Origin of the sequence: Fredinandcohnia quinoae (assembly GCF_022427965.1) — a bacterium.
GTDB classification, from domain to species: Bacteria; Bacillota; Bacilli; order Bacillales; family Bacillaceae_L; genus Ferdinandcohnia; species Ferdinandcohnia quinoae.
In genome coordinates this window covers 173,015-288,357 of sequence record NZ_JAKTTI010000001.1, presented here as the reverse complement: position 1 = coordinate 288,357, position 115,343 = coordinate 173,015, and the positions used below count along the sequence as shown (strand labels likewise).

The following is a 115,343-nucleotide window of genomic DNA, read 5'->3' as shown; positions in this document are numbered from 1 at the left end:
AATTGACGGAGAAACATTAAAGCTTCCTAGTCCATTTATAGTAATAGCTACACAAAATCCAATTGAATCTCAACAAGGAACCTTTCCTCTACCTGAGGCGCAGATGGATCGTTTTTTTGTACAAATTGATCTAGGATATCCGAGCTTTGCTGAAGAGAAACAAATCATGCAGACATATCGTCAAAATAATCCAATTGAGGAATTAGGAGAAGTATTATCCAAAGAAGACATTGAATATATGCAAAGAGAAGTTCAGCAAGTGAAATTATCAGATGATGTAGAAGATTATTTATTACGTGTTATTCATGCTACAAGAGAGCACTCAGATGTTGAAATTGGCGCAAGTCCTCGTGGAACGTTGGCGCTTATGAAGGCAGCACAGGGAAGAGCGTATCTAGACGGTAGATTATACGTAACACCTGAAGACATTAAATATATGGCTCCGTTTGTTATTGCACATCGACTCGTACTTACGATGGAAGGTTCACTAAAGAAAACAAACCGACAAATTATTCAGGAATTGCTATCGTCCGTATCGGTACCAGTGGAAGCGGGAGCTGTTAATTAATGGGGTGGAAAAGACAAATCTCTTTGGGAAATGAATTGTCTCTATTGGCAATTCTTTCTTCTATAATTATGATGACTGGAATAATGGTACAGTCTTTTTTAGTTATCTTTGTAGGATTGCTCTTTCTATTATTTATATACGTGAATCGTTTTTATCTGAATCGTGTTGGTGAACATATCTCTGTAGAAATAAATAAGGAAACAATTAAATTATTCAAGGGTGAAAATGATGATTTTTCGATCACCTTTAGTCAAAATGGTGTAATTCCCTTATTCAATGCACAGGTCAGAATCACGATAGATAGTATGATTGAATTCGAAAATGAAAGACAAATTCTCGAAACTGAACAAATTGAACTTCATTTGCCATTATCCTTAATGGGAAGACAATCGGTCACAACGAGACTTCCGTTTTATGCAAGAAAAAGAGGTGTAGTTAAAATTAGGACACTTGAGGTTCGAATTCCTCATTTATTTGGGTTTGGAGAAGTGTATCTCCAATATACAAAACCTCTTTTATTCGAAACTATCATATTTTCCTCACCTGTTGTCGTTGGTGGGATTGAGAAAATTATTCCCAAAAATCAAGGGGAATATCCGATAAAGTCATCCTACTTTGAAGATTTAAACGCAATCGTTGGAGCAAGGCAATATGTTTCTACAGACCCATTCAATCGGGTACATTGGAAAGCATCTGCTCGCACGAACGAGCTTCAAACAAAAATGTTTGATAAAACTGCACAGTTTTCGTGGACGATTATGATCAATGTGCGTGAAAGAAATTTAGAAGATTATTTAAGCGGTTTAACATATTTATTAGAATATGCCACCCTAAAAAATATTCCATTTGAAGTATTTGTCAATATTAGAAAAGCAGGGAAATCGCCATTTGTACATCAGGCTCTTGGAACAGGAAAGGAACATCTTGCAAGAGCACTGGAGTTAATTGCTAGACTTAGTAAACATAGTATCACGGTTCCGTTTCATTTTATGATTCATGCTGCTGGGCGTCAGCACGTGCTGTCACCCTTTGTCATTTTATCGGGTGACATTGATCAAAATGAACATTTGCTATTAAAACAATTTGCTCAAAAAGGTATTGATAGTTTTAAAATTCTTGAGAATGATCATAATATTTATTTAATCAAGACCTCACAATATGAAAGGGAGGTTAATTCCCATGCGATCTAGTAAAGCTTTTCTTCATTTTAATCAATACGTCATGGAAGTTATCATCTTTTATATTGTGTTGTGTTTGGGCTATATTCAAACAGAAAATTTACCACCGATTCTTCCATTCATTATAATTACTGGTGGAGGAGCATTATTAATCTCTTTTCTTTTATCAATCATGAAATCTAATATGCCTTATTTTTTTGTACTATTGGTGATTCCAATTCTAGCCCTGATTAGCAGTGAATTAGGGTTAAGTTTTGGGGTTAGTCTGTTTATAGCAGCTATAGTTTGTTACCGTGTCGTTATCCATTTTAAAAAAACCTCGAAGCTAACTGATTCAATGATATTGAACCTTAGTTTATTAATTGGGGGTCTATCATACTTTGGAGCTAGTGTACAGGGCTATGTATATAAGGATATTATTTTGTATTTATTAATAACTCAACTTCTAGTACTGATGTTCGGAAATACTTTGGTTGCTATTATGACAAGTCATTTAGAAAATAAAGAAAAAGAACTTAAGAAGCAATCTGCTTCGCTACTAGGGCTTTTCGGTGGCCTTCTAACTGGAGCAATCATTTTTTCAATTGTCTTTCCATTCTTATTTGTAAAAGGATTATCGTTTGTAATGTCAGTGATTGGAAAAGGAATGTCCATCATTTCAAAACCGTTATTTAATGCAGTGGAGGAATTTGACACTAAAAGTCGACCAAGAGATTCGGGGGAGGGTGCGCTTAACTGGGATTCTGCATTAGAGGAGAAGGGTTTTATATTCTCTTTCTTAGATGAGTTAAGTCGGATAAATATCTGGACAATTTTATCAATCCTTGCGCTCCTTATTCTTGTGATTGTTACAATTATTATAGCTAAAAGGAGATTCGTTAAAGAACCAGAGCTTACTGATGATACATATCAATTTTCTACAACTACCAAAAATATTGAGAAATATTCCAGTATTCGAAAGAGGATTAAAAGACAGACCCCACAGGTCAAGGTTAGAAAATTAGTATTTGAATTAGAAATTCTAGCTGCTAGTAAAGGATTAGGGCGTTTCCATTATGAAAATGTTCATGAGTGGTTAACAAGAAATACATTTCTAGATTATCGTTTAGTTGAATTGTATGAAAGAGTTCGTTATGGAGATGAAGTTTTATCAGCTGAAGAGGATGCTGCTTGCGATGAAATTGTGAAACAAATAAAAAGTAAAATTCGAACCTTGAAAAAAACGAAGTAAAGACAGAAAGAAGGACATTGATATCCTTCTTTCTAGTACTAGCATATTTATTCTTATTTCACAAGTTTCATATTTTCTCTTCGTATTTGTGCGACTGCATCTGAAACAGAATTTACTACAAAGGATGCTTCTTTTTTAACTGAGTCATGAGCATGGGAAATAACGTAGCTATACGGAGTAAGCTTAAACATAGGAATATCATTGAAAGAGTCACCTATACATGCAATTTCTTCTTCCTTAATTTCAAGATAATCTAGTAACTTCGATAGTGCATTCCCTTTACTGATCTTTTTTGGCATGATATCTAAAACTTGTTTCTCTGAAATATAAATATCAATTTCCTCTCCATGTTCAGCTGCTAATTCCTCATAGATTTTGATTATATCGTTTTCAAATCCAAGTAGTGTTATTTTCGAAGGCATAATGCTTTCAAATTTGTCTGTAAGTTTTGGGTCAATCACAATCGGGTGAAACATTCTTTTTTGGATGCCTTCAACATATTCATTATTCTCTTCAGTGAAGTTTGTATCATAATTGCAGAGAAGAGTTATGACATTTAGAGGACGAACTTTATTGTATATCTTCCTTGCTAATGAAGGATCAAAGGTTTTAGAAAAAATTGCTTGGTTATCTACAGTTGAGGTGAATGCCCCATTTTGACTGATTCGATGGAATCTTTCACCGATTGACTTAAGTACTTCTTGAATTTCAATATCCATTCTCCCAGTTGCAATACTAATTTGAAATCCATCCTGTAGAGCCTCTTTCAATGATTCACGATCATCTTGCTTAACAGTATTATCTTCTTGTAAAAGAGTGCCATCTAAATCGCTTACGATAAGTTTAATCAATATTTCATCCTCCATTTTTATGTGTAGGTTCTTTCAATTATATTCTGCCATTATACATGAAAATTGCAAATGATAGGTAATGATATGTTATGATTTGAATTGGTTTTAAATTATATCTATTGACTTGTCCTTGAGGAAGTTTGTAAGATTAAATGGGTATATCATTCAATTAGAAGGAGTTGGCATTCTTGATAGAGTCATTTAAAGTAAAAAAAGTATTAAATAATAATGTCCTGATTGCTACACATTCTTCTTATAATGAAGTTGTTCTAATTGGAAAAGGAATTGGATTCGGTAAGAAACAAGGTGATGATATTTCTCAACTTAAAGCTGAGAAGATGTTTGTTCTAGAAAATGAAAAAGAACAGGAGCAGTACAAGAAGCTTGTTTCACAAGTAGATGAGGGTTTTATAGAAGTAATGAATGATATTATACTGCATATAAGGAAGCGTGTAGAATCTCCAATAAATGAACATATTCATGTTGCATTAACTGATCATATATCATTTGCAATCAAACGAATGAATCAAGGGTTAAGCTTAGCAAATCCCTTTTTAATCGAAACAAAATCTCTTTACCCGATGGAATATAATGTTGCCCAGGAAGTAGTAGCCATTTTAAATGAAAAAATGGGAATTACTTTTCCGAAAGGAGAGGTAGGATTTATTGCATTACATATCCATAGTGCCATCGGGAATAAAACAATATCAGAAGTGAATCAGCATTCTCACTTAATAGCCAATTTAATTACTATTATTGAGGGTCAGTTGAAGATCAAAATTAATAGAGATAGTATCGATTATTTACAACTTATTCGTCATCTTTATTATACAATTGCTAGAGTTAAGTCAGGTGATAAGGTAGAGGAACCAAAAAACGTAGCAAAAGTATTGAAGAGTGAATATCCAATATGCTATAATCTTTCGTGGAAAGTTATTAAAGTGATGCAACAGGCATTAAAATTGCAAGTCTATGATGCTGAGGCAGTCTATCTTACCATGCATCTTCAAAGACTTACAAATAAAAATGAATAATGTAGTCCATTATACGTGTTACTGATACGATCAGGCATGAGTAAAGTTATGATTGAAATTATGTTATAAGGGGTAATCTATCCCTATACATAAGCAGTCATCCTTGCTCATGCCTTTTATTTTTGAAAGTGTAATCGTTTTACATGTGTATGTTCATCACAAACTAAAAGAGAAAGGGGGTCCCTACATATTGTTTAAAAATGTTTTTGGATCACTGCGTAAGGCTAAGGAAAAAATGGACGGGAAAACTCCAGTCCCTACTACAAGAACATCTGCAAATGCAGAAGCGAAAGATCATGTTGAAAAAGTTATGACTGAATCAATTGGAAATGAAGTATTTATTTCTCCTATCAAGGGTGAAATTCATCCAATAACAGATGTACCTGATCAAGTATTTTCTGAAAAAATGATGGGTGATGGATTTGCAATTTTACCGGAAGAAGGGCTGGTTGTCTCTCCTGCTGAAGGGACTATTGTAAATTTATTCCCAACAAAACATGCGATAGGTCTTGAAACTGTTAATGGTCGTGAAATTTTGATACACTTTGGTATAGATACAGTTAACCTCAAAGGAGAAGGCTTTGAAACTCTTGTCTCCCAGGGAGATAAGGTATCAAAGGGACAGCCTTTATTAAAAGTGGATCTAGAATTCTTGGAAAATAAGGTACCATCTTTAATGACTCCGATTGTTTTTACAAATTTAAAAGACGGCGAACAAATTCAACTAATAAAACAAGGCACAGTAGCTTTAAAAGAAGAAGGAATTATTACCATTACAAAATAAAAGGGGAAATGAAAAATGGCTGAGAAAACATTTAAAATTACTAGTGAATCTGGAATACATGCACGTCCCGCAACTGTTTTAGTACAAACTGCAGGTAAGTTTAATTCTGATGTAAATCTAGAGTATAATGGAAAATCAGTAAACTTAAAATCAATTATGGGTGTTATGTCTCTTGGAATTGGACAAGGTTCAGAAATCAAAATCATAGCTGAAGGTTCCGATGCAGATGCTGCTCTTTCTGCTCTTACAGAAACAATTTCAAAAGAAGGTCTTGGTGCATAATGTCTACTGTTATTAAAGGTATTGCTGCATCAGCAGGGATTGCAATCGCGAAAAGCTTTCGTCTTGAACATCCCGACCTTACAGTTGAAAAAAAGGCAATTTCTGATGTGAAATCTGAAATTGCTCGCTTTGATGCAGCAATTGATAAATCAATGCAGGAGCTGGAAATAATTAAAGATCGTGCTAACAAAGAGCTTGGAGAAGATAAAGCAGCAATTTTTGCTGCACATCTTCTTGTGTTGAGCGATCCGGAGCTTCTTAATCCAATAAAAGAAAAAATAGAAAATGATAATCAAAATGCAGAATTTGCATTAAATGAAACAGCTTCTATGTTCATTAGTATGTTTGAAGCAATGGACAACGAATATATGAAAGAGCGAGCTGCAGATATTCGTGATGTAACCAAAAGAGTACTAGCACATCTTTTAGGTGTTACGATTTCGAATCCGAGCATGATATCAGAAGAAGTTATTATAATTGCAGAGGATTTAACACCTTCTGATACTGCACAGTTAAACCGTAAATTTGTAAAAGGATTTACAACTGATATTGGTGGTCGTACATCACATTCAGCAATTATGTCTAGATCAATGGAAATTCCTGCGGTTGTTGGGACAAAGTCAGTAACTGCTGAGATTAAAAACAATGTAACTGTTATTGTTGACGGATTAGACGGAGAAGTAATTGTCGATCCTTCAGCAGAGGTTTTAGCACATTATAAAGAGAAAAAACAAAAATATGAGGCCCAAAAAGAAGAGTGGGCAAAGCTTAAAAACGAAAAAACTTTTACAAGTGATGGACAACATGTTGAACTCGTAGCAAATATTGGAACACCTGATGATGTTAAAGGTGTAATTGCTAACGGAGGAGAAGGTGTTGGCCTATATCGTACAGAATTCCTATATATGGGTCGCGACCAATTACCAACAGAAGAAGAACAGTTTGAAGCGTATAAAACAGTTCTTGAATCAATGGAAGATAAGCCTGTCGTTGTACGAACTCTTGATATTGGTGGGGATAAAGAGCTCCCATACTTGAATCTTCCAAAAGAGATGAATCCATTTTTAGGTTTTCGCGCCATTCGTCTTTGTCTCGAGGAGCAAGATATTTTCCGAACACAGTTACGTGCATTATTACGTGCAAGTACATATGGAAATTTGAAAATCATGTTTCCTATGATTGCGACTCTTGCTGAATTTAGAGAAGCTAAAGCAATCCTACTAGAAGAAAAAGAAAAATTAGTATCAAGTGGAGTATCTGTTTCAGATACAATTGAAATTGGAATTATGGTTGAAATTCCATCCACAGCTGTTTTAGCTGACCAATTTGCAAAAGAAGTTGATTTCTTTAGTATTGGTACAAATGATCTAATCCAGTATACGATGGCAGCTGATCGAATGAATGAGCGTGTTTCATACCTATATCAACCATATAATCCTTCAATTTTAAGACTAATTACATTAGTAATCGATGCTGCACATAAGGAAGGTAAATGGGCTGGTATGTGTGGGGAAATGGCAGGAGATCCTATTGCGGTTCCAATCCTATTAGGTCTAGGGCTAGATGAATTTAGTATGAGTGCAACCTCGATCTTACCTGCACGTTCACAAATCAAACGACTTTCAAAAAAGGAAGCAGCAAGCTTCAAAGAAAAGATTCTTGCAATGAGTACAACTGAGGAAGTTGTTGAATTTGTGAAAGCAAATCTTATGAATTAAAAAAATGAGTCTGGCTCTAGTAGCCTGACTCATTTTTGTTGACTTCTTCAAAGAAATTATTAACTAAATTTTCTATTTGATCTGGATGGGGTTGTTCACCAGTAAATGTAAAGGGGATTTCCTTTACAAAATCTCCTTTTTGATAAACGTGAATTGCCCCTTTTTGACTAACAACACTGTATTCTGGTTCAAATCGATATCCGTTCTGGTCAATTGCTCCCATCCAATCGCTCCTAACAAATTATGGTCATTTCTCACTACATAGCTTGTCTTTATTTTACATTCAGCATACTTCTCTTTTTAAGGTACATACTTTTAAATAGTAAAGGAGGTTTATTGATGCCAAGTAATGACAGAGACTATGATGAACGTGATCCTCATCCAGATGGAAGATATGAAGGGATTATTAATGATAATACAGCAATGGCTGGAGAAAAAATGGGTGTGATTGTTGATACTAACTCAGATACTCGAATTCAACCGAATAATCCTTACCATATAAATCCAAAAGTAGATAGTGAGATGGAAAAATTCAACACCTTTTTTAAAAGTAATAAGTAAAATGAATCGTAACTAAAAAGAAAAACCAGCAACGTATAATTGTTGCTGGTTTCCTTAGTAATTTTTATTTTAATTTAGCACCAAGCAGCACCAACGATGATTAGTAGAATAAATAAGACTACAATCAACGCAAAACCTGAACCACGTCCGTAGCCACCGCCGTAGCCATAACCACCATAATTCTGTCCACCATATCCGCAACAACTCATGAAATCCACTCCTAACAATTATTTTTAGTATTTAACTTAGTATCCTACGTAAGCAGCACCTACAATGATCAACAGAATAAATAACACAACGATCAAAGCAAATCCTGCACCGTAACCAGCGCCTGAAGCTCCGCTCATCTAGACCACCTCCATGTCTGTTTGCTACTATTTTATGTTTGGTAACTAATTTCGACAGGTACAAAACCCCATTTTTTCCTGATTTCTTACCAGAGTATAAATTGAATAATGTTAATATTCAGTGTATTTGTTGACCAACCCATATTTGAAAATATATACTGAATTAAAAACAAGTAAGTGAGTTCGATAACACAATTGGGGGTGTCTTCATGGAATTTGATTGCGTGGTAATAGGGGCTGGCCTAGCGGGTTTAGTCGCAACGGCTGAGATTGCTGATGCTGGGAAAAAGGTATTGCTATTAGACCAGGAGCCAGAAAGTTCATTCGGTGGGCAAGCTTGGTGGTCATTTGGTGGTTTATTTTTAGTCAATTCACCAGAACAGCGTAGATTAGGAATTAAAGATTCTAAAGAACTAGCATGGCAAGATTGGATGGGAACAGCTGGTTTTGATCGGGAAGATGATGAGGATTATTGGGGAAGAAAATGGGCTGAGGCGTATGTCGATTTTGCTTCTGGTGAAAAACGAGAATGGCTCCATGAAATGGGGGTACGCTTTTTCCCGGTTGTAGGGTGGGCTGAACGCGGTGGTTATCTTGCCGAGGGCCACGGAAACTCTGTACCTCGTTTTCATATTGTGTGGGGAACAGGACCAGGTATTGTTGCACCTTTTGAACGACGGGTTAGGGCGCATATGAAAAATGGCATAGTAGTGTATAAGCCTCGACACCGGGTTGATAAGTTCATTAATAGTAACGGTACAGTACTCGGTGTAGGCGGTTCGATACTTGAGCCAAGTGACGTTGCACGAGGGGAGGAAAGCTCAAGAGTAGTAATAGGTCAGTTTGAATATCGAGCACAGGTGGTTGTGGTAACCAGTGGTGGAATTGGTGGTAATCATGATTTAATACGCAAAAATTGGCCGAGCAGACTTGGTTCTCCACCAAGGAGGATGATAACTGGTGTACCAGCACATGTTGATGGACGTATGCTTGCCATTACAGAAGAGGTTGGTGGACGTATTGTTAATAGAGATAGAATGTGGCATTATACGGAAGGTATTAAGAATTGGAATCCGGTATGGGATAAACATGGGATTCGAATTTTACCTGGACCATCATCGCTTTGGGTAGATGCACGGGGGCAGCGTTTTTCAGCTCCAAATTTCCCAGGATTTGATACATTAGGAACTCTTGAAGCGATCCAAAAAACGGGGTACGATTATTCATGGTTTATTTTAACTCAAAAAATTATTGAACGAGAATTCGCACTATCCGGTTCTGAACAAAATCCTGATTTGACTGGTAAAAGTATTAAAAAAGTGCTTAGTAGGGTTTTGCCAGGTGCACCGGGGCCTGTTCAAGCATTTATGGATAAGGGTGAGGATTTCATAATAGCTGATAATTTAGCTGAGCTTGTTTCAGGCATGAATAAACTTACAGGTGAAAATCTTATAAAGATTGCGGAAATTGAAAAATTAATAAAAGCTCGGGATCGTGAAATCGATAATAAATTTACGAAGGATCTACAAATTACCGCACTGCGTGGTGCACGTCACTATATTGGTGACAAATTAATTCGTGTTGCGAAACCGCATAAATTTCTTGATCCTAAAAACGGACCACTGATTGCAGTTAGATTGAATATCCTCAGCCGCAAAACATTAGGTGGCTTACAAACTGATTTATCAGGGAGAGTACTTAACTCTTTTGGAGAACCAGTGCCAGGGCTTTATGCAGCAGGTGAAGTTTCTGGATTTGGTGGTGGAGGAATTCACGGATATCGTGCACTTGAAGGAACATTTGTAGGGGGATGTCTTTTCACAGGTCGAGTAGCTGGTCGAGCAATAGCTAACGAATTAAATTGATCATAATCTACCGATTTTGTGTTATTATTTAGTTAAAAAATTAGGAGAATGAACATGGCAGAAGTGGGAACATTTTCTATTGAAAAGACAGTTATCGGTTTTATTGGTACTGGTGTTATGGGGAAAAGTATGGCAGGTCATTTACTTGGTAATGGTTACAAGGTTCATGTATATACCCGTACTAAGGAAAAGGCAAATGAACTAATTGAAAAGGGAGCTGTCTGGAAGGATTCCGTTAGAGAGTTAGCCAACGAAGCTAATGTTATCATTACGATGGTCGGCTACCCAAATGATGTAGAAGAAATCTATTTAGGTGAAAATGGCCTTTTGGCATATGCACAAAAAGGTACATACTTTATCGATATGACAACTTCAACACCAACTCTTGCGGTTAACATACATAATACTGCAAAGAAAAACGAAATGTATACACTTGATGCACCTGTTTCTGGTGGTGATATCGGTGCTAAAGAGGCTAGGCTTGCGATTATGGTTGGTGGTGATGAAGTGGTCTTTGAAGCGTGTAGGCCAATTCTTGAAATCATAGGCCAAAATATCGTATATCAAGGCCCTGCAGGTTCAGGTCAGCATACAAAGATGTGTAATCAAATCGCGATTGCTTCAAACATGATTGGTGTGTGTGAAGCAATCGCCTATGCTAAAAAGTCGGGACTAGACCCTGAACAGGTACTAAGGAGTATATCAACGGGTGCGGCAGGTAGCTGGTCGTTAAGTAATCTTGCACCAAGAATGATTGCTGATAACTTTGAACCAGGTTTTTTCATTAAGCATTTTATTAAAGATATGGGAATTGCCTTGGAAGAAGCAAAATTAATGGGAATGGAAGTTCCTGGACTTGAGCTAGCAAAAAAGTTGTATGATGAATTAGCGGAAAAAGGTGAAGGAGATAGTGGCACCCAAGCCTTATACAAACTATGGTCTTAATATTATAGGTATAGAAATAACATCCCTGATGAACAATAACTATGATATTTGTACGAGGGGGTGCGGTGAAATATGCCAAAAGGCACAAATAAGCAAGACGCAGAACAAAAAAATAAACAAGGCTTCGACTCTGCTGTTACAGACTCAGAATTTGGTCAAGAGCTAGGAAGTCATGCTGCCAATCAAAAGCATAAAGAAAAAGCAAAAAGAATGAAATCATCCAAAAATGATGGAGAATACAAAGGATCCTTCTAAAAAACCGATATTAAACGAGCAAAATGCCACAATAAAATGTGGCATTTTTTATTTTGATTTTACAATCTTAATAGTGAAACCGTCATACATTCATATGCATAAAATAATTTTTGAATTTTTTAACAATATTTTATAAAACAGGTCTTTCTGCCTATGGATATGGCTGATTTTCTAAATTAAGGTAGTAGTAGTACTTTATTGAAATCTATTTGTTTTATATTTTAATATCATAGCAAGAAGGGGGGTTCAGCATCATGAAGAATAATGTAAATTTACCAAATGAATTGACAGAATGTGTGAAGGCTTCTGTTCATTTAGCCATTTCAGTTACTACTAATGGTAAAATCCTTTATATTTCTAATAATTGTGAAGAAATACTTGGATATAAAAAAGATGAACTTATTTATACTTCTTTAAAAAGAATTATTCACCAAGATGATACTTTCTTATTGGAAAGCTATTTTTTTAGTTCTCCAACAGAAATTCCATGTACATTTCGAATGAAAACATCTGGAAATGAATATATTTGGTTTGAAACAATATTAGAACCAATAGGACACTCTTCAGGCAAATATGAGGAGGTACTGCTAAAATTGCACATGTTGTATGAACCTTCCATGAAAAAAAAGCAAGATAAAAAAGTTGATGACGGCTCATTACAAACTTTAATAACCCATCATCAATTTTCTGAACAATTACGAGGTCAGTCTTCAATTTTATTAGAGGAAGCCCCATTTCCTATAATCATTACGAAGCTTGGTCAAATTGTATATATGAATACAGGAGCAGTTAACCTTTTAGCAGTTACATCTAGAACTGATTTTATAGGATCATCAATTTATCATTTTATTGAAGATGAATTTCATGAAGTTGTAGCTAAAAGAACCCAACAATTACAGCTGGGACATAGTGTTGGAATTATCGAGCAAAAGTGGAAGAAAGCGGATGGAAATATTATTGATGTCGAAGTAAAAGCTGTTCCTGCCGTTTTTGATAATGAAAAGTTTGAATATATCGTATTACATGATATTTCATCAAGAAAGGCATTTCATGATATCATTCATAGAAGTCGTGAGCGTTACCAACGTATCGTTCAAAACTCAATTGACACGATTGCAGTTATCTATCAAAATAATTGGGTTTTTATTAATGATTCTGGTGTGAATATGTTTGATGCGAATAGCTACACAGAAATGTTAGGTAAAAATATTTATACTTTTTTACATCCGGAAAATCATGAACAAGTTAGACAGTTTATTGACATAGTTAATAAAGAGAAAAAAGAAGTGAATTTTAGTAAACAGTCTTGGTACACGCTACAGGGCTCACAAGTATTTACTGAGCTCATAGGAATACCAACTACATATTTTGGTGAAAATGCGGTTCAAGTTATTATTCGTGATATTTCCGATCGTGTTAAGGCTGAAAACTTAATGATTCAATCGGAGAAATTATCGATTGCTGGTCAGTTGGCAGCCGGAATCGCACATGAAATACGGAATCCACTTACTGCGATAAAAGGATTTTTACAATTATTTAATATAGACTTTGAAGCGAAAAAGCAATATTTTGATATTATTTTTTCTGAATTAAATCGAATTGAGCTTATTTTAAGTGAGTTATTACTACTTGCAAAGCCAACCGATATAAAATTTAGAGAAGTAGATGTTAAGACTATATTAATAAATGTTGTCACATTATTAGATACTCAAGCTATTTTAAAGAATATTCAGATTAACCTAGAGCTTGAGCCAGTGGATTCCCTTATAACTTGTGATGGCAATCAAATTAAACAGGTATTTATTAATCTTATAAAAAACTCTATCGACGCAATGTCTGATGGGGGTAATATTTATATTAAGACAAAGGTTTCAAATGGAAAAATATTAATCTCTTTTACTGATGAAGGATGTGGCATTCCAGAACATGTAATGAGGCGAATTGGTGAGCCATTCTTTACGACAAAGGAAAAAGGGACTGGATTGGGTTTAATGGTAAGCTATAATATCATTGAGAATCATAATGGTCAAATTAAGGTTGAGAGTATCGAGGACAAGGGGACAACTTTTGAAATTTGCTTACCATTAGTACTAAAATAAAAAGGTGTTACGTTTCACAAATTGTGAGATGTAACACCTTTATTATTATTTATTTTGAAGGGTTATATATTGTTTTGAAAGCTCCATAAAAGCTTCTTTATTTCTATTAATTAGGGATTGATCAATTCTTTCCATTAATTTTTCCTTTTGAAAGGAAATCTGTGATCGGTAAAGAACCATTTCGGCTACCTTTTCATACAGTTCTTCATCATCTTCAAGCGCATTAGGAATAACAATTAGTTCATTTTTTTGTTCTTTCTTAAAATGGTTCATTTTATCACTCCTTTCTTTTTATTATGCAGCGAAAAGCAGAAAAAGTAAAGTATTTTTTGAAAATTAAGATATATCTGAATCCGCTATTTCTAGTCAATTAACTAAATCGATCCTTAAAAAATGGGTTACTTTCCTTAAAAGTTTCATAGTATGAAGTAAAAGGAAAAATAGAGGAGGTTATGTTGATGAAATATATAAATGGCGGGTATCAAGCAAATCCATACTATCGGACAGAACATTATTATCGACAGCCAAACTATTATGGATATGGCTATCAGCCATATAATTATCATAACTATTCCGTTCAGGTCCGACAAACGAATGAATTTCAAACTGTTTGGATGGCAATAAGGGATAAGTTAAATCCACAATATAAGAAGCTATCAGAATATAATCTTAATCCTGCAGTTAGTCAATATGTTGCTATGCAAATTGTTTATTTCACATTAATTAATAAGGACAATGTTTCTGGTTCTATTGAGCAGAAGATGAATCAAATGTTTCGTTTACTTCAAAATCAATTTGGTTGGATATTCGCCATTTTAGCACCTTATCGTATTCCTAATTCCGAATTAGAACGGGTATTAAAAGCAATTATTCGTTTAACCTTAGAGCATGTTGGATTCACACCAGAAAAGAACTGGAGTGACTGGGAAGTCCTAGGGGGTACATTAACCTCAGGACCATCGCCAGCTATCACGAGGAAGAATCGTATCGATGTATATGTCAGAGGAAAAAATCGACATTTATATCATAGGTTCTGGAATGGAGCTTCATGGCTGGGGTGGGAAGATTTGGGTGGGACGCTAACTTCGTCTCCAGCTGCTGTTTCTTGGGGGGATGGTAGAATAGATGTGTTTGCAAGAGGGGAGGACCAGCAATTAATTCATCGATATTTGAGTGATTCAAGTTGGAGTGATTGGGAAGAGCTGGGGGGTATCTTAACATCATCTCCTGCAGTTGCTTCATGGGCTGAAAATCGATTGGACGTATTTGCAAGAGGGAGTGACAAGAAGCTCTATCATTTATATTGGAATGGAAGCAATTGGAGTGATTGGGAGAACCTTGGCGGACACTTAACATCCGCTCCTGCAGCAATATCGTGGGGCCCAGATAGAATTGATGTATTCGCACGAGGTAAAAATAAAGCCCTTGAACACATATATTGGAATGGCGCTTCATGGAGTAATTGGGAAAGTCTCGGAGGCGAATTCACTTCAAGTCCCTCTGCCTCCTCAAGAAAACCGAATAATATCGATGTATTTGTAAGAGGTATGAAAGATCAGCTTTATTATAAAAATTGGAATGGTACTCGTTGGCTCGACTGGGAAGATCTTGGAGGAACCTTAACCTCGGAACCTGGTACAGTTTCTTGGGGAAGAAATCGAATTGATGTGTTTGCAAGGGGACAAAATAACGAACTTATTCATAAGTGGAGAGAATGAAGTTAGATGCGGGATAAAAGGAGTTGGCTATATGCCTAGATATGTGTGGGGTGTCGATTCGGCAGCAGTTGTAAATGAAGATTTGTATACATGTGTTAAAAATAATTTTGGGAATCCGAGGTTTTGGGGCAGATATTTAACAGCTATCCCAAATGTTTCCGAGGGGTTAACAAAAGAAGAAATTGCATTTATTCGAAATAAAGGAATAAAAGTCTTACCTATTTATAATGTGTTTTCAGAAGCGATTGGATATTCAAGAGGCCAGATTGCTGCAAGAAATGCGGTATTTAATGCGAGAAGACTTGGAATCCCAAATAATACTGCAATATTTGCTAATGTTGAACATTTCTTTGAGGTAGATGAGGGATGGTTAAGAGGTTGGGTCGAATCGATGTATCCTACAGGATTCCGATCCGGTATTTATAATGATCCAGTTAAAGGTGGATTTTCTAATGCATATTGTGAAGCTGTTAAAAAAAATAATCAAATTGCAACACAAGCAATTCTTTGGAGTGCAGAGCCAGAACCCGGAGTTACGAAAGAACGTAATGCTCCTAAATTCAAGCCAGCAACACCAAATTGTAAGGCGAATGTCTGGGTATGGCAATATGGACGTGATTCTAAGCAGTGTCCAATTGATACGAATCTCGCCGACCAACGTCTCCTTGCTTACTTATATTAAAAAACTTAAAAAACAGGTAATGCTATGTTGGCAATTACCTGTTTTTTCTTGTTATTTAGGCTATCTATAGCTTTCACCTAGTTTTTTAAATATTGGTTTTTGGTAGGTTTTTTTATATGCTTTGTTTTGTGATGAATCATTTTCACTGATCCCTACATATTGTTGTAAGAGAATTTTTGCTTGTGAAAGTGAAAGATGAGTTTTCGGATTACGATATGTTTGATTAAGATTACCAAGGTGTGGAAGGCGTGAGAAGTCTTCTTTTGAAGGAGGCATGTGAAAATAATATTCTCCTGCTGATACTAACACGTCAGATTGTTGTTGGCTATTTTTTGGATTTCTTGAAAAATGGAGCCCTTCTTTTGATGCTTTCCCTTCAGTAACTAATTTTTCTAGTGCTTTTCGTTTCAGCAAATATAAAAACTTCGGGTTTGTTGCCGTCTTTGCGTGTCGGTTTACGATAAAGATGGCTCTTGCGAGGTTGTCCACTGTTTGTTCAAGAAAATGTTCGTTTTCTTGTTTATTCATTTGTACTCTCCTTTCTATTTTTATTATACTGTTGAAAAGAAGTTTTGCAAATGAATTCCCACAAAACAATATGTATACAAGGTAAATAACGATAATTTAGACAACTAATTGCCTAATTATACGATAAAATATAATATTAAGTAAAATACACTATAATAGTAGAACATAGGGATGGTTTCATGGATAAGTTAAAAAATGTAATTTCTAATGATGAAAAATTTGCAAGTACAGGTCAGAGTATTGAATCTATCATATTTGAAATTATCCTGAAGCATATTAAAGATTTAATATATGTAATGAGTGTAGAGGTAGATGGAACATTTCGGTATGTTTTTATAAATGATGTAGCAAAGGGACACGCCAAACTACAAAATGATTGTATTGGTAGAAGTCTTCAAGAAGTTTTACATAAAGAAACGGCCGACCACCTTCAGCAGCAGTATGCTTCGGTTCTTTTAAAAAGGCAACCGATATCATTTCAGGATGTCGTAAAACTAGCGGATGATAGAACAGTTCATGGTGAATCGATATTATCACCAATATTTGATGACCAAGGTAAAGTAAGATTTATTGTTAGTGTAACCCGTGATATAACCGAAAGTGTAAATGAAAAAAAATTAATAGAATTTATGGCATATCACGACCATTTAACAGGTCTTCCAAATCGTAGCTCCCTTAAAAGGGATTTAGCTTCAACCGTTGAGGATTCAAGTAATAATCATGACCAATTTGCGTTAATGTATATAGACCTGGATCGCTTTAAATTATTGAATGATACTATGGGCCATCTAGCAGGAGACCAATTACTAATTCAAATTGCTCAAAGATTAAGTAATTTGAATAGTGCAGAGTATAAAGTTTATCGTCAAAGTGGAGATGAATTTATAATTATCCTCTTAAATACAACAGTAGAGCAAGCCAGGGCATTTGCTGAAAATGTTATTAAAGAAATAGAAAAACCGTTCGTATTTAATAATGATGAATATTATGTTACAACTAGTCTTGGTATTAGTATATTTCCTCATGATGGGCAAGATGGTGAGACTCTAATCAAAAATGCAGATACTGCATTGTATCGGGCAAAAGAGGTAGGAAGATCTATTTTTCAGTTTTATAATAAAAATATGCAAAAGCTTAATGCATCTGAAATGATATTGGAGAATGGTCTAAGAAAAGCAATAGATCAAAATGAACTTGAGTTGTATTATCAACCACAGTTCAATCTTGATTCAAACGAAGTAAGTAGTTTTGAGGCGTTATTAAGATGGAATCATCCAACTATCGGTCATATATCTCCAGCGGAATTTATTCCATTAGCAGAAGACACAGGATTGATTTTATCCATAGGAGAATGGGTTATTACAACTGTTTGTAAAAAAATCAAGGAATGGCATAAAAAGGGTTATAAATCTGTCTCCGTTGCTGTAAATTTATCAGCGAAACAATTTCAGCAATCAAAACTTGCAGAGATTATTAAGACTGCAATAGATTCTAATCAAATTGATCCTAAGTTTTTAGAATTTGAAATAACTGAAGGGGCTATACAAGATGCTGAAAAAGCATTATTGACACTAACTAAGTTAAAGGAAATTGGTGTTCAAATTGCTGTCGATGATTTTGGAACAGGTTATTCATCTTTAAGTTATTTAAAAAGGTTTCCAATAGATACATTAAAAATTGATCAATCTTTCGTAAAGGATGTTTTGACTGATAATAAGGATGCAGCAATTACAACAACAATTATTCATTTAGCCGAAAGTTTAGGTTTGGCAGTAATAGCTGAAGGTGTCGAAGAGCAGGAACAGGTAGAATTTTTTAAATCAATGAATTGCCATAAAGCCCAAGGATATTTTTTTAGTAAACCACTTCCAGAAAAAGAGATTATCGAGCATTATTTAACAAAATAAAAGAGTCCGTATGGTTCTTCTCCCATACGGACTATTAATCTTTTTACTGTTGCAATGTAAATACTGAAATTTCTGGTTTAGATAAAAACCTTAATGGGAGTCTTGTAGTTCCAAGCCCTCTATTGACATATAAAGTCATTTTAGAATCCCCGATTGTATAAGAACCTTCGTAATAATTACTTCCTAAAGGTGGTGTAATGAGTGGACCGTAAAAAGGTAATTGAATCTGTCCACCATGACTATGCCCAGATAATTGTAAATGCGCACCTAGTTCAGAAATCTTTGGTGCGATGTCAGGTTCATGTGCAAGTAAAATCGTATATGTAGAGGAATCAATCTTATCAAATGTTGCTTGTAAATCTGGTCTTCCAAGCATTGCATCATCTAATCCAGCAACGATTATTTTACTATTGCCTTTCAAAATTTCCATCGAATTATTCATTAATAAATTAAATTCAGATTGTAGCATAATACTTTTATAAATATCTGAACCGTATCCACCATGATCATGATTCCCATAAATTGCGTACTTTCCTAGAGGAGCTTTCACATTTAAAAGGATTGGAATAAGGTGATTTGCAGCTGCGTATTTATTAGGTTCATCCATTAGATCACCAGTAAAAAAAACGATATCTGGTCTCAATTCATTAATAGTATTGATGATCTTTTCTAATTGCTCTAGATCAAAATAATGTCCGACATGCGTGTCACTAAACTGAACAATTTTCACGTTATTAAAGTCTTTTGGAATAAGAGAATGGGAAATGGTATGTTGAGAAATTTGTATTTGTTTTGGTTCAATATATCTCGCATACACATACCCAAATGATGATGTGAGTGCGACAATTAAGGTAGTGGTAAAAGTGCGCTTCAAAAATTGCCGTCTTGAATATTTTTTGGACATACTTAACGCCAACCTATCATAAATTCTATATGCATTGATGCTATTATAGCATAAAAATATATATGATAATGAATGTATGAAGTTAGATTACTATAAAACTATTATTAGAAAAATTAGATAAAAAGTGATATGCTTAAAAATGAACCATCATTCATTTTAAGGAGGGTTATTATGAAAGGGAAGGTAGTTATTGTAACAGGTGCTTCAAGCGGTATGGGGAAATATATGGCAAAGCGCTTTGCAAGTGAAGGGGCATATGTTGTTATTACTGGAAGAACTCTTGAGAAACTTGAAGATACGAAGAAAGAAATAGAAACCTTTAAGGATCAAGTTCTAATTGTTCAAATGGATGTTAGAGAGCACTCACATGTTGAACATATGGTGAATGAAACTGATAAAGCATTCGGTAGAATCGATTATTTAATTAATAATGCCGCAGGTAATTTTATTTGTCCTGCGGAAAAGCTTACTGCAAATGGGTGGAATTCTGTAATTAACATTGTATTGAATGGAACATTCTATTGTAGTTCTGAAGTAGGTAAATATTGGATCGAGAAAGGGATAAAAGGCAGCATAATTAACATTGTTGCTACATATGCCTGGAATGCTGGAGCAGGTGTTATCCATTCCGCATGTGCAAAATCAGGTGTTTTAACAATGACTCGTACTTTAGCAGTTGAGTGGGGAAGAAAGTACGGAATCAGAGTAAATGCAATCGCACCAGGTCCGATTGAAAGAACTGGTGGGGCAGACCGATTATGGGAATCTGAGGAAGCAGCGAAACGCACATTACAGAGTGTCCCACTTGGTCGATTAGGAACCCCTGAGGAGATTGCTGGTCTTGCAAATTATTTATTATCAGATGATGCAGCATATATTAACGGTGAATGTATAACAATGGATGGTGGACAGTGGCTTAACCAATATCCATTTTAATGTAAAACACTTCCTTTCGGGAAGTGTTTTTTAAATAAAAATAAAGAATAAAATTTTGTATATAAATGTCTAGCTCCAGCGCCTGAACAAGGCGCTTGCGCTTTTTCTAATGATAAAAATCTTGTTCTATCTTCCTTTTACGCGAGCATATTGTTTATAAAAGCATAATTGTGTCAAAAAGTGCAATTATTTTACGAACGAAAAGTACGCATATTTATAGTCTACCCTGTTAGAATGATAATACTTGGCCAACGGTATTCTGTAGTGGAAAGGATGATAATTTGAAAAATCGATTAACAATATTAGTCATATTCCTTTTAATGTGTAGTTCCTTTATTAATCAGCCTACAAAAGCTTCAGCAAGTAAGCCAATATCAAATGAGAAAATGTTTGAATTTTTAAAGGAAGCGTATAGTGCCCAAGTTTCATTAACAGCTAAGTATAGATCATATGATGAGGTTTGGGGTGTACTCTCTCCATACTTTAAAGATAACTATATTAAGCTCTTTCTAAAGGAAAATTTATATGAGGATAATGAGGGTTTCATTGTTTATGGAACGGATTTTCCTATTTATTTCATCCCATTTTTCTCATATTCAGAGGAGACAAAGATTGTTTTTAATGATGATGGGAATAAAGCATATGTTTACGAATTTTTTAAAGCCAAAATAGAAGGACCTGTATCATACGATAGCCACTATGAAACCTTAACACTTGAGAGGATCGGATCAAATTGGTTCATCTCTGAATTGGAAATTGGTATTGAAAAGTCAAAAGAGTTAGACAAAATAGAGCGAAGTAAAGAAAATGTTAAACAAGTTGACGAATTAACCTCGGTTAAACAAGGCTCACGAATATTAGAAAAATTTCTATTTTGGGACCCATTCAGATACACAATTTACTCCTTATTAGAGATGGATTATCGGAGTCCATTATATGCCGGATATTTAAAAGGAATCCTGAAATAAGGGGTTCCTTTTAAAATTATTTAGTCTTTGTATAATAGTAAGAATTTTCCGCGATAAGGAAATTTGAATAAAAATACTTTATTAAATGGATAGAACGTGCTATATTGACAATCCTAAAAGTAAATTAGTTTTTTGCATTGGAAAGGAGAGGTACATATGACACAGTCACAGTTACAAGGTATTATTACTCGTCTTTTAAGTTTACAAGAAAATGCTAATGGGGGAGAGCCTCCACAACGTTTTTTTGAAGTGAACGGTGAAAGAAAATGTAGTGTTAAATACTTTAATAAAAACGAAACCTTCGAATTAGAGGTATATCAACAAGGGGAAAAGCCGAAAACATATCAATTTGATAATATTGATATGATTGCCATCGAAATTTTTGATCTAATAAATTAATCATTAAATATAAAAACTCGCCACAAGCGAGTTTTTTTTGTTACCTTCCTAGGAATTTTAATAAGTTTACATTATCCGCTTTCAATTATGTTAAAATAAGAATTGGAGCATTAAACATAGTAATCTCGTAAAATAGTAAAAAAACATGATGTGAGGTTGAAGCAAAATGATTAGTCTTCAAAGCGGAGAATTATTTGATACTACAATTAAAGATTTGCTAATTCCAGCTGATAAAGTTGCTCATGTACAATTGGGCAATAATTTGGAGCATGCCTTACTTGTCCTTACTAAGACAGGATATACGGCAGTGCCGGTGTTGGATCCACATTTTACATTACATGGTTTAATTAGCTCGACACATATACTTGATTCTATTTTAGGACTTGAACGGATTGAATTTGAGCGACTTGAGACAATGAAGGTGGAAGAAGTTATGAATACAAATATTCCACGTTTGAATTTAAATGATCAGGTAATGACTGGTCTTAATCTCGTTATTGATCATCCCTTTGTATGTGTAGAAAATGATGAAGCTGTCTTTGAAGGAATATTTACAAGAAGGGCTGTCCTAAAGCAATTAGATCGTCGAATTAAGAATAAATAAGAAATGAAAGTAAAGTCCTTCAAGCTTTTGGAGGGCTTTTTCAACCCTTTGGATATAGTATAAGTAAAACTTATTGAAGAATTAGAAAGAGGGGATTAATATGCAGTTTTCTGAATTTCAATTACTTGTAGTACTCGCCTCAGAAATGAATATGAGAAAGGCTTCAGAGCGTTTATTTGTTTCACAACCAGCCCTATCCCAACGACTTCAATCAATTGAGAAGATTTGGGGTACCAAGATCTTTATTCGCTCACAAAAAGGATTAACTCCCACCCCAGCTGGTGAAAAAATAATTGATTTTGCTAAGGAGGTAGTCGAAAAGGAAGAGAAGATCAAAGAACAAATTCAGGCTCTAAATCAAGAAGTACATGGGACACTAAAGATTGCATGTGCATCCATAATTGGTCAAAATTGGTTGCCAAAAATATTAAAAAAATATGTAACAACATATCCACAGGCAAAAATATCATTAATTACCGGATGGAGCAGCGAAATTCTTAAAAATTTATATGATGATACTGTGCATATTGGAATTATTAGAGGAAAGCCAGAATGGAAAGGGGTAAAAAAACATTTATTAACCGATACTATGTATTTGGTTGACACTGAAATACAAAAAATAGAGCAAGTATGGGAGACAGATCGACCATTTATTCAATTTAAAAGTGATTCCACCTACTACCAGGAAATACAGGAATGGTGGCATAGGACCTTTCAATCTATACCAAAACGAACAATAGTAGTTGATCAAATTGAAACGTGTAAACAAATGACGCTAAATGGTATCGGGTATGCAATTTTACCTTCAGTAACATTATCAGAGGAAGAGACCAACATTTATAAAATTCCATTATTGGACGAACATAATGAGCCTATGAAACGTGACACGTGGCTGGTCGGTTATGAATCTGCTTTTGAACTTAAACAAGTAAGAGCGTTTGTAGAATTAATGAAAGAAAATATCAGTTCTATCTGACTAAATTTTACCTTGTCATAGCGAATATTTTCTGTTAAATTAAAAAATAAAACTTTGAGGGAATAAATAGTCAATTTCATTACCTTAAGTTTGATTAGTCGTGGAGGAATTACAATGTGTGCTCATATTAAAGTAGGGATTGTTGGATACGGTAACCTTGGTAAAGGGGTAGTTTCAGCAATCAATCAATGTCCTGATATCGATTTAGTTGGTATTTTTACAAGAAGATCACCTGAAAGTATACAAATTCAGGAGTCAAAAGCAAAAGTTATACATATATCACAAGCTGCGGAATATTCAAATGAAATAGATGTTATGATTTTATGTGGAGGTTCTGCAACTGATTTACCTCATCAAGGTCCAGAGTTTGCACAAATGTTCAATACGGTTGATAGTTATGATACACATGCAAAAATTCCAGAATACTTTAAGTCTGTTGATGAAGCTGCACAAAGAAGTGGGAAAATAAGCATAATCTCAGTTGGTTGGGATCCTGGATTATTTTCAATAAACCGGTTAATGGCAGAAGCAATTTTACCGAATGGAGAAAATTATACGTTTTGGGGTAAAGGTGTTAGTCAAGGTCATTCAGATGCGGTTCGCCGAATCGAAGGTGTAGAAGATGCAGTTCAGTATACTGTTCCAATTGAGGATGCAGTTGAAAAAGTGAGAAGTGGTGAAAATCCTGAGCTCTCAACTGCTCAAAAACATTTGCGTATTTGCTACGTAGTTGTAAAAGAAGGATATAATAAATTAGAAATTGAAGAAAAAATTAAAACGATGCCTAATTATTTTGCTGAATATGATACAGAAGTGAATTTTATTAGTAGTGAAGAGTTGAAGCAATATCATTCAAGACTACCACACGGTGGTTTTGTTATACGCGGTGGGACTACAGGAATCGATAGTAAGCAAGTTATTGAATTTTCGCTTAATCTAGATAGTAACCCAGAATTCACCTCTAGTGTCCTTGTAGCATATGCTCGTGCAGCATATCGTTTAAATAAAGAAGGACAAACTGGTGCAAAATCGGTTTTTGATATTGCTCCTGCATATTTATCACCTAAATCTGCAGAAGATTTAAGAAAAGGATTATTGTAAGGCTTTTTGGTGGTTGTTACAGAATATCTGTAGCAACCATTTTTTTATTGCTTATTTATAGGGAATAATCGCTCTGAGATTGAGACAAATTATTTGTATGAGGAGGTGGAAGAGGAATGGCGAAAATTGGAGTTGAAGGTTCATTAACAAATGTTCAACAAGCTCTTCAAGAAAAAGGCTATGAAGTTGTACAACTACGACAAGAGAATGATGCGAAAAATTGTGATTGCTGTGTTGTTACTGGTTTAGATTCTAATGTGATGGGTATAGCAGATACTTCTACACAAGGTTCAGTAATTGAAGCGAATGGACTTTCTGCGGATCAAGTATGTCAAGAGGTTGAGAATCGTCTTGGGAAACAGTAAAGAAAAAGGATAAATAGAATAAAGTGCAAACCAAGTCATTGACTTGGTTTTTATTTAGTGAATAAAAAAAATTCTACATTTTCTAATTATTATACTGGAAATTTATTTCGAAAACCGATATATTAATAATTACGTTAGTTTTTCAAATTGAATTATGCACCTTGTAAAGGAGGCTTTTGATGGAAACCTTTAAGAAATTGAAAGAGTTTTATATGCCATACCGACATTATTTTTACTGGTCGATGTTTTCTTTATTGTTTGTTACTGGGATAACGGTTCTATATCCAATCGTATTACAAGTATCAATTGATGAGGTTTTCAGGGGAGGGAACTACGATCTTGTTCCATATTTATCAATAGGTTTTATTGTAATAATGGTATTGAAGGGGATATCTACATATTTTAACCAGTATTTAGGTGACTTGTTTGGAATTACCTCTGTGTATAAAATGAGAAATGCTTTATATGAAAAGTTACAGCGCTTGTCGTTTGGTTATTATGATAATGCAAAGACAGGTGACTTAATGTCACGGCTAACTGCTGATGTTGAAGGATTTCGTTTCTTTTTGTCGTTTGGCTTTGCGGAATTATTGAGATTTAGCTTATTAATTATATTTAGCTTAAGTGTAATGTTGTATTACTCTGTATCATTAACTTTGGTTACAATCGTTTCTTTACCGTTTCTAGCTGTTGTCGTATATCGCTTCGATAAGCGTGTGCATCCGGCTTTTAGAGCGGTAAGAAAATCATTTGGCCGTTTAAATACAAACGTCCAAGAAAATATAAGCGGGATAAACACTGTAAAATCTCTTTCAAGAGAGAGTTACCAGATTAATAAGTTTAATTATTCAAATGAAAATTATAAAGATGTTTCATTGAACACTTCACATATTTGGGCGAAGTTTTTCCCTTTAATGGAGTTCATTGGTAATATTTGTGTGGTGGCTTTACTATCATTTGGTGGCTATCAAGTAATCAACGGTAGTGTGTCTCACGGTGAGTTAGTAGCCTTTTTCAGTCTCGTTTGGTATTTATTAAATCCAATCATGAACTTAGGGTTTGTTATTAATATGTTTTCTCAAGCGAAGGCATCTGGCGAAAGGCTATTAGAAATTCTTGAAGCGGATGAAGAGATTGATGAATCTTCAGATTCGATAGAAAATAATAGATTACAAGGAAATGTAGAATTTAAAAATGTAACATTGAAATATACTGAGGATGATCAAGCCGCACTTCAATCGATTTCATTTAATGCGGAGCCTGGGAAAGTGATTGGTTTAATTGGGTCTACAGGATCTGGAAAGACAAGTATTACACAATTAATGACTAGATTTTATGAACCTGTCATTGGTGAGGTATTAATTGATGGGAAGGATGTAAAAAAATATTCAATTCATACCCTTAGAAGTAATATCGGGTTTGTAATGCAGGAGTCTTTTCTGTTTTCATCATCTATAAAAGCAAATATAGCCTACGGAAAGCCGAATTCAACTATGGAAGAAATTATGAATGCGGCAAAACGTGCCCAGGCACACGATTTTATTATGGAATTGCCTAATGGTTATGACACAATGCTTGGTGAAAGAGGGATGGGTCTTTCTGGTGGTCAAAAGCAAAGGATTGCAATAGCTAGATCGATTTGTATCAATCCAAGCATACTTATACTCGACGATGCAACAAGTGCAGTTGATATGGAGACAGAATTTGAAATTCAGAAGGCTTTAAAAGAGGTTATGAAAGGGCGAACAACATTTATTATTGCACATCGTATATCCTCATTAAAACATGCTGATGAAATTCTTGTCCTAGATAACGGGATTATTGTTGAGAGGGGGACTCATTCAGAGCTTATGAGCAATGAAGGTCCATATCAAAGGATCTATGATATTCAATATAAGGATCAGAAGGTTATTCTGCAAGCTCAAACTGGATGAAGGTAGGTGAACGATATGGAAAAGAAAGCAGAAAACCAAAATATAAAACATCGATTTCAATATTCGACTGAACAAGCAATTGAAAAACCATTTAACTGGAAGCAAATGTTTCGATTATTTAGTTATATGAAACCTTATTCGAAAAATTTATTACCTTTATCAATTATAGTTGTCTTGATTACAACTGCTGTTCGTTTGGTTACCCCAATACTAATTGGTAAGTATACTTTAGACCATGCAATCGCAAATAAGGATACAAATTTACTAACTGTACTTGTATTAACAATTGCTGGCCTTTATTTGTTGTCATATGTTGCAAACATATTTCGAATTAAATGGACAAATATGCTTGGACAAAATATTATATATGATCTAAGAAAGCATTTATTTACACATGTTCAAGGACTTTCACATCGCTTTTTTGACCAGCGCTCAGCAGGATCAATTTTAGTAAGAATATTAAATGATGTAAATTCATTGCAGGAATTGTTCACCAATGGAGTTATCAATCTATTAATGGATTTTGTATTATTATTCGGGGTAATCGTTATTTTATTTATACTAAGTCCCAAATTAACTTTAGCAATCTTAATTATTTTGCCTATTATGGTTTTATTATCTACAAAACTCCGAAGAAAAATTCGTAGATCTTGGCAAACTGTTCGAATTAAGCAAGCTAAGCTTAATTCACATTTGAATGAAAGTATTCAAGGTATTAGGGTAACACAAGCATTCACGCAAGAAAAAGAAAATATCGAGTTTTTTGATGGAGTTAACACTGAGAATTTTGAATCCTGGCGTGATGCAACTCAAAAAAATGCAATGTTTCGACCTTTTGTAGAAATGACGAATGCGGTTGGAACAGCAATTTTAATATGGTTTGGTGCAATTTTAATTAAGGATGGATTAACAGATAGTAATGGTTTAACTGTAGGTGTATTTGTTTCCTTTGCATTTTACCTAGGAATGTTCTGGGAGCCAATTTCAAGATTAGGTCAAGTATATAACCAGTTATTAGTGGGTATGGCTTCATCTGAGCGAATTTTTGAATTTTTAGATGAAAAGCCTATAGTTGGTGAAAGGGAAGATGCAATAAATATAACGGATATTAAGGGTAAAATTGAATTTGATAAAGTTGAATTCTCATATGATGAATCACGGAAGGCATTAAAAGGTATTTCCTTGACGATGGAGGCTGGTCAGACAGTTGCATTGGTTGGTCATACAGGTTCAGGTAAAACGACGATTGCGAATTTAATAAGCCGGTTTTATGATGCCACAAGTGGTGAGGTTAAGATTGACGGATATAATATTAAGGATCTTTCATTACAAAGTATTCGATCACAAATTAGTGTAGTGTTGCAGGATACTTTTATCTTCTCAGGTACAATTAAGGATAATATTCGTTTTGGGCGTCCAGACGCAACGGATGAAGACGTAATTGAAGCAGCTAAAGCTGTTGGAGCCCACGCATTTATTGAGAAGTTAAGTAATGGGTATGAAACAGAGGTTGAGGAACGTGGAAATGTTTTATCTGTTGGAGAAAGACAACTACTCTCATTCGCAAGAGCATTGCTTGCTAATCCAAAAATTTTAATTTTAGATGAAGCAACAGCAAGTATCGATACCGAAACTGAAGTTAAGATTCAACAAGCCTTGAAAAAGTTACTAAATGGGCGGACAGCCATTATCATTGCTCATAGGCTTTCAACAATAAGGGAGGCTGATAATATCTTTGTATTAGATCATGGGAAAATTATTGAGCAAGGATCACATGATGATTTAATGAATCATCAAGGTGAATACTACGGACTTGTTAAAGCACAATTTAAAATGCTGGAAGCGATCTAGTAAGGATATGATTTAATAGTCCTTTATTTTATGTTAAAATCAATGATATCATCCGCTTAGATGGAGGAATAGTTGTGAAAAAGGAATATGCAGTCATTGGATTAGGGCGCTTCGGAGGAAGTATATGTCGGGCACTTAGTGAAGAGGGCATGGAAGTAATGGCAATGGATGTCGATGAAGATCGGGTAAATGAATATTCAACAATCGCTTCGCACGCAGTTGTAGGGGATTCTACCGATGAATCTGTACTGAAAAGCTTGGGAATACGTAATTTTGATCTGGTAATAGTGGCGATTGGAGATAATCTGAAAGCGAGTATTCTAACAACAATCATGTTAAAAGAACTTGGGGTTAAGAATATATGGGTGAAAGCTCAAAATGACTATCATGAAAAAATTCTAAGTAAAATAGGTGCTGACCGTATTGTCCATCCTGAAAGAGATATGGGAAAAAGAATCGCACATAATATTATGTCAAATAATGTCCTTGATTATCTAGAGTTATCTGATGAACATAGTATTATGGAGATTGTAGCTGGACGAAAAATGGATGGAAAATCCTTAATTGAATTAGATGTGCGAGCAAATTACGGGGTGAATATAGTAGCAATTAAACGAGGGAAGGACATCATGGTATCGCCACAAGCGACAGAATGTATCAATAAAGGGGATATATTAATTGTCATCGGTGCAGATACTGATATTAGTAGATTTGAAAAAAATTTGGTTGAAGAGTAAAAGAAAAAAACGAGCCTTCAAAATTGAAGAGCTCGCTTTTTTTCTTTTTTATTGTCTAGTTTTAGCGCCTAGCCAGTTTTCAACCTGAGAAGCTTCCTCGAATATCTTGCGCTTTTCATTATTATACTTCCATAATGATCGGTAAAATCATCGGTCTGCGTTTTGTTTTTTCATATAAGAAAGGTGCCAATGTGTCAGTTATTTCATTTTTAATTTCTGACCATTGGGTTGTACGACGTTCCATGACTTTATTTAAATGTTTCGTGATTAAGCTTTGTGCATCACTAATTAAGTCACCAGATTCACGCATATAGACAAATCCACGTGAAATTAAATCCGGACCGGCTGAGATTTTAAAATCTTTCATATTAATGCTTACCACCACGATAACTAGTCCTTCTTCTGAGAGTATACGGCGATCACGTAATACGATATTACCGATATCACCAATACCACTTCCATCTATATATACATTACCAGATGGAATTTTCCCAGCTACAGATGCTTCATTCTGGCTTAATGCAAGAACTTCACCATTGTCCATGATGAAACAATTTTCTGGCTTAACACCACAATCAACAGCAGTCTTATTATGCATTTTCTGCATCCGGAATTCACCATGGATAGGCATGAAATATTTTGGCTTTATTAAGCGTAGCATTAACTTTTGTTCTTCTTGTCCACCGTGCCCAGATGTATGGATATCATTTAATGGGCCATAGATAACTTCTGCACCAGCTTTATAAAGCATATTAATTGTGCGACTTACACTAAGTGCATTACCTGGAATTGGTGACGATGAAAATACAACAGTGTCTCCAGGATTAATTTGAATTTGACGGTGAGTCCCATTCGCTATTCTTGATAGAGCTGCCATAGGTTCACCTTGGCTACCTGTACAGAGAATTGTCACTTTGTTAGCAGGGAGACGATTTATCTGAGCTGCATCTATAAAAGTATCCTTTGGACAGTGAATATAACCAAGATCGTAACCTATATTAATAGCAGATTCCATACTTCTTCCAAATACAGCAACTTTTCTGTCATTAGCTACAGCAGCTTCAACGACTTGCTGCAAGCGATAGATGTTTGAAGCAAAGGTAGCAAAAATTAGTCTACCATCATTTTTACGGAATATATCATTAATGCTTTCGCCTACGCGTCTCTCAGACATCGTAAAGGTTGGAACCTCACTGTTTGTACTGTCAGATAATAAACAAAGAACACCTTCTTTTCCGATTTCAGCCATCTTTGTTAAATTAGCTGGTTCTCCAACAGGTGTAAAATCGAATTTAAAATCACCAGTATGTACGATTTGTCCTGGAGGTGTTTTAACAACAATCCCATATGAATCGGGAATGCTATGTGTTGTTCGGAAAAAAGTTACCGAAGTTTTACGGAATTTGATTATGTCATCTTCTTTAATTTCAATAAGTTTAGCTTGTCGAAGTAAGCCGTGTTCTTCAAGTTTATTCCGAATTAATCCTAAAGCAAGTTTTCCACCATAAATAGGTATATTTATTTCTCTTAAAAGATAAGGTATTCCACCAATGTGATCTTCGTGTCCGTGTGTAATAAACAAGCCTTTAATTTTTTCTTCGTTTTTTATTAGGTAGCTGTAGTCAGGGATAACATAATCGATACCTAAAAGTTCATCCTCTGGAAACTTAATTCCTGCATCAATAAGGATTATTTCATCTTGAAACTGCACGCCATAGGTATTTTTACCGATTTCCCCAAGTCCACCTAAGGCAAAAACAGCTGTTTGATCATTTTTAACAAATTTCATGTTTTATCAAATCTCCAATACTTTGTAGTCTTCATTTTGTTTTTCATACTCAAGATGAGCTCCGTCAACTTTTTGGATATATTCAATGTTGATATTCCGTTCTTTAAGTTTTCTTCGAACTTCTCCCTCAGTTACCGCGTTTACAAATACAGTCTTTGTATTTTCCCTTACAGGAATCTCCCCTGCATGCTCTTGGTAGTATACTTTAAAAATCATTGCCAAATCTCTCCTTAATTTCCGATTGTTAGAGTAACTTTTTCTATTATATTAAAATATAACATGATTTTCATTTTTTTTCTTTCTTTTCGTAAAAAAACAGTTTTTTAAGAAACGAGCCCTTCGTAGCAGAAGGGCTCAGACATCATTATTTTTATTTACAAAAGATTAAGCGATCGTTTTCCTTTTTAATAAATCATGCCATTGTTTTAATAATTTTTTGCGTAACTTTTTAAGCATGAACTATCATCTCCTTATTTAAAATACTTTAAACATCCTTGTCCTACTTTTCCTAAGATTTCTCCCATTCATTTCATGATATCTTATTTGTAGTATATGATTTATTTTAAATGTATTTCATGGGGATAACTGGAAGATTAGAAAACAAAACTACTGTTCTTTTACTTCTTGTGTGATCTGTTTTATAATGCAAGGATAAATTGTTGGAAAAGGTGAGATTTATGAAAGATAAAATTGTTTTTTTTGATATTGATGGAACCCTATTAGATCATGAAAAAAAATTACCATTATCAACGAAAAATGCAATAGAAGAGATTCGTAAAAAAGGAATACATGTTGCAATCGCAACAGGCAGAGGTCCTTTTATGTTTGAAGAATTGCGTAATGAATTAGGTATAAATTCTTATGTAAGCTTCAATGGCCAATATGTTGTATTTGAAAATGAAGTAATTTACAAAAATCCTCTGAATAAGGTAAAGCTGCGTGAGTTAAATGAATTTACAAAAAAGAACCAGCATCCACTTGTCTTTTTAAATGAAATCGAGATGAAGGCAAGTGTAGAAAATAATCCATTTATTCATGAAAGTATATCTACTTTGCAGCTCGAGTATCCACAATATGACCCATTATTTTTTGAAGATAGGGAAATATATCAAGCATTATTATTCTGTACAGAAGCGGAGGAGCAATTGTATATAAATAAATATAAGGAATTTCAATTTATACGTTGGCATCCAGTTTCAACAGATATTATTCCTTATGGTGGCTCAAAGGCAGAAGGCATCAAGAAAATGATTGATATTCTTTCAATATTAGAAGATCGAGTATATGCTTTCGGAGATGGTCTAAATGATACTGAAATGCTTTCCTTCGTAGGAACTGGTATAGCGATGGGAAATGCAGTTAATGAGATTAAAGAAGTCGCAGATATTGTAACGAAAGATGTAGATAATAATGGAATTGAATATGGTTTGAAGCTGGTTGGTTTATTATAGAAAGATAGCCTCGGAGGCTATCTTTCTATTGGTATCGCATCAGTCGGTATCAGGAATGGATCCTCGGTATTAATATGGTCGTAAAACATAACCCCGTTGAGGTGGTCAATTTCATGTTGGAAAACGATCGCAGGCAAGCCTTTTAGACGTAAAACAATTTCTTCCCCTTCGAGAGTAGTTGCATTTACTTTGATCCTTGAGTGGCGAATTACATAGCCTGGTACGTCTCTATCAACAGAAAGGCAACCTTCCCCAGTGGTTAAAAAGCTTTGTTCGATTGAATGACTTATAATTTTTGGATTATATAATGCATAACTATATAAACGGTCCTTTTCATCCGTTACATGTATCGCAATCATCCGTTTAGGAACATTAATTTGTGGTGCTGCAATACCGATTCCTGGACGAAGACTTAACTGTTCAGCGATTTCAGGATCTTGACTATTGATTACAAATTCAATCATTTTTTGTAAAACTTCAGCATCTTCTTTAGAAGGAGGTAATGTAACAGCTTCAGCAGTTTTACGTAATGTGGGATGACCTTCCCTTATAACATTTTCCATCGTAAGCATATTGGTCACTTCCTTAAGAGAAAAATTATTAAGCATAATATTAGTCTATCAAGTTCTAATTAATTGGACAAGTTCATATAATGGATATAGGAAACGATTGTACATATCTTCTTTTAAAACATATGTCGAAAAATATTTAGTTTACTTAAAATCTGTTGTTATTCATAAAATAAAGTTTATAGTAATATATGGATATAGGTAAGGGGGATATTAGGTGTGAAAAATTATCGGTATAAATGGTTGGTAATATTATTGGGGATATCAATTATGTTAACCGGCTGTATAGGGGGTCCAACTCCAGAAGAAGAAATATATAAAACACTGGAAAAAGTAGTAACACTAGAGAAGACCTTTGAAGAGCAGCAGGAACCACTTATTCAATTAGAAAAAAAAGAAAGAAAATTATACGATCAAATAATCTCACTAGGTATGAAGGAGTATGACAAAATTGTATCCCTATCTGATGAAGCACTAAATATTGTTAACGAAAGAGAAACTAAATTGAATAATGAATATGAAAGTATAAAGTCGTCAAAAGAGGAATTTGAAAATGCAGTAAAGAGTATCAATGATATTAAAGACAAGGATTTAAAAGAGGAAGCAGAAGAATTAGTAGCATTGATGCAAAAAAGATATGAGAGTTATGACAAATTGTATGCTGATTATAGTGAAGCAATAAATAATGACAAATTACTTTATGAAATGTTTAAAAAAGAGCAATTAACATTAGAGGAATTAGAAGGTCAAATTAATAAAATAAATACTATTTATGAAAAAGTAGTTAGTTCGAATGATCTATTTAATAATGTTACTAATCAATATAACGAGGCGAAGGTTAACTTTTATAAGCAAGCTGGATTAAAGGTTGTTTATGGTGATGAGAAGGAATAGAGGTAAAAGGCTGTCAAATAAGGCAGTCTTTTTCTGTGTATTCATTTTAGTAATACAGATTCATAAGTTGTATTGATACAGGGTGGGTGAAATGGTATATAATGTAAAAATGATTATCATCTGACTAAGTTGTTAAACCGCAAACAAAGAAATTGACGACAGATCGATAATTGGTGTAAACTTTAAAAGTAAACAATAGTTGTATTAATTATTCCTTCGAAAAAATTAATACAGATTAAAAGTGGTGAACTATAAAACCTTTTTAAGTAGTGAATAACCTAATACATCCTAATACTTTGTGCGTAAAGGAGAAAAGTGTCTTTGAAAAGAAATGTTTTGGGGTAACCTAAACAATGTATGTTTTATCTCAGTCGATGCACAGAAATAATAGGGAAAGAAAGGAAGATGAACAGATGGCAGAAAAAACAAAACAGGCTGTTTTTGATGGGCAAGCTCAATTAGCAAAAGTTGCTGAACAATTTACAACATTGCAGATTTTAAATGAAGAAGGCGAAGTAGTTAACACTGATGCAATGCCTGATTTAAGTGATGATCAACTTAAAGAATTGATGAGAAGAATGGTGTACACACGTATACTTGATCAACGTTCGATTTCATTAAATCGTCAAGGTCGTCTAGGTTTTTATGCTCCTACTGCTGGTCAAGAGGCTTCACAAATTGCTTCACAATTTGCGTTGGAGAAAGAGGATTTTATTTTACCTGGTTATCGTGATGTACCTCAAATCGTATGGCATGGTTTACCACTTTACCAAGCATTTTTATTCTCACGTGGACACTATTTAGGAAACCAAATGCCTGAAGGTGTTAATGTCATTTCACCACAAATTATTATTGGAGCTCAATACATACAGTGTGCTGGTGTTGCTCTAGGAATGAAAAAACGTGGTAGTAAATCTGTTGCGATTACGTACACAGGTGACGGTGGAACTTCACAAGGTGATTTTTATGAAGGTATTAACTTTGCAGGAGCATATAAAGCACCAGCAATCTTTATCGTTCAAAATAACCGCTTTGCTATTTCTACACCAGTTGAAAAACAATCAGCAGCTCAAACTTTAGCTCAAAAAGGTGTTGCAGCTGGTATTCCAGGAATTCAAGTTGACGGCATGGATGCATTAGCAGTATATGCAGCTGTTAAAGATGCTCGTGCTCGTGCTATTAATGGAGACGGTCCAACACTTATCGAAACTTTAACTTATCGTTATGGCCCACATACGATGGCGGGTGATGATCCGACGAGATATCGTACATCAGATCTTGATAATGAATGGGAAAAGAAAGATCCACTTGTTCGTTTCCGTAAGTTCTTAGAAACTAAAGGGATCTGGAATGAAGAAGAAGAAAATAAGGTTATTGAACAAGCAAAAGAAGATATCAAAGTTGCAATTAAAAAGGCTGATGACACACCTAAGCAAAAGGTAACTGATTTAATAGGAATTATGTATGAAGAGTTACCAATAAACCTGGTAGAACAAATGGAAATCTATAAAGAAAAGGAGTCGAAGTAAGCCATGGCGCAAATGACTATGATTCAAGCAATCACTGATGCGTTACGCACAGAATTAAAAAATGACCCAAATGTCTTAGTTTTTGGTGAAGACGTTGGTCTTAACGGCGGTGTATTCCGTGCGACAGAAGGTCTACAAGCTGAATTTGGCGAAGATCGTGTATTTGATACACCATTAGCCGAGTCTGGTATTGGTGGACTTGCAATCGGTCTTGGGTTACAAGGCTTCCGACCGGTTCCTGAAATTCAATTTTTCGGTTTTGTATACGAAGTAATGGATTCAATTAGTGGTCAATTGGCACGTATGCGTTATCGTTCAGGTGGTCGTTATAACGCACCAGTTACAATTCGTTCACCTTTTGGTGGTGGTGTTCATACTCCAGAAATGCATGCTGATAGCTTAGAAGGATTAATGGCACAACAACCAGGCTTAAAAGTTGTTATTCCATCTACTCCATACGATGCAAAAGGTTTGCTAATTTCAGCAATTAGAGATAATGATCCTGTTATTTACCTTGAACATATGAAATTATACCGTTCTTTCCGTGGGGAAGTTCCTGAAGAGGAATATACAATTGAAATTGGAAAAGCAGATGTCAAGCGTGAAGGAAAAGATATAACAATGATTTCTTATGGGGCAATGGTACATGAATGCTTGAAAGCTGCGGATGAGCTTGAAAAAGAAGGCATTTCTGCAGAGGTTGTTGACCTTCGTACAGTCAGCCCATTAGACATACCAACGATTATTGCATCTGTTGAAAAAACTGGTCGCGCAATCGTTGTTCAAGAAGCACAAAAACAAGCTGGTATCGCTGCAAATGTCGTTGCCGAAATAAATGACCGTGCAATTTTAAGCTTAGAGGCACCTGTATTGCGTGTTACAGCTGCAGATACAGTATTTCCTTTCTCACAAGCTGAATCTGTTTGGTTACCTAGCCATAAGGATGTTCTTGAAACAGCAAAAAAGGTATTAAATTTCTAGAAGTAATTAAAAAAGAATCTAAAGATTATTATCATATAGGAGGCGAAAACCGTGGCATTTGAATTTAAGCTGCCAGATATCGGTGAAGGTATCCATGAAGGTGAAATCGTAAAATGGTTTGTAAAGCCAGGCGATGAAGTAAATGAGGACGATGTATTATGTGAGGTCCAAAATGACAAAGCAGTCGTTGAAATTCCTTCACCAGTAAAGGGAAAGGTATTAGACGTTTTAGTTGAAGAAGGAACAGTTGCAATAGTCGGTGATACATTAATTAAATTTGATGCACCTGGGTATGAAGACCTTAAATTTAAAGGTGATCATGAAGACGAAGCACCTAAAGAAGAGCCGAAACAAGAAGATGCTCCAGCGGTTCAGGAAACAACCTCTGCAGCAGTTGTAGAAGTTGATGAAAATCGTCGTGTCATTGCAATGCCTTCTGTTCGTAAATATGCACGTGAAAAAGGTGTTGATATACGTAAAGTTGTGGGTTCTGGTGATAATGGCCGTGTTCTCAAAGGAGACATTGACTCATTCCAAACTGGTGGAACGGTTGCAGTAGCAGAAGCAACACCAGTAACTGAGGAGAAACCAGCACAAACAGCTGCTGCAAAACAACCAATTCCAGAAGGACAATATCCTGAAACTCGCGAAAAAATGAGTGGAATTCGAAAAGCAATTGCAAAAGCTATGGTAAATTCAAAGCATACAGCACCACATGTTACATTAATGGATGAAATTGATGTAACTGCTCTTGTAGCTCATCGCAAGAACTTTAAACAAGTTGCAGCTGATAAGGGTATCAAGTTGACATACTTACCATACATTGTGAAAGCTTTAACGTCTGCATTACGTGAATTCCCAGCGTTAAATACATCACTTGACGATGCGACAGACGAAATTGTCCATAAGCATTATTACAATATCGGAATTGCAGCTGATACAGAAAAAGGACTTCTTGTTCCTGTTGTAAAAGATGCAGACCGTAAGTCTATCTTCTCGATTTCAAATGAAATTAATGAACTAGCTGGTAAGGCACGTGATGGTAAATTAGCCCCTAATGAAATGAAAGGTGCTTCATGTACAATTTCAAATATCGGATCAGCTGGTGGACAATGGTTTACCCCGGTTATTAATCATCCGGAAGTTGCAATATTAGGTGTGGGTCGAATTGCGGAGAAGCCAGTTGTTAAAAATGGGGAAATTGTAGTAGCTCCTGTACTTGCTTTATCCTTAAGCTTTGATCACCGAATGATTGACGGTGCAACTGCTCAAAATGCACTGAACCATATTAAGCGTTTATTGAATGATCCACAATTATTATTAATGGAGGCGTAAAAAATGGTAGTAGGAGATTTTCCAATCGAAACAGATACTATTGTCATAGGTGCCGGCCCTGGTGGATATGTAGCAGCAATTCGTGCAGCACAGCTTGGACAAAAGGTAACCATCGTGGAAAGAGAAAATGTTGGTGGAGTTTGCTTGAACGTCGGATGTATTCCATCAAAGGCATTGATTTCTGCAGGACATCGTTATGAAACAGCAAAAGATTCAGCATCAATCGGAATTATTGCTGAAAATGTAAAAGTGGATTTTACAAAGGTTCAAGAATTCAAAAATAGTGTAGTTAATAAACTTACTGGTGGAGTTTCTGGACTATTAAAAGGTAATAAAGTGGATATTGTAAGCGGTGAAGCGTATTTTGTCGATGGAAATTCATTACGTGTAATGAGTGAAAATTCCGCTCAAACGTATAATTTTAAAAATGCAATCATTGCAACGGGTTCACGTCCGATTGAAATTCCGTCATTTAAATATTCAAAACGTGTACTTGATTCAACTGGTGCGCTTGCTCTTCAAGAGGTTCCGAAGAAAATCGTCATTATTGGTGGCGGTGTTATTGGAGTGGAGTTAGGTGGAGCATATGCGAGCTTCGGATCACAGGTAACTGTTTTAGAAGGAGCAGATGATATCCTTCTTGGCTTCGAAAAACAAATGACATCACTTGTTAAGAAAAACCTTAAGAAAAAAGGTGCTGAAGTTATTACAAAAGCACTTGCAAAAGGTGTCGAAGAGACTGAGAATGGTGTTACTGTTAAGTATGAGGTTAAAGGCGAAGAACAGTCAATTGATGCTGATTATGTATTTGTAATGGTCGGTCGCCGTCCAAATACTGACGAGCTTGGATTAGAACTCGTAGGCGTTAAAGCGAGTGAACGTGGTATTATTGAGATTGATAAACAATGCCGTACAAGTGTAAGTAATATTTATGCAATTGGTGATGTGACTTCAGGTCCTCAATTAGCACATAAAGCTTCGTATGAAGGTAAGATTGCTGCTGAGGCAATTGCAGGAGAGCATTCTGAAATTGATTATTTAGGCATTCCAGCTGTAGTATTCTCAGATCCTGAACTAGCGACTGTTGGTTATACTGAACAACAAGCAAAAGAAGAAGGTATTGAGATTATTGCTTCAAAATTCCCGTATGCAGCAAATGGACGTGCACTTGCACTTGAAGCATCTGATGGTTTCGTAAAACTAATCACTAGAAAACAAGACAATCTCTTAATTGGTGCTCAAGTTGCTGGTGCTAGTGCATCTGATATTATTTCAGAGCTTGGATTAGCAATCGAAGCGGGTATGACCGCAGAAGATATTGCAATGACAATCCATGCACATCCAACACTTGGTGAAATTACAATGGAAGCTGCAGAAGTTGCTCTTGGTAGCCCAATTCATATTATTAAATAAATTGAAAAATCGCTCCTTAATTTAAGGGAGCGATTTTTTATTATGAGCTTACTTAATTCACATTAATTTTGGATAAAGTATCTTCAATTGGTATAATTATTTCACTTGTGGTGATATTACCTTGGATTTTTTTAACCACCTTATTCTCATATACAATTAATATTGAAGGGTATTCTTTAATATTAAATTTAGAGTTCATTTGACTATCATCTGTGGAGATGACCTTCATTTTTCCAATCTCAACAGGGAACGTTTTTTTTAATTCTAATAATGCATCATAATAATTTCCCTCTTTATGAAGGTTTTCTTCATCTGAGAAGAAAAAGATCTGTTTTTCATTCGAATTTTCTAACTTCTCAGTTTGAGATTGTATTGAATTTAACTGACATGAAGACAGAATAAAAAGACAGAACAGTAACATAGCAATTGTTCTCATCCACGAAACACTCTCTTTTCGTTTGTTATAAATAATGGGTTAATATAGGTCATTTTTCTATATTTATAATACGAATATCCTATACCTATCAAAATCCATTCTTATTTTATCATGTATTCAAAAAATTCCACTCTTTGTCATCTAATTGTTACATAAATGAAAAATAGTAATGACTTTTTCTGCATACATATTACAAATAACAACTTACTAAGGGGTTTAACGAATGAGACTATACATTATTGTCTTAATTCAAATATTGATTTGGAGTGTTTTTTCATTTATAAAATGGATATCGAGGTCTGATGGTCTTCTTTCTAAAGCAATTCTTTTATTAATTTGTAGTTATTTTGCCTTTTTATGTGCTCAAAAGATTGGGTTTACGCGAAAAAAATCTGTTGGAATTACATTACTAACGCTCTTTCTGTTTTTTTCATGTGAGCGCTTATTTTGGGTAGTAACTTAAAGGTAAAAACCACATCATTTTTGATGTGGTTTTTAGTCTTGAAAATTGGTTTATTTTCGCTTGTAGTAATACATGACTCTACCATTGAAAAGATGTAATTCTCCTTCAAGCTTTTTTCCTAGGAATTTGCAAAATTCATTTGCTTTACCTTTGTCACCATAAGTGGCAACCTGTGGTAAGGTAACCTGTATATAAAATTGTTCTTGCGGGTCATCAACATTATCATCTTCAATCAATTCTTTCCCAACCCCAACGATGATTGCATTATACTTTGGTTCATTGGATTTTAAATATAGCCAATTATTCTCTGTGTCAACTTCTTTTATTTGATATGGGAATGCTGTTTCGGCGTACTCCCAATCCAATTGAGTCCCTGTTTTACTAGTAATCTCTTTGTAATAGTTAAATAGTTCTTTTACGTCATTAAGTGTCATGCTTTGTTTATTAGAAGCAGATACAAGTTTTATGTATGCGTTTTCCATCCTACTCACTCCTACTTTACCAATTATGTACTCTAGGGCTTATTCAATCTCATTCTAGCATTTGTTTCATTCATATGACAACACCAACAAGTGAAAGAATATGGACATTTATTAAAATATGATTATTAATTTCCAATATGTTATACAATTAACTATTGACTCCTCAAATGTGACATATTATTATATAAATATGTTAACATAAAACGCTTTCAATGAATGCTTGAAATGTAGTAATTACACTATGTTTGGGAGGGATTTTAAAATGGGTATCATTATTTGTCAATCCTGTAATAGCACAATTGAGGTTTTTGAAAATGAGAAGGTTTCAACCTTATATTCCAAATGTGAAGATTGTGGATGTAATCACAAAGAAACTAAAAATATCGATTAAATATAATTAAAGCATGCAATCTTAATAATTGCATGCTTCTTTTTTTGTATTTTTTTTGTTAGATAATTGCACGGTGTTCTTTAATCACACGGACGGATTTTAAGTTAAAGTCTTCTGGCCCTTGAACAGGAAGACCAGCTTCTACGTTTTTTGTAATATAAGTTAGATTTTCATTAGTGATAATTTCTCCAGGGATAAAAATGGGAATACCAGGTGGGTATACCATAACAAATTCAGCGATAATCCTTCCAACAGCATCTTCGAATGGCACTACTTCTGTTTCAGCATAAAATGCATCTCTAGGCGATAATGCGAGAACAGGTATATCAGGTAGGAGTACGTCATGTGTAACATTGGCGTCTTCATCAATCATAACTTCACTTGCAAGAGCTCTTAACGCCTCAACTAAAATATTTGCTTCTTTTTCTCCGTCTCCAGGGGTTATAATGCAAAGAATATTATATAGATCAGACATTTCTACTTCTATATTATATTTTTCGCGAAGCCACTTTTCAACATCAAATCCTGATAGACCGAGTTCCTTAACCGAAATGATTAATTTTGTTGGGTCAAAATCATAAGTTGCTTTCGTGCCAAGAATTTCTCTGCCTACACAATGTAAATTGTCAATTTCATTAATTCTTTTTCTGATTGAATTAGCGAGTTGTATCGTTTTATCAATTAATTCATGTCCTTCAGTTACAAGTCTCATACGAGCAACATCTAATGAGGCAAGTAACAGGTAAGATGTTGATGTCGTTGTGAGCATACTAAGAATTGTTTGAACTCGTTGTGAGGATATAAGACCTTCCTTCACATTGAGAATAGAGCTTTGTGTCATTGAACCGCCAAGCTTATGAACGCTTGTTGCTGCCATATCTGCTCCGGCTTGCATAGCAGAGAGAGGTAAACTTTCATGAAAGTGTATATGGACCCCGTGTGCTTCATCAACCAATACAGGAACTTTGAATGAATGTGCAATCTCGACGATTCTTTTCAAATCCGCAGAGATTCCAAAGTATGTAGGATTAATGACTAATAACCCTTTCGCATCTGGATGCTGCTTCAACGCCCTTTCAACAGAATCTGTTGTTATTCCATGAGAGATTCCTAAATCCTTATCAATTTCAGGATGGATAAATATTGGAATTGCTCCAGAGAAAACGATAGCTGTCATAACTGATTTATGTACATTGCGGGGTACGATAATTTTATCTCCAGGTCCACAGACAGCCATTACCATTGTCATGATTGCACCACTTGTACCTTGAACTGAAAAAAAAGTATGATCAGCACCAAAAGCTTCAGCTGCCAAATCCTGTGCTTGTTTGATTATTCCCTTCGGTTGATGTAAATCATCAAGTGGTCCGATATTTATTAAATCGATTGAGAGTGCATTTTGACCAATAAAGTCACGGAACTTCGGATCAATTCCGGCTCCTTTTTTATGGCCAGGAATATGGAATTGAACAGGGTTTTTCTTCGCGTGCTCTAATAAACCAGTAAATAATGGTGTTTCATTTTGTAACAATTGATAACCACACCTCTTTATGTAAATGATTAATGAATCCTGTTTTAGAAAGAAAACAAATGAATTATAGCACTTATCGATTAATTTGCATAGAAATATCTGTGCTCTTATTAAGTTCTCACGTAACTCCTTAATTAAACATGTTTCTTGAAAAAAAGGATTTTTAGGAGATAATGAAGAAGGGTTACGAAAAAAGATAAGAGGTGGTTTGTATGAAATGGGAAACAAGGGTGACATCTTTACTGGGGATCCAGTATCCGATTATTCAAGGAGGACTTGCCTATCTTGCCTATTCAGATTTGGCGGCTGCGGTTTCTAATGCTGGTGGACTCGGGCAAATTACTGCGATGTCTTTAGAAACCCCCGAACACTTAAGGGAAGAAATAAAAAGTGTTAAAATGAAGACAAATAAACCTTTTGGTGTGAATTTTGCAATTGGACAACATGGTCGTCCCTTTGAAAAAATGCTGGATGTAGCGATTGATGAGCAAGTTCCTGTAATTACAATGACTGGTGGTAATCCTACACCGATTTTTGAGCAACTTAAAGGGGTAAATACAAAGAAATTAGTGCTAGTGGCAGCAAGAAGACAAGCAGAGAAAGCAGAAGAATTGGGAGCAGATGCTGTAATGGTCGTTGGGCAAGAAGGGGGAGGACATTTAGGGAAATTTGATACGGGCACATTCGTTTTAATACCTCAAGTTGTAGATTCTGTATCTATCCCAGTTATTGCTTCTGGTGGGATTGGTGATGGGAGAGGATTGATGGCAGCACTTAGCTTAGGTGCAGAGGGTATTGAGATGGGGACTAGATTCATTGCTACAAAAGAGTGTTACCACGCTCATAATGTGTATAAAGAAATGTTAGTTAATGGTACAGAGAATGATACAGTTGTTATTAAGCGTTCACTTGGTGCACCAGGAAGAGCAATTGCTAATGAATGGACAAATAAAATTCTAGATATAGAACGTAAGAATAACGGTTATGAAGGTTTAAAACACTACATAAGTGGACGAGCAAATAAGAATTTTATATATGATGGGAAAAATAAAGAAGGATTTGCATGGGCAGGACAGGTTATGGGTTTAATAAAAGATATACCTACCGTTTCTCAGCTATTCACTCGTATGATAAAAGAAGCTGAGCATATTCGTACTACATGGGGTCATTGAGAGGTGAAAAATATGGATTATCAATATCCACTTTCCTATGAATGGAAAACAGAAGAAATTGTTGATGTTATTCATTTTTTTGAATGCATTGAAAAAGCTTATGAAAAAGGTATTAATAAAGAACAAATGATGAATGCGTACAAACGCTTTAAAGAAATTGTACCAAGTAAAGCAGAGGAAAAACAGGTTTGTAATGAATTTGAGGATTCAAGTGGCTACTCCACATACCGTGTAATAAAAGCCGTAAAAGAATCAAGTAACGAAATTATAAAAATGTAAAAAGGACTGATAAGCCCAGTCCTTTTTTTATTCTATCTTTGAACTTTGTTGTGCAAATTGGTATAATGGTATTAATCTTCTGAAGGTTTGATCAAATGTGTTGACTAAATCATCAGATGACATCTTCACTACATCATCTCGATTTATTGTAATACCACATAATATTTCTGCTTTTTTTACCGTTTCTAGTCGCTCAAACATCTTTTTAAAATCTTCAATATTCAGATCACTTTGTTGAATGACCTTTGGTTGTGTATGGTCGATGGACCACACAAAATCATTCGGAATTACCTCTTGTATATCACTGACATGATTAGAAAGAACTTTTCCAAGGCTAGATTTCATCGGTGCTTCATAAATTACTGCAAACCAAACAAATAGATGTGTCTGCCATAATCCTATTTGGAAATGAGGAAGCATTTTGTACCCTCGATTATTATTTGCAAATGCAACCCAAGTGTCATTAGGTGGATTAATCGTTCTTCTAGCATGTTTAGCAACATGAGGGAACATCTCATCTCCTGTTAAGGATGACAGTGTTGGCGCAAAATATTGTCCCAATTCCTCTAGCTTAGGTCGAATTAATGTAATAAGTGCATCCATTCGATTATCAAGACCATCTATAGAAAAAACATCAAAGTCTTCCTCTGTAAATCCATTAAATTTCATAAGAAACCTCCAAGGCTATTTTTCACAGTTTAACATATTTCGACAGCAGCTATATAATGATTAGCTCAAGTAAAGTTGTGGAGAAGTAGGTAATCGCACATATTTGTTGCAATGTTAGACTTCCATCATAAGATATAATTAACAGCAAACAGATGATTTGGAAAAGAAATATGTAGGTTAATTGAATAAATTAGAAAGGGGTGCGCGAGAATGAAACAAGTAATTAATGTGTTGAAACGAAAAGATGGTGAAAAAAGATTAGCTGTCATACGCTTAGAAGTAGATTATGAACTAGCAACCCTTTATGATGCAATTATAGAAAATGATGAAACAAAAAAAACGGAATGTATACAAAAGTTGGAAAAGTTAAGACAAGAAATGGTCTTGCTTGAAGCGTAAAATACAGTTAAAGAGACGAACCGCTCTGGTTCGTCTTTCTAATTGAAAAACTTGCTTTCCTATAAAAATTTAAAGTAAGCTTTAAGCAGGTGAAAATGACTTTTATGAAAAAAGTGAGGTAATAATTAATGTTACAATGGGATGAAATAGACCACTGTGCAAAACAATGGATAAAAGACGCGGGAGAAAGAATAAGACAATCATTTCAATCAAAATTAACGATAGAATCTAAGTCAAATCCAGATGATCTAGTTACCAATATGGACAAAGAAATTGAACAATTTTTTATAAATAATATTAATAAAACTTTTCCAACTCATAAAATATTGGGAGAAGAGGGTTTTGGAAATAATATTGACACGTTGAATGGTGTAGTTTGGATCATTGATCCTATTGATGGAACAATGAATTTTGTACATCAACAACGTAATTTTGCCATCTCAATTGGTATTTATGAAAACGGTGTTGGTAAAATTGGCCTTATTTATGATGTAGTACATGATGAACTGTATCATGCTAGAAAAGGTAAAGGGGCATTTCTCAACACAAAAAAAATTCAACCATTGAAAAATATCCAATTAAATGAATCAATTCTAGGTATTAATGCAACGTGGATTACAGAAAATAAACGGATTGACCCGAGGGTATTAATTCCACTTGTCAACGCTGTGCGTGGAACAAGGTCTTATGGCTCAGCTGCACTTGAGATAGCCTATGTGGTCACTGGAAGAATAGATACATATATAACGATGCGTCTCTCACCATGGGATTTTGCAGGTGGTATTATTTTGCTTGAAGAAGTTGGTGGGGTGGCAACCACACTTGAAGGAAAGCCTTTAAATTTATTAGCAGAAAATAGCGTAATTGTTACGAAGAAAAATTTACATACAGAGATATTTGAAAAATACTTAAATTAGATGTAATTTCCTTTAATCTAAAATGCGTAAGAAAGCAGAATTATAATCTGCCTCTTTCACGCATTTTTTTCTTTGAGGAAAAGCCTAATCCTGCCACTATAATTACAGCAATTATAGACAAAATAATACCTAATAAGCTTCTTTCGGCAATTGCTACTCCAATAAGCATTATGCTAAAAGCTGTTGCAAATGCAAAGAATAACATTAAGATATTCACTTTTTTCATAATTAAACCCCTTTCACAATATTATTTTACAGTTTAATGTGTATTATTTCTACTGAATGGTATATAATGTTTTAGTTATTAAGGTTTTCAAAAGACAAAAAATGTAAATTCTTTTGGACACGTTATTTTGAAAAATAGGAGATGTGAATAAGTTGACAACACGCAATGACTTACGAAATATAGCGATAATTGCACACGTAGACCATGGAAAAACTACATTAGTTGACACATTGCTTCATCAATCAGGGACATTTCGCTCCAATGAGCATGTAGAAGAGCGTGCAATGGATTCGAATGATATTGAACGTGAACGTGGTATTACAATATTAGCTAAAAATACAGCTATAAATTATAAAGGCACAAGAATTAATATTATGGATACACCGGGACATGCAGACTTTGGCGGAGAAGTAGAGCGAATCATGAAAATGGTTGACGGTGTTCTATTAGTTGTTGATGCATACGAAGGGTGTATGCCACAAACACGCTTTGTATTAAAAAAGGCACTGGAACAAAATCTTACACCAATTGTTGTTGTAAATAAGATTGACCGTGATTTTGCAAGACCTGAGGAAGTTATTGATGAGGTTATCGATCTATTTATTGAACTTGATGCATCGGAGGAGCAATTAGACTTTCCAGTTGTTTTTGCTTCTGCAATAAATGGAACAGCAAGCACAGACCCTCACAAACAGGATGAAACAATGGAAGCATTATTTGATGCGATTATCGATAATATTCCAGCACCAGTTGATAATAGCGAAGAACCACTGCAATTCCAAGTAGCATTGCTTGATTATAATGATTACGTTGGTCGAATCGGAATCGGTCGTGTCTTCCGTGGCACAATGCATGTAGGACAACAAGTTGCTTTAATGAAAATTGATGGAAGTGTTAAGCAGTTCCGTGTAACTAAAATATTTGGGTTTGTTGGATTAAAAAGGGTTGAGATTCAAGAAGCAAAAGCAGGAGATTTAGTTGCTGTATCGGGTATGGAAGATATAAATGTTGGAGAAACAGTTTGTCCGGTTGAACATCAAGAGGCATTACCTATTCTTCGTATTGATGAGCCGACTTTACAAATGACCTTCTTAGTTAATAATAGTCCATTTGCTGGACGAGAAGGAAAATTTGTTACAGCACGTAAAATAGAAGAAAGATTACGTGCACAGCTTCAAACAGACGTAAGTTTAAGAGTTGATAATACCGATTCTCCTGATGCTTGGGTTGTATCGGGTCGTGGAGAGCTTCACTTATCGATTTTAATTGAAAATATGCGTCGTGAAGGCTATGAGCTGCAGGTTTCCAAACCTGAAGTAATTGTAAGAGATATTGATGGTGTCCGCTCTGAACCAGTTGAGCGAGTTCAAATTGATGTTCCAGAAGAGCATACAGGTGCGATTATGGAGTCAATTGGAGCGCGTAAGGGTGAAATGCTTGATATGATTAACAATGGTAATGGGCAAGTAAGACTTATCTTCATGGTGCCTGCACGTGGGTTAATTGGATATACAACTGAATTTTTAACTTTAACTAGAGGATTTGGGATTATCAATCATACATTTGATAGCTACAGACCGATGGCTGCGGGTCAAGTAGGTGGACGCAGACAAGGCGTACTTGTATCTATGGAGGGTGGCAAAGCAAGTCAATACGGAATAATGGGGATTGAGGATCGTGGAACTATTTTTGTTGAGCCAGGTACCGAAGTCTACGAAGGAATGATTGTCGGCGAGCATACCCGAGAAAATGATCTTACCGTTAATGTTGTCAAACTAAAACAAATGACAAATATGCGTTCAGCAAACAAAGACCAAACAACTACAATGAAAAAACCTCGTCTAATGTCTCTTGAGGAATCTCTGGAGTATTTAAATGAGGACGAATATTGTGAAGTTACACCTGATTCAATTCGACTTCGTAAAAAAATATTAGATAAAAACGAACGTGAAAAAGCAGCAAAACGTAAAAAACTTGCTGAAGTTAATCATTAATTGTTGTGAACCTTTTCCCTTTCTGTTACTTTAATGTAAGGTAAGGTGTAAAGGGAAAAGGAGGAGTATTCGTGAATGTATATGACCATATGTGGCCGATTGCTAAAGCAGTCTACACATATTCAGATCCATCAATGGGCGCAAATATTTTATATGTTGTAATCCTTTTACTATCAATTATTGTATTTAAACTAGGTTTTGCAAAAAAGCTCCCATTGTTAAAAACGATTGTCATCTACATCTTTTTAGCTTTAGGATGTACGTTCTTAACATTTTTTGGTGCGTTTTTACCTGTTGCCGAAGGATTAACAATTGCTGCTCTTATTTTAATTATATATAAGATTAGGCTTCGGAGAGTAAAGAAAGAAGAAGCTAAATTTAATTAATAGGGAGGCAATTTTATGAAATCCTTGCAGGATGCAATCTATAATTGGTTAACGATTAAAGTTGTTGCGGACGCACGACCAGATGATATTTCGGCTGTTGACACGTTACAATTATTTGAGGATATTTTAACAAAAGATTTTCAAGTAGGAGACAAAACAATCCAAAAAGATGATGAAATGTATTACGTAACATATTCCATTGATGGGGAAGAAAAAAAGGTAAGGTTTCCGATTGAGTTGATTGATATTATGCATAATCAGATTCAAGGAAACCCTGAGAGATATAAAAATTACCCAGTGTGAAAAAGCCAAGCTATGTGCTTGGCTTTTTTTTTACCACCAGTCGTCTTCTGTTTTCTTTTTTCTGTACAACTTAAATTTATTTGTTGCGATTCTTTCGTTTGTTCTTTGCTCAATACGATCGTGGCAATCCATACACATATACGTATGTATAGGTCGATTACGAAGACGCTTGGCAAGGCTGGATTCGTCGACTAGATCTTCAATTTTATCACATAAAACACACTTTACTTTCATCGTAAGAAACCCCTCTGACAGTGAAAAGATTTTATAATATAAGTTTGGTAAGGATTACCTATGGAATTCTATTATACAATACATTTCACTTCTGACAAAGATGTTCTATTCAGTAATAAAAAAAAGAGTATATAGATTTTCGGCCTATATACTCTCTTATGATTAATCATTCTTTTTATTATTTGATTGATCCTTTTGTTCCTTTTTTAATTTATCTAATTCATTTTGATTAAGCTGCTTATCATTTGTTTTCGTAGGGTTGGTATTTTGATTATCAATAATTTCAGTAGGAATATCAGGCATAACCCTACCGACAATTTGTGCAAGTTCATCTAATATTCCAGTAATCGGTCTACCATCTTGAATTTCCTTTTTCATTTGTTTCAAGCGTTCGTACGTATCAGCATCTGCAAATACAATTGCATTTGCACCATAGGGGTCATGTTGTAAACTTTCAGTAACAGAATATTTTATAGTGGAAACACGTGAGCGATCTAATTTGGAATTTACATCTATTCCAACAACAGCGAATTTCCCTACTACAACTGCAGTAGCATCGTTCACATTAGGTACACTTGAAGCGAGCTCAACTAAATGATTTGCAATTTCCTGACCCGATTTTTTATCAATGTGATTATCGACTGTATTTTTAACTTGTATTCGATTTTCTTTTTCATTGTCCTGGACATTTTCCTTATCATTAAATCCACAGCCTGCTAATGAAATGGTTAAAAAACAGAATAGTAGGATTCTTGTTGTTTTCAATTTTCTTCCTCCTATCGTCAAATTCCTATTTTCTTTATTTATTGTTTAATTATTCTTCTATATTTATGCATGTTTACATATATTTTTATCAATGGTCCGTCATTGCTGTGTTGATAACTTTAGCTTTAATATTCTCTATTATGGATGGACTTCTTTTCCACTCCTTCAAATAAATAAAGAAAAATTACGGGTGTAGGAGGCGTAAGTTTGGGAAAAGTTTACGTATTAGATACGAATGTATTACTGCAAGATCCGCGATCTATTTTTTCCTTTGAAGAAAATGAAGTAGTCATTCCAGCGGTTGTACTTGAGGAAGTTGATTCAAAAAAGCGTTACATGGATGAAATTGGCAGAAATGCTAGGCAGGTTTCGAAATTAATAGACAGCTTAAGACAAACTGGAAAGTTACATGAAAAAATAAAACTTGAGAATGGCGGAGAATTAAGAATTGAATTGAATCATCGCTCTTTTCATCAATTGCAGGAAGTATTTGTTGAAAAGACAAATGATAATCGAATAATAGCTGTTGCAAAAAATCTCTCCCTTGAGGAGCAGTCGAAAGAAAATGGAAGACCAGTTATTTTAGTTAGCAAAGATGCTCTTGTCCGAGTAAAAGCAGATGCACTTGGTTTATTGGCAGAGGATTTTTTGAGTGACAGGGTGGTAGAGGTTGACCATATATATACAGGGTTTTTAGAGATTTTTATGAATAAAAATCTCTTAGACCAATTTTATGAAAAAGGGGAACTCAGCTTAACAGAGCTCGTTAAAAAACCTTTATACCCAAATCAGTTCATAGTTATGAAGGATTCACTTGGAGGTTCATCTTCAGCAGTTGGTATGGTTGATCAAAATGGGAGAGCAGTTAAGAAATTAACATTTTTACATGATCATATATGGGGAATCAAGCCAAGGAATGTCCAGCAATCAATGGCATTTGATTTATTATTAAGAAGGGATATCCCATTAGTAACACTTATTGGTAAAGCGGGCACTGGAAAGACATTATTAGCTTTAGCTGCAGGCTTAATGCAGACAGAGGACTTAGGTTATTATAAAAAATTGCTAGTTGCAAGACCAATCGTTCCAGTTGGTAAAGATATTGGTTTTTTGCCTGGTGAGAAGCAGGAGAAACTAAGACCTTGGATGCAACCGATTTATGACAATCTAGAATATCTATTTAATACAAAAAAGCCTGGAGAACTAGATGCAATATTGGCGGGTATGGGTTCTATTGAAGTAGAAGCACTCACATATATTCGAGGAAGAAGTATCCCAGAGCAATATATAATTATAGATGAGGCACAAAACCTTACAAAGCATGAGGTAAAAACAATTTTAACAAGAGTTGGTGAAAAAAGTAAAATTGTATTTATGGGAGATCCAGAGCAAATTGATCATCCATACCTTGATGAATATAATAATGGGCTTACTTATGTAGTTGAGAAATTTAAAGACCAAAAGATAGCGGGGCATGTACGCTTAATTAAGGGTGAGAGGTCTGGTCTGGCGCAATTAGCAGCGGATTTACTTTAAAAAAATGGGTTCCATTATTTGGTGCATGGAACCCTTTCAAAATAAATCTATTTAACAATGAATTTAATAATGTTTTTAATCGGTTCTAATTTATTTGTGCCATCCCCAAAATAGAAATGGACAGGTCCATCCTCTAATAAAGGTTTACCATCCTTTGAAAAACCTAGTATCGCTTCATAAGCTGTTTCTAGAGGAATTGTTATTTCGGATTCTTGCAGCAAAATGACAAATGATTCAGCATTAACATTTGGTTCTGCATTATTTAAAAAATCCCGAAAAGGAATTGCAAATGTACCTGTTAACACTTTTTCTTTCTCAAACCTTTTTTCGGATTTTAATGTTGGGGGGAAGATAGCTCCTTCTTGAATTTCTCGATCCCATTGTCGTGATACTGCTTTCGTATATTCATTTAACTCGTCTTTATCAATTTGTCCATTTTCAAAGTAGGTAGTTAAATCAATACGACGATCATCAAAAATCCATACCCCAGGGTCAAGAGTTATTTTGTATTTTGTATTACCTTCAAGCATAATTATGGAACTCATTGCAAACACCTATCCTTTCAATAATAATTATAGAGTCTTTACTTGATAATAGAAAGTATAAACTACTGTGATATTTCTTGCATTTTTACTATATACAGGTTAATATTTATAGATAGGATTAGGTATTGTTCGTGAACGGAGGGGTTTTGAATTGACGTCTGAGATTACGATAAACCATCGTGAAAAAGCATTAGCTCTATTGAAAGTAGATGCTGATAAAATATTAAAGTTAATAAAAGTTCAAATGGATAATTTAACTATGCCTCAATGTCCACTTTACGAGGAAGTGCTTGATACACAAATGTTTGGGTTATCCAGAGAAATAGATTTTGCAGTTAGACTGGGTTTGATTGATGAAGTAGAAGGAAAAGAGCTACTCTCTCAGCTTGAAAGTGAATTATCTATCCTTCATGAAGCATCAATGAAAAAGTAGTAAATACATTTGCTCAAATTATCCTATGTAGAAGGATGATTTGAGTTTTTTTATACCTTTTTTAAGTAAGATAGAATCTTTTTAATACTTTAGCAGGATTTTCGTCATCAAAAACGAAAAGTATAGTACAATAGATAAATATTAATTCATATATTCATATTTTCTAGAGGAAGATGTCTGATGTTAAAAAAAATAATTAAATCTTATGATTATACGTTAATTGTTCCAATCTTTTTATTGTGCTTGCTAGGTCTTATTATGGTATATAGTTCAAGTATGGTAATAGCGTCATCACCTAAATTTGGTGATCCGGCTTTTTTTTATGAAAGACAAAAAATTTCGTTAATAGTTGGTACGCTTGCATTTATAGTTGCGATGATTTTTCCATATAAAATCTACGCTAGCTCAAAAGTACTCCTAGCTATCGTCTTTGGATCAATAGGTATGTTACTTCTCGTTTTTGGATTCGGGCATTCTGCAAATAATGCACAAAGTTGGTTAAACCTCGGTGCACGAGGGATTCAACCTTCAGAGTTTACGAAACTAAGCGTCATTATATATTTAGCAGCTGTATATTCAAAAAAACAGTCATATATAAATCGATTTAAAGAAGCAGTTTTACCACCCATCCTTTTTACGATGACAATTTGTATATTCGTTGCTATACAACCTGACTTTGGTACCGCATTTATTATTGGTTTAATTGCTATATTCATAATTCTATGTTCAGGTATGAACATGAAGACAATTATGAAATTGGTGCTACTTGTTTTAATTACTGCAGCAATACTGTTACCTGTAATTATGATTAAGTCAGATGAAATATTTTCTGATGAAAGAATGGGGCGTTTTGCGGGTTTCTTAGATCCTTTTGGTGAAGAAGAGGATCATGGACATCAACTTGTTAACTCATATATTTCACTTGGGGCTGGAGGATTAACTGGGTTAGGACTTGGAAAAAGTATTCAGAAAACAGGGTATCTACCTGAAGCACATACTGATTTTATTATGGCAATCATAGCAGAAGAACTAGGCCTAATAGGTGTTATTTTTGTTCTTATATGCTTAACATTTATCGTTTTAAGAGGTTTTCAAATTGCTAGAAAATGCTCGGATCCATTTGGAAGCTTGCTAGCTATCGGCATTTCTTCAATGGTTGCAATACAAACTTTTATTAATCTTGGTGGTTTAACAGGACTCATACCGATTACTGGAGTAACATTACCATTTATTAGTTACGGAGGATCTTCATTACTCGTATTATTACTTTCAATGGGGATTTTACTTAATGTATCAATGTTTACTAATTATCATGCAAATTATAGTAATAAGGAACAAAAACCACAGAAGCAAAATATTCATCAGTTTACTAGAAAACATGCTTCTTTTAAATAGATTAATTCAGTATAAATACACAAATGTGTTATACTAATAAAACAAAGTGTTATACTTAATGAGGAGGAATATGATGAAAAAGAGCATCAAGAAGGTATTAGTCGCAAATCGTGGAGAAATTGCAATTCGTATTTTTAGAGCATGTACCGAACTAGATATTCGTACAGTAGCCATTTATTCAAAAGAAGATACTGGTTCATATCATCGTTATAAAGCGGATGAAGCCTACTTAGTTGGTGAAGGGAAGAAACCAATAGATGCTTATTTAGACATAGAAGGTATCATTGAAATAGCAAAAACGAATGGGGTCGATGCCATTCACCCTGGATATGGCTTCTTATCAGAGAATATTCATTTTGCGAGTAGATGTGAAGCAGAAGGTATTATTTTTATCGGTCCTAATACGGAACATTTGAACATGTTTGGTGATAAGGTAAAGGCGAGAAAACAAGCGGAGCTTGCTAATATTCCGGTTATACCTGGAAGCGATGGACCACTCAAAAATCTAGAGGAAGTTGTACGATTTGGTGAAGTTCATGGCTATCCGCTTATTATAAAGGCTTCTCTAGGTGGTGGAGGTCGGGGAATGAGAATTGTCCGAAGTCAAGCTGGTTTAAAAGAAGCATATGAGCGTGCTAAGTCTGAAGCGAAGGCAGCATTTGGTAATGATGAAGTATATGTTGAAAAGTTAATAGAAAATCCTAAGCATATTGAGGTTCAAATTATTGGGGATGATGATGGAAATATAATTCATCTATTCGAGCGCGATTGCTCAGTCCAACGACGTCATCAAAAGGTAGTTGAGATTGCACCAAGCGTTTCACTAACTGATGAACTTCGTGAAGAAATATGTGATGCAGCTGTCAAATTAATGAAAAATGTCAAGTATGTTAATGCAGGTACTGTCGAATTCTTAGTATCAAATGATCAATTTTATTTTATCGAGGTTAACCCAAGAGTACAGGTTGAACATACAATTACAGAAATGATTACTGGTATTGATATTGTTCAAACCCAAATTTTAGTTGCTGAAGGGCACTCCATCCATAGCAATCATGTTGGAATACCTGCTCAAGAAGATATTAAAACACATGGATTTGCCATTCAATCACGTGTAACAACAGAAGATCCACTCAATAATTTTATGCCTGATACAGGAAAAATTAATGCTTACCGTTCTGGTGGAGGTTTTGGAGTTCGGTTAGATGCTGGAAATGGATTCCAAGGGGCCGTTATTACTCCTTACTATGATTCATTGCTAGTTAAAGTTTCAACACATGCGTTGACATTTGAGCAAGCTGCAGCTAAAATGGTCAGAAATTTGAAGGAATTCAGAATTAGAGGAATAAAGACAAATATACCTTTTCTTGAAAATGTTATAAAACATAAGAACTTTTTAAACGGTGAGTACGATACTTCATTTATTGATTCATCGCCAGAGTTATTTATTTTTCCAAAACGAAAAGACCGTGGAACAAAAATGCTTAGCTACATTGGTACTGTGACTGTGAATGGCTTTCCAGGGGTTGAGAAAAAGCGCAAACCAGTCTTTTCAAAACCGTATATTCCAAAAGTGAAATATTCAGAACCTATTCCAAATGGAACAAAGCAAATTCTAGATCAAAATGGTCCTGATGGGTTAGTAAGGTGGATTAAGGATCAAAAACAAGTATTGTTTACTGACACAACTTTCCGTGATGCACACCAATCACTACTTGCAACTCGATTTAGAACTAATGATTTAAAGCATATCGCAGAACCTACCGCAAGACTTTTACCAGAGCTCTTTTCAATGGAAATGTGGGGCGGAGCAACATTCGATGTAGCATATCGGTTTCTAAAAGAGGATCCATGGGAAAGATTATTGACATTACGTCAGCAAGCTCCTAATATTTTATTTCAAATGCTCCTTAGAGCATCAAATGCTGTTGGATACACAAATTATCCGGACAATGTAATTAAACAGTTTGTAGAGAAGTCTGCTCAAGCTGGCATTGATGTATTTAGAATATTTGATAGTTTGAATTGGGTTAAGGGAATGACATTAGCAATTGATGAAGTTCGAAATAATGGAAAGATTGCCGAGGCAGCAATTTGTTATACTGGGGATATTACCGATCCATTAAGAACAAAGTATAATTTACAGTACTATATAGATATTGCAAAGGAACTTGAGAACTCAGGTGCACATATTTTAGGAATTAAGGATATGGCAGGCTTATTAAAGCCGCAGGCTGCATATACATTAATTTCTGCCTTAAAGGATCAAATTTCAATTCCAATTCATTTGCATACGCATGATACAAGTGGAAATGGAATTTTAATGTATTCTAAAGCGATAGATGCTGGTGTGGATATTGTGGATGTAGCTGTTAGTTCAATGTCAGGTCTAACTTCACAACCGAGTGCTAACTCACTATTATATGCATTGGAAGGTACTGAGCGAAAGCCTGAACTATCTATCGATTCGCTCGAACAGTTATCACATTATTGGGAAGATGTTAGAAAGTATTATAGTGACTTTGAGAGTGGAATGATATCCCCACATACTGAAATTTATAAGCATGAGATGCCTGGAGGACAATATAGTAACCTCCAACAACAGGCAAAAGCTGTCGGTTTGGGGGATAGATGGGAAGAAGTAAAAACGATGTATCGAACTGTAAATGATATGTTTGGTGATATCGTAAAAGTAACACCTTCTTCTAAAGTAGTAGGGGATATGGCATTATTTATGGTTCAAAATAATTTAACAGAAGACGATATTTATGAAAAGGGAGAATCACTTGATTTTCCAGATTCAGTTGTTGAGTTGTTTGAAGGCTATTTAGGCCAGCCACATGGAGGTTTCCCGAAAGAATTACAAAGAATTATCCTAAAAGGCCGTGAAGCAATTACCGTAAGACCTGGAGAATTATTAGAGTCTGTAAATTTTACAGATTTGAGGGATACATTATTCCATTCACTTAATCGTCAGGTTACAAGCCATGAGCTTATTTCATATGCTTTATATCCAAAAGTATTTATGGATTATCAAAAAACTGTTGAATTATATGGTGATATTTCAGTTTTGGATACTCCAACATTCTTATACGGAATGAGACTAGGAGAAGAAATTGAAGTAGAGATTGAACAAGGGAAGACTCTAATTGTTAAGCTTGTATCAATAGGAGAAGCACAAGCTGATGGTACTCGAGTGATCTATTTTGAATTAAATGGTCAACCTCGAGAAGTGATTATCAAAGACGAAAGTATTAAATCAACGATAGTAGCCAAAGCAAAAGCGGATAATTCAAATCCAAATCATATAGGTGCAAGCATGCCAGGAACCGTTATAAAAGTTCTAGTTTCAAATGGTGAAAAGGTTAACAAAGGTGATCATCTTATGATTACTGAGGCTATGAAGATGGAAACAACTGTACAAGCCCCATTTTCCGGTGTTGTAAAAAATATTCTTGTATCAAATGGCGAAGCAATTCAAACTGGTGATCTGCTATTAGAACTTGGAGAGTAATAAAAAAGCGAGAAGCGATAAGCTTCTCGTTTTTTTATTGGGCACTTACTTGATGTACATCTTCTTGTTTGGATGCATTTTTAGATTGTAAAGCTGCTTCATTTTTCTTGCTACGAGATGATAGTAAAATTAAATAGCTAAAAACTCCAAAAAGACAGGATATAAATAATGCATGTGCAAGTGCAACAAATAGATTTAGATTCGTAAATACGATTATCGCTCCAGAGGATACTTGTAGGGAGACTAGAATCAGTGCAAAAATCCAACCCCAATAGAGCACTTTTTCATGTTTATAATGCTTAATAGTATGAATGGTGAGGAGTAAAATCCAAATGAAAATTCCACCTGCTAGTATTCGATGTCCCATTTGAACCCACTCGTGAATTTGTGTGGGTAAACCTAATTGATTATAGTTACAAACTGGCCAATCTGGACAAGCAAGTGAAGCATTCATATGTCTTACAAGTGCTCCCGAATACACAACTATATAGCTATAAATTGAAATTGCGTAGATTTGATTACGCATTTTTCGGTCAATGACTAATGAATCAGCATCAAACTTTTTATCAACTTCAAAAATAAGTAGTGTTAAAAGTAATACAGATGCAAAGGAAATAAGTGATACACCAAAATGTAAAGCTAGCACTGCATCAGATTGACCCCAAACAACAGCTGCAGCACCTATTAATCCTTGCAATAAAAGAAAAAAGAATGAAATAAATGCTAGAAACTTTGTTTCACGAATATGTCCGATTGCTTTCCATGACCAAATAGATAGAATTAATACCATTAACCCTACAGAACCAGAAACAACTCTATGACTTAATTCTATAATGAGTTCGGGGGTTATTTCTGTAGGTATTAATTTACCATTACATAGAGGCCAAGAGGTTCCACAACCTGCACCGGATTCCGTTTTTGTAACAAGTGCCCCACCTATTAAGACAAACAGCATTCCGATTGTAGTTAATACAGCGAACCATTTAAGAGACCGCTTCAAAAAACACACCTTCTTACATAGAAAATTATTTAATTAAGTTAATTGACAGAATGATGAAGTTAAACACTCCGCTACCTATCATATCGAATTAAACAATAAATATCAAAAAAATTAATTTTTTAAATATACTTTTTCAATCGTACACTTTTATATATTCTTAAACAATATGTAAATAATGAAATATTTTTAAAATATTATTGTAAAAAAGGTTGAATAATGCAGAGGAGTTTGCTAGAAATAGATATAGGGTTTTGTGCTGCTTCATTTGATTTTTGCAACAAGAAAACACTATTAGTATAGTGAAAATAGTAAAAAATCCAAAGTAATTCATTAGACTAAGACACAAAAAAGTCATAATTTATTCATTAAATGTTCACAAAAAAAGCAAAAAATGTGATTTAATATACAGAAGAGGTATTTTTCAATATAATTTATAGTACATGTAAAATAACATATAATAAAATGCAAGACGTATTTCCATATATCCCCTCAACGCGAAAACGCTTTATTTTAGAAATAGTGCGTTTTTTCAGAGTGAAGGCGGAAATATTTAAAAATTGGTGTTTGAAAGATTAAGGAGGCTTCATGATGACTGGCACGAAATCTGTACTTAGTGCAGATAAACATATACGTGACAATGGAAATCAAATCCCTGTGCAGAATACTACGGTATGGAAGGATTTTTTAGCGTTAATAAAGATTGGCATAGTTAATTCCAATTTGATCACTACTTTTACAGGACTCTGGCTTGCACTATATTTTTCCGGGATGAGCTTTACGCAAGAGATTGATATTGTACTTTACACGATCATTGGCTCTTCATTAGTTATCGCGGGCTCATGCGCAATTAATAACTATTATGACCGTGATATTGATCATGTTATGGAACGTACAAAATCTAGACCAACTGTAACCGGTAAAATTAACGCGAATTATGTGTTACTTTTAGGCACTTTACTCATACTAATAGGAACTGGATTGTTGCTACTAACAACTGTCACCGCTGCTATTATAGGTATTGTTGGTGTTTTCTCTTACATTTTCTTATACACAATGTGGTCCAAACGAAGATATACAATTAATACGGTCATAGGTAGTATTTCGGGAGCAGTTCCACCTTTGATAGGCTGGGCTGCAGTTGATGCAGACTTACATATAGTAGCATGGGTTTTATTTTTAATTATGTTCATATGGCAACCCCCTCATTTTCTTGCACTTGCTATGAAGCGTTGTGAAGAATATAGGGAAGCTGGAGTGCCAATGCTTCCAGTTGTGCATGGATTTGAAATGACAAAACGCCAAATTGTAATTTGGGTTGCTTGTCTTCTACCATTACCCTTTTATCTATTTTCATTAGGGATACCCTTTGTTGTGTTGGCAACATTTCTGAATCTTGGTTGGCTACTAATAGGCTTCAAAGGATTTAAAATGAAAGATGATATTAAATGGGCAAAGCTAATGTTTGTATACTCACTTAATTATTTGACCATTCTGTTTGTAGCAATGGTTATCGTTACTCTAATCTAAGTGAGTTTCACAATATATTTTTACAATTCTTTCTACTAAGAAGGAATTTATATCTTTTTATAAGATATTGTAATTAATAATCGAAAGAGGGGTTTGATTAAGCTATGAAAAAATGGCTACCAAATATGCGCTTATTTTCACTATTTAGTTTTATAGCGCTACTGTTAGCAGGCTGTGGAGAACCAACTGTATCCGCACTTCGACCAGCAGGTGAAGTTGCAGATATGCAGTATGACTTAATTATGCTTGCTGTATGGATTATGGTTGTAGTTATTGCAGTTGTAACTGTTATCTTCATTTATGTAGTTTTTCGTTTTCGACGTAAAAAAGGGGAAGAGAACAAAATTCCAAAACAAGTTGAAGGTAACCACACACTAGAGATTATCTGGACTGTTATTCCTATTCTTTTACTCTTAATATTGGTGGTTCCAACTGTTTCAGCAACATTCAAATTAGCTGATGTAAAAGCGATGGATGATAAAGATGCTCTTGTTGTGAATGTAACTTCAAATCTTTATTGGTGGGAATTTGAATACCCAAATCAAAAAATTGTAACATCGCAAGACCTAATTGTTCCTACCGATGAAAAAGTATATTTTAATCTTATTTCATCAGATGTTAAGCACTCTTTCTGGATTCCAGCAATTGGTGGGAAATTAGATACTAATACTGATAACACTAATAAATTCTGGCTGGAATTTGATTCAGAACGTACTAAAGATGCTGGAGGCATTTTCTATGGAAAATGTGCAGAGCTTTGTGGACCGTCCCATGCATTAATGGACTTTAAAGTTAAGCCATTACCAAGAGATGAGTTTGATAAGTGGATTGAAAATATGCAAAATGCTAAAGCAGAAGCTAAAACAGATTTAGCAAAAGCTGGTGAGGAACTCTTTAAGAATAATAATTGTATTGCTTGCCATGCAATTACTCCTGGAGACAAAAGTACTGCTCCAAACTTAGCGAACTTCGGTGACCGCTCTAGTATTGCTGGTCGATTAACATTTACTGAAGATAATTTAAAGAAATGGATAAAAGACCCAGAGGAAGTTAAACCGGGTAATAAAATGTCAGGTTCTTATGATAATAAAGGTTTGACGAATGAAGAATTAGATGCTTTGGCTGAATATTTGATGGGTCTTTCAGTAGAAGATTAATAGGAAATAATTAATAAGGAGGTCACATTGTGAGCACGTTAACTCAGAAAAAAGGGTTTGGCGCTGTGTTATGGGACTATTTAACAACAGTAGACCATAAGAAAATTGCCAAGCTTTATCTTATAGCGGGTGGGTTCTTCTTCATTCTTGGAGGACTTGAAGCGCTAGTCATTAGAATTCAGCTTGCTGTACCTGATAATAACTTTGTATCTGCTGGATTTTTTAATGAAATATTAACTATGCATGGTACAACAATGATATTTCTAGCAGCCATGCCTCTCTTGTTGGGGTTAATGAATGCAGTTATGCCATTGCAAATTGGGGCACGTGACGTAGCATTCCCATTTGTAAATGCTTTAGGATTTTGGTTGTTTTTCTTTGGAGGAGTTTTTCTAAATCTTAGTTGGTTTTTAGGTGGAGCGCCTGATGCTGGATGGACTTCCTATGCATCACTTTCATTACATTCACCTGGACATGGGATTGATTTCTATGTATTGGGCTTACAAATTTCAGGTATTGGTACTTTAATTGGTGGTATTAACTTTCTAGTAACTATTATTACAATGAGAGCACCTGGAATGACATATATGCGCATGCCAATGTTTACTTGGACTACATTTGTGGCTTCAGGATTGATTTTATTTGCATTCCCTCCACTTACTGTTGGTTTATTATTTATGATGTTGGATCGTATATTTGGCACAGGTTTCTTTAGAGTTGAATTAGGTGGTAATACTATTATATGGGAGCACCTGTTCTGGATATTTGGTCACCCAGAAGTATATATCCTAGTACTTCCTGCCTTTGGTATATTCTCAGAAATCTTTTCTACATTTTCTAGAAAAAGATTATTTGGATATACATCAATGGTATTTGCGACAGTTTTAATTGGTTTCTTAGGTTTCATGGTATGGGCTCACCATATGTTCACAACAGGTTTAGGACCGATTGCAAATGCGATTTTTGCTGTAGCAACGATGGCGATCGGGGTCCCGACCGGTATAAAAATATTTAACTGGCTCTTTACTATGTGGGGCGGCTCAATAAAATTTACAACTCCAATGCATTACGCAATTGCATTTATCCCATCATTCGTAATGGGTGGAGTTACAGGTATTATGGTAGCTTCTGCACCAGCAGATTACCAATATCATGATACGTACTTTGTTGTTGCCCACTTCCACTATGTTATTGTTGGTGGTGTTGTGTTAGGTATTTTAGCAGGTGTTCATTACTGGTGGCCGAAAATGTTTGGTAGAATGCTTAATGAAACATTAGGTAAAATTACGTTCTGGTTATTCTTAATCGGTTTCCATTTAACATTCTTTATCCAGCATTTCCTTGGTTTAATGGGTATGCCACGTCGAATCTTTACATTCTTACCTGGTCAAGGTTTAGAAGCTGGAAACTTAATAAGTTCAATTGGTGCTGCTTTCATGGCCGTTGGTGTAATCGTGTTCTTATACAATGTAATTAAAACATCAATTAACGGCCCAGTTGCTACGGCGGATGCTTGGGAAGATGGTCGTACCCTTGAATGGGCAATTCCATCTCCACCACCAGAATATAATTTTAAACAGCTTCCATTAGTGCGTGGTATAGATCCACTTTGGATCGAAAAAATGCAAAATAAAAAAGGGATGACTCCTGCAGAACCATTAGGAGATATCCATATGCCAAATAGTTCTATTTTGCCACTTATGATCTCATTTGGATTATTTGTTGCTGCATTTGGATTCTTGTATCACCCGGATGGAAAAGCTTGGTCATTACCGGTTATTATCTTAGGTGCGGTTATTACATTCGGTTCAATGTTCTTACGTTCAATCAAAGATGATCGTGGATATCATATCCATAAAGAAGACTTACAAGGCGATGACAAGGAGGTTAGGGCATAATGCATGTTGAAGAAAAATTAACAGCAGAAACATTTCCTGCATCTCCTGAAAAGGCGACCCTTGAAGGGAAAAATAAATTCATTGGCTTTTGGTTGTTTCTAGGTGGGGAAACTGTACTATTTGCTTCATTATTTGCTACTTATTTAGCACTTAAAGACAGTGTTAATGGTGGTGAGCCATCGACGGCAATTTTTGACTTACCACTAGTTTTTGTTGCAACAATGCTCTTATTAACAAGTTCCTTAACAAGTGTATATGCGATGTACCATATGAAGAACTTCAATTTCAAGAAAATGCAACTTTGGTTAGGTTTAACCGTTCTTCTTGGATTAGCATTTTTATGTTTAGAAATCTATGAGTTCAATCATTATGTGCATGAATATAGACATACCATTACTAGTAGTGCATTCGGTTCTGCTTTCTATACGTTAGTTGGAACTCACGGGGCTCACGTATTGTTTGGATTATGCTGGATCATTACACTTATGGTACGTAATGCAAAGCGTGGACTAGACTTATACAATGCACCAAAGTTTTATGTTGCAAGTCTTTATTGGCATTTTATTGACGTAGTTTGGGTGTTCATCTTTACTGTTGTATATTTAATGGGATTGGTGGGATAAACTGATATGACAAATCAAACAAATTCAGGTAACCCTAATGTGGATTTAATATACCGTAGAAAAAAGAATGCTGAAGAAATGAAACATCAAGTGATTTCATTTGTACTTATGATCTTTTTAACATTGGTTGCATTTTTAGCGGTAGGCTATAAAGAATATACTGCATGGTTTACAGTACCATTCATCATTCTTTTAGCAGTCATTCAAGTTATTTTTCAATTGTTTTATTTCATGCATATGAACCACAAAGGTCATGAAGCACCAAAAATGTTCCTTTTTTCGGGGGTATTTATTGCTGCAATCACTGTATTAGCTTTCATGACGATTATTTGGTGGTAATGTTACAATCATAAGAGAGTCGGCTATCTAGCCGGCTTTCTTTATTAAAATAACGGATAGTGTTGTTCATAATTCGTTCATTGCTTGGGCGAAACAGTAAAGGTATAATTAACAATGTATACATATTGTTTACTTGTGAGGTGATACAGATAATGTCATTAAATATATTTGGTTTTCGAGCACTATGGAGTCCTTACTTTTTGATTTCACTTTTAGTTATTACACTATTATATTTTTTACTTATTGGGCCATGGCGTCATCGCTTTTCTGGTTCTGAGCCCACACCCATTAAGACAAAAGTCATGTTTGTTTTAGGAATGGTCCTATTATATATTTGCAAAGGAAGTCCGATTGATTTATTGGGGCATATTATTTTTACAACACATATGGTTCAGATGGCGATTCTCTACTTAGTCATTGCGCCATTATTTATTCTTGGTATTCCCAACTGGGTATGGAGCCGTATTGTAAATCAACGAATAATTAAGCCAATAATAAAATTGCTTACTTCTCCAATTATTGCTTTATTTCTTTTCAATGGTATATTTTCTTTTTATCATATTCCATTTATTCATGATTTTGTAAAAACTAATGTAATTCTGCATGCGTCGGTAACTTCAATAATCTTTATCGCTGCAATTCTAATGTGGTGGCCTTTACTTAATAAGTTAGAGGGATGGAATAACTTACATGGTTTAAAAAAAATCGGTTATATTTTTGCTGATGGAATTTTAATAACTCCAGCCTGTGCTTTAATTATTTTTTCAGATGCTGCATTTTATGCAACCTATACAGAGCTTGGGGCATGGACTAAGTCACTTGAACTTTGTGTACCGGCTTCATTACTATCACAGATTGACCTTTCTGGTCCAGATATGTTCACTTCAATGTCCGCACTTGAAGATCAGCGAACAGGTGGAGTTATAATGAAAATCATGCAAGAGATCATCTATGGAATCTTTTTAGCTATCGTATTCTTTGAATGGGCCAGAAAAGAACGGGGAATTGATGAATTAGATGAGGATCTTATGGTTGACTCAAATGCATTGAACGAACCACGAATCAATTAGCTTGAATAAAATAAGAGAGGTTAAACATGAATCATACATTGCCAATTTTACCAACACTTAGTACAATTTTTATTGTATTAAGTGCAGTATGTGTTGTCATCGGTTGGTATTTAATAAAAAAGAGAAATATAGAAGCACACAAAAAAACAATGACATTGGCAGCAATATTTGCATTAGTTTTCTTTATCATCTATATGTCTCGAACAATTTTCCTTGGAAACACTTCTTTTGGTGGACCAGATGATATTAAAATTTATTACACGATTTTTCTAATATTTCATATAAACTTAGCAACAATTGGTGCGATACTCGGTGTTATTACCCTTTATCTCGGATATAAAAACAAGATCGAAAAACACCGAAAAATTGGGCCAATAACAAGTATTATCTGGGTATTTTCTGCTCTAACAGGTGTTGCCGTTTATTTATTGCTTTATGTCTTTTACACAGGTGGAGAAACAACATCACTTATTAAAGCAATCCTTGGATCTTAAAGTATGTAATATGAATTAGGTGTTATAGAATATACTATTCTATAACACCTTTTATTTTTTTCCGGTAAAGAAATCAATCCCATATCATGTTACCTACTTACTACCTAGCTTGCTAGTAAAATATAGTTAGAAGGAGTGTGTTGAATAGGATGATTGAAATCTTTACAGAACACCTTTTAATCGTACCCTGCTCTTTGGATATAGCAAAATCATTGATTTTCCATCGTAATGAGCTTGAACAAAAATCACCCATTACGATTCCGAAGGGCTGGCCATCAGCTTTAATAACGGGAATCTTGCCATTATATATTGAGGAAATGGAAATAGACAACACATATTATGGCTGGGGACTATGGATCATTATTAATTATGAGGATAAGCAGATTATTGGAGATATTTATATTCAAGGAAAACCAGATAATAATGGTACGGTTCATTTATGTTTTAATATGAGTAATGAATTTCAAAATTCAATATTAACATATGAAGCAGTTGATGCAATGATTGAATGGCTAACCACTCAAACAAATGCGAAAAAAGTAATTACAGAATGTTGTGAAAGTAATTTCCGATCCATCCAGTTATTTGAAAAACTTGGAATGAGATGCACTAAGAAAGACGGCAGGTTTTTAATGTGGGAGCTAAAAAAAGCAATCTAAGTGGGAAGCCTCCTTACTTCATTGTTATTTATTCCAAATAGGTTTGTGCCCAATTCTATATTCTTGCATAAACTAGTTAATAAATCATTACACGAAACTCGTTTGAACAGTAAAGGAGTGTTGTCATTGGTTAATAAAGTGCTTGAACATGGAACACTATATATTAAAAATGAAGTCTTAGCGATGATTACAAGTATTTGTATTGATGAGATGGATGGAATTAAGATTTCTACTAGTATAAGAGATGGTGTGGTTGGGTTAATAAATAGAAATTATCATAAAAATGGTATTATGATTATCAATCAGGAAAATGAATTACAATTAGAAATTAAAATTGCACTACAGGTTGGTATGAAAATAATAAAGACTTGTGAACATATCCAAAAAACAATCATTCAGGAAATAAAAGCAATGACAGGAATTAGGCTTCTAAGTGTGAAAATTTCTGTAGAAGAACTAAGTAACACTCCTAATTAAAAAACTCGCCACAGGCGAGTTTTTTTATGCAGAGAATGCTGAAATATTTTCTTTGACTTTTGCTAAAATGCGGTTGCATTGTTCGATAAGTGATTTAGGAAAGTTTTCATCCTCGCCATATTCAACACCATGTGGGTAATAATGTTTTCCTAAAATAGGTGTAATCAATTTAATAACAGCATATTTACCGTTTTCTTCAACTTCGCCTTCAATCGCATAACCTTGTACACGAAGATAAAATGTCTCATCTTTTATTACAAATTTACGGTCGTATGTAACTCGATCATAATCCCACTGACCCGCAAAAACCAAACCTTCTTCCTTCATGATGTGAGTTAACTTAGAAAGTTCGATTGTTAAGTTTTCAATCCCTGTATTTTCAAATCTCATAAAAACCCTCCTACTATATTAACAACTTAAATGGTCTCTGTTTTATAATAGTACGAAAATTGCTAAGTTGCAACGTTAACACGAGAATTGTTATGAATATGCCATAATCTTGAAAATATTAGTATAGAATATTTCAAACTTCATACATAAAAAATATATTTTTCTTTTAAGGGGAGATTTTTGATTATTTGGTCAAACTATAGACGAAAGGAGGGACAATTTGATGAAAAAACGATTACTTATGATTATCGTAGCTGTTCTTTTAATGGTTGGTAGTCCATTACTAGTTCATGGACAAGGTACAACTACATATACTGTTCAGCGTGGGGATTCATTATGGAAGATAGCGGTTAAATATCAGGTTGGATTATCAGAGATTATACAAGCTAATCCACAGTTTACTAATCCAGCGCTCATTTACCCAGGTCAAAAGGTAACGATACCAGTACTGGATAATGTAAAAAGCATTGAAAACCAAGTCATCCAATTAACCAATCAGCAACGAGCTAAATATGGGTTACCAGCATTAAAAGCTGATTGGCAATTGTCACGAGTTGCGCGTTACAAATCAGTAGATATGAGAGACCGTAACTATTTCTCTCACACATCACCAACTTATGGCTCACCATTTACTATGATGAAAAATTTTGGTGTTACGTATCGTACTGCAGCAGAAAATATTGCCGCTGGTCAAAGAACTCCTCAAGAGGTTGTTAATGCTTGGATGAATAGTCCTGGACATCGAGCAAATATTTTAAAGAGTGATGTAACGCATATTGGTGTTGGATATTCCCCAGGTGGGTCAAAGAAACATTATTGGACACAAATGTTTATTGGTAAATAAGTCTATATACGGGAGGTAACAATGGAAACTGTTCGTGATGTAATGAGTACTGATGTAGAAAGTTGTACACCCCTTGATAATGTATATGAGGTTGCAGTTAAAATGAAAGAATTGAATGTAGGTGCTATTCCAATTATCGATGATGGAAATGAACAATTGATTGGAATGATAACTGATCGAGATTTAGTCGTACGTGGGATTGCAGAAAAAAGAGCTGGATCAAACCAAGTTACGAATGTTATGAGTGAAGAGCTAATTACTTGCTCACCTGAAATGTCTCTTGAGGAAGCATCTACGCTTATGGCTAAACACCAAATCCGACGATTACCTGTTGTTGAGAATGGTCAATTAATTGGGATTGTCTCACTAGGAGATTTAGCGACATATAAAATGTCAAACGAAAGTGCTGGAGAAGCCTTAAGTGAAATATCGGAAAAGAACTTTACACAGCACTAATAGAGAAAAGGACGCCTTCTTAGGTGTCTTTTTTAACGGATTAGAAAGTATAAACTTTTCTTATCCGAATATGTGCAACTAAGGCAATTCGCTAAAGGCTTGGCGAATGCCAAGTTTTCTAATGAATTTTCTTCATTAAAGAAGAATAAAACTAGCAATAATTAATATATATAGTAGAAATGAAAGTAGTTGGGGGAGGGGATTTCCTTAAAAGCGATAAAATTGATAGTCATTATTTTCTTATTGGTAATCATTTCCGGTATTTATATGTATTCTAGTAATCAAGGAAAATCAAAACTTACAAAAAGCATCACGAATACTCCTACAGTTATTGAAAAGAATGGAAAAGATACAAATCTCACTAGTCTAAAAGAAAATGAACATAAAATTCAAAAATATGAAGGTTTATATTCGTTTATTGGAATGAATCGTTCCGAAATTGAAGAAAAACTAGGAAAACCAAATAGAATTGATAAATCCTCCTATGATTATAGCTGGTGGGTGTATAATACTGACCTATCAAATTATATTCAAATTGGTATTGAAAATGATAGAGTAGTGACAGCATTTGGGATGGGGGATAAGGTAGCTGTTAATCCATTTCGTATAGGACAAGCCATTGAAGAAATTGAAAAACAAGGAATTATTAAACAAGTTGTCTCATTATCTCCAGAAAAAAATCTATATCGTTTTGAGCTAACTGAAGAAGAAATGGAAGCAAGACCCTTAGTTTCGATTGGTGAAGTCTATATTCAATTGTATGTTGATACATTTACAAACGAAATTTCGAGTATTCGTTTTATGGATGAAGAGACTTTAATAAAACAACTTCCATATGATATGGTCTATCGGGGAAAACTAGTCACTCCAAAAAAGTTAACAAACAATGAGTGGAGAGAGGTTGAGGTAGGGAATACAGCGCAAATATTAGATATTACGAATGCTATCAGAATAAGACATAATCTTGAACCTGTAGAATGGGATGTAAAAGTAGCAGAGGTGGCATATAATCATAGTAAGGATATGAGTACACAAGACTACTTTTCACATACCTCACCAACCTATGGTGGATTGGCAGATAGGCTTGCAAAAGGTGAGGTGATCTACCAATATGCAGGGGAAAATATTGCTGCAAAATATGTAGATGCAATAGCAGCTGTAGAAGGTTGGTTAAATAGTGAGGGTCACCGGGATACATTATTGAATGGGAAATTCAACCATTTAGGTGTCGGAGTATATGAAAAATACTATACTCAGAATTTTATTCAAAAATGGGAACAATAGAAGAAAAGTAATACTCAACTTTTGGAGAGTATTACTTTTCTTTGCTCTTTAGTATTATGTTTATCAATAATTTGATATTGAAGAAAATGAAAATATTCCTTCTCCCATTTTCCGGTACACTTAATATAGTCACCAATCTGAATAGTTGGTGGTATAAAGTTTTCTTTAATTGGAACGATCCGCTTTGCTTTAATAATAATGTTATTATTTCTTAATTGTAATTCAGTTACAAAAACAGATTTATGATAGTAAAATCTCTGTTTCTCTTCTGTTTTACTGATAACCCGGCCAGTAATAATCCCTTCTTTTTCAACATCCTCTAACTCCAGCCATTTTTGCTCATAGCTTTTATTTTCACGCTTTGATAAGAAATAAAAATATAAAATGATAATCGGAATGAGTATTGCGGTAACCATTCTATCACCCCAATTCGATTACTTCGAAAGTAATTCTTCCAAATTCCGGTTGATAATAAAAAAGCTAGCAGTAGCATGAGCGATTAATTTACCATCGTCACGAAATACTTTTCCTTCAGTAACACAAATTTTAGAACCTTTATGGATGAGGGTAGCAATACATCGTAATTCTTTTCCAATACCTGGTGCAACATAATTAATCTTCATTTCTGTCGTAACACAAGCCTTATCATCTGGTAATATATGATGGACTAGAGATCCCATTGCTGAATCAAGCAGGGTTGCTGTAATTCCACCATGAACAATTTGAAGTGCATTTTGAACAATTTCTGTATTTGGAATTGTCATTTCGTATGTTGTGTCATTGATAATATTTCGATGCGCTTGAAGCAATCCGCCTAAATATGAATTGTTCTGACAGGAATGCTTACGAATAACACCATCCATCACAAGCTCCATTACATGGAGTTCTTCTTCATTGGCCGAATTAATAAAAGTTTCTAATTTTTGCTTCATTCTATCTTTCATAGGTATTTCCCTTCTCGTCTCCATTTTTTGTATTCAAAATCCATTTTATCAACAGTTCCTCTATATTGGCAATTGAAAATGGGCGAACGTTAAGGGGATTCGTAGATAAAATATAGTAGGCGATTCGTAATAAAGAGGTGAGTTATTTGAAAAAGCAGGTGCATCCTTCGATTCAAGAGTTTAAAGAATTTGTAAAAAAACATCCTACCTTAGTTCAAGAGGTACGAAGTGGCAAAAAAAATTGGCAAGAGCTTTATGAGGACTGGTATTTGTTAGGGGAAGCTGATGAGAAATGGAAAATATATAAGGGAAGTAAAGAAACATCTTCACCAGAAGTGAAGGAAGATTTTATGGGGAGAATTTTCTCTACAATTAAAAACGTTAATATAAATGATGTTCAGGAGCAAATTTCAAATGTTGGGACAGCTATTTCAACCATACAAGATGTTATCCATCAGTTCCAAACCTTCAAAAAACCATCAAGTTCAAATTTAAATCAGGCACACAATCATCCATTTTCCTTCCGAAAGGATTAAAAGCTCTAGTAGAAGGGGGGAAAATGATGAGAAAAGAAACGTATACCTATATTGAAAATAACAAACAGCTGAGAAAATTCATTCGTGAAAATCCTATGTGGTACCGAAAGTTAACGAGAAACCCAACGGATATACAATTAATTGAACATGCATCTAAAGAATACTTTCAAAAAACATTTCCACATAGAATTCAACAATTTAACCATTCATTAGAATTAGCTTCATTTATGATTCAAATGTATCAAGGAATGAGGCAAAGTGACTAAGGAGCAATTTAATAATTGCTCCTACTTTATGCTTTATGAAGTGTTAAAGTAACTTAATAAGGTAAAACTAGTATTGAAAAGGAGTGATCATTTTGATAAAGAATTTCATTTTATACCTTCTATTCATTTCTATACTAGCTGGATGCACAAATGATAAACCCGTTCCGAAAGGTTTTATGGGAAAAAGTATTGAAACATTTGGGCTGTCGGTAACTCCTAATAATAATTTTCGAGTTTTTGACGTTTTACATAGTGTAAAAGGAAATAATGTCTATGTAGAGTGTGTCATTCCAAATTTCACATTTAAACAAAGTGGTGGGCCAAAAAAGGATGGGGAAGGACATATAGCTGTATATATCGATGGTAAAAAAGTAGATAAATTTTCAACTGCCGCTTTTATTATAAAGGGACTTTCAAATGGAGAACATCACTTGAAAATTCAAATCATTCATAATGACTTAACAGAATATCCGCTAAGTAAAATAATAGATATTGAAATTAAATAGATTGAAATCAAAAATGCATTATATCGCCATTATCGGAAAATCATGATATAGTTAAAATGGAGGTGTTGAAATTTGATTGCAACAACAATCGAGAAAATCGAAATTATTGAAGATGCTGAACAAATAGCATCGATGATATTACATTCTGATCTTGTTCAGGACTATCGAGACTGTTTATATAGATTACAAAATGATGAAGAGGCACAGAAATTAATTGCTAACTTTCTTAAAATGAAGGATAGATTTGAAGAGGTGCAGAGGTTCGGAAAATACCATCCAGATTTCCGAACAGTTACTAAGGAAACAAGAGAATTAAAAAGACAACTAGATATACACGATACAATTGCTGCATTTAAGAATTCAGAAGAGAAAATTCAGCAGTTATTGGATCAAATAAGTGTTCTAATTGGGGGAGCTGTCTCTCAATATATTAAGGTTCCGACAGGAAATCCTTATTTCGACTCCATTTCTAGTTGTGGTGGAGGCTGTGGAAGTGGAGGAAGTTGCGGTTGTAAGTAATATGTAGATCGTAAGCTTAATAAACAGTAAATGTTTTTTAATTCTGAACTTTACTAGTTTTCCCCTTTTTTAATATTGTGAAAAAATGACAAGTTATGCTAAACTATTGGTAACCGATTTTTTAAAGGAGAAAATACTATGTTCGGGAAGCGTCAAGGTATTATTGTTTGGGTACAATCATTAAAACATGCTAAATTTTTGCGTAAGTTTGGTAACATCCACTATGTTTCAAAAAAATTAAAATATGTTGTTATTTACAACGACATGGAAAATACAGAATCTATCATTGATAAGCTTAAAGCATTATCTTATGTCAAAAAAGTTGAACCTTCCTACAAGCCATTTTTAAAAATGGAATTTGAAAATAAACGACCAGATCGTGCTAAGGAATATGATTATAAAGTGGGATTATAATAATTAATTAAAGAGTCTATAAAAGGAATTTGTTTCTTTTACGACTCTTTTTTTATTTTTCTGTGAAAGAAAAAAACCCTGCAATCAAAACTTGCAGGGTCCTTCTAATCCATCTAAAATTTACGAGTAAATCTTTAGGTGGAAGAAGGCAAAGGGAGAGGAGAAACCGGAGGAAGAACTTATGGGGAAACGTAAGTCTTCTCCGCGGTTGGCAACAACATCCTCGAATGATGTTGTTATTACTAATTATGACCATTTGAAAATTGTGTATACATAAAGAGTTACTTTTTTGTTTATTGTTAATGATAAACATATCAAATTCAAATCTAGTCACTGATATTTGTTTATGTTAGGATAAAAATGGTTATCTTCAAAGGACTATAAATAAAAAATGTGGTGAAAGCATGAGAGTTGTTTCAGGTGTTAAAAAAGGACACCAATTGAAGGCAGTACCCGGGATGTCAACACGACCTACCACCGACAAAGTGAAAGAAGCTATATTTAATATGATTGGGCCATTTTTTAGTGGTGGGCAAGCATTGGATTTATTTGGTGGTAGTGGGGGATTAGGAATTGAAGCGCTTAGTAGGGGAATCGAGCATGTCATTTTTGTTGACCGAGATCCAAAAGCGATTCAAACGATCAAATTAAATCTTGAAATTTGTGATTTTACTTTGAACGGAGAAGTGTACAAGAATGAAGCAGGTAGGGCATTGAAAGCAATTGTAAAACGCGGTTTACAATTTGACTTAATTTTTTTGGATCCACCTTATAAACAACAGAAATTAAATCAGCTTATAAAGGAAATTAGTGAAAAAAATCTTTTGAAAAAAGGTGGATATATTATTGCGGAACATGGTTCTGAGATAGTATTAGATGGGACGATTGATTCATTAACTCAAGTAAAATACGAAAAATATGGCATAATTGCCGTGTCAATATACTGTTAACAGAAGAAAGTAGGGGGGATAAAAATGACTAGAATTGCTGTATGTCCCGGTAGTTTTGATCCTGTAACAAATGGTCATCTTGATATCATAAAAAGAGGAGCAAAGGTGTTTGACAAGATTTTTGTAGTTGTTTTAAATAATTCTTCGAAAAATCCATTATTTTCTGTTGAGGAACGTATTGAATTATTAAAAGAAGTAACGAAAGATTTGAATAACATTGAGGTTGAGTCCTTTCAGGGATTATTGATGGATTATGCAAGTCAAAAAAATGCAAATGCAATTCTCCGAGGTTTGCGAGCAGTTTCGGATTTCGAGTATGAAATGCAAATAACATCAATGAATAGGATCCTAAATGAAAAAATTGAAACGTTTTTTATGATGACAAATAATCAGTATTCATTTTTAAGTTCAAGTATTGTTAAGGAAGCTGCGAAATATCATGGGAATATATCTGATCTTGTCCCAAAATCAGTAGAAGAAGCCTTAATTAAAAAATTCTCTAGCCCCCTTTAAACTCGGGGGCTAATTATTTTTTTTACATAATAAATAATATAAATTGTTAATGATAGGATGGTAAATGGTGGACCATATTGTATTAAACCATTCCATAATACTTCAATCCAAGTTGGAGAATGCTCCTGAAGAAATACAGTAATGATTTGTCCTGTTTTCTGAGTTTTTGGAAGACTTTCATATAAAGGCTTCCATAGTATAAAGGACAGAACGGCAGCAAGAAAACCATGTAAAATTCTTGCAAAAAAGAAAGGTTTGAACCGAATATCAGTCTCTGCTAGAATACTCGCTACCTGTGCTTGGACTGAAAAGCCGCAGAAGCCAAGAATAAAGCTAGTAATGATTACTTGATAGATTAAATCCATATCTTCAACCTGACTCGTTAACATTGAACCTGTTGTTATTTCAAATAAACCGGATATTAATGGGATACTTAATTCAGCTGGTATTTGGAAAGTTTTTAATAGTAAGGACAGTACTGATGCAACTAATGAAGTAACATTTACTAGAGTTAATAACTTATTGAAAACAGAAAATAAAATGATAAATCCGCCAATCATTAGTAGTGTTTGGATGGAAGAGGTAACAGCATCCCCTAATAATTGTCCGAAAGGTCTTTTTTCTTTTAGACGCGTTCGATGTAATTCTATAAATGCTTGGATTAGATATGGCTTTCTTTCGCCAGTTTTGATTGAAGTAGTTTTCTCTTTTCCACCATGGAATCTCATAATTAGTCCAACGCAGAAATTACCAAGATAATGGGATATTGCAAGCAGTATCCCCAGTCTGGGGTTTTCAAAGAAACCTACTGAGATTGCTGCAAAAATAAATAATGGATTTGAAGCATTCGTAAAAGAAACCAGTCTTTCCGCCTCGATTGCTGAAATTTGCTCCTCTTGTCTTAGTCTAGCTGTTAATTTTGCTCCTGCTGGAAAACCAGAGGCCATACCCATGGCCCAAGCGAATCCACCTACACCAGGTACTCTGAATAATGGTCGCATGAGTGGTTCAAATAGAACACCAATAAATTTAACGACACCAAATCCAATTAATAATTCAGAAATAATTAGAAATGGTAATAGCGATGGAAAAACGATCTTCCACCACATTTCTAGACCGATTCTGGATGCTTCCAGTGATTCTTTCGGAAAATATATAAGAGCAATCGTAAGAATTGAAATACTTGACGCTATCAACAAGGTCATAAGTCTTGAACGTGTCAATGGGTATGCCTCCTATGGTTAATCTTCTCTTCTATACAGTGAGTAGCAGTAAATGATAGAATAAGAGAGCCCACTTTTTTAAATTTTTCACTTTTTATACATGGTTGTACACTCTAATCTAAATATACGTGTATAGGTAGCAACTTTAGACCATAAGATTGTACAAGATAATTTTTCATATACTGACATATGTTTGTATGTATGAATAGCAGTGGAAAATAGGTGGGGGTTGATAGATGTGAACGAGCCTATATTAGGATTGGCACTTGGTGCTGGTGGTGCAAGAGGATTTGCCCACCTTGGTGTTATAAAAGTGTTATTAGAAGAAAATATTCCGATTAATCTTATTGCTGGTAGCAGCATGGGGGCATTAGTGGCAAGCTTTTATGGGGCTGGACTCAATATAAATAGGTTATACAAGCTGGCATCTGCTTTTAAAAGAAAGTATTACTTAGACTTTACTGTACCGAAAATGGGTTTTATATCTGGAAAACGTGTAAAGGAACTAATCAGGCTCTTTACACACGGAAAAACCATTGAGCAGCTGGATATTCCAATAGCTATTGTCGCTACTGATTTATTAACAGGAGAAAAAGTAATCTTTAAGGAAGGCTCGATTTCTGATGCAGTAAGAGCGAGTATATCAATTCCAGGGATATTTGTTCCGGAAAAAATTGATGGCCGTATTTTAGTAGATGGTGGTGTAATTGATCGAGTACCTGTTTCTGTTGTTAAAGAAATGGGAGCTGATATTGTGATTGCTGTAGATGTTTCACATGTGAAGATAAATGAGGAAATTTCTTCGATTTTTGATGTTATTTTACAAAGTATTGATATTATGCAACGGGAACTCGTAAAAGAAGGTGAACTTACTTCAGATATTATGATCCACCCACATGTTGCGCAGTATAGTTCGCGTGCATTTACAAACATTGAAGATATTATCCGAAAGGGTGAAGAGGAGACGAAAAAACAAATTCCAATCATCCAGGAAAGAATTGCAAAGTGGAAGGAGTCCGCATGTAATGAAAAAAAGGAGAAGTAAATATTTTATAATCACTTTATTAATAATTTTAATTTTACTTGTTTTAGGAACCTTTATAAAACTGCCTTACTATGTTACAAAGCCCGGTCTTGCCCAGGAGCTTGAACCAATTATTGATGTTGAGAATGGCTATGAAGTAGAAGGGAAATTTATGCTTACTACAATACGAATGGGTCAAGCAAATATATTTTCGTATGGATGGGCAAAATTGAATAAGTATTATGAAATTTATCCAATTAATCAAATAAGAAAAGACAATGAGAGTGATGAAGAATATAATAATCGTCAATTATATTATATGGAGGATTCACAGGAATCTGCGATAACAGTCGCATATAAATATGCGAATAAGCCTGTCAGTACTAAGAATCATGGAATTTATGTTATGCAGGTTGTTAAGGGGATGCCAGCAGCGGATGATTTGAAACCAGGTGATCGGGTATTTCAAGTAGATGGAATAGAAATAAAAGACCAGAATGAATTTATCGAATATGTAGGGAATAAAAAGGAAAATGAAAAAATAACATTAACCTTTGAACGAGAAGGGAAAGAACAGTCTGTAACCATCCCAATTGTACCATTTCCTGATATACCTGATAAGATTGGGATTGGAATCACCTTAATAACTGATAAAGAAGTGATATCCGATCCGAAAGTTACTATTGATACAGAAAAAATTGGTGGTCCTTCAGCAGGTTTAATGTTTACAATTGAAATATATAACCAACTTATCAAAGAGGATCTTACACATGGTTTAAATATTGCGGGTACTGGTACGATCAATAGCGATGGAATTGTTGGTCCGATTGGAGGAATATCTCAAAAGATAGTTGCTGCTGATAATTCAAATGTTGATATTTTCTTTGCGCCAAACGAAAATGGAAAACCTAATTCAGATTATGAACAAGCATTAGAAACGGCAAAGGATATAAAATCAGATATGAAGATCATTCCAGTGGATACATTTGAAGAAGCAATTAAATATTTGGAGTCATTATCAGATAAAAAATAAGAAAGAAACAGCCAGGAATAAATCTGGCTGTTTTTCTATTGGATAAAAAAATTATTTTTTTCGTTATACCTAATCGGTGGTGTTGAATATTCATCATGAAGCAGCTTGGACCGTAATGGTTCCGGGAAAATTGATAAATATGCTTGTGTTGCTTTCGAGTCAAGATGAAGTAAATCATCTTTATGGGCTGATAACTTTGAAATAATTGGCAAGTCTACTTTCTTTTTAATTAGATTCAAGTATTTCTGTCCCTTTTGTGACATTCCTAATAATCTTATATAGCTAGCAGACTTATTTTCTTTGATGTTTAGCATTTCATTTTTGGTGGTATGTGTTAGGACATGAAGACAAAGTCTTTGGAGTCTTGTCCATGTATACCGCTTTGTTTTAATCCGTTCTATAAAGTCTTTAAAAGAAGTTGAGACCTTAATAGTTGAGAGCAGTCTATTTTCTATTCCTTCTTCAACCTCATATATGAGGGCAAGTTCAGCAGGATTTGAAGTAAGTAATCTGTATTTAAACAAGCCGAAATAGTCCTCCCATTGATGAAATTGCTTATACTCATCATAATAAGCAGTCAAAAGGGATAGAGTAGTTTCTGGTAAGAAGTTTTTGATTTCATCTAGATTACCTTTAGTTGAAAATAAAGCTTTTCTAATACTTGTTGCACTTGCTATCGAAGTATGAGTAAAAACCTCATCATGATATTCAGCAGAAGTACGTTTAATCGTAGTAGCTATCAATTTACTTTTCTGCTCAATAATTGCTTTAACATAATGATACCCTAAAATATTATTAGGTTTTGATAAATCTAAGTATTTTTCATCGTTTGAAAGAGAAAGATATGCTAGAGAGGCTGCTTTTGGATAGCTATTTCCCTCTTTAATTGCTTCTTTAAGATATTTGTCAAAAGTCTCTTGGTGTTTTTTCATAAAGTCAACCGTCATAATAAATTCATTGATGGTACCATGTTCACTCCCAAAGCAAACTTCATCACAGTGTAAGGCATTAAGTAATGAGATTGCTCCATTTGCAAAGGTTTCAGCTTTTTGCGTTGCAAAAGCATAGGGAAGCTCTATCACAATGTCTATTCCTGCTTCTAATGCCATTTTTGTACGTGACCATTTTGAAACTAATGCAGGTTCGCCACGTTGTAGGAAATTTCCGCTCATTATCGCAACTACACAATCAGCATTTGTTTTCTTTCTAGTCTCATCAATGTGATATTTGTGACCATTATGGAAAGGATTATATTCAACTATAACACCAACCGATTTCATTTTTTCACCCTTTATAATTTTATTTTCTTTGAAAAAGCTGATATAGTAATAAAGAATACACTCATTATAGTGTAAAGAAAAAATATTGACAAATGTAATCTTGAAAGCTATAATTACCTTTGTTGCCTTGAGGTGATTTCACATGAAATGGTCAATTAATCAATTAAATCAGTTGGTTCATAGAGGCCTTACTATTGATGAAATTGTAGATGTAAGTGATTTAAAAGAGCTAGATAAAACGATTAGAGATATCAAACCAGTCCATGTTTCAGGGCGTGGTGATCTCAGCTCAACAAAAGCAACATTTCATTTAACGATTTCTGGAACAATGATTTTGCCTTGCTCTCGGACATTGGTTGACGTGAATTATCCGTTTGAGATTCAAACAACTGAAACCTTTTTACTTAGACAGACATCTGATTTTGATCTAGAATCTGATGAAGATGTTCATCAAGTTCGAGGAGAAATGATAGACTTATTTCCTGCAATCAAGGAAAATATTCTTCTTGAAATACCTATTCAAATTTTTTGTGATCATTCGAACTCAGAAGATGCCGCACCACAATCCGGGAAAGACTGGGAAGTTATCTCCGAGGATGATAAAAAGAACAAGATTGACCCCCGATTAGCTGGATTGGCAAAATTCTTTGAAGACGAATAAATCCATCTTAACCATTTTTTAAGGAGGTGGGAATAATGGCTGTACCTTTCAGAAGAACATCTAAAACTGCAAAGAGAAAACGTCGTACACATTTCAAATTACAAGTGCCAGGTATGGTAGAGTGCCCAAACTGTGGTGAAATGAAATTAGCACACCGCGTATGTAAAGCGTGTGGTACTTACAAAGGAAAAGAAGTAGTTAACAATTAATTGATGTTGTTAACACATAAAAAAGCGTGACATTAACTAAGTTGATGTTGCGCTTTTTTGTATGAAAATTGAAATGAAAGGAGATGTTGTAATGGAGAAATTTTTAGTTAGTAGGGATAAGAATGGACTTGTGTGGTTTACCATTAATCGACCTGAAAAAAGAAATGCAATAGATTATGATGTTATGGATGGGTTAGCAAAGATAATAAATTATGTCGAAGAAAATGACTCAGACAAAATTCTTATTATTACGGGAGCGGGGAATAAGGCATTTTGTTCCGGTGGGGATTTGAATGCATTTCATAGCCTCTTAACACAGGAAGATGCCTATAAAATGCTATCTAAAATGGGTGGAATTTTATATAAGCTTTTAACTTTATCAAAACCAACCGTTGCATTATTGAATGGAGTTGCGATTGGCGGAGGTTGTGAACTAGCAACAGCATGTGATTATCGACTCGGATCAACGGATGGTAGTGTTGGATTTGTCCAAGGTCGTATGGGAATTACAACCGGCTGGGGTGGTGCGACGATGTTATTAGAAAAAATGCCCTATGAAAATGCATTACAGATGCTAATGTCAGCCGAAGTCTTTTCAGCAATTGATGGATATAAAAAAGGTTTTATACATAAGGTTATCGGACCGGATAACTTACTTGGGGAATGTGAACAATTCATATCCAAGCAGATTATCCATAACATTAACGTGTTAACGGCATATAAAAATGTTGCAATTCGTAAATGGCAGGAATCAAATATTAAGGCACGAATGTTTGAAGAAATCGAGACTTGCTCGCATCTTTGGGCAACAAAAGAACATCATACTGCAGTGAAAGAATTTCTCGAAACTAAAATATAACTGTAATGATAAAAAAATCTCGCTAGAATGTGTATAGTCTATCTTTTCTACTACTCGCATATGAATAGAAAAAAAGGAGTATAGGAGGGAAAGGTATGACGACAACACGTCAAGATGCTTGGACACAGGACGAAGATCTACTTCTCGCTGAAGTTGTATTACGACACATCAGGGAAGGTGGTACACAACTAGGAGCTTTTGAAGAAGTTGGTAGAAGATTAACCCGTACAGCAGCTGCCTGTGGTTTTAGGTGGAATTCATTTGTTCGAAAACAATATAAATCAGGAATTGAGCTAGCGAAAAAACAGCGTAAGGATTTAAAGAAACAGGTTAATACTGAGATAGCACAGAATATTCAACCAGAAGTAGAGGTTGAAGCAGTGGAAATAAATACATCATTAAGTTTACGCGAAATAATTAGCTTACTTCAAGAATATGAAAAGACGGAAAGTGATTTACATGAAATTATTAAAGAAAATAAACTTCTTAAAAAACAACTAGAACATCTCCAAGAGCATATTCAGAAGCTCTCCTCTGAAAAGATAACACTAGAAAACAATATCCAGTTAATTGAAGAAGACTATAAAGCATTAATTGAAATTATGGAACGTGCCAGAAAAATGGTCGTTCTCCAAGAAGATGAAAGAAGTAAAAAGGTTAAGTTTCAAATGGATCGAAATGGAAACCTTGAGCGAATCGAGAATAAGTAACTAAAAACAGCTGACCATATGGGTTCAGCTGTTTCAACTTTGATAATTAGGTTATTCACTTTCCAACTGCTGTACTCCCTGTGGAAACCAAAGTAATGGGTTTTCGCCAAGGTCACGCTGCATATTATATTCAGCTGGGATAAAGCCCATTCTTTCCCAAAACTCTGAGGATTTAACCCTTGGATTTGTTTTAATAGGCATATTAAAACTTTTTGCATAATCTACTAATGCTTGACCATAACCTTTTCTTTGATAGTTGGGTAGAACTTCTAGTTTCCATAATTCTAGATAATCTTGTGCCGGATCGAAATATTTATTAAAATTTTTGTCAAGCTTATATAAACTCATACGTGCAACTAGTTTATCGCCGAAATATATTCCATAGAATGGTGAATCACTATCGTTTTCAATTATATTTGTCTCTAAATCCTCAAGCATTGATAACTCCTGAAGTCCATATTCCTTAAACATTTTAAATTCCTCAAGAGTTTTATAATTTACTACTAATGGTTCAACTTTTGGTGTGTACATTTATTTTCCCCCTTGTATGTTAATTAATCATCGAAAATAATTTTAATGTATACATATTATTATATAACAAAAATACAAAAAATTCTGCGAAAAAAGTAGAAAGCGTTTTCAAAATTTTGCAGGAATTTGTTTCCCTTTGTAGAAATAGTTATAGTTGGATGTATTTGTAGGTGGTTTGAAGGAGGGTATTGAATTTTGAGAAAAGTTTTAATTGCTAATAGGGGTGAAATTGCGTCTAGAATCATAAAAACATGTCATTCACTTGGAATTGAAACAGTAGCAGTATATTCAGATGCAGATAAAGATTTACCTTATGTCAAACATGCTTCAAAATCATATAGAATTGGTGAACCACCCGTCATGAAATCTTATCTTCAAGTAAATAAGATATTAGAAGTTGCTATTCAAGAAAAGGTTGATGCAATTCATCCAGGATATGGTTTTTTATCAGAAAATAGCGATTTTGCTAAAGCTGTTGAAAATCATAAAATTATATTTATTGGTCCCAATCCAGATATCATATCGCTTATGGGAGATAAGGTGAAGGCAAGGAAAACAATGATAGATGCTGGTGTTCCAGTTGTTCCAGGAAGTCAGAATGGGATTCCATCTATTGATGAAGCTTGTGAACTTGCAGAGAGAATCGGTTACCCTGTTATGCTTAAGGCAAGTGGTGGCGGTGGGGGAATCGGGATGCAATGTTGTTATAACGAAGATGATTTGCAGAAGGCATTTCAATCCACAAAGGCACGAGCGAAAATGTATTTTGGAAATGATGATGTATTTATCGAAAAGTACATTTCAAATGCAAGGCATATAGAGGTACAAATATTTGGAGATATGGAAGGTAATATAGTCCATCTATACGAAAGGGACTGTTCGATTCAAAGGCGTAATCAAAAAGTAATTGAAGAGACACCTTCCCCTTTCATTTCAACTAAAACACGAGATAAAATTTGTGAAGCTGCAAAAAGGGCAGCGCAATTTGTTAATTATACGAATGCTGGAACGATTGAGTTTATTGTGGATGAGGAAGAGAATTTTTATTTTTTAGAGATGAATACTCGTCTCCAGGTTGAGCATCCAATTACTGAAATGACAACAAATATTGATTTGGTTAAATGGCAGCTTTTAGTGGCAAGAGGAGAACGATTACCTTTAAAACAAGATGAAATAAATGCAACTGGCCACGCAATAGAATTTCGTTTATATGCGGAAGACCCAGTTTCATTTTTACCATCCCCTGGGAAAATCGAAAAGTTTTCATATTGTGATGAGAACCAATATGTACGCATAGATAGTGGGTATGAGGAAGGTTCAACTGTGACTCCTTTTTATGATCCGATGATTGCAAAAATAATTGTTAAGGGTAAGACTCGTAATGAGTCAATACAATTATCCAAGCAATTTTTAAATGAATTTGAAGTGAAAGGTATTAAAACAAATATCCCATTATTTCTTAAAACGCTTAATGATGAATCTTTCTTAAGAGGAGATTATTCAACAGGCTTTTTAGCTAATAAATAATTATATATTTTTAATAATCTAGGAGGCAAGCAAACATGAATGAAATCACAGCTTCAATGGCAGGTACTGTATTAAATGTAATCGCTTCAATTGGTCAAGAAGTGTCTCGAGGTCAAGTGGTTGTTGTGCTTGAGTCAATGAAGATGGAAATTCCAATCGAAAGTCATATTGAGGGGAAGGTTGCAGAAATTAAAATTTCGATTGGGGACTTTGTAAATGAAGATGATGTGTTATTAGTTTTAGAATAGATGACTTATTGAAGAGAGGAGGGCGAGTATGCTTCAAATCGAGGATTTAGAACGAAAACTTAGAGGGAAAAACGAAGTGATTGAAGCTGGTGGACATGACAAGTATCATCAAAAACTTAAAGAGCAAAATAAAATGTTTGTAAGAGATAGATTGAAACTTCTTTTTGATAATGGACAATATAAGGAGGATGGGAAATTTGCAAATAATTTAGCTGGTGACTTACCGGCTGACGGTGTCGTAACAGCAATTGGAGAGGTAAATGGCCAAAAAGTTTGTGTAATGGCAAATGACTCTACAGTGAAAGCTGGATCATGGGGAGCTAGAACAGTAGAGAAGATTATTCGTATCCAGGAAACTGCAGAAAAATTACAAGTTCCCCTTCTTTACTTAGTCGACTCTGCCGGGGCAAGGATTACCGACCAACTTGAAATGTTTCCAAACCGACGGGGAGCGGGACGAATTTTCTATAATCAAGTGAAGCTTTCTGGAATGATTCCACAAGTATGTATATTATTCGGGCCATCAGCAGCTGGTGGTGCTTATATACCTGCTTTTTGTGATGTTGTAATTATGGTTGAAAAAAATGCCTCCATGTACTTAGGATCGCCCCGAATGGCTGAGAAGGTTATCGGAGAAAAGGTAACGCTGGAGGAGATGGGTGGAGCTAGGATGCACTGTACTGTTAGTGGTGTTGGTGATGTACTAGCGGCAAATGAAGAAGATGCGATTGAAAGTGCACGAGCATATTTACGCTTCTTCCCAGCGAATTATCAACAACGTCCGAAAGTTCTGGAAGGGATCATGCCTGCAAAAGGTAGAGAATTAACTGACATCATCCCGGTGAATCAAAATGCTCCTTTTGATATGTATGAAGGGATAGATGCATTGATTGATGAAGGAAGTTTTTTTGAAATTAAAAAGCTGTTTGCACCTGAAATTATTACAGGACTTGCACGTATGAATGGTCGTCCAGTTGGTATAATTGCAAATCAGCCAAAAGTAAAGGGTGGAGTTTTATTTGTTGATTCAGCAGATAAGGCAGCAAAATTCATTACATTATGTGATGCCTTTCATATTCCTTTACTATTCCTAGCAGATATCCCAGGGTTCATGATTGGAACTAAAGTTGAAAGAGCCGGAATCATTCGTCATGGTGCTAAGCTTATAGCGGCAATGAGCTCAGCAACTGTTCCGAAAATATCTGTTATTGTTCGTAAAGCATACGGTGCTGGATTGTATGCAATGGCAGGTCCTGCATTTGAACCGGATTATTGTGTAGCTCTCCCTACTGCCCAAATTGCAGTAATGGGACCCGAAGCGGCTGTTAACGCTGTTTACTCAAATAAAATTAATGAAATCGATGATCCAAAAGAACGAATAGCATATGTTCAGCAAAAACAACAAGAATATAAAGAGAGTATAGATATTTATAAATTAGCTTCAGAAATGATTGTTGATGATATTGTATCAGCATCAGAACTTAGGGATGTTCTAATCGATAGATTAGAAATCTATGAATCTAAAACACTAACTTTTAGTCAAAGAAAACATCCGGTTTATCCAGTCTGAAAAATTGTACCAATAACTAATATAGTTATTGGTTTTTGTCATTTCTTGCTACCAATTATCGTTTGTTTTGGTAAAATAGAAGTAGTAAAAATGACGGGGTTGGGACTATGAGAGTTGGAATACTTGGTGGGGGTTCAATCGGATTACTATTTGCAGCTTATTTAGCAAATACAAATGATGTGACAGTATATACGAGAACGGAAAGACAAGCTTCTCTATTAAATAAGAACGGTGTAACACTACTAGAAAATGATTCCTCAAATACATATAAAATAAATGCGACGTTCAGGTCGCAGCTAATAAATAATGAGGAGATATTGATAATAGCGTTAAAGCAATACGACCTTCAACATGTGATGTCGATTTTTGTAGATGTAGACAAGGTTTCAACGATTATTTTTCTTCAAAATGGAATGGATCATATAGAATACATTGAACAATTGAAAAATAAAAATCTGTTACTCGGAGTTGTTGAACACGGTGCGTTGAAAGTGGATGAAACTACAGTAATTCACACTGGAGTAGGTATCACAAAATATGGGGTCTACCGTGGTAATATAAATGCAATTACATTACTAGATAAACATGGGACGTTTTCGAAGAATTTCCCACTTCTTATTGAAGAGAACTGGCTAGAAATGTTATCAGCAAAATTAGTGGTAAATGCTGTAATAAACCCATTAACGGCATTGTTTAAAGTGGAAAATGGGCAACTTCTACTTAATCAGTATTTTTATCGAATCATGCATACGTTGTTTCAAGAAATTATTACTGTTATTCATATATCTAACGAGAAAAAAATGTGGATGCAGGTCGAAGGAATATGTAAAAAAACGTCTAGTAATCGTTCTTCAATGCTTAAGGATATTGAAGAAGAGCGGAAGACAGAAATAGATGCAATACTAGGCTATATTTTAAGACAAGCGGAAAATAAAAATAAAAGTTTACCGTTAACATCTTTTTTATTTGAAGCAATTAAAGGGATTGAAGAGAGGGGGAGCAAGTAAAAATGGTAAATTTATTAGCAGGCTTCACGGCAACAATTGTTACAATACCATTAATTGGATTTGTAATGATATATTTCATTTCTAAAGTGTGGTTAAAGGATAATCGGAAATCATTATTTATTTCAGTTGATATTACGACAGTTTTATTTATTATCGCAGTTCATTTCCTCTTACTGATTATTTTTGGTAAAAGTTTCTTTTGGCTAATATTCACTGTACTTGTGCTCTCCGTTCTTTCTTTTGGCTATTTAAATTGGAGAATGAGCCATAAAATTGATACTTTCAGGATTTTGAAGGGATTCTGGAGATTTACATTTTTGTTGTTTTTCTTGGCTTATTTTATTCTGTTTATATCTGGACTACTACAAAGAATTTTCTCTGTGACACTTAATTAAGTAGAATTGATAAATTATGAAATTTCCACAATCATAAGCGTCTTTTTTTTGTTTCTAATTGAATCGTGCTATACTCATCTAGGGTACATTCTGGATGAAGAAAGGAAGAACGAAATTTATGGAGGTTATGGATCTCTTTCTCCCCTCAACAAATACATTAGTAAATGATTATTTGACAAATAAAATTGATACATACAATTACTTCGATTATGATATTCATTCTCCACTTGTGTATGAGGTGAGAAAAAAAGATGTATTGTCTCGAACATTTCCACGTGAAAGACTTGTACAACATTTATTGAATTTTAATCGAAAATATAATAGTCATGAACAAACAATTAAAAATATTTATAAACTGTCAGACCCAAATAGTGTTGTTGTAGTAGGTGGACAGCAGGCAGGTGTATTAACAGGACCTTTATATACAATCCATAAAATAATATCAATTATTAAGCTTGCGAGACAACAAGAAGAGTTATTAAACATACCTGTTATTCCAGTATTCTGGATCGCGGGTGAAGATCATGATTTTGCAGAAATTAATCATTTATTTGTAAACGATGGCAATCATATAAGAAAAAAAATACTCCCACAACAGCAACATTCAAAATCGATGGTAACTTCGATAGAAATTGACAAGAAGTTATGTGAAGATTGGTTGAAAGAGGTATTTGAAACATATGGGGAAACAGATAATACAAATGAAATCATTCAACTACTTCTTTTACAACTTGAAAAATCAACTACCTATGTAGACTTTTTTATGCAAATCATTAGTACGCTTTTCGGAGATACAGGTATAGTAATGGTCGATTCTGGTTCTGTCGAACTTAGGGAAATTGAGTCAGACTTCTTGGTTGAAATCATTGAGAAAAATAGGGGAATTCATGATGCAGTTTTACACCAGCAGGAAATACTACAATCAGCTAATTATTCCAAAAGCATCGAGATGAATGAGAACTCTGCTAATCTTTTTTACCAAGTAGGATCGGATAGAGTCCTGTTGGAGTATTATCCTGAGCATGATATTTTTCGCGGCAAGAATAATGAGTGTATATTATGTAGTGAAGAATTGATTGAGTTTGCTAAAACTCATCCAGGATCAATTAGTAATAATGTTATTACCCGGCCATTGATGCAAGAATTATTATTTCCAACACTGGCCTTTATTTCTGGTCCAGGAGAGGTTTCCTACTGGGCTGAGCTCAAACAAGCATTTACAGTGATGGGCATGAAAATGCCTCCTGTTGTACCAAGGTTAATGATGACTATTATCGAAAGGTCGATAGAATCAAATATTGTTGATATCGGTTTATCAATTTCAGATGCGATAAATGGAAAAGTAATGAGTGCAAAAAATGCTTGGATTGCGAAGCATACATCCAATTTTGATGATGTAATGATTCAAGCAAAACAAGAGGCTGAAAATATTCATAAGCGCGTTAGGAATGCTGCACTTGAAATTGATAAAAGTTTGTTGGACCTTCTTTTGAAAAATGCAGAAAATTTTCAAACACAGCTTGAATTTGTTAATCATACTGTTAGTAAACGGGTATTACTTCAAAATGAGGTAGAAATGAAAAAATTCGAGCGAATCGAATATTCGCTTAAACCTTTAGGATCCCCTCAAGAGAGGATATGGAATATATTTTATTATTTAAATAAATATGGATTAGACTTCACTTCTAATCTAGTGGAGCTACCATTTGAATTTAACGGAAAACATAAGATTATTAAGGTATAGTTTCTTATTGTAAAGAAAAGTTGCACGATTAAAAATCCTACATTTTGTAGGATTTTTTTTTATTTGGAGGAATATTATAAAATATTGTGGTGGAAAGTGGGGGGATGTGGTAATATAAGTACAGAAAGTGGGGACGTATAGTATGTTCATGGGAGAATACCATCATAATATTGATAGCAAAGGTCGAATGATCGTTCCTGCAAAATTTAGGGATGACTTAGGTGAGTTATTTGTTTTAACTAGAGGCTTAGATCAATGTTTGTTTGGTTACCCACTATCTGAATGGAAAATACTAGAGGAAAAACTAAAAACACTCCCACTTACAAAAAAAGATGCACGAGCTTTTACAAGATTTTTCTTTTCTGGAGCTATTGAATGTGAATTAGATAAGCAAGGAAGAATAAATATCGCCACACCTCTCCTTTCATATGCCGCTCTTGAAAAAGAATGCGTCGTCATTGGTGTTTCTAACCGGATTGAGATTTGGAGTAAATCGAAATGGGAGGAATACTTTTCTGCTTCTGAAGATTCTTTTTCAGATATAGCTGAAAATATGATTGGATTTGATATATAATTATCTTCTTTAGTGAAAAATAGAATTTAATGAGTAGGAAGATATGAGGTGCAATGAATGTTTCAACACACAACAGTGCTATTACACGAAGCAGCAGATGGATTAAATATTAAGCCCGACGGCATCTACGTAGATTGTACACTTGGAGGTGCTGGCCACAGTTCCTACATAGCTTCAAAGCTATCAGAACGTGGAAAGCTATTCGCATTTGATCAAGATGATGTAGCGATCGACAACGCGAAGAATAAGCTTTCTCAATTTGGAGATATTGTCACGATTATTAAAAGTAATTTTACGAATATCACTGAAAAGTTGCATGAATATGGGGTTACGGAAGTTGATGGAATTTTATTTGATTTAGGAGTTTCATCACCACAATTGGATACACCTGAAAGAGGTTTCAGCTATCATTATGATGCACCATTAGATATGAGAATGGATCAAAATGCTTCTTTTTCTGCTTACGATATTGTTAACGATTGGTCATACGAACAAATGGTGAAAATATTTTTTCAATACGGTGAAGAGAAATTTTCAAAACAAATAGCTAGGAAAATTGAAGCAGCTCGAGTGAAGAAGCCAATTGAGACTACGAGTGAGTTGGTTGAACTTATAAAGGATGGGATTCCTGCTGCTGCAAGAAGAACTGGTGGACATCCGGCAAAACGTATTTTTCAGGCAATTCGAATTGCTGTTAATGATGAATTAAAAGTATTTGAAAATGCAATCAACCAATCAATAGATTTGCTTAATAAAGAGGGAAGAGTATGCGTTATAACATTTCATTCCCTAGAGGACCGAATTTGTAAAGTAACCTTTAAAAAAGCAAGTGAAGGTCCACCATTGCCTCCTGGTTTACCGATGATACCGGAAGGCTACGAACCGAAATTAAAATTAATTACAAGAAAGCCGATATTACCTTCAGAGGATGAATTGATTGCGAATAATCGAGCAAGATCTGCTAAATTACGTATTGCAGAGAAACGTTAACAAATCATGATTTTTTATAAGGAGGGATACATGTGAGTAACTTAGCATATAAGGTTAGGCAGAATGAACAATATCAACCTGAACAAACACCAAAAACAAAAGTTATTATTAAAAGAAAATCCCGTTTTACATTAGGAGAAAAATGTTTGGGTGTATTATTTTCGATTGGTCTATTAATTGGATCGATTGCAATTATTTCAAACCAGGTAACGATATACAAAACGAATATTGAAATGCAACAAATTGAATCAGCAATTGGAACACAAACGAAATTAAATAGTGACTTGCATGTACAAGTTCAAGAGTTAAGTCAGTATGAAAGATTGTGGAAAAAAGCAAGAGAACTTGGCCTCTTTTTAAATGAAAATAACGTAAAAGTTGTACAAGGTAAGTAGTATGAAGACGAAAAATAACAATATCAACAGAGGAGCAGCAATTATTAGTGTCGTATTTGCCTTGCTCTTTTTTACATTGATTATGAGATTTGTTCAAATTCAAGGATCCGGAAAAGCAGATGGTGTTGTACTTGCCGTCATTGCTGAGGAAAAATATACGAAGCAACGTATGATTGATGCAAAAAGAGGGACAATCTTCGACCGAAATGGCAAGATAGTTGCTGAAGATACAGCTGCATATACGGTTGTAGCTGTTCTAGATAAAGAGTTAACACATGTTGAAGATCCAGAAGGTACGGCACAGAAGCTTGCGCCTTTGTTAAATATGAAGGTAGACGATATGTTGAAGATTTTAACCAGGAAAAAAAATTCAAACGGTCGAGAAATAAAGCAAGTTGAGTTTGGTCCAAACGGTCGAAATATAAATTTTGAATTAAAAGAGAAAATTGAAGCATTAAAATTGCCGGGAATTGGTTTCAGAAGAGAGCTGAAGCGTTATTATCCAAACGGTACCTTTGCATCTCATTTAATTGGATATGCACAGAAAGTCCAAAAGGACGATGAAGGCAATGAGAATGTTACTGTAGGAATGATGGGTGTTGAAAAAGGCTTAGATAAGTATTTGCATGAAACTGATGGTAAGATGAAATATCTTAGTGACCGCAAAGGTTATAAGTTACCGGATGCAAACGAACAAATTGTACCACCGGATAATGGTGATGATGTCTATTTAACAATCGATCAAACGATTCAAACATTTTTAGAAGATGCCATGAATAATGCAGTGAAAGAATATGAACCTGAGAAAATTATTGGATTAGTTGCTAATCCAAAAACTGGTGAAATATTAGCGATGGGTTCAAGGCCGAGCTTTGATCCGAATAAAAGAAATATTACTAACTATCTTAACGATGCAATTTACCCGTTTGAACCTGGTTCAACTATGAAAATATTCACCCTTGCAGCTGCAATTGAAGAGGGTGTTTATAAAGGTAATGCACAATTTACATCTGGTAAATATGAAGCTGGTGGAAGAACCATCCGCGACCATAATTATTCAGGGTGGGGAACGATTACTTATGATGATGGTGTTCTTAAATCATCAAATGTTGGGTTTGCAAAAATAGCAAATGAACAATTAGGAACTGATCGATTATTACAATACATAAGTCGCTTTGGTTTAGATCGTCCAACTGGTATTGATATTGATGGGGAAGTTCAAAATACAATAAATTTTAAATATAAGAGTGACCAAGTTTCAACTGCTTTTGGTCAAGCGTCATCAGTTACACCAATTCAACAAATTCAAGCTGCCACTGCAATTGCTAATGGTGGGGTTATGATGAAACCCTTTATAATTGATAAAATTGTTGACCCTGAAACGAATAAAACGATACAAGATCACAAACCTGAGATATCAGGAAATCCTGTTTCAGCTGAAACTGCTGACAAAGTACTTGATCTGCTCGAAAGGGTAGTAAACGAGGGTACAGGAAAATATTATGATATTGATGGGTATCAAGTTGCTGGTAAAACTGGTACTGCTGAAATTGCTAGCCCTGAAGGGGGATATTTACATGGTCGAGGGAATTACTTTTATTCCTTCATGGGGATGGCTCCCAAAGATGACCCTAAGCTAATTGTCTATATTGCGGTTAAAAAGCCAAATTTAAAAGATACAGAAATAGGTCCAGAACCAGTAGCTTCTATTTTTAATCCAGTTATGAAAAATAGTTTACAATATTTGAATATCCAACCGACAGAAAAGAAAGAAAGTCCAGATAATGTTACTGGTCATACATTAAAACTCGATGATTTACTTAATAAAAAACCAGGAGAAGCAAAGGAAGTCCTGCAATCCAAACAACTACAAGCTATTATTGTAGGGAAAGGCAAAAAAATAACTGATCAAAGTCCAAAGCCTGGAGAGAATGTTGTTCAAGGTCAAAAGGTATTTCTAATGACAGATGGAGAACAATTTCTACCTAATGTAATAGGTTGGTCCCTTAGGGATGTTATGAGATTATCTGATCTATTACAGCTAAAACTTTCCTTTGAAGGTAATGGTTTTGTTGTTGAACAAAAAGTTCCACCTAACTCGATTGTTAAGAAAGGTGATCACTTTTCGATAAAACTTGAACCTCCGAAAGCACAGTTAAAAACAGAAGAGAAAAAGGAATCAGAGAATGATACGAAAGAGGATTAACGGAACTGGAAAATAACCAGTTCTTTTTTTAATCTAAATACAACGCATCAAATGTTCTAATAAATATTGTACAAGCATATATTTAGACGAGCCTAGATTAAAGGAGGTTCCTAAAATATGCGGGTCTCAAATGTTACAGTGCGGAAAAGATTGTTAACCGTTTTATTAATTGGTTTTTTATTATTTCTAATTATTGATGTCAGGTTAGGTTATGTTCAGTTCATACTCGGTGAAAAGCTTACTGGCTTGGCCAAGAACTCATGGAGTCGAGATATTCCGTTTGAACCAGAGCGTGGAAAAATCCTTGACAGAAATGGTGTTGAATTGGCTACGAATAAGAGTGCACCAACCGTCCTAATTGTCCCTAGACAAATAGAGGATCCGGCGGATGCTGCGGAAAAATTAGCAGCAGTTTTAAATATGTCGAAAGAGAAGGCATATAAAAAAATAACTGAAAATGAATCAAAGGTATATATCAATCCAGAAGGCAGGAAAATCAGTCATGAAAAGGCAAATGAAGTTCGTGCACTAGGAATTAAAGGGGTTTATATTGCAGAGGATTCAATCCGTCATTATCCTTATGGCAATTATCTATCACATGTACTAGGCTTTGCAGGAATTGATAATCAAGGTCTTACTGGCTTAGAGAAATATTATGATGAAAAATTAAAGGGAGAAAAGGGTAGTGTCCAATTTTATTCAGATGCGAAGGGAAAAAGAATGCCTAATATAGCTGATGACTATGATCCACCTGAGGATGGGCTGGATTTACGCTTAACAATTGATTCTTATATACAGACAATCGTTGAACGTGTTCTTGACAATGCAAATGCACAATACAACCCAGATGCATTAGTCGCAATTGCTATGAATCCTAAAACTGGTGAAATATTAGCAATGTCGAGTAGGCCGGATTTTGATCCGGCAAATTTCAGAAACGTGCCTCAGGAAGTTTACAATCGAAATTTACCAGTCTGGAGCACATATGAACCGGGATCAACATTTAAGATTATTACTCTTGCTGCAGCTCTAGAAGAAGGAAAGGTAGATTTAGAGAACGAACATTTTACCGACCCAGGTTTTGTAAAAGTCGGGGGAGCAACTTTGAAATGTTGGAAGAGGGGTGGACATGGACAACAAACGTTTCTTGAAGTTGTCCAAAACTCATGTAACCCGGGGTTCGTAGAGTTGGGTGACCGCTTAGGGAAAAATACATTATTTAAATATATTAAGGATTTCGGCTTCGGACAGAAGACTGGCATTGATTTACAAGGTGAAGGTTCGGGAATTTTATTTAAGCTTGAAAATGTTGGACCTGTCGAACAAGCAACAACAGCGTTCGGACAAGGTGTCTCTGTTACTCCTATTCAACAAGTTGCTGCTGTTGCCGCTGCAGTTAATGGAGGGATATTATATACGCCATATATTGCAAAGGAATGGATTGATCCAATTACTGGTGATATTGTAAGTAAAAGAACGCCAGAAGCAAAAAGACGTGTTATATCGGAAGAAACATCAAAAAAAGTTAGATATGCACTTGAGAGTGTTGTCGCTCAAGGTACAGGAGGAAATGCTTTTGTTGATGGCTACAGGGTTGGAGGTAAGACTGGTACTGCACAGAAATCCAAAAAAGGTGGGGGCTATCTACAAAACAATCATATCGTGTCCTTTATCGGTTTTGCACCTGCGGATGATCCGCAAATTGTCGTGTATGTTGCTGTCGATAATCCAAAGGGTGTTGTTCAATTTGGTGGAACGGTCGCAGCACCGCTTGTAGGAGAAATCATTGGTGATAGCTTAAGGGCAATGGGCGTAGAAAAGAGAGAAAATCAAATTGATAAGAAAATGAAATTATGGACTGATATAAAAATGATTGACGTTCCTAATGTAGTTGGCTTAACAAAAAAAGAAATACAGCAACAATTATTCAATATGAAATTAGAAGTAAGTGGAGATGGCAATGTTATCATTGACCAAGCTCCAAATGCAGGGGAACGGATAAAAGAAGGCTCCACATTGCGTATTTATTTAGGAGAAGAAGGAGAAGAAGGGAAATCAAATAAAAAAAGTGGAGACTAGTAGCCTTAAGGATTACCCTAAAGGCTTCTTTTTTCTATAAAACGATAATATCTTTTAAGTAGGGATACAAAAGTAGTGCATATAATAAATCTACAGATATGCGGTATATATATAGAATTTAACTCTAGACAGATAATAGTAATCTAGCGTATTATGATTATTTGATGTGAAGCAAGTAAGGATATTCTTTGAGAGGGAATGGTAAAAATCATGATGCAATTACAAAAGTTATTAGCACATTTACATGATTTTACAGCTACTGGTACTGATAATCCATTGATAACATCTCTTGAAATGGACTCTAGGGAAGTAAAAAAAGGGAGTTTGTTTTTTTGCGTGACAGGGCACTCGGTGGATGGTCATTTATTTGCTAAGCAGGCGGAGGAATTGGGGGCAGCAGCCCTAATAGCTGAGAAATACGTTGATGTTTCCATACCAGTAATCATTGTAAAGGACTCAAAACGTTCGATGGCACAGCTTGCAGATATATTTTATAACCAACCAACACACCAGCTACACTTAATTGGGGTTACAGGTACGAATGGAAAAACTTCTATTTCACACATTATTGAACAAATTTTTCAAGCCGCAGGAAGAAGGATTGGATTAATTGGAACAATGTACTCCAAGATTGGCAAGAAAAAAATAGAAATGAAAAATACAACACCAGAATCACTGACACTTCAGAAGATTTTTCATCAGATGGTACAAGAAAAGGCAGATTCTGCGGTAATGGAAGTTTCTTCACACGCAATAGATCTCGGACGTATACACGGATGTGATTTCAACATTGCGGTTTTCTCGAATTTGACACAGGACCACTTAGATTATCATCACTCAATGGATGAATATCGACGTGTGAAAGGTTTATTATTTTCCGGATTAGGGAATCGTTTTGAAATCGATAATCCAAAATTTGCTGTATTAAATTCAGATGATGAGGCAACTCTTGAGTATAAAAAGTCAACTTCCGCAACAGTTATCACGTATGGAATAAATCATGAAAGTGATATTATGGCGAAAAATATTGTGATGACATCTACTGGAACAAGTTTTGAATTGATTACACCCGTTGGTCGTCATTCACTAACGATGAAGCTTATTGGTATGTTTAGTGTCTACAATGTTCTAGCGGCTGTTTCTGCCTCGTTACTCTCATCCATACCTCTAGCTATCATATGTAAGTCAATCGAATCAATAAAAGGTATAGCTGGACGCTTTGAGGTGGTTAATGCCGGGCAAAATTATACGGTAATTGTGGATTATGCACATACACCTGATAGTTTAGAAAATGTGCTGAAAACAGTTAAACAGTTTTCTATAGGTAAAATTATCGTCGTAGTAGGTTGTGGTGGTGACCGTGATCGGACTAAACGACCAATAATGGCTCAAATTGCTGCAAAATATGCAGATATGCCCATATTCACCTCTGACAACCCAAGGTCTGAAAATCCACTGCATATATTAAAAGATATGGAAGCTGGTGTTAATGGCGAAAAATATGTGACCATCATAGATAGGGAAAAGGCAATAAAATATGCGATTACAAATGCAAATAAAGGTGATACAATCGTTATTGCGGGTAAAGGACATGAGACATATCAAATTATCGGAAGTAACACCTTTGAATTTGATGACCGCCTTGTTGCAACTCAAGCAATAAAGGAGATGAAATAAGTTGTTGTATTATAAAGATTTAATTAAAATAAGTAATGAGGCACGTGGTGTAAAGGATGATTTTATTGCCTTTGAACAAATTTACTTTAATCCATCAGAGAAGGTGAATAAAGGGTTATTTGTATTAGTTAGTCGTAATGAATATAATGAAAATGAAATGAAGGAAGCTTTATATAATGGTGCGATAGCTGCATTGTGGCCGCAGAATAAAGAATTGCCTAGATTTCTTCCTAACCATTTTCCGGTATTTATCGTCGAAAACACATTAGCTGCACTTAAACTTGTACTTAAAGATTATCTAAAAAAGAGGAAAGAAAATAGGTATGATAAAATGACGAAATTTATGCTATTTGACCAAGATAAACATAATGATGCTTTTTCAACATATGATAAATCTGTAATAGAGGATATTGATCAAATGCTCCAGGTATTAAATGCTGTAGATGAAAGTGAAGGGAGGGGATAAAAATGATTGAAGAAGTGATTCTTTATGCAATTATTATCGGTTTTGTTATAAGTGTAGTGATTTCTCCCTTTTTTATTCCCTTCTTGCGTAGATTGAAATTTGGACAAAGTATTCGTGAAGAAGGTCCCCAATCACATCTGAAGAAAAAAGGTACACCTACAATGGGTGGGTTAATCATCTTACTTTCAATTGTAATTACTACACTTGTAATAACCGGAAAGTTTTCTGAGATAACAATTACAACTTTTTTATTATTATTTGTTACTTTGGGATATGGTGTATTAGGATTTTTAGATGACTTTATAAAAGTAGTATTAAAAAGGAATCTTGGGTTGACATCGAAACAAAAGTTTTTTGGACAAATTGTAATTGCAGTTATCTTTTATTTTATTTTCAAACAAAATAATGTTTCTACTGCTATTAGTATTCCTGGTTTAGATCTTGAAATTAATCTAGGAATCTTTTATGTTGTGTTTCTTGTCTTTTGGCTTGTTGGTTTTTCAAATGCTGTTAATTTAACGGATGGTTTGGATGGTTTATTGTCTGGGACTGCGGCAATTGCATTTGGAGCATTTGCGGTATTGGCGTGGTATCAAGGTCAATATGATGTTGCCATTTTCTCGGTTGCGGTAGTAGGAGCTGTATTAGGGTTCCTTGTTTTCAACGCCCATCCAGCGAAGGTCTTCATGGGTGATACTGGTTCATTAGCATTAGGAGGTGCAATTGCAACTGTAGCAATTGCTTTAAAGCTTGAATTACTACTTATACTTGTTGGTGGTGTATTTGTTGTTGAAACACTTTCAGTTATTATTCAGGTTATCTCATTTAAAACGACAGGTAAGCGAGTATTTCGAATGAGTCCACTGCACCATCACTATGAGCTTGTAGGATGGTCTGAGTGGCGTGTTGTTGTTACATTTTGGACGGTAGGTTTATTATGTTCAATTCTTGCAATTTATATCGAGGTGTGGATTTAATTGAAAAACGTAGAAAAATTTAGAAACAAGAGAATATTAATTCTTGGACTTGCCAAAAGTGGTTTGGCAGCTGCAAAGGTATTACAAAGTATCGGTGCAACGGTTATTGTTAACGATAATAAACCCTTTGAGGAAAATGAGGCTGCAAAAGAACTTGAAAAAATCGGAATTGAAGTCATATGTGGAGGTCATCCAATTGAAATTTTGGATGATCATTTTGACTTTATTATTAAAAACCCAGGTATACCTTATAGTAATCCAATAATAGTTAAAGCAATTGAAAAAGGGATTACAGTATTAACTGAAATTGAGTTGGCCTATCACATTTCACAAGCAGAGTTCATAGGAATTACTGGTTCTAATGGGAAGACAACAACTACTACATTAATTTTTGAAATGCTAAAGCAAGGGGATAAAAAGCCATTAATTGCAGGTAATATTGGAACTGTTGCGTGTGAAGTAGCACAAAATGCAATAGAGGAAAATATTATAGTTACAGAACTTTCGTCTTTTCAATTAATGGGAATAGAAGAATTTAGTCCTAAAATTGCTGTCTTACTTAATATTTTTGATGCACATTTGGATTATCATGGTACAAAGCAGAATTATATTGCAGCAAAGTCAAAAATATTCGAAAACCAGACAAAAGATGACTATTGTGTTTATAATTTGGATGATCAAAATGTAGTTGCAGCAGCTGAAATAAGTAAGGCTAGAAAAGTAGCTTTTTCCACAAAACAGATTTTGAATAATGGTACATATATTAAAGATCAGACAATCTATTTTGATTTGGAAAAAATTATAAATATAAGTGAAATCGCACTTCCAGGGAAACATAATTTGGAGAATATCTTAGCAGCAGTATCAGTTGCAAAGCTTTTTGATGTTCCAAATAAAGCAATTATTCGTGTTTTAACTAAATTTACTGGAGTGAAGCATCGTACGCAATATGTGGAAACGATTCAAGGTCGAAAATTCTATAATGATTCAAAAGCGACAAATATTCTTGCAACAAAAGCAGCAATATCTGCATTTGATAATCCAATCATTTTGTTGGCTGGCGGTTTGGATCGGGGAAATGAATTTGACGAACTAATTGAAGAACTGAAATGTGTGAAAGCACTAGTAGTATTTGGGCAAACAGCGAAAAAACTTGAACGTGCAGGAAAAGCTGCTGGAATAGAAATGATTAATCATGTCGATAATGTTGAAGCGGCTGTCAGAGAAGCTTTCGACTTATCTAATGAGGGTGATATTATATTATTGTCCCCTGCGTGTGCTAGTTGGGACCAGCATAAAACATTTGAAGAAAGAGGAGACATTTTTATCGACGCCGTGCATAAGCTTAAGTAAGGGCTTGTACAATCTAGTATTGCTCTTAATCTAGATACGTTGAGGTGACTCTCTTTGACTCAAAAGTCTACTCCAGATATTATTTTAATCATTACAACGCTAACACTTTTGGCCGTTGGGTTAATTATGGTTTATAGTGCAAGTGCGATATGGGCTACATATAAGTTTGATGACTCATTCTTTTTTGCAAAGCGCCAGCTTTTATTTGCTGGGGTGGGTGTGTTAGCGATGTTTTTTATTATGAATATTGATTACTGGACTTGGAGAACGTGGGCGAAGGTTATCGTTATTATTTGCTTTGTATTATTGGTGTTGGTGTTAATACCTGGAATTGGAATGGAACGAAATGGATCACAAAGTTGGATTGGGGTTGGTGCATTTTCGATTCAGCCATCGGAGTTTATGAAACTTGCTATGATTGCCTTTTTAGCTAAATTTCTTTCTGAGAACCAGAAAAAGATTACTTCATTTAAAAATGGATTAATGCCTTCACTCGCATTAGTATTTCTTGCTTTTGGAATGATTATGCTTCAACCAGATTTGGGAACAGGTACGGTTATGGTTGGAACATGTGTAGTTATGATCTTTGTTGCTGGAGCTAGGGTATCTCATTTTGTCTTTTTGGGACTTCTTGGTGTCGTTGGTTTTGTAGGGTTAATTTTGTCAGCACCTTATCGAATAAAACGAATCACTTCATTCTTAAACCCTTGGGAAGATCCCTTAGAAACCGGATTTCAGATCATCCAATCACTTTATGCAATTGGGCCAGGTGGCTTATTTGGGCTAGGTCTTGGGCAGAGTAGGCAAAAGTTTTTTTACCTACCAGAACCACAGACAGATTTTATCTTTGCCATATTAGCAGAAGAATTAGGGTTTATTGGGGGATCCTTTGTAATTATATTGTTTAGCATTCTCCTGTGGCGTGGAGTCAGAATAGCCTTAGGTGCACCAGATTTATTTGGTAGCTTTTTAGGGATTGGTGTCATCGGGATGATTGCAATCCAAGTAATTATTAATATTGGGGTAGTAACAGGTTTAATGCCAGTTACAGGGATTACTTTACCATTTTTAAGCTATGGAGGTTCTTCTCTCACCTTAATGTTAATGGCTGTTGGAGTCCTTTTGAATATAAGCAGATATGCACGATATTAACCCAAAAATCTGACCAGTCATGATATAATATATGTTAAAATAAACCCTGTTTATAAACAGGGTTTATCATATTTTTAAGAGTGAATGCAGACTAAAATTAATTGAAAGAAAAATGGAGGGATTTCCCTTGAGAATAGTTGTAAGTGGCGGTGGAACAGGGGGGCATATTTATCCTGCTCTTGCTTTAATAAATGAAATTAAAAAAATAAATCCATCAGCAGAATTTTTATATATAGGAACAGATAATGGCTTAGAAAGCGGGATCGTTAAAAGAGAGAATATTCCTTTTAAAGCAATTGAAATTACGGGTTTCAAAAGAAAAATATCAATCGATAATATTAAAACAATTATTAAATTCCTTAAGGGAGTTAAAGATAGTAAAAAATATATAAAAGAGTTTAACCCTAATGTTGTAATTGGTACAGGTGGATATGTGTGTGGTCCTGTTGTATATGCTGCATCAAGATTACATATTCCGACGATTATTCACGAGCAAAATAGTGTTCCAGGTATTACTAATAAATTTTTAAGTCGTTTCGTCGATAAGATTGCCATCTGTTTTGAGGAAGCAGAGAGATTTTTTCCATACGAAAAAACAGTTCTAACTGGTAACCCTCGAGCGTCTGAGGTTATGGGGAAAGTTGGAGTAAAGGGTATGGTGAATACAGACCTTAATCTTAGCCAAAAGACAGTCTTAATTGTCGGGGGAAGCAGAGGAGCAAAACCAATCAATGATGCATTCATTGAAGTTTTGGATGAGGCGGTAAAAAGAGATTATCAGTTTCTCTATGTAACGGGAGAAATTCATTATGCCGCTGTTTTAGAAAAGGTTAAATCAGTAGGGAATCCTAAAAATGTAATTATTAAACCATTTATACATAATATGCCTGAAGTACTATCTGGGGTAGATTTAATCGTAGCAAGAGCTGGAGCGACAACATTAGCTGAAGTAACAGCTTTAGGGCTGCCTAGTATATTAATTCCCAGCCCATATGTAACGAATAACCATCAGGAGAAAAATGCAAGGTCATTAAGTGATAAAGGTGCTGCACTTATACGCTTAGAGAATGAATTAACTGGAAGACTTTTATTAAATGATATTGATTCCATATTACAAAATCAACAAAAGCTCAAAATGATGAAAGAGGCTTCTAAACAAATTGGCATTCCTGATGCGGCAAGAAGACTTTACAATGTTGTAATGGAACTAACTTAACGTTTGTGCCAAGATATTTTACAAGAGCATACAATGTGTTAACAAATAGGCATGAGGAGGTAAAGTCATGGATTTGATTATCAGAGATCTTCAAGACTCGATCAATGGCAAGGTTTCTACTAATGAACCTTTAGCAAAACATACTACAATAAAAATTGGTGGTCCTGCTGATATTTTCATAGAGCCTAAAGATATTGAAAGTATTAAGAGGGCAATTGATATTTTTAATAAGAACAAAATAAAATGGAGAGCGATTGGCAGGGGGTCAAATTTACTCGTTTCTGATAAAGGAATTGAAGGTGCTGTAATTAAGCTTGGTGCTGGACTTGACCATTTAGTAGTAGATGGTACAAATATTACAGTAGGTGCCGGATATTCGGTTGTTAAACTTGCGATGGTAATAAGTAAAAAGGGACTATCAGGCTTTGAGTTTTCAAGTGGTATTCCAGGATCCATCGGTGGAGCGGTATATATGAATGCCGGAGCTCATGGATCTGATATTTCAAAAATACTAAAGAGAGCCCATATATTGTTTGAAGATGGCACTTTCGAATGGCTTACTAATGATGAAATGGAGTTTTCTTATCGTACATCTGTACTACAGAATAAAAAGCCTGGGATCTGTATTGAAGCTGAGTTTGAACTTAATGCTGGTTCAAGGGATGAAATAGTTTCAGTGATGCAAAAAAATAAAGATTATCGACGAGAGACACAACCATGGAATCTTCCTTGTGCAGGAAGTATATTTCGTAATCCACTTCCAAACTATGCAGGGCAATTAATTGAAAAAACAGGGCTAAAAGGTTATTCAATTAGAGGAGCAAAAATCTCTGATATGCATGGTAATTTTATAGTAAATACGGGTGAAGCAAAAGCGCAGGATGTTCTGGATTTAATTAATTATGTAAAGGAAAAGATTGCTAATTTACATGGAATCGAAATGGAAACAGAGGTTGAAATTGTCGGTAGAAAGTAGTATACATTCTACACCCATTTCTTAGGAAAATATGATATAATACAATAACATGTTTTTAGTTATTGGAAATTAGTGAAACGGCATGTTTAGTGCCGTTTCATTAAATTAGATTGAGTTCTAGGTGGGAATCCTAGAGTGGGGTGAATGGATTGGGTAAACAGAAAGTAATCACAATTGAAGACCGTATTCCTAAGTTGAAACAGAGGAGAAAACAGAAAGCAAATCGCCGCTTAATTCTATATCTCTTCATATTCTTCTTGTTACTTGCTGGTATCTTATACTTTCAATCGCCACTTAGTAAGATAGGAACGATTTCTGTTAAAGGTAATGTATATATTTCAGATGATGAAATTATTGATTTTAGTGGACTCAAGATTGGGACAAGCTACTGGGGGGTCAACAAAGAGGAAACAATAGACCTTTTGAAAACACATAAAGAAATCAAATCAGTACATATGGATACAATATTACCAAACCATATTATCTTGAATATTAATGAATATAAACGTATTGCGTATATTTCTCGTGATGGTCATTTTTTGCCGGTCGTTGAAAATGGTAAAATAATTGAGTCAAATGAAGATTCTTCTGTATATCCGATGGATGCCCCAATCTTAGTGAAATGGGATGACAAAGGGATTAAACTTATCTCTGCAGAATTAAGTAAGGTTCCTGAAGAAATTTCGAACTTAATTTCTGAGATCCATTACACCCCAACGGATTACGATTCTCTACATATTACACTGTATATGAATAATGGATATGAAGTACGTGCATCTGTAAGAAATTTTGCGAAGAATATATTGACTTATCCTTCTATTATTAGTGAGTTAGACCCAACTCTTAAAGGATACATTGAACTTGATGTAGTACCAACCTTCAAACCTTATAAGATTGAGAGTACAACCGAAGAAAAGGAGTTGGTCACAGATGAAGGTGAAGGGTAAACATGTAATCCTATCATTCGTGTGCTTAGTCCTCGGTTTTATGATTTCATTTTCTTATCAATTTACGAAAGATCAGCTTTCGAATCACAAGGTAACTGATCAACAGTGGAAACAAGAAAATGTTATTCGTACCCAACTTAACGAACAAAATGAAAAAAATCTTGTTCTTCAACAGGAGCTAGTTGAAAAACAGGAAAAGATTCGGAAAATTGAAGAAGCACTTGCTAATGAGGAACAAGAACAGATTTATTATAATCTGGTAGAAGATGTAGAAAAATACCGAATGGTAACAGGTGAAATCAAGGTCAAGGGGCCAGGTACTACTGTTACATTGGAAGATGCTTCATATGTACCATCTGGACAAGATGTGAATAATTATCTTGTTCATGAGAATCATCTATTTAAAGTAATTAATGAATTGTACATTTCCGGTGCTCAAGCTGTTTCTGTTAATGGAAAACGGTTAAGTCATAGCTCATATATTTTCTGTAATGGACCAGTTGTAACAATTGACGGAAGCCCATATCCAGCCCCATTTGTAATTTCAGCGATTGGTGACCCTAATGTCCTCATTCCGGCTTTAAATATAAATGGTGGTATTGTTGATCAATTACTGCAGGATAATATTGTCGTCAAAGTTGAAAATAAAGCAGAGATCACGATGGAACCATTATTAGGTACAAATGAATAAGAAAAGCGGAAGTACCCGGAATAATATGTATTTATTTAGAAAGCAAGGTGGTTTTATTGGACAAAAAAACGGGCTTAAGCTTTATTATTATTTCTGTCGTTATAGGTTTTATGATTGCTGTCCAATTTAAAACTATCCAAGAGCCAGAAATTCGTGATACTAGGGACTTGTGGGAATTGCGAGAGGACTTAAAGCAATCTCAAGAATTATATTCTGATTTACTTTCCAAAATTTATACATATGAAGCAAAGCTTGAAAAGTACGAAAATGAACGCGATGATAGTAAGATGCTTGTTTTACAAGAAACCTTGGAAGAATTAAAGAAAGAAGCTGGATTAACGACAGTTACTGAGCCAGGCCTAATAATTAAAATCGAACAATCATTTAACGAAGCTGGTATACAAGCAGGAAGTATTTCCCCGAGTTTGTTAAAATGGTTTATTAATGAACTAAATTCATATCAAGCGAATGAAATCTCAATAGATGGCCATCGAGTAATTTCCACAACCGTTATAAGGGAGATTCAAGGAAGAGCTAAAATTGATTCTTATCCGATTCACTCGCTTCCAATTGAAATAAAAGTTACAGCAGATGATGCCGAAAGACTTTATAATAAGTTAAAAGCATCTGAGGCAGAGAGACAATTTTTTATTGATAATCTGAGGCTTGTAGTCTCGAAACCAAGTCAGGCAATTACCATTCCAGCTTATGATGATCCAATAAGGGTCAAGCATATGGAGCCAGATCAAAGTGAAAAAGAAGGTGGAAAGTAGTAATGTGGCTACCTATATTCGGTCTATTAGTTGGAATTATTCTCGGCCTCTTATCCGAATTTAAAATACCTGCTGAGTACTCAAATTATTTATCCATTGCTGTACTAGCAGCATTAGATACATTATTTGGTGGAATTCGTGCACATTTACAAAATATATATGATCAGGCAGTATTTGTTTCCGGTTTCTTTTTCAATATTCTTTTAGCTGCAAGTTTAGCTTTTCTAGGCGTTCATCTTGGTGTAGACTTATATCTAGTAGCTGTATTTGCATTTGGAGTGAGGCTATTCCAAAATATTGCGGTTATCAGAAGGATAATTATCTCCAAATGGAGCTTATCTCGTGATAAAATAGAAAAAAGTTAATAATAAATAAAGGGAAACTTCAATTTTTTGTTGAATATTTCCTTAAGAAAATAATTTTTGAAAAATAATAGTTGTTATTAAAAAAAGAGGTTATATTTGAAGAAGTGTTCTTTATTGTAAAAGGAGGTGCCACAGAATGAACAGCAATGAAATCTGTGTTAGTCTTGACATCGGTACATCCAGTGTTAAGGTGATTATCGGTGAAATGGTCGATGATTCTCTTAACATAATTGGTGTGGGTAATGTTAAATCAGAAGGCTTAAAAAAGGGTTCTATCGTTGATATAGATGAAACCGTTCATTCTATTAAAAAAGCAGTTGAACAAGCGGAGAGAATGGTAGGTATTCCTATTACTCAAGTTGTTGTAAGCGTACCTGCTATAAATGTTCAATTACAAGATGCACATGGAGTGATTGCTGTCTCAAGCGAGTCTCGCCAAAATCGAGAAATAAGTAATGATGATGTGCTACGAGTAATTGAAGCTGCTCAATTTATTTCTTTACCACCGGAGAGAGAAATAATTGATGTAGTTCCCAAACAGTTTATTGTAGATGGATATGATGAAATTAATGATCCCCGTGGAATGTTGGGTGTACGATTAGAAGTTGAAGGGACCATTATCACAACCTCTCGAACAATCCTACATAATTTATTACGTTGTGTGGAAAGAGCTGGGCTAGACATTGCAGCAATTTGTTTGCAGCCACTTGCAGCTGGATCTATTTCTCTATCAGAGGATGAAAAAAATCTAGGTGTTGCTCTTGTAGATATTGGTGGTGGATCTTCGACTATTGCTATATTTAAGGATGGATTCTTGCAGTCTAGTAGTGTTTTACCAATTGGTGGTGATCATATTACGAAAGATTTAGCCATTGGATTACGCACTTCTACAGAGGATGCAGAAAAAATTAAAATAAAACATGGACATGCTTTTTATGATGATGCGTCAGACGAAGAAATATTTAGTGTCCCTATTATTGGTAGTGATCAGCTAGAAGAATATACCCAAGTTCAAATCTCTGAAATAATCGAGGCAAGATTTGAGGAAATTCTGCAGATGGTCCAAAATGAGATTAGAAAAATGGGTATTGGTGATCTTCCAGGAGGATTTGTTTTAACTGGTGGAGTTGTGAATATGCCAGGGGTATTAGAACTTTCGCAGATTGTATTAAGAAGTAATGTAAGAATTGCCAAACCAGATTATATTGGGGTAAGAGAACCACAATTTTCAACAGGTGTTGGCCTATTGCAATTTGCATATGAACATGCAAAGATTCAGGGACGAAAAATTAGCTCTACTGTATCTATCGATAGCGGTGAAAAAAAGGCTGCTCGTCAACCTCAAGTTAAAAATCACCCTAAAGCTACTAAAGATGATCAAAATATTGGGAAAAAAGTAAAAAAGTTCTTCGGTCTTTTCTTCGAATAGAAAGGTACGAGAGAAGTATATTTGCAAATTAGGAGGATCTTATCATGTTAGAGTTTGATACTAATGTTGATCAATTAGCTACTATAAAAGTAATCGGTGTAGGTGGAGGGGGCAATAACGCTGTTAATCGCATGATTGAACATGGAGTTCAAGGTGTAGAGTTTTTAGCAGTTAATACTGATGCCCAGGCGTTGAACTTATCTAAGGCAGAAATAAAAATGCAAATTGGTGGTAAGTTGACACGTGGATTAGGTGCGGGTGCAAATCCTGAAGTAGGTAAAAAAGCTGCTGAAGAAAGCCGGGAACAAATTGAAGAAGCTCTTAAAGGGGCAGATATGGTATTTGTTACCGCTGGTATGGGAGGCGGAACCGGAACAGGTGCAGCACCAGTCATTGCACAAATTGCTAGAGATTTGGGTGCTCTTACTGTAGGGGTTGTAACAAGACCGTTTACGTTTGAAGGAAAAAAACGTGCAACGCAAGCTGCTGGCGGAATTGCAGCAATGAAAGCTGCTGTGGATACTTTAATTGTTATTCCTAACGACAGACTTCTTGAAATTGTTGATAAAAATACCCCAATGCTAGAAGCGTTCCGAGAAGCTGATAACGTTCTACGACAAGGTGTACAAGGTATATCAGATTTAATTGCAGTACCTGGATTAATAAACCTTGATTTTGCTGATGTTAAAACAATTATGTCTAATCAAGGATCTGCACTAATGGGTATTGGGATTGCAACAGGAGAAAATCGTGCTGCAGAGGCTGCTAAAAAAGCAATATCTAGTCCGTTGCTTGAAACATCAATTGACGGTGCACAAGGTGTGCTTATGAATATTACAGGTGGAACAAACTTAAGCCTTTATGAAGTTCAGGAAGCTGCTGATATAGTTGCATCTGCTTCAGATCAAGAAGTAAATATGATTTTTGGATCCGTAATTAATGAGAACTTAAAAGAGGAAATTGTTGTAACTGTTATCGCAACTGGATTTGTAGAAGCGGAGATTGATTCAAATCGTCCTTCCCGCCCTTCGTTTAATGCAGCAAAACCAAATGCTGTAAAACGAGAAGTGCGACGTGAAGAAGTTGTTCAGGAAGTAACATCACGTCAAAATAATCAAAATGATGAAACACTCGATATCCCAACGTTTTTACGCAACCGAAATAGAAGAGGATAAATAATAAGTAAAAGGCATCCGACGAAAAAAAGGTCGAATGCCTTTTATTTATTATCCCTTTCATACTTTTTACCCTTCCTAGTAATAAACCTCAATATTACTTGACAAAAACCGAAGTAATCTCTCAAAATTTCCGTTCGACAATCGGCATGAAGTGACAGACTTCCATATAAGATGTACTATATACTATTTTTTAATACGATTTTATGAAAGGAGAAAACGTTTGTATATTTATTTAGATGTAATTTGGTTGTTGAATTTTTGTTTCGACGCCTTATTATTGCTATTAACCGCTATCATTCTTAAGCGAAAGGTAAATAAATGGAGAATTTTAGTAAGCTCATTTATAGGTTCACTTCTTGTGCTCTTAATGGTGTCTCCTTTTGCAGAATATAGCTCACATCCTTTCGTGAAATTTCTCTTTTCATTAGCGATAATAGGAGTTGCATTTGGATATAAACGATTTCGCTTTTTTATTCAAGGTCTTTTAACCTTTTATTTCACTACATTTATGTTAGGAGGTGGAATGATAGGAGTACATTATTTTTTTGAATTTGAAATGGCATTTTTAGATGGAACCCTTGTGACGAATTCATCTAGTTTTGGTAATCCGATCAGCTGGGGTTTTGTAATGATTGGTTTTCCAATTGTTTGGTATTTCTCGAAAAATAGATTGAATGATATTGAGACCAAGAAAATTTTTTATGATCAAATCGTAAAAGTAATGATCGAAATTGAGGATGTGACTTTGAATGTGAAGGGGCTAGTTGATAACGGAAACCAATTATTAGATCCAATTACGAGAAGTCCAGTTATGATACTAGATGTAAATAAATATGAAAATTTTTTCCCGAAAATGGTTATTGAACAATCGAAGAATATAGAATTAATAACTGATAATTTAAGTGATACAACACATAATTGGGAAAATCGACTTCGATTAATTCCTTATCGGGGAGTTGGACAAGAACATCAATTTTTATTAGCTATAAAGCCTGATCGAATCACTATTTATCAGGAAAGAGAAACTGTTGAAGTGAAAAAAGCACTACTTGCTCTAAACCATACAATACTATCAACAGATGATGAATATGATTGCATTATTCATCCAAACATGATTATCTCTTCTTCAGCCAAACCTGCATCTTAGTACACACTGTAGGGATAATTCTATTTTGAATTAATTGAACTTATTATTATCATACTCACAAATTATTAAAATAGAAGGGAGAACTAATTGTGGCAAAATTAAAATTAAAACTTACATATTTATGGTACAAATTGCTGTTAAAGCTAGGGTTAAAGACAGATGAAATATATTATATTGGAGGAAGCGAAGCATTACCTCCACCACTATCAAAAGATGAAGAAGAAGTCTTATTATGCAAATTACCTAGTGGGGATAAAGCAGCTAGGTCAATCCTGATTGAACGAAATTTACGATTAGTTGTTTATATCGCGAGAAAGTTTGAAAATACAGGAATAAATATTGAGGATTTAATAAGTATTGGTACAATCGGACTAATAAAAGCGGTTAATACATTTAATCCTGAGAAAAAAATTAAATTAGCTACATATGCGTCTCGTTGTATAGAAAATGAAATATTAATGTACTTACGTAGAAATAATAAAATCAGATCTGAGGTTTCATTTGATGAACCCTTAAACATCGATTGGGATGGCAATGAGTTATTATTATCGGATGTTTTAGGAACGGATGAAGATATTATTACAAAGGATTTAGAAGCTAATGTAGATCGGAAACTTTTAGTTAAGGCACTTCATCAGTTAAATGAACGTGAAAAACAAATCATGGAGCTTCGATTTGGATTAATTGGTGGCGAGGAGAAAACTCAAAAAGATGTAGCAGATATGCTAGGGATTTCACAGTCTTATATATCAAGATTGGAGAAACGAATAATAAAACGACTTCGGAAGGAATTTAATAAAATGGTCTAGCTTTAATTTTTCATATGCATATTTTTCCCTTCAAAGGAGATACTTAACTTTGTACAGCAACTCCTGTTAGGAGGGAAAGAATTGACTCGAAATAAGGTAGAAATTTGTGGAGTAGATACTTCAAAGCTTCCAGTACTTAAAAATGAAGAAATGCGTAAATTGTTTAGACAAATGCAAAGTGGAGAAGATTTGTCTGCACGTGAAAAGCTAGTCAATGGTAATTTACGACTAGTATTAAGTGTCATCCAACGATTTAATAACAGAGGCGAATTTGTTGATGATTTGTTTCAAGTTGGCTGTATTGGACTAATGAAATCTATTGACAATTTTGATCTTGGCCAAAATGTAAAATTCTCAACATATGCTGTACCGATGATTATCGGTGAGATCCGCCGTTATCTCCGTGATAACAACCCAATTAGGGTATCTCGTTCACTTCGTGATATTGCCTATAAAGCATTACAGGTAAGAGAACGACTGATGAGTGAAACTTCAAGGGAACCGACAGCAGAAGAAATATCAAAAGTACTAGAGGTACCTCATGAAGAGATAGTCTTCGCCTTGGATGCAATTCAGGATCCCGTATCATTGTTCGAACCTATCTATAATGATGGTGGAGATCCGATTTACGTATTGGATCAATTAAGTGATGAGAAAAACCGTGATCAACATTGGATTGAAGAGATTGCATTAAAAGAGGGGATGAGAAGACTTAATGACAGAGAGAAGCTTATCCTTCGAAAACGATTTTTTCAAGGGAAAACTCAAATGGAAGTCGCGGAGGAAATTGGTATCTCACAAGCCCAAGTATCACGACTTGAAAAAGCAGCAATTAAGCAAATGAATAAGAACATACAAAATTAAACTAATAATGTGCAAGCACCTTGATGTAATGAAGACATTCGTATAAATACGAATGTCTTTTATTATTACATTTATTTCATATATGTATTAACACGTATCATATAGTAGTATAAAGGGCTTTTTCGGGGGTGTTTTGAAGCGTATGGTGAAAATCTCAGATTTCCAAACAAAGGATGTTGTAAGTGTTAACGATGGAAAAAGACTTGGACATATTGGGGATATTGATATAAATTTATCAAGTGGTAAAATTGAGTCTATTATTATTTCAGGCCAGGGAAAGATATTGGGCCTATTTGGCAGGGAAGAGGAAGTCGTAGTTCCTTGGAGAAGCATTGTAAAAGTAGGTACAGATGTGATATTGGTAAGAATGCAGCAATCAATAGAATAAGTTCTGCGGCTAATTTTGACATTTTTCTAACATATTCTCCTTTCTTTTGCGATTCTGTGATAGAATAAGCAAAAGAAGGGATTTATTTTATTAAAGAGGGTTGTTAATATGCATAATGAACCTTTCATTTTACTAAACAAACAGTTTCTATCCTACAATGGATGGAACGATTTTTCTACGAAAATAGTTACTGGTTTTACAACTAAAAATGGTGGGAATAGTATTGATGGATATGAGACATTTAACCTTGGATTACATGTAAATGATGATCCTAATAAGGTTTCTTCTAACCGATTAAAACTTTCTAGCTTACTTGAATTCCCAACATCTAGATGGGCTTGTACAGAACAGACACATGAAAATAATATTATTAAAATTTCGAGTGAACATTGCGGTTTAGGTGCATTTAATTATAATGAAAGTATCAAGGGAACAGATGGACTTTATACGAATGATTCGAATGTTTTATTAACACTTTGCTTTGCGGATTGTGTTCCACTTTATTTTTTCTCACCTTCCCATCATTATGTTGGAATTGCACATGCTGGTTGGAAAGGATCTGTTAAGGATATTGCTGGAGAAATGGTTCGTAAATGGAATGATGAAGGTATAGATTCAAAAGACATTTATACATTAATTGGGCCATCGATCGGTTCTTGTTGCTATGTCGTTGATGACTTTGTGATTGATTATGTTAAAGGGCTTGATATCAATGAAGGACTCGAATCCCCAATTTATAAAGCAATTAATCATGGAGAATATCGTTTGGATTTAAAAAGACTAAATGAACAGCTTCTTCATAAAGCTGGTATTCCATATAAGAATATTCGTAGTACCTCATATTGTACAAGTTGTGAAGAAGGTTTGTTTTTTTCTCATCGGCGCGATAAAGGAAATACTGGGAGAATGATGAGTTTTATCGGGCTCAAAGAGGAGGATTCATACATATGACAGTGAGACAAAATCTAGAAGAGATTAATAAAAGAATTTCTGAGGTCTGTGTTCGATCTGGAAGGATTGTAGAAAATATATCGATCATTGCGGTTACTAAATATGTGAGTATTGAGCGAACGAAGGAAGCGATCGAAGTAGGTATCACTAATATTGGTGAAAATCGAGATGAAGGATTTTTAAAAAAATGGGAAGAAATCGGTTCCTCTCCAAAATGGCATTTTATTGGTTCATTACAATCTCGTAAGGTAAAGAATATTATTGATAAAGTGGATTTTATTCATTCACTAGATCGAGTTTCATTAGCAGAGGAAATTGATAAGCGGGCTACAAAAAAAATAAAATGTTTTATACAGGTAAATGCATCTGGTGAGCAATCAAAGCATGGAATAGAGCCAGAACAGCTTTTTGAATTCATTGAACAGATGAAGAATTTCTCATCTATTGAGATTGTTGGCTTAATGACTATGGCGCCATTTACCGAGGATGAAAATGTGATAAGAGAATGCTTTAGGAAACTAAAACAACTTCGCGATGATATACATTCACATGGATTTCCACATGCTCCATGTACTGAGCTTTCGATGGGAATGTCAAATGACTTTGAAATTGCTATTGAAGAGGGAGCTACATTTATAAGATTAGGAACCTCATTGGTAGGAAATGAAAGATAGGGAGAGGTGTTAAAAATGGGTTTAAAGTCAAAATTCAAAAGTTTTTTTGCATTAGAGGATGAATATGAATATGATGAAGAGGAATATATTGAAGAAGAGGAAATAGAGCCTACGAGAGCATCGAGATCTGCAAATAAGCAAAACGTTGTTAGTTTACAAAGTGTTCAAAAATCTTCAAAGGTTATTTTATTTGAGCCTAGAGTGTATGCGGAAGCACAGGAAATTGCTGACCATTTAAAAAATAGACGAGCTGTTGTTGTGAATCTTCAACGAATTCAGCATGACCAGGCGAAACGAATTGTCGATTTCCTAAGTGGAACTGTGTACGCAATAGGTGGAGATATTCAACGAATCGGTGCAAATATCTTTTTATGTACACCTGATAATATTGATGTATCCGGCAATATTTCAGAGATTGTTTCAAATGATGATTTCTCCGATAAGGGGTGGTAATAGGAAATGGATTTTATATTTGTACTTTTAGGAAATATACTGGTTTATTATTCTTACGCATTAATTATATACATTTTAATGTCATGGTTTCCAAATGCTCGAGAAACGGGAATTGGACAATTTTTGGCACGTATTTGTGAGCCTTATTTAGAGCCATTCCGTAAGATCATTCCACCACTAGGAATGATTGATATTTCTCCAATTGTTGCTATATTGGTTCTTAATTTTGCTGGCCAAGGTGTCAATGCATTAAGATTAATGTTTTAATACTTGTTTACATTAGGGGAGCTTTTTTAACTGCTAGTTCCCTTTTCTTTGTTATTTCTAAACATGAGGTATGCAATTATGAATTTATATCAACATTTTCGCAAGGAAGAGCATGCTTTTATTGACCAAGTACTAGAGTGGAAAGATGTAGTTGACATACAATATCGGCCGAAATTAACTGACTTTCTTGATCCGCGTGAGCAGGAAATTGTAAAACAGGTAATTGGTCATAATGGTGACGTTCTTGTAGATTTTTTAGGTGGAAACCCAACCGCAGAAAGAAAACGTGCACTTTTATTTCCTCAATACTATCAACCTACTGATGATGATTTTATGCTGACATATTTAGAAATTCATTATCCTGTTAAATTCGTATCGATTGACCACCGTAAAGTATTAGGAACGTTAATGTCTCTTGGACTAAAACGTGGGAAATTCGGGGATATTCTTACAAATGAAGAGTTGATGCAATTTATTGCTGCAAATGAAATTGCGGATTATTTAATGTTAAATTTACAATCCATTGGAAAAGCAACAGTTTCGTTACGAAAGATTTCAAAGGAAGATTTAATAGAGGAAATAGAGGAGTGGACGGAGCAGGTAACAACTGTCTCTTCACTTCGATTAGATGTCGTTCTTGCAGCTATTTATAATTTATCTAGGCAAAAAGTACAAACAATTATCCAAAATGGACTAGTAAAAGTTAATTGGAAAATAACGGATCAATCATCTTTTGAATGTCGGGAAGATGATGTACTTTCTGTGCGAGGTTTTGGTAGAAGTAGAATACATATGATTGAAGGCAAGACCAAAAGGGATAAGTGGCGTATTAAAATTGGAAGACAAATTTAATTTCTATGATTTAAAGGATTTATAAATTTTTTGTCGAATATAAATGTATTCATGACTTATTAGCATGTTTTAAATTATTACTATACTTTAATTTATTTTATTTGGAGGTGGCACCCGTGCCTTTAACGCCATTAGATATTCATAATAAAGAATTTAATAAAGGATTTCGCGGATATGATGAGGACGAAGTAAATGAATTTCTTGATCAAGTAATTAAAGACTATGAAATTGTCATTCGTGAAAAAAAAGAACTTGAAACAAAGCTAGCTGAATTAAATGAAAAGTTGGGCCACTTCACTAACATTGAAGAAACATTAAATAAATCAATATTGATTGCCCAAGAAACAGCAGAGGAAGTAAAAAGAAATGCTTCAAAAGAGGCAAAGTTGATAATAAAAGAAGCAGAGAAGAATGCAGATCGAATTATTAATGATTCTTTGGCAAAATCATCGAAAGTAGCAATTGAGGTTGAAGAGCTTAAAAAGCAATCAAAAGTGTTTAGAACTCGATTTAAGATGTTAATTGAAGCGCAACTCGATATGTTAAGCAGTGATGATTGGGATCATTTAATGGAGTACAATATTGATCCAGTGCTTGCAAATAATGAAGAAAAATAATTATCTTTCTTGACTGATTGCTCTAATAAACATATAATTTTATAACAAAACATTAATAATATGAGATTAACGATGAAAGGGATAGTAATTCGTACAAGCTTATTGAAATTTTGGAAGCGAATCGAGGATGGTGAAAGCTCGATATAAGCGTAGGAATGAAGATCACCCTGGAGTACTGTGCTGAATATATACATGTAGGCATTTGCGGATCATTCACGTTACGAATGAGTAAAGTGGGCTAGGCGAAATGTTCTAGCTTATAAGGGTGGTACCACGGGAGACCTTCTCGTCCCTTTTAGGGATGAGAGGGTCTTTTTGTCTTTTTTTCAGGACATAATGAAAGTATAGTGAATTAGGAGGAAGTATAATGGATTACAAAGATACATTACTTATGCCAAAGACTGATTTCCCAATGCGAGGAAATCTTCCAAATCGAGAGCCACAAATCCAGGAAAATTGGGAGAAACAAGATATTTATCAAAAAGTACAAGAACGTACGAAAGAACGTCCATTATTTGTGTTACATGATGGACCACCGTATGCAAATGGTGATATTCATATGGGTCATGCCTTGAACAAAGTTTTAAAGGATTTTATCGTGCGCTATAAATCAATGAGCGGCTATTGTGCT

The 115,343-nt window shown here is 34.7% G+C and carries 126 protein-coding genes, 2 pseudogenes and 1 other annotated feature (2 of these 129 running past the window's edge); of the genes and pseudogenes, 103 read left to right on the top strand and 25 right to left on the bottom strand.

Translation table 11 applies throughout. The features are described from left to right. The 3 genes in view from MJG50_RS01475 to MJG50_RS01465 are tightly spaced (each overlapping or abutting the next) and all read left to right on the top strand, a layout consistent with a single transcriptional unit that may run on beyond the window. Positions 1 to 568, top strand: partial view of an AAA family ATPase gene (locus MJG50_RS01475; protein WP_240252230.1) — the 3' portion only. 383 nt of this gene lie to the left of the window's left edge; only the last 568 of its 951 coding nucleotides appear in the window; its start codon lies beyond the left edge, outside the window; it ends in the stop codon at positions 566 to 568. Continuing rightward, positions 568 to 1,758 (top strand): DUF58 domain-containing protein, encoded by a 1,191-nt coding sequence (locus tag MJG50_RS01470; protein WP_240252215.1) that lies wholly within the window; start codon positions 568 to 570, stop codon positions 1,756 to 1,758. The genes MJG50_RS01475 and MJG50_RS01470 overlap by 1 nt, the downstream gene beginning before the upstream one ends. Continuing rightward, positions 1,748 to 2,977, top strand: a complete 1,230-nt coding sequence (locus tag MJG50_RS01465) for a hypothetical protein (protein WP_240252213.1) — start codon at positions 1,748 to 1,750, stop codon at positions 2,975 to 2,977. Before MJG50_RS01470 ends, MJG50_RS01465 begins: the two co-directional genes overlap by 11 nt. A gap of 53 nt (positions 2,978 to 3,030) precedes the next feature. Here MJG50_RS01465 and MJG50_RS01460 read toward each other — a convergent pair whose 3' ends face one another. Continuing rightward, complete coding sequence (locus tag MJG50_RS01460; RefSeq protein WP_240252206.1) at positions 3,031 to 3,828, bottom strand: HAD family hydrolase; 798 nt, start codon at positions 3,826 to 3,828, stop codon at positions 3,031 to 3,033. A 188-nt stretch (positions 3,829 to 4,016) separates the two neighbouring features. On the opposite strand from MJG50_RS01460, the gene glcT reads away from it, so the two are divergent. The 4 genes and pseudogenes from glcT (at position 4,017) to ptsP (ending at position 7,646) form a co-directional block, all read left to right on the top strand. Further along, positions 4,017 to 4,862 carry a glucose PTS transporter transcription antiterminator GlcT gene (glcT, locus tag MJG50_RS01455; protein ID WP_240252198.1) on the top strand — a complete coding sequence of 282 codons (846 nt, stop codon included), beginning with the start codon at positions 4,017 to 4,019 and terminating at the stop codon, positions 4,860 to 4,862. A gap of 241 nt (positions 4,863 to 5,103) precedes the next feature. After that, a pseudogene (locus tag MJG50_RS01450) lies at positions 5,104 to 5,646 on the top strand (PTS sugar transporter subunit IIA); the annotation flags it as partial. Between the two features lie 15 nt (positions 5,647 to 5,661). Next, positions 5,662 to 5,928 carry a phosphocarrier protein HPr gene (locus MJG50_RS01445; protein WP_240252196.1) on the top strand — a complete coding sequence of 89 codons (267 nt, stop codon included), beginning with the start codon at positions 5,662 to 5,664 and terminating at the stop codon, positions 5,926 to 5,928. Beyond that, entirely contained in the window at positions 5,928 to 7,646 is a 1,719-nt protein-coding gene (gene ptsP / locus MJG50_RS01440; RefSeq protein WP_240252187.1) for a phosphoenolpyruvate--protein phosphotransferase, read from the top strand. Before MJG50_RS01445 ends, ptsP begins: the two co-directional genes overlap by 1 nt. A 16-nt stretch (positions 7,647 to 7,662) precedes the next feature. On the opposite strand, the gene MJG50_RS01435 is transcribed toward ptsP, so the two are convergent. Then, positions 7,663 to 7,869: a YbxH family protein gene (locus MJG50_RS01435; protein WP_240252185.1), complete on the bottom strand. Its 207-nt coding sequence runs from the start codon at positions 7,867 to 7,869 to the stop codon at positions 7,663 to 7,665. A 116-nt stretch (positions 7,870 to 7,985) separates the two neighbouring features. On the opposite strand from MJG50_RS01435, the gene MJG50_RS01430 reads away from it, so the two are divergent. After that, positions 7,986 to 8,207, top strand: a complete 222-nt coding sequence (locus MJG50_RS01430; protein ID WP_240252183.1) for a hypothetical protein — start codon at positions 7,986 to 7,988, stop codon at positions 8,205 to 8,207. Positions 8,208 to 8,281: 74 nt separating this feature from the next. On the opposite strand, the pseudogene MJG50_RS22365 reads toward MJG50_RS01430, so the two are convergent. Together MJG50_RS22365 and MJG50_RS01420 are read right to left on the bottom strand one after the other, a co-directional pair. Further along, positions 8,282 to 8,365: pseudogene (locus MJG50_RS22365) on the bottom strand (YjcZ family sporulation protein); the annotation flags it as partial. 87 nt (positions 8,366 to 8,452) lie between these two features. Beyond that, a complete protein-coding gene (locus tag MJG50_RS01420; RefSeq protein ID WP_240252172.1) occupies positions 8,453 to 8,554 on the bottom strand; it encodes a YjcZ family sporulation protein in 102 nt (33 codons plus the stop codon). Positions 8,555 to 8,763: 209 nt separating this feature from the next. Between MJG50_RS01420 and MJG50_RS01415 the strand changes: the two genes are divergently transcribed. From MJG50_RS01415 to MJG50_RS01400, 4 genes are all read left to right on the top strand, one after another. Further along, positions 8,764 to 10,419, top strand: coding sequence for an FAD-binding dehydrogenase (locus MJG50_RS01415; protein ID WP_240252162.1), 1,656 nt, complete (start codon positions 8,764 to 8,766; stop codon positions 10,417 to 10,419). Positions 10,420 to 10,473: 54 nt separating this feature from the next. Then, positions 10,474 to 11,364 (top strand): NAD(P)-dependent oxidoreductase, encoded by an 891-nt coding sequence (locus MJG50_RS01410; RefSeq protein WP_240252160.1) that lies wholly within the window; start codon positions 10,474 to 10,476, stop codon positions 11,362 to 11,364. A gap of 72 nt (positions 11,365 to 11,436) precedes the next feature. Beyond that, positions 11,437 to 11,619, top strand: coding sequence for a hypothetical protein (locus MJG50_RS01405; protein WP_240252158.1), 183 nt, complete (start codon positions 11,437 to 11,439; stop codon positions 11,617 to 11,619). 254 nt (positions 11,620 to 11,873) lie between these two features. Further along, entirely contained in the window at positions 11,874 to 13,718 is a 1,845-nt protein-coding gene (locus tag MJG50_RS01400) for a PAS domain S-box protein (protein WP_240252156.1), read from the top strand. Positions 13,719 to 13,763: 45 nt separating this feature from the next. Here the strand turns inward: MJG50_RS01400 and MJG50_RS01395 are convergent, their stop codons facing one another. Continuing rightward, positions 13,764 to 13,991 carry an IDEAL domain-containing protein gene (locus MJG50_RS01395; protein ID WP_240252154.1) on the bottom strand — a complete coding sequence of 76 codons (228 nt, stop codon included), beginning with the start codon at positions 13,989 to 13,991 and terminating at the stop codon, positions 13,764 to 13,766. A 185-nt stretch (positions 13,992 to 14,176) separates the two neighbouring features. On the opposite strand from MJG50_RS01395, the gene MJG50_RS01390 reads away from it, so the two are divergent. Next, positions 14,177 to 15,436 carry a PLL family lectin gene (locus tag MJG50_RS01390; RefSeq protein WP_240252152.1) on the top strand — a complete coding sequence of 420 codons (1,260 nt, stop codon included), beginning with the start codon at positions 14,177 to 14,179 and terminating at the stop codon, positions 15,434 to 15,436. Positions 15,437 to 15,467: 31 nt separating this feature from the next. Next, entirely contained in the window at positions 15,468 to 16,118 is a 651-nt protein-coding gene (locus MJG50_RS01385; RefSeq protein ID WP_240252149.1) for a glycoside hydrolase domain-containing protein, read from the top strand. Between the two features lie 60 nt (positions 16,119 to 16,178). On the opposite strand, the gene MJG50_RS01380 is transcribed toward MJG50_RS01385, so the two are convergent. Further along, positions 16,179 to 16,646, bottom strand: a complete 468-nt coding sequence (locus MJG50_RS01380) for a YkyB family protein (RefSeq protein ID WP_240252147.1) — start codon at positions 16,644 to 16,646, stop codon at positions 16,179 to 16,181. A 179-nt stretch (positions 16,647 to 16,825) separates the two neighbouring features. On the opposite strand from MJG50_RS01380, the gene MJG50_RS01375 reads away from it, so the two are divergent. Continuing rightward, the gene (locus tag MJG50_RS01375) at positions 16,826 to 18,553 is read left to right on the top strand and encodes a sensor domain-containing protein (RefSeq protein WP_240252145.1); all 1,728 of its coding nucleotides are present in this window, start codon (positions 16,826 to 16,828) and stop codon (positions 18,551 to 18,553) included. Positions 18,554 to 18,596: 43 nt separating this feature from the next. Here the strand turns inward: MJG50_RS01375 and MJG50_RS01370 are convergent, their stop codons facing one another. Further along, the gene (locus MJG50_RS01370) at positions 18,597 to 19,457 is read right to left on the bottom strand and encodes a metallophosphoesterase (protein WP_240252143.1); all 861 of its coding nucleotides are present in this window, start codon (positions 19,455 to 19,457) and stop codon (positions 18,597 to 18,599) included. 171 nt (positions 19,458 to 19,628) lie between these two features. Here MJG50_RS01370 and fadH point away from each other — a divergent pair, with 171 nt between their 5' ends. From fadH to MJG50_RS01320, 10 genes are all read left to right on the top strand, one after another. After that, a complete protein-coding gene (fadH, locus tag MJG50_RS01365) occupies positions 19,629 to 20,393 on the top strand; it encodes a 2,4-dienoyl-CoA reductase (protein WP_240252141.1) in 765 nt (254 codons plus the stop codon). A gap of 281 nt (positions 20,394 to 20,674) precedes the next feature. Beyond that, positions 20,675 to 21,361 carry a DUF3993 domain-containing protein gene (locus MJG50_RS01360; RefSeq protein ID WP_240252139.1) on the top strand — a complete coding sequence of 229 codons (687 nt, stop codon included), beginning with the start codon at positions 20,675 to 20,677 and terminating at the stop codon, positions 21,359 to 21,361. Between the two features lie 156 nt (positions 21,362 to 21,517). Beyond that, positions 21,518 to 21,760 carry a YkuJ family protein gene (locus MJG50_RS01355; RefSeq protein ID WP_240252137.1) on the top strand — a complete coding sequence of 81 codons (243 nt, stop codon included), beginning with the start codon at positions 21,518 to 21,520 and terminating at the stop codon, positions 21,758 to 21,760. Between the two features lie 166 nt (positions 21,761 to 21,926). Further along, a complete protein-coding gene (gene cbpB / locus MJG50_RS01350) occupies positions 21,927 to 22,364 on the top strand; it encodes a cyclic-di-AMP-binding protein CbpB (protein ID WP_240252129.1) in 438 nt (145 codons plus the stop codon). Positions 22,365 to 22,464: 100 nt separating this feature from the next. After that, the gene (gene ccpC / locus MJG50_RS01345) at positions 22,465 to 23,340 is read left to right on the top strand and encodes a transcriptional regulator CcpC (RefSeq protein ID WP_240252127.1); all 876 of its coding nucleotides are present in this window, start codon (positions 22,465 to 22,467) and stop codon (positions 23,338 to 23,340) included. Between the two features lie 114 nt (positions 23,341 to 23,454). Beyond that, on the top strand, positions 23,455 to 24,441 hold the full coding sequence (locus tag MJG50_RS01340) for a diaminopimelate dehydrogenase (protein ID WP_240252125.1): 987 nt from the start codon (positions 23,455 to 23,457) through the stop codon (positions 24,439 to 24,441). 116 nt (positions 24,442 to 24,557) lie between these two features. Beyond that, positions 24,558 to 24,806, top strand: a complete 249-nt coding sequence (locus MJG50_RS01335; RefSeq protein ID WP_240252123.1) for a YkuS family protein — start codon at positions 24,558 to 24,560, stop codon at positions 24,804 to 24,806. A gap of 179 nt (positions 24,807 to 24,985) precedes the next feature. After that, positions 24,986 to 26,740, top strand: coding sequence for an ABC transporter ATP-binding protein (locus tag MJG50_RS01330; protein WP_240252121.1), 1,755 nt, complete (start codon positions 24,986 to 24,988; stop codon positions 26,738 to 26,740). Positions 26,741 to 26,755: 15 nt separating this feature from the next. Next, positions 26,756 to 28,591: an ABC transporter ATP-binding protein gene (locus tag MJG50_RS01325; RefSeq protein WP_240252119.1), complete on the top strand. Its 1,836-nt coding sequence runs from the start codon at positions 26,756 to 26,758 to the stop codon at positions 28,589 to 28,591. A gap of 74 nt (positions 28,592 to 28,665) precedes the next feature. Beyond that, positions 28,666 to 29,328 carry a potassium channel family protein gene (locus tag MJG50_RS01320; RefSeq protein WP_240252117.1) on the top strand — a complete coding sequence of 221 codons (663 nt, stop codon included), beginning with the start codon at positions 28,666 to 28,668 and terminating at the stop codon, positions 29,326 to 29,328. A gap of 121 nt (positions 29,329 to 29,449) precedes the next feature. Here the strand turns inward: MJG50_RS01320 and rnjA are convergent, their stop codons facing one another. Together rnjA and MJG50_RS01310 are read right to left on the bottom strand one after the other, a co-directional pair. After that, entirely contained in the window at positions 29,450 to 31,117 is a 1,668-nt protein-coding gene (gene rnjA / locus MJG50_RS01315; RefSeq protein WP_240252115.1) for a ribonuclease J1, read from the bottom strand. A gap of 6 nt (positions 31,118 to 31,123) precedes the next feature. Next, on the bottom strand, positions 31,124 to 31,333 hold the full coding sequence (locus MJG50_RS01310; RefSeq protein ID WP_240252107.1) for a DNA-dependent RNA polymerase subunit epsilon: 210 nt from the start codon (positions 31,331 to 31,333) through the stop codon (positions 31,124 to 31,126). A 461-nt stretch (positions 31,334 to 31,794) separates the two neighbouring features. Between MJG50_RS01310 and MJG50_RS01305 the strand changes: the two genes are divergently transcribed. After that, positions 31,795 to 32,568, top strand: a complete 774-nt coding sequence (locus MJG50_RS01305; protein WP_240252105.1) for a Cof-type HAD-IIB family hydrolase — start codon at positions 31,795 to 31,797, stop codon at positions 32,566 to 32,568. Between the two features lie 17 nt (positions 32,569 to 32,585). Here the strand turns inward: MJG50_RS01305 and def are convergent, their stop codons facing one another. Beyond that, positions 32,586 to 33,140 (bottom strand): peptide deformylase, encoded by a 555-nt coding sequence (def, locus tag MJG50_RS01300; protein ID WP_240252097.1) that lies wholly within the window; start codon positions 33,138 to 33,140, stop codon positions 32,586 to 32,588. A gap of 216 nt (positions 33,141 to 33,356) precedes the next feature. On the opposite strand from def, the gene MJG50_RS01295 reads away from it, so the two are divergent. The 5 genes from MJG50_RS01295 (at position 33,357) to lpdA (ending at position 39,289) form a co-directional block, all read left to right on the top strand. Continuing rightward, positions 33,357 to 34,031 carry a YkyA family protein gene (locus MJG50_RS01295; protein WP_240252089.1) on the top strand — a complete coding sequence of 225 codons (675 nt, stop codon included), beginning with the start codon at positions 33,357 to 33,359 and terminating at the stop codon, positions 34,029 to 34,031. A gap of 413 nt (positions 34,032 to 34,444) precedes the next feature. Further along, entirely contained in the window at positions 34,445 to 35,560 is a 1,116-nt protein-coding gene (gene pdhA / locus MJG50_RS01290) for a pyruvate dehydrogenase (acetyl-transferring) E1 component subunit alpha (RefSeq protein ID WP_240252087.1), read from the top strand. A gap of 3 nt (positions 35,561 to 35,563) precedes the next feature. Beyond that, complete coding sequence (locus MJG50_RS01285; RefSeq protein WP_240252085.1) at positions 35,564 to 36,541, top strand: alpha-ketoacid dehydrogenase subunit beta; 978 nt, start codon at positions 35,564 to 35,566, stop codon at positions 36,539 to 36,541. Between the two features lie 51 nt (positions 36,542 to 36,592). After that, the gene (locus tag MJG50_RS01280) at positions 36,593 to 37,876 is read left to right on the top strand and encodes a dihydrolipoamide acetyltransferase family protein (RefSeq protein WP_240252076.1); all 1,284 of its coding nucleotides are present in this window, start codon (positions 36,593 to 36,595) and stop codon (positions 37,874 to 37,876) included. Positions 37,877 to 37,879: 3 nt separating this feature from the next. Further along, on the top strand, positions 37,880 to 39,289 hold the full coding sequence (lpdA, locus tag MJG50_RS01275) for a dihydrolipoyl dehydrogenase (RefSeq protein ID WP_240252074.1): 1,410 nt from the start codon (positions 37,880 to 37,882) through the stop codon (positions 39,287 to 39,289). A gap of 52 nt (positions 39,290 to 39,341) precedes the next feature. Here the strand turns inward: lpdA and MJG50_RS01270 are convergent, their stop codons facing one another. Both MJG50_RS01270 and MJG50_RS01265 read right to left on the bottom strand, forming a co-directional pair. Continuing rightward, positions 39,342 to 39,725, bottom strand: coding sequence for a hypothetical protein (locus tag MJG50_RS01270; RefSeq protein ID WP_240252072.1), 384 nt, complete (start codon positions 39,723 to 39,725; stop codon positions 39,342 to 39,344). Between the two features lie 513 nt (positions 39,726 to 40,238). Then, positions 40,239 to 40,670, bottom strand: coding sequence for a DUF1885 family protein (locus MJG50_RS01265; RefSeq protein WP_240252070.1), 432 nt, complete (start codon positions 40,668 to 40,670; stop codon positions 40,239 to 40,241). Between the two features lie 262 nt (positions 40,671 to 40,932). Here MJG50_RS01265 and MJG50_RS01260 point away from each other — a divergent pair, with 262 nt between their 5' ends. Further along, the gene (locus MJG50_RS01260; protein ID WP_240252068.1) at positions 40,933 to 41,061 is read left to right on the top strand and encodes a GapA-binding peptide SR1P; all 129 of its coding nucleotides are present in this window, start codon (positions 40,933 to 40,935) and stop codon (positions 41,059 to 41,061) included. A 58-nt stretch (positions 41,062 to 41,119) separates the two neighbouring features. Here the strand turns inward: MJG50_RS01260 and MJG50_RS01255 are convergent, their stop codons facing one another. Beyond that, on the bottom strand, positions 41,120 to 42,592 hold the full coding sequence (locus MJG50_RS01255; protein ID WP_240252066.1) for an aminotransferase class I/II-fold pyridoxal phosphate-dependent enzyme: 1,473 nt from the start codon (positions 42,590 to 42,592) through the stop codon (positions 41,120 to 41,122). A gap of 212 nt (positions 42,593 to 42,804) precedes the next feature. Here MJG50_RS01255 and MJG50_RS01250 point away from each other — a divergent pair, with 212 nt between their 5' ends. Beyond that, on the top strand, positions 42,805 to 43,764 hold the full coding sequence (locus tag MJG50_RS01250) for an NAD(P)H-dependent flavin oxidoreductase (RefSeq protein ID WP_240252064.1): 960 nt from the start codon (positions 42,805 to 42,807) through the stop codon (positions 43,762 to 43,764). A 12-nt stretch (positions 43,765 to 43,776) separates the two neighbouring features. Next, the gene (locus tag MJG50_RS01245; protein ID WP_240252063.1) at positions 43,777 to 44,043 is read left to right on the top strand and encodes a UPF0223 family protein; all 267 of its coding nucleotides are present in this window, start codon (positions 43,777 to 43,779) and stop codon (positions 44,041 to 44,043) included. A gap of 27 nt (positions 44,044 to 44,070) precedes the next feature. Here MJG50_RS01245 and MJG50_RS01240 read toward each other — a convergent pair whose 3' ends face one another. After that, on the bottom strand, positions 44,071 to 44,712 hold the full coding sequence (locus MJG50_RS01240) for a YktB family protein (protein ID WP_240252061.1): 642 nt from the start codon (positions 44,710 to 44,712) through the stop codon (positions 44,071 to 44,073). 210 nt (positions 44,713 to 44,922) lie between these two features. On the opposite strand from MJG50_RS01240, the gene MJG50_RS01235 reads away from it, so the two are divergent. Next, complete coding sequence (locus MJG50_RS01235) at positions 44,923 to 45,111, top strand: YkzI domain-containing protein (RefSeq protein ID WP_240252060.1); 189 nt, start codon at positions 44,923 to 44,925, stop codon at positions 45,109 to 45,111. Between the two features lie 128 nt (positions 45,112 to 45,239). After that, entirely contained in the window at positions 45,240 to 46,028 is a 789-nt protein-coding gene (locus MJG50_RS01230) for an inositol monophosphatase family protein (RefSeq protein WP_240252058.1), read from the top strand. A 40-nt stretch (positions 46,029 to 46,068) separates the two neighbouring features. On the opposite strand, the gene MJG50_RS01225 is transcribed toward MJG50_RS01230, so the two are convergent. Continuing rightward, positions 46,069 to 46,254, bottom strand: coding sequence for a YlaF family protein (locus tag MJG50_RS01225; RefSeq protein WP_240252056.1), 186 nt, complete (start codon positions 46,252 to 46,254; stop codon positions 46,069 to 46,071). A 152-nt stretch (positions 46,255 to 46,406) separates the two neighbouring features. Between MJG50_RS01225 and typA the strand changes: the two genes are divergently transcribed. The 3 genes from typA (at position 46,407) to MJG50_RS01210 (ending at position 48,937) form a co-directional block, all read left to right on the top strand. Then, positions 46,407 to 48,248 (top strand): translational GTPase TypA, encoded by a 1,842-nt coding sequence (gene typA, locus MJG50_RS01220; protein WP_240252054.1) that lies wholly within the window; start codon positions 46,407 to 46,409, stop codon positions 48,246 to 48,248. Positions 48,249 to 48,337: 89 nt separating this feature from the next. Beyond that, positions 48,338 to 48,634 (top strand): YlaH-like family protein, encoded by a 297-nt coding sequence (locus tag MJG50_RS01215; protein ID WP_240252320.1) that lies wholly within the window; start codon positions 48,338 to 48,340, stop codon positions 48,632 to 48,634. 15 nt (positions 48,635 to 48,649) lie between these two features. Further along, complete coding sequence (locus MJG50_RS01210; RefSeq protein WP_240252052.1) at positions 48,650 to 48,937, top strand: hypothetical protein; 288 nt, start codon at positions 48,650 to 48,652, stop codon at positions 48,935 to 48,937. A gap of 30 nt (positions 48,938 to 48,967) precedes the next feature. Here the strand turns inward: MJG50_RS01210 and MJG50_RS01205 are convergent, their stop codons facing one another. Beyond that, complete coding sequence (locus MJG50_RS01205; protein ID WP_240252050.1) at positions 48,968 to 49,171, bottom strand: YlaI family protein; 204 nt, start codon at positions 49,169 to 49,171, stop codon at positions 48,968 to 48,970. Between the two features lie 162 nt (positions 49,172 to 49,333). Next, positions 49,334 to 49,936 (bottom strand): YhcN/YlaJ family sporulation lipoprotein, encoded by a 603-nt coding sequence (locus MJG50_RS01200; protein ID WP_240252048.1) that lies wholly within the window; start codon positions 49,934 to 49,936, stop codon positions 49,334 to 49,336. A gap of 207 nt (positions 49,937 to 50,143) precedes the next feature. Between MJG50_RS01200 and MJG50_RS01195 the strand changes: the two genes are divergently transcribed. Further along, positions 50,144 to 51,472, top strand: a complete 1,329-nt coding sequence (locus tag MJG50_RS01195) for a PhoH family protein (RefSeq protein WP_240252046.1) — start codon at positions 50,144 to 50,146, stop codon at positions 51,470 to 51,472. A 47-nt stretch (positions 51,473 to 51,519) separates the two neighbouring features. On the opposite strand, the gene MJG50_RS01190 is transcribed toward MJG50_RS01195, so the two are convergent. Then, the gene (locus MJG50_RS01190; protein ID WP_240252044.1) at positions 51,520 to 52,017 is read right to left on the bottom strand and encodes a peptidyl-prolyl cis-trans isomerase; all 498 of its coding nucleotides are present in this window, start codon (positions 52,015 to 52,017) and stop codon (positions 51,520 to 51,522) included. Positions 52,018 to 52,168: 151 nt separating this feature from the next. Between MJG50_RS01190 and MJG50_RS01185 the strand changes: the two genes are divergently transcribed. The 3 genes from MJG50_RS01185 (at position 52,169) to pyc (ending at position 57,359) form a co-directional block, all read left to right on the top strand. After that, on the top strand, positions 52,169 to 52,450 hold the full coding sequence (locus tag MJG50_RS01185; protein ID WP_240252042.1) for an Fpa/YlaN family protein: 282 nt from the start codon (positions 52,169 to 52,171) through the stop codon (positions 52,448 to 52,450). A gap of 180 nt (positions 52,451 to 52,630) precedes the next feature. Beyond that, positions 52,631 to 53,845, top strand: a complete 1,215-nt coding sequence (ftsW, locus tag MJG50_RS01180) for a putative lipid II flippase FtsW (RefSeq protein ID WP_240252040.1) — start codon at positions 52,631 to 52,633, stop codon at positions 53,843 to 53,845. Positions 53,846 to 53,918: 73 nt separating this feature from the next. After that, positions 53,919 to 57,359, top strand: a complete 3,441-nt coding sequence (gene pyc, locus MJG50_RS01175; RefSeq protein ID WP_431307243.1) for a pyruvate carboxylase — start codon at positions 53,919 to 53,921, stop codon at positions 57,357 to 57,359. Positions 57,360 to 57,393: 34 nt separating this feature from the next. On the opposite strand, the gene MJG50_RS01170 is transcribed toward pyc, so the two are convergent. After that, the gene (locus tag MJG50_RS01170; protein WP_240252036.1) at positions 57,394 to 58,359 is read right to left on the bottom strand and encodes a COX15/CtaA family protein; all 966 of its coding nucleotides are present in this window, start codon (positions 58,357 to 58,359) and stop codon (positions 57,394 to 57,396) included. A gap of 648 nt (positions 58,360 to 59,007) precedes the next feature. Here MJG50_RS01170 and cyoE point away from each other — a divergent pair. The 9 genes from cyoE to MJG50_RS01125 all read left to right on the top strand — a co-directional run bounded on the left by cyoE (position 59,008) and on the right by MJG50_RS01125 (position 66,603). Further along, positions 59,008 to 59,886: a heme o synthase gene (gene cyoE, locus MJG50_RS01165; protein ID WP_431307248.1), complete on the top strand. Its 879-nt coding sequence runs from the start codon at positions 59,008 to 59,010 to the stop codon at positions 59,884 to 59,886. 104 nt (positions 59,887 to 59,990) lie between these two features. Beyond that, positions 59,991 to 61,043 (top strand): cytochrome c oxidase subunit II, encoded by a 1,053-nt coding sequence (coxB, locus tag MJG50_RS01160; RefSeq protein ID WP_240252032.1) that lies wholly within the window; start codon positions 59,991 to 59,993, stop codon positions 61,041 to 61,043. Positions 61,044 to 61,072: 29 nt separating this feature from the next. Next, on the top strand, positions 61,073 to 62,941 hold the full coding sequence (gene ctaD, locus MJG50_RS01155; protein WP_240252030.1) for a cytochrome c oxidase subunit I: 1,869 nt from the start codon (positions 61,073 to 61,075) through the stop codon (positions 62,939 to 62,941). Further along, on the top strand, positions 62,941 to 63,564 hold the full coding sequence (gene ctaE, locus MJG50_RS01150) for a cytochrome c oxidase subunit III (protein WP_240252028.1): 624 nt from the start codon (positions 62,941 to 62,943) through the stop codon (positions 63,562 to 63,564). Before ctaD ends, ctaE begins: the two co-directional genes overlap by 1 nt. Positions 63,565 to 63,570: 6 nt before the next feature. Beyond that, positions 63,571 to 63,903 (top strand): cytochrome c oxidase subunit IVB, encoded by a 333-nt coding sequence (gene ctaF, locus MJG50_RS01145; RefSeq protein WP_240252026.1) that lies wholly within the window; start codon positions 63,571 to 63,573, stop codon positions 63,901 to 63,903. A 152-nt stretch (positions 63,904 to 64,055) separates the two neighbouring features. Next, positions 64,056 to 64,973 carry a cytochrome c oxidase assembly factor CtaG gene (ctaG, locus tag MJG50_RS01140; protein ID WP_275695446.1) on the top strand — a complete coding sequence of 306 codons (918 nt, stop codon included), beginning with the start codon at positions 64,056 to 64,058 and terminating at the stop codon, positions 64,971 to 64,973. Between the two features lie 26 nt (positions 64,974 to 64,999). Further along, positions 65,000 to 65,467, top strand: a complete 468-nt coding sequence (locus MJG50_RS01135) for a DUF420 domain-containing protein (RefSeq protein ID WP_240252024.1) — start codon at positions 65,000 to 65,002, stop codon at positions 65,465 to 65,467. Positions 65,468 to 65,616: 149 nt separating this feature from the next. Further along, positions 65,617 to 66,126, top strand: coding sequence for a GNAT family N-acetyltransferase (locus MJG50_RS01130; protein ID WP_240252022.1), 510 nt, complete (start codon positions 65,617 to 65,619; stop codon positions 66,124 to 66,126). A 126-nt stretch (positions 66,127 to 66,252) separates the two neighbouring features. Next, positions 66,253 to 66,603 carry an Asp23/Gls24 family envelope stress response protein gene (locus MJG50_RS01125; protein ID WP_240252020.1) on the top strand — a complete coding sequence of 117 codons (351 nt, stop codon included), beginning with the start codon at positions 66,253 to 66,255 and terminating at the stop codon, positions 66,601 to 66,603. A gap of 24 nt (positions 66,604 to 66,627) precedes the next feature. Here the strand turns inward: MJG50_RS01125 and MJG50_RS01120 are convergent, their stop codons facing one another. Next, positions 66,628 to 66,993 carry a YugN family protein gene (locus tag MJG50_RS01120; protein WP_240252018.1) on the bottom strand — a complete coding sequence of 122 codons (366 nt, stop codon included), beginning with the start codon at positions 66,991 to 66,993 and terminating at the stop codon, positions 66,628 to 66,630. A gap of 223 nt (positions 66,994 to 67,216) precedes the next feature. On the opposite strand from MJG50_RS01120, the gene safA reads away from it, so the two are divergent. The 3 genes from safA to MJG50_RS01105 all read left to right on the top strand — a co-directional run bounded on the left by safA (position 67,217) and on the right by MJG50_RS01105 (position 69,577). After that, positions 67,217 to 67,837 (top strand): SafA/ExsA family spore coat assembly protein, encoded by a 621-nt coding sequence (safA, locus tag MJG50_RS01115; protein ID WP_240252016.1) that lies wholly within the window; start codon positions 67,217 to 67,219, stop codon positions 67,835 to 67,837. 21 nt (positions 67,838 to 67,858) lie between these two features. After that, positions 67,859 to 68,293, top strand: a complete 435-nt coding sequence (locus MJG50_RS01110; protein WP_240252013.1) for a CBS domain-containing protein — start codon at positions 67,859 to 67,861, stop codon at positions 68,291 to 68,293. Positions 68,294 to 68,515: 222 nt separating this feature from the next. Next, positions 68,516 to 69,577, top strand: a complete 1,062-nt coding sequence (locus tag MJG50_RS01105) for a CAP domain-containing protein (protein WP_240252011.1) — start codon at positions 68,516 to 68,518, stop codon at positions 69,575 to 69,577. A gap of 14 nt (positions 69,578 to 69,591) precedes the next feature. Here MJG50_RS01105 and MJG50_RS01100 read toward each other — a convergent pair whose 3' ends face one another. Further along, entirely contained in the window at positions 69,592 to 69,993 is a 402-nt protein-coding gene (locus MJG50_RS01100; protein ID WP_240252009.1) for a hypothetical protein, read from the bottom strand. 18 nt (positions 69,994 to 70,011) lie between these two features. Next, on the bottom strand, positions 70,012 to 70,521 hold the full coding sequence (locus tag MJG50_RS01095) for a PaaI family thioesterase (RefSeq protein ID WP_240252007.1): 510 nt from the start codon (positions 70,519 to 70,521) through the stop codon (positions 70,012 to 70,014). Positions 70,522 to 70,667: 146 nt separating this feature from the next. Between MJG50_RS01095 and ylbD the strand changes: the two genes are divergently transcribed. From ylbD to coaD, 7 genes are all read left to right on the top strand, one after another. Beyond that, positions 70,668 to 71,057: a YlbD family protein gene (gene ylbD, locus MJG50_RS01090; RefSeq protein WP_240252005.1), complete on the top strand. Its 390-nt coding sequence runs from the start codon at positions 70,668 to 70,670 to the stop codon at positions 71,055 to 71,057. 26 nt (positions 71,058 to 71,083) lie between these two features. Beyond that, a complete protein-coding gene (locus MJG50_RS01085) occupies positions 71,084 to 71,323 on the top strand; it encodes a YlbE-like family protein (protein WP_240252003.1) in 240 nt (79 codons plus the stop codon). Between the two features lie 92 nt (positions 71,324 to 71,415). Further along, on the top strand, positions 71,416 to 71,829 hold the full coding sequence (locus tag MJG50_RS01080; protein WP_240252001.1) for a hypothetical protein: 414 nt from the start codon (positions 71,416 to 71,418) through the stop codon (positions 71,827 to 71,829). Between the two features lie 75 nt (positions 71,830 to 71,904). Further along, a complete protein-coding gene (locus MJG50_RS01075; protein ID WP_240252318.1) occupies positions 71,905 to 72,348 on the top strand; it encodes a YlbF/YmcA family competence regulator in 444 nt (147 codons plus the stop codon). A 138-nt stretch (positions 72,349 to 72,486) separates the two neighbouring features. Further along, positions 72,487 to 72,762 carry a YlbG family protein gene (locus MJG50_RS01070; RefSeq protein ID WP_240251999.1) on the top strand — a complete coding sequence of 92 codons (276 nt, stop codon included), beginning with the start codon at positions 72,487 to 72,489 and terminating at the stop codon, positions 72,760 to 72,762. 404 nt (positions 72,763 to 73,166) lie between these two features. Beyond that, the gene (rsmD, locus tag MJG50_RS01065) at positions 73,167 to 73,712 is read left to right on the top strand and encodes a 16S rRNA (guanine(966)-N(2))-methyltransferase RsmD (RefSeq protein WP_240251997.1); all 546 of its coding nucleotides are present in this window, start codon (positions 73,167 to 73,169) and stop codon (positions 73,710 to 73,712) included. A gap of 24 nt (positions 73,713 to 73,736) precedes the next feature. Further along, complete coding sequence (gene coaD / locus MJG50_RS01060) at positions 73,737 to 74,225, top strand: pantetheine-phosphate adenylyltransferase (protein WP_240251995.1); 489 nt, start codon at positions 73,737 to 73,739, stop codon at positions 74,223 to 74,225. Here the strand turns inward: coaD and ylbJ are convergent. Next, positions 74,222 to 75,448, bottom strand: coding sequence for a sporulation integral membrane protein YlbJ (gene ylbJ, locus MJG50_RS01055; RefSeq protein WP_240251993.1), 1,227 nt, complete (start codon positions 75,446 to 75,448; stop codon positions 74,222 to 74,224). The genes coaD and ylbJ overlap by 4 nt on opposite strands. A gap of 238 nt (positions 75,449 to 75,686) precedes the next feature. Between ylbJ and MJG50_RS01050 the strand changes: the two genes are divergently transcribed. Both MJG50_RS01050 and MJG50_RS01045 read left to right on the top strand, forming a co-directional pair. After that, the gene (locus tag MJG50_RS01050) at positions 75,687 to 76,493 is read left to right on the top strand and encodes a patatin-like phospholipase family protein (RefSeq protein ID WP_240251991.1); all 807 of its coding nucleotides are present in this window, start codon (positions 75,687 to 75,689) and stop codon (positions 76,491 to 76,493) included. Further along, positions 76,474 to 77,505, top strand: a complete 1,032-nt coding sequence (locus MJG50_RS01045; RefSeq protein WP_240251989.1) for a SepM family pheromone-processing serine protease — start codon at positions 76,474 to 76,476, stop codon at positions 77,503 to 77,505. The genes MJG50_RS01050 and MJG50_RS01045 overlap by 20 nt, the downstream gene beginning before the upstream one ends. Before the next feature lie 35 nt (positions 77,506 to 77,540). Here MJG50_RS01045 and MJG50_RS01040 read toward each other — a convergent pair whose 3' ends face one another. Continuing rightward, positions 77,541 to 78,785, bottom strand: coding sequence for a nucleotidyltransferase (locus tag MJG50_RS01040; RefSeq protein WP_240251987.1), 1,245 nt, complete (start codon positions 78,783 to 78,785; stop codon positions 77,541 to 77,543). A 142-nt stretch (positions 78,786 to 78,927) separates the two neighbouring features. Here MJG50_RS01040 and MJG50_RS01035 point away from each other — a divergent pair, with 142 nt between their 5' ends. The 4 genes from MJG50_RS01035 to MJG50_RS01020 all read left to right on the top strand — a co-directional run bounded on the left by MJG50_RS01035 (position 78,928) and on the right by MJG50_RS01020 (position 81,224). Next, positions 78,928 to 79,446 carry a YceD family protein gene (locus MJG50_RS01035; protein WP_240251985.1) on the top strand — a complete coding sequence of 173 codons (519 nt, stop codon included), beginning with the start codon at positions 78,928 to 78,930 and terminating at the stop codon, positions 79,444 to 79,446. A gap of 35 nt (positions 79,447 to 79,481) precedes the next feature. Beyond that, positions 79,482 to 79,655 (top strand): 50S ribosomal protein L32, encoded by a 174-nt coding sequence (rpmF, locus tag MJG50_RS01030; protein WP_003348855.1) that lies wholly within the window; start codon positions 79,482 to 79,484, stop codon positions 79,653 to 79,655. Positions 79,656 to 79,746: 91 nt separating this feature from the next. Further along, a complete protein-coding gene (locus MJG50_RS01025) occupies positions 79,747 to 80,514 on the top strand; it encodes an enoyl-CoA hydratase/isomerase family protein (protein ID WP_240251983.1) in 768 nt (255 codons plus the stop codon). A gap of 95 nt (positions 80,515 to 80,609) precedes the next feature. Then, positions 80,610 to 81,224 carry an RsfA family transcriptional regulator gene (locus tag MJG50_RS01020; RefSeq protein ID WP_240251981.1) on the top strand — a complete coding sequence of 205 codons (615 nt, stop codon included), beginning with the start codon at positions 80,610 to 80,612 and terminating at the stop codon, positions 81,222 to 81,224. A gap of 51 nt (positions 81,225 to 81,275) precedes the next feature. On the opposite strand, the gene MJG50_RS01015 is transcribed toward MJG50_RS01020, so the two are convergent. After that, positions 81,276 to 81,755: an N-acetyltransferase gene (locus MJG50_RS01015; RefSeq protein ID WP_240251979.1), complete on the bottom strand. Its 480-nt coding sequence runs from the start codon at positions 81,753 to 81,755 to the stop codon at positions 81,276 to 81,278. Between the two features lie 195 nt (positions 81,756 to 81,950). Between MJG50_RS01015 and MJG50_RS01010 the strand changes: the two genes are divergently transcribed. From MJG50_RS01010 to ileS, 35 genes are all read left to right on the top strand, one after another. Next, complete coding sequence (locus tag MJG50_RS01010; protein ID WP_240251977.1) at positions 81,951 to 83,282, top strand: acetyl-CoA carboxylase biotin carboxylase subunit; 1,332 nt, start codon at positions 81,951 to 81,953, stop codon at positions 83,280 to 83,282. A gap of 35 nt (positions 83,283 to 83,317) precedes the next feature. Then, positions 83,318 to 83,530 carry a biotin/lipoyl-containing protein gene (locus MJG50_RS01005; protein WP_240251976.1) on the top strand — a complete coding sequence of 71 codons (213 nt, stop codon included), beginning with the start codon at positions 83,318 to 83,320 and terminating at the stop codon, positions 83,528 to 83,530. Between the two features lie 28 nt (positions 83,531 to 83,558). After that, entirely contained in the window at positions 83,559 to 85,100 is a 1,542-nt protein-coding gene (locus tag MJG50_RS01000; RefSeq protein ID WP_240251974.1) for an acyl-CoA carboxylase subunit beta, read from the top strand. Positions 85,101 to 85,207: 107 nt separating this feature from the next. Next, positions 85,208 to 86,107, top strand: a complete 900-nt coding sequence (locus MJG50_RS00995) for a 2-dehydropantoate 2-reductase (RefSeq protein WP_240251972.1) — start codon at positions 85,208 to 85,210, stop codon at positions 86,105 to 86,107. Positions 86,108 to 86,109: 2 nt separating this feature from the next. Continuing rightward, positions 86,110 to 86,502 carry a DUF3397 domain-containing protein gene (locus tag MJG50_RS00990; RefSeq protein WP_240251970.1) on the top strand — a complete coding sequence of 131 codons (393 nt, stop codon included), beginning with the start codon at positions 86,110 to 86,112 and terminating at the stop codon, positions 86,500 to 86,502. Positions 86,503 to 86,596: 94 nt separating this feature from the next. Then, positions 86,597 to 88,246: a bacillithiol biosynthesis cysteine-adding enzyme BshC gene (bshC, locus tag MJG50_RS00985; protein WP_240251968.1), complete on the top strand. Its 1,650-nt coding sequence runs from the start codon at positions 86,597 to 86,599 to the stop codon at positions 88,244 to 88,246. A gap of 142 nt (positions 88,247 to 88,388) precedes the next feature. Continuing rightward, a complete protein-coding gene (mraZ, locus tag MJG50_RS00980) occupies positions 88,389 to 88,820 on the top strand; it encodes a division/cell wall cluster transcriptional repressor MraZ (protein ID WP_240252317.1) in 432 nt (143 codons plus the stop codon). A 57-nt stretch (positions 88,821 to 88,877) separates the two neighbouring features. After that, positions 88,878 to 89,810 carry a 16S rRNA (cytosine(1402)-N(4))-methyltransferase RsmH gene (gene rsmH / locus MJG50_RS00975; protein WP_240251966.1) on the top strand — a complete coding sequence of 311 codons (933 nt, stop codon included), beginning with the start codon at positions 88,878 to 88,880 and terminating at the stop codon, positions 89,808 to 89,810. Between the two features lie 32 nt (positions 89,811 to 89,842). Then, a complete protein-coding gene (gene ftsL / locus MJG50_RS00970; RefSeq protein ID WP_240251964.1) occupies positions 89,843 to 90,205 on the top strand; it encodes a cell division protein FtsL in 363 nt (120 codons plus the stop codon). Position 90,206: 1 nt separating this feature from the next. Continuing rightward, positions 90,207 to 92,411: a penicillin-binding protein gene (locus MJG50_RS00965; protein WP_431307247.1), complete on the top strand. Its 2,205-nt coding sequence runs from the start codon at positions 90,207 to 90,209 to the stop codon at positions 92,409 to 92,411. Between the two features lie 117 nt (positions 92,412 to 92,528). Continuing rightward, positions 92,529 to 94,490, top strand: coding sequence for a stage V sporulation protein D (locus tag MJG50_RS00960; RefSeq protein ID WP_240251960.1), 1,962 nt, complete (start codon positions 92,529 to 92,531; stop codon positions 94,488 to 94,490). Positions 94,491 to 94,703: 213 nt separating this feature from the next. Further along, positions 94,704 to 96,167 (top strand): UDP-N-acetylmuramoyl-L-alanyl-D-glutamate--2,6-diaminopimelate ligase, encoded by a 1,464-nt coding sequence (locus MJG50_RS00955; protein WP_240252316.1) that lies wholly within the window; start codon positions 94,704 to 94,706, stop codon positions 96,165 to 96,167. Between the two features lies 1 nt (position 96,168). After that, positions 96,169 to 96,633 carry a hypothetical protein gene (locus MJG50_RS00950; RefSeq protein WP_240251958.1) on the top strand — a complete coding sequence of 155 codons (465 nt, stop codon included), beginning with the start codon at positions 96,169 to 96,171 and terminating at the stop codon, positions 96,631 to 96,633. A 2-nt stretch (positions 96,634 to 96,635) separates the two neighbouring features. After that, positions 96,636 to 97,610 (top strand): phospho-N-acetylmuramoyl-pentapeptide-transferase, encoded by a 975-nt coding sequence (gene mraY, locus MJG50_RS00945; RefSeq protein WP_240251956.1) that lies wholly within the window; start codon positions 96,636 to 96,638, stop codon positions 97,608 to 97,610. Next, a complete protein-coding gene (gene murD / locus MJG50_RS00940) occupies positions 97,611 to 98,963 on the top strand; it encodes a UDP-N-acetylmuramoyl-L-alanine--D-glutamate ligase (RefSeq protein WP_240251954.1) in 1,353 nt (450 codons plus the stop codon). Between the two features lie 54 nt (positions 98,964 to 99,017). Then, on the top strand, positions 99,018 to 100,115 hold the full coding sequence (gene spoVE, locus MJG50_RS00935) for a stage V sporulation protein E (RefSeq protein WP_240251952.1): 1,098 nt from the start codon (positions 99,018 to 99,020) through the stop codon (positions 100,113 to 100,115). A gap of 127 nt (positions 100,116 to 100,242) precedes the next feature. After that, entirely contained in the window at positions 100,243 to 101,331 is a 1,089-nt protein-coding gene (murG, locus tag MJG50_RS00930) for an undecaprenyldiphospho-muramoylpentapeptide beta-N-acetylglucosaminyltransferase (protein ID WP_240251950.1), read from the top strand. Between the two features lie 67 nt (positions 101,332 to 101,398). Next, positions 101,399 to 102,307, top strand: coding sequence for a UDP-N-acetylmuramate dehydrogenase (murB, locus tag MJG50_RS00925; RefSeq protein ID WP_240251948.1), 909 nt, complete (start codon positions 101,399 to 101,401; stop codon positions 102,305 to 102,307). Positions 102,308 to 102,456: 149 nt separating this feature from the next. Next, positions 102,457 to 103,254: a cell division protein FtsQ/DivIB gene (locus MJG50_RS00920; RefSeq protein ID WP_240251946.1), complete on the top strand. Its 798-nt coding sequence runs from the start codon at positions 102,457 to 102,459 to the stop codon at positions 103,252 to 103,254. Further along, positions 103,238 to 103,945, top strand: coding sequence for a DUF881 domain-containing protein (locus MJG50_RS00915; RefSeq protein ID WP_240251944.1), 708 nt, complete (start codon positions 103,238 to 103,240; stop codon positions 103,943 to 103,945). The genes MJG50_RS00920 and MJG50_RS00915 overlap by 17 nt, the downstream gene beginning before the upstream one ends. A 56-nt stretch (positions 103,946 to 104,001) precedes the next feature. Then, the gene (locus MJG50_RS00910) at positions 104,002 to 104,718 is read left to right on the top strand and encodes a DUF881 domain-containing protein (RefSeq protein WP_240251942.1); all 717 of its coding nucleotides are present in this window, start codon (positions 104,002 to 104,004) and stop codon (positions 104,716 to 104,718) included. Between the two features lie 2 nt (positions 104,719 to 104,720). Beyond that, the gene (locus tag MJG50_RS00905) at positions 104,721 to 105,083 is read left to right on the top strand and encodes a small basic family protein (protein ID WP_240251940.1); all 363 of its coding nucleotides are present in this window, start codon (positions 104,721 to 104,723) and stop codon (positions 105,081 to 105,083) included. Positions 105,084 to 105,219: 136 nt separating this feature from the next. Then, a complete protein-coding gene (gene ftsA / locus MJG50_RS00900; protein WP_240251938.1) occupies positions 105,220 to 106,512 on the top strand; it encodes a cell division protein FtsA in 1,293 nt (430 codons plus the stop codon). Positions 106,513 to 106,556: 44 nt separating this feature from the next. Next, positions 106,557 to 107,687, top strand: a complete 1,131-nt coding sequence (gene ftsZ / locus MJG50_RS00895) for a cell division protein FtsZ (RefSeq protein ID WP_240251936.1) — start codon at positions 106,557 to 106,559, stop codon at positions 107,685 to 107,687. 223 nt (positions 107,688 to 107,910) lie between these two features. Then, positions 107,911 to 108,837: a sigma-E processing peptidase SpoIIGA gene (gene spoIIGA, locus MJG50_RS00890; protein ID WP_240251934.1), complete on the top strand. Its 927-nt coding sequence runs from the start codon at positions 107,911 to 107,913 to the stop codon at positions 108,835 to 108,837. 89 nt (positions 108,838 to 108,926) lie between these two features. Beyond that, a complete protein-coding gene (sigE, locus tag MJG50_RS00885) occupies positions 108,927 to 109,646 on the top strand; it encodes an RNA polymerase sporulation sigma factor SigE (protein WP_240251932.1) in 720 nt (239 codons plus the stop codon). A gap of 39 nt (positions 109,647 to 109,685) precedes the next feature. Then, positions 109,686 to 110,510, top strand: a complete 825-nt coding sequence (gene sigG / locus MJG50_RS00880; RefSeq protein WP_431307246.1) for an RNA polymerase sporulation sigma factor SigG — start codon at positions 109,686 to 109,688, stop codon at positions 110,508 to 110,510. A 142-nt stretch (positions 110,511 to 110,652) separates the two neighbouring features. After that, a complete protein-coding gene (locus MJG50_RS00875; RefSeq protein WP_240251928.1) occupies positions 110,653 to 110,898 on the top strand; it encodes a YlmC/YmxH family sporulation protein in 246 nt (81 codons plus the stop codon). 108 nt (positions 110,899 to 111,006) lie between these two features. Next, entirely contained in the window at positions 111,007 to 111,849 is an 843-nt protein-coding gene (pgeF, locus tag MJG50_RS00870; RefSeq protein ID WP_240251926.1) for a peptidoglycan editing factor PgeF, read from the top strand. Continuing rightward, entirely contained in the window at positions 111,846 to 112,523 is a 678-nt protein-coding gene (locus MJG50_RS00865) for a YggS family pyridoxal phosphate-dependent enzyme (protein WP_240251924.1), read from the top strand. The genes pgeF and MJG50_RS00865 overlap by 4 nt, the downstream gene beginning before the upstream one ends. A 15-nt stretch (positions 112,524 to 112,538) precedes the next feature. Further along, positions 112,539 to 112,976, top strand: a complete 438-nt coding sequence (locus MJG50_RS00860; RefSeq protein WP_240251922.1) for a cell division protein SepF — start codon at positions 112,539 to 112,541, stop codon at positions 112,974 to 112,976. A gap of 6 nt (positions 112,977 to 112,982) precedes the next feature. Then, positions 112,983 to 113,243: a YggT family protein gene (locus MJG50_RS00855; protein ID WP_240251920.1), complete on the top strand. Its 261-nt coding sequence runs from the start codon at positions 112,983 to 112,985 to the stop codon at positions 113,241 to 113,243. A 78-nt stretch (positions 113,244 to 113,321) separates the two neighbouring features. Then, positions 113,322 to 114,095: a YlmH family RNA-binding protein gene (locus MJG50_RS00850; RefSeq protein WP_240251918.1), complete on the top strand. Its 774-nt coding sequence runs from the start codon at positions 113,322 to 113,324 to the stop codon at positions 114,093 to 114,095. Between the two features lie 116 nt (positions 114,096 to 114,211). Then, the gene (locus MJG50_RS00845; RefSeq protein WP_240251916.1) at positions 114,212 to 114,712 is read left to right on the top strand and encodes a DivIVA domain-containing protein; all 501 of its coding nucleotides are present in this window, start codon (positions 114,212 to 114,214) and stop codon (positions 114,710 to 114,712) included. A gap of 63 nt (positions 114,713 to 114,775) precedes the next feature. Beyond that, positions 114,776 to 115,009 (top strand) — a binding site (T-box leader). Positions 115,010 to 115,079: 70 nt separating this feature from the next. Continuing rightward, on the top strand, positions 115,080 to 115,343 hold the beginning of the coding sequence (gene ileS / locus MJG50_RS00840) for an isoleucine--tRNA ligase (RefSeq protein ID WP_240251913.1). Its footprint extends 2,505 nt past the window's final position; only the first 264 of its 2,769 coding nucleotides appear in the window; it begins with the start codon at positions 115,080 to 115,082; its stop codon lies off the right edge, out of view.

What these genes read in the sequence shown, in the direction of transcription:
- MJG50_RS00875 (WP_240251928.1), top strand. Translation starts at nt 110,653, where the DNA reads ATGGTGAAAATCTCAGATTTCCAAACAAAGGATGTTGTAAGTGTTAAC.
- safA (WP_240252016.1), top strand. Translation starts at nt 67,217, where the DNA reads ATGAAAAAACGATTACTTATGATTATCGTAGCTGTTCTTTTAATGGTT.
- MJG50_RS01435 (WP_240252185.1), bottom strand. Translation starts at nt 7,869, where the DNA reads ATGGGAGCAATTGACCAGAACGGATATCGATTTGAACCAGAATACAGT.
- MJG50_RS01305 (WP_240252105.1), top strand. Translation starts at nt 31,795, where the DNA reads ATGAAAGATAAAATTGTTTTTTTTGATATTGATGGAACCCTATTAGAT.
- MJG50_RS01205 (WP_240252050.1), bottom strand. Translation starts at nt 49,171, where the DNA reads ATGAAAGTAAAGTGTGTTTTATGTGATAAAATTGAAGATCTAGTCGAC.
- MJG50_RS01420 (WP_240252172.1), bottom strand. Translation starts at nt 8,554, where the DNA reads ATGAGCGGAGCTTCAGGCGCTGGTTACGGTGCAGGATTTGCTTTGATC.
- MJG50_RS00955 (WP_240252316.1), top strand. Translation starts at nt 94,704, where the DNA reads ATGCAATTACAAAAGTTATTAGCACATTTACATGATTTTACAGCTACT.
- ftsA (WP_240251938.1), top strand. Translation starts at nt 105,220, where the DNA reads ATGAACAGCAATGAAATCTGTGTTAGTCTTGACATCGGTACATCCAGT.
- MJG50_RS00860 (WP_240251922.1), top strand. Translation starts at nt 112,539, where the DNA reads ATGGGTTTAAAGTCAAAATTCAAAAGTTTTTTTGCATTAGAGGATGAA.
- pyc (WP_431307243.1), top strand. Translation starts at nt 53,919, where the DNA reads ATGAAAAAGAGCATCAAGAAGGTATTAGTCGCAAATCGTGGAGAAATT.
- lpdA (WP_240252074.1), top strand. Translation starts at nt 37,880, where the DNA reads ATGGTAGTAGGAGATTTTCCAATCGAAACAGATACTATTGTCATAGGT.
- MJG50_RS00965 (WP_431307247.1), top strand. Translation starts at nt 90,207, where the DNA reads ATGAAGACGAAAAATAACAATATCAACAGAGGAGCAGCAATTATTAGT.
- mraY (WP_240251956.1), top strand. Translation starts at nt 96,636, where the DNA reads ATGATTGAAGAAGTGATTCTTTATGCAATTATTATCGGTTTTGTTATA.
- rsmD (WP_240251997.1), top strand. Translation starts at nt 73,167, where the DNA reads ATGAGAGTTGTTTCAGGTGTTAAAAAAGGACACCAATTGAAGGCAGTA.
- MJG50_RS01250 (WP_240252064.1), top strand. Translation starts at nt 42,805, where the DNA reads ATGAAATGGGAAACAAGGGTGACATCTTTACTGGGGATCCAGTATCCG.
- MJG50_RS01120 (WP_240252018.1), bottom strand. Translation starts at nt 66,993, where the DNA reads ATGAGATTTGAAAATACAGGGATTGAAAACTTAACAATCGAACTTTCT.
- MJG50_RS00915 (WP_240251944.1), top strand. Translation starts at nt 103,238, where the DNA reads ATGAAGGTGAAGGGTAAACATGTAATCCTATCATTCGTGTGCTTAGTC.
- MJG50_RS01045 (WP_240251989.1), top strand. Translation starts at nt 76,474, where the DNA reads ATGAAAAAAAGGAGAAGTAAATATTTTATAATCACTTTATTAATAATT.
- ftsW (WP_240252040.1), top strand. Translation starts at nt 52,631, where the DNA reads ATGTTAAAAAAAATAATTAAATCTTATGATTATACGTTAATTGTTCCA.
- MJG50_RS01245 (WP_240252063.1), top strand. Translation starts at nt 43,777, where the DNA reads ATGGATTATCAATATCCACTTTCCTATGAATGGAAAACAGAAGAAATT.
- MJG50_RS01260 (WP_240252068.1), top strand. Translation starts at nt 40,933, where the DNA reads ATGGGTATCATTATTTGTCAATCCTGTAATAGCACAATTGAGGTTTTT.
- MJG50_RS01410 (WP_240252160.1), top strand. Translation starts at nt 10,474, where the DNA reads ATGGCAGAAGTGGGAACATTTTCTATTGAAAAGACAGTTATCGGTTTT.
- MJG50_RS01000 (WP_240251974.1), top strand. Translation starts at nt 83,559, where the DNA reads ATGCTTCAAATCGAGGATTTAGAACGAAAACTTAGAGGGAAAAACGAA.
- ccpC (WP_240252127.1), top strand. Translation starts at nt 22,465, where the DNA reads ATGCAGTTTTCTGAATTTCAATTACTTGTAGTACTCGCCTCAGAAATG.
- MJG50_RS01130 (WP_240252022.1), top strand. Translation starts at nt 65,617, where the DNA reads ATGATTGAAATCTTTACAGAACACCTTTTAATCGTACCCTGCTCTTTG.
- MJG50_RS01415 (WP_240252162.1), top strand. Translation starts at nt 8,764, where the DNA reads ATGGAATTTGATTGCGTGGTAATAGGGGCTGGCCTAGCGGGTTTAGTC.
- MJG50_RS01335 (WP_240252123.1), top strand. Translation starts at nt 24,558, where the DNA reads ATGGCGAAAATTGGAGTTGAAGGTTCATTAACAAATGTTCAACAAGCT.
- MJG50_RS01325 (WP_240252119.1), top strand. Translation starts at nt 26,756, where the DNA reads ATGGAAAAGAAAGCAGAAAACCAAAATATAAAACATCGATTTCAATAT.
- pgeF (WP_240251926.1), top strand. Translation starts at nt 111,007, where the DNA reads ATGCATAATGAACCTTTCATTTTACTAAACAAACAGTTTCTATCCTAC.
- pdhA (WP_240252087.1), top strand. Translation starts at nt 34,445, where the DNA reads ATGGCAGAAAAAACAAAACAGGCTGTTTTTGATGGGCAAGCTCAATTA.
- mraZ (WP_240252317.1), top strand. Translation starts at nt 88,389, where the DNA reads ATGTTCATGGGAGAATACCATCATAATATTGATAGCAAAGGTCGAATG.
- MJG50_RS01235 (WP_240252060.1), top strand. Translation starts at nt 44,923, where the DNA reads ATGAAACAAGTAATTAATGTGTTGAAACGAAAAGATGGTGAAAAAAGA.
- MJG50_RS01005 (WP_240251976.1), top strand. Translation starts at nt 83,318, where the DNA reads ATGAATGAAATCACAGCTTCAATGGCAGGTACTGTATTAAATGTAATC.
- MJG50_RS01380 (WP_240252147.1), bottom strand. Translation starts at nt 16,646, where the DNA reads ATGAATAAACAAGAAAACGAACATTTTCTTGAACAAACAGTGGACAAC.
- MJG50_RS01230 (WP_240252058.1), top strand. Translation starts at nt 45,240, where the DNA reads ATGTTACAATGGGATGAAATAGACCACTGTGCAAAACAATGGATAAAA.
- MJG50_RS01040 (WP_240251987.1), bottom strand. Translation starts at nt 78,785, where the DNA reads ATGAAATCGGTTGGTGTTATAGTTGAATATAATCCTTTCCATAATGGT.
- coaD (WP_240251995.1), top strand. Translation starts at nt 73,737, where the DNA reads ATGACTAGAATTGCTGTATGTCCCGGTAGTTTTGATCCTGTAACAAAT.
- MJG50_RS01375 (WP_240252145.1), top strand. Translation starts at nt 16,826, where the DNA reads ATGGATAAGTTAAAAAATGTAATTTCTAATGATGAAAAATTTGCAAGT.
- rpmF (WP_003348855.1), top strand. Translation starts at nt 79,482, where the DNA reads ATGGCTGTACCTTTCAGAAGAACATCTAAAACTGCAAAGAGAAAACGT.
- MJG50_RS01100 (WP_240252009.1), bottom strand. Translation starts at nt 69,993, where the DNA reads ATGGTTACCGCAATACTCATTCCGATTATCATTTTATATTTTTATTTC.
- def (WP_240252097.1), bottom strand. Translation starts at nt 33,140, where the DNA reads ATGCTTACGATGGAAAATGTTATAAGGGAAGGTCATCCCACATTACGT.
- MJG50_RS01110 (WP_240252013.1), top strand. Translation starts at nt 67,859, where the DNA reads ATGGAAACTGTTCGTGATGTAATGAGTACTGATGTAGAAAGTTGTACA.
- MJG50_RS01015 (WP_240251979.1), bottom strand. Translation starts at nt 81,755, where the DNA reads ATGTACACACCAAAAGTTGAACCATTAGTAGTAAATTATAAAACTCTT.
- MJG50_RS01355 (WP_240252137.1), top strand. Translation starts at nt 21,518, where the DNA reads ATGACACAGTCACAGTTACAAGGTATTATTACTCGTCTTTTAAGTTTA.
- ptsP (WP_240252187.1), top strand. Translation starts at nt 5,928, where the DNA reads ATGTCTACTGTTATTAAAGGTATTGCTGCATCAGCAGGGATTGCAATC.
- MJG50_RS01445 (WP_240252196.1), top strand. Translation starts at nt 5,662, where the DNA reads ATGGCTGAGAAAACATTTAAAATTACTAGTGAATCTGGAATACATGCA.
- MJG50_RS01405 (WP_240252158.1), top strand. Translation starts at nt 11,437, where the DNA reads ATGCCAAAAGGCACAAATAAGCAAGACGCAGAACAAAAAAATAAACAA.
- bshC (WP_240251968.1), top strand. Translation starts at nt 86,597, where the DNA reads ATGAAGAAAGGAAGAACGAAATTTATGGAGGTTATGGATCTCTTTCTC.
- MJG50_RS01035 (WP_240251985.1), top strand. Translation starts at nt 78,928, where the DNA reads ATGAAATGGTCAATTAATCAATTAAATCAGTTGGTTCATAGAGGCCTT.
- coxB (WP_240252032.1), top strand. Translation starts at nt 59,991, where the DNA reads ATGAAAAAATGGCTACCAAATATGCGCTTATTTTCACTATTTAGTTTT.
- cbpB (WP_240252129.1), top strand. Translation starts at nt 21,927, where the DNA reads ATGATTAGTCTTCAAAGCGGAGAATTATTTGATACTACAATTAAAGAT.
- MJG50_RS01070 (WP_240251999.1), top strand. Translation starts at nt 72,487, where the DNA reads ATGTTCGGGAAGCGTCAAGGTATTATTGTTTGGGTACAATCATTAAAA.
- ctaG (WP_275695446.1), top strand. Translation starts at nt 64,056, where the DNA reads ATGTCATTAAATATATTTGGTTTTCGAGCACTATGGAGTCCTTACTTT.
- ctaE (WP_240252028.1), top strand. Translation starts at nt 62,941, where the DNA reads ATGCATGTTGAAGAAAAATTAACAGCAGAAACATTTCCTGCATCTCCT.
- MJG50_RS00990 (WP_240251970.1), top strand. Translation starts at nt 86,110, where the DNA reads ATGGTAAATTTATTAGCAGGCTTCACGGCAACAATTGTTACAATACCA.
- MJG50_RS01395 (WP_240252154.1), bottom strand. Translation starts at nt 13,991, where the DNA reads ATGAACCATTTTAAGAAAGAACAAAAAAATGAACTAATTGTTATTCCT.
- MJG50_RS01430 (WP_240252183.1), top strand. Translation starts at nt 7,986, where the DNA reads ATGCCAAGTAATGACAGAGACTATGATGAACGTGATCCTCATCCAGAT.
- rnjA (WP_240252115.1), bottom strand. Translation starts at nt 31,117, where the DNA reads ATGAAATTTGTTAAAAATGATCAAACAGCTGTTTTTGCCTTAGGTGGA.
- MJG50_RS01340 (WP_240252125.1), top strand. Translation starts at nt 23,455, where the DNA reads ATGTGTGCTCATATTAAAGTAGGGATTGTTGGATACGGTAACCTTGGT.
- murB (WP_240251948.1), top strand. Translation starts at nt 101,399, where the DNA reads ATGGATTTGATTATCAGAGATCTTCAAGACTCGATCAATGGCAAGGTT.
- MJG50_RS00905 (WP_240251940.1), top strand. Translation starts at nt 104,721, where the DNA reads ATGTGGCTACCTATATTCGGTCTATTAGTTGGAATTATTCTCGGCCTC.
- MJG50_RS00960 (WP_240251960.1), top strand. Translation starts at nt 92,529, where the DNA reads ATGCGGGTCTCAAATGTTACAGTGCGGAAAAGATTGTTAACCGTTTTA.
- MJG50_RS00850 (WP_240251918.1), top strand. Translation starts at nt 113,322, where the DNA reads ATGAATTTATATCAACATTTTCGCAAGGAAGAGCATGCTTTTATTGAC.
- MJG50_RS01225 (WP_240252056.1), bottom strand. Translation starts at nt 46,254, where the DNA reads ATGAAAAAAGTGAATATCTTAATGTTATTCTTTGCATTTGCAACAGCT.
- MJG50_RS01310 (WP_240252107.1), bottom strand. Translation starts at nt 31,333, where the DNA reads ATGATTTTTAAAGTATACTACCAAGAGCATGCAGGGGAGATTCCTGTA.
- MJG50_RS01190 (WP_240252044.1), bottom strand. Translation starts at nt 52,017, where the DNA reads ATGAGTTCCATAATTATGCTTGAAGGTAATACAAAATACAAAATAACT.
- MJG50_RS01135 (WP_240252024.1), top strand. Translation starts at nt 65,000, where the DNA reads ATGAATCATACATTGCCAATTTTACCAACACTTAGTACAATTTTTATT.
- MJG50_RS01370 (WP_240252143.1), bottom strand. Translation starts at nt 19,457, where the DNA reads ATGTCCAAAAAATATTCAAGACGGCAATTTTTGAAGCGCACTTTTACC.
- ctaF (WP_240252026.1), top strand. Translation starts at nt 63,571, where the DNA reads ATGACAAATCAAACAAATTCAGGTAACCCTAATGTGGATTTAATATAC.
- MJG50_RS01385 (WP_240252149.1), top strand. Translation starts at nt 15,468, where the DNA reads ATGCCTAGATATGTGTGGGGTGTCGATTCGGCAGCAGTTGTAAATGAA.
- MJG50_RS01020 (WP_240251981.1), top strand. Translation starts at nt 80,610, where the DNA reads ATGACGACAACACGTCAAGATGCTTGGACACAGGACGAAGATCTACTT.
- MJG50_RS00995 (WP_240251972.1), top strand. Translation starts at nt 85,208, where the DNA reads ATGAGAGTTGGAATACTTGGTGGGGGTTCAATCGGATTACTATTTGCA.
- MJG50_RS00865 (WP_240251924.1), top strand. Translation starts at nt 111,846, where the DNA reads ATGACAGTGAGACAAAATCTAGAAGAGATTAATAAAAGAATTTCTGAG.
- ftsZ (WP_240251936.1), top strand. Translation starts at nt 106,557, where the DNA reads ATGTTAGAGTTTGATACTAATGTTGATCAATTAGCTACTATAAAAGTA.
- MJG50_RS01470 (WP_240252215.1), top strand. Translation starts at nt 568, where the DNA reads ATGGGGTGGAAAAGACAAATCTCTTTGGGAAATGAATTGTCTCTATTG.
- MJG50_RS01270 (WP_240252072.1), bottom strand. Translation starts at nt 39,725, where the DNA reads ATGAGAACAATTGCTATGTTACTGTTCTGTCTTTTTATTCTGTCTTCA.
- MJG50_RS01095 (WP_240252007.1), bottom strand. Translation starts at nt 70,521, where the DNA reads ATGAAAGATAGAATGAAGCAAAAATTAGAAACTTTTATTAATTCGGCC.
- MJG50_RS01085 (WP_240252003.1), top strand. Translation starts at nt 71,084, where the DNA reads ATGAGAAAAGAAACGTATACCTATATTGAAAATAACAAACAGCTGAGA.
- MJG50_RS01400 (WP_240252156.1), top strand. Translation starts at nt 11,874, where the DNA reads ATGAAGAATAATGTAAATTTACCAAATGAATTGACAGAATGTGTGAAG.
- MJG50_RS01210 (WP_240252052.1), top strand. Translation starts at nt 48,650, where the DNA reads ATGAAATCCTTGCAGGATGCAATCTATAATTGGTTAACGATTAAAGTT.
- MJG50_RS01330 (WP_240252121.1), top strand. Translation starts at nt 24,986, where the DNA reads ATGGAAACCTTTAAGAAATTGAAAGAGTTTTATATGCCATACCGACAT.
- MJG50_RS01240 (WP_240252061.1), bottom strand. Translation starts at nt 44,712, where the DNA reads ATGAAATTTAATGGATTTACAGAGGAAGACTTTGATGTTTTTTCTATA.
- rsmH (WP_240251966.1), top strand. Translation starts at nt 88,878, where the DNA reads ATGTTTCAACACACAACAGTGCTATTACACGAAGCAGCAGATGGATTA.
- MJG50_RS01285 (WP_240252085.1), top strand. Translation starts at nt 35,564, where the DNA reads ATGGCGCAAATGACTATGATTCAAGCAATCACTGATGCGTTACGCACA.
- MJG50_RS00855 (WP_240251920.1), top strand. Translation starts at nt 112,983, where the DNA reads ATGGATTTTATATTTGTACTTTTAGGAAATATACTGGTTTATTATTCT.
- MJG50_RS01215 (WP_240252320.1), top strand. Translation starts at nt 48,338, where the DNA reads ATGTGGCCGATTGCTAAAGCAGTCTACACATATTCAGATCCATCAATG.
- MJG50_RS01390 (WP_240252152.1), top strand. Translation starts at nt 14,177, where the DNA reads ATGAAATATATAAATGGCGGGTATCAAGCAAATCCATACTATCGGACA.
- MJG50_RS01265 (WP_240252070.1), bottom strand. Translation starts at nt 40,670, where the DNA reads ATGGAAAACGCATACATAAAACTTGTATCTGCTTCTAATAAACAAAGC.
- fadH (WP_240252141.1), top strand. Translation starts at nt 19,629, where the DNA reads ATGAAAGGGAAGGTAGTTATTGTAACAGGTGCTTCAAGCGGTATGGGG.
- MJG50_RS01025 (WP_240251983.1), top strand. Translation starts at nt 79,747, where the DNA reads ATGGAGAAATTTTTAGTTAGTAGGGATAAGAATGGACTTGTGTGGTTT.
- MJG50_RS01465 (WP_240252213.1), top strand. Translation starts at nt 1,748, where the DNA reads ATGCGATCTAGTAAAGCTTTTCTTCATTTTAATCAATACGTCATGGAA.